This window comes from Streptomyces sp. NPDC001851 (genome assembly GCF_040297165.1).
Classification (GTDB): Bacteria; Actinomycetota; Actinomycetes; order Streptomycetales; family Streptomycetaceae; genus Streptomyces.
Window position 1 is genome coordinate 137,017 of sequence record NZ_JBEOYR010000005.1, and the last position, 111,522, is coordinate 248,538.

The following is a 111,522-nucleotide window of genomic DNA, read 5'->3' on the forward strand; positions in this document are numbered from 1 at the left end:
CCGGCCTCCGAGCCGCCGATCACCCCGGTCGCCTCGTCGTTCGCCGCGTCGAAGCGATGGGCGTAGATCGTCGCCGTACTCATCTGCAGCCACACGCGCGGTGGCCGCGCGGCGGCGGCGATCGCCTCCCCGACCACCCGCGCCGAGTCCACCCGGGAATCCATCATGGCCCGCAGGTTCCCGGCGGTGTAGCGGCAGGAGACGCTGCGTCCCGCCAGGTTGACGACGACATCGCTGCCGTCGACCGCGTCGGCCCAGCGACCGAGCGTGGCCCCGTCCCATCCGACCTGCCGTGCCCTCTCCGGCCGCCGGGTCAACACGGTCACCTCGTGCCCGGCTGCCGTCAGCGCGCGGTCGAGAATCGTGCCCACCTGTCCGGTTCCCCCGGGCAGAACCACCTTCATCGAGCCTCCTCGGTTCGGTGCGCCCAGCGTAGCCGCATATTTGAACGCGTTCAAAAAGCTTCGGTCCGGCCCTCCGTGGCCCATGTCAGCCGCATGTGCCAAGTCCACGACAACTGTCCCGCCGTCCCTTGGTGTTGACATGTGCTGCGGTAAGGTACGACCTGTTTGGTTTAATTTTCAGCTTGAGGAGGGTCCATGGCTCAGCAGGAGCGAGCTGTCCGGACCCGGCGTGCTGTTCTCGAAGCCGCCGCGGCGGTCTTCGCCGAGCGCGGATACGCGGCGGCGACCATCGCCGAGATCCTCAACCGGGCCGGGGTGACCAAGGGCGCTCTGTACTTCCACTTCGACTCCAAGGCGGCCCTCGCCCAGGGCGTGCTGCAGGAGCAGATCACCACCGAGTACCACGTCACCCGGGAACTGAAGTTGCAGGAGTGGGTCGACGCGGGCATGACCCTGGCCCGGCGGCTGCCCCAGGAACCCATGCTGCTCGCGGGCGTCCGGCTCTCGGCCGACCTGCAGGGCCGTGATGCCTTCGGCAGCGCCTGGCCGGCCTGGGCCGAGCTGACCGGGGCCGCGCTGGCCGAGGCCAAGGAACGCGGTGAGGTGCTCCCGCACGTGGTGCCCGAGGAGGCCGCCGAGGTGTTCCTCGGTGCGTGGATCGGCGTGCAGTTCGTCTCCCAGGCCGTCGCGGGCTGGGCCGACCTCGACCACCGTATGTCGGCACTCTTCAACCATTTGCTCCCGGCGATCGCCGCTCCGGCCGTCCTCGTCCGCCTCGACACCGCACCGGACCGGGGCGCCCGGGTGATCGCGGAGGCGCGGCAGAAGTCGGCGGCGCCTCTGGCGGGCGCCAACAGCTGACTCCGCCGCCCGGTTGTCCTCGGCATGACCGGCCTGACCAAACCGCTGGGTCGGTTTCTCCACGGAATGGATTCCCGCCCGATGAACGGCGGATGGGAGTGGGACGAGACCCTCTTCGAGGGCGCGGCCGCCTGCTGCGCGCAGGGCCGACTGCCCTGTGCCCCGGGGCTGGTGCCGCTGCCGGACGAGGTGCTGGCGGCCGACGGACAGGGGCGGCTGCTCGACGCGGGATGCGGACCCGGGACCGTCGCCACCCCGCTGGCCGGGCTGTTCCGCGAGGTCGTCGGCATCGACCCGGACGCCGGAATGATCGCCGAAGCCGCGAAGCCGGGCCACCGCCGCCGGACTGGCCGGCAAGGCGCGCCGGGTGCCCCGCACCTGTTCGGCGCCCGCCGTGAGGCCTTCGAGACAGACCTGCGCCGCCTGCTCGCCGGAGCCGCACCGGCGGGCCTGTCCTCCGAACGCGGCCCCAGCACCGAGGTGTTCATCTGGCGTCAACCAGTATCCGGCAGCGCGGTAGGTTGAGCGGATGACGTCAAAGCCCTTGATCCTCTTGCTTTCCGGCAGTCTGCGCCGGGGTTCCACCAATGAGGCCGTGCTGCGTACCGCGCAGGTCGTGGCGCCGTCCGTGGGTGTCGACACGGTCATGTACGAGGACCTGGCCCGGCTTCCGCACTTCAACCCCGACGACGACACCGACCCGTTGCCGGCTCCGGTCGCCGCGCTGCGGACGGTGCTCGACCGTGCCGACGCGATCCTGGTCTGCACCCCCGAGTACGCGGGCACCCTGCCGGGCGCGTTCAAGAACCTGCTGGACTGGACGGTCGGGGGCACGGAGATCTGCGACAAGCCGACGGCATGGATCAATGCGGCCGCCCCTGGCCGGGGCCAGGGTGCGGAGGCCACGCTGCGGACCGTGCTGGGCTACACGGGTGCGGCCATCGTGGAGCCCGCCTGTGCGCGGATTCCGGTGGGGCGGGACCTGCTCGGCGAGGACGGGCTGATCGCGGATCCGGAGGCACGCCGCGAACTCGGTGGGGCGCTCGGCTTGTTGACGCGGACCGCCGTCTGAGCCGGTTCACCCTTGGGCCAGGGCCGCGACCTCGGCCGCGGTCAGCGTCTTGCCGTAGACCCGGAAGTCGTCGACCGATGCCCTCGGATACGGGTCCGGGTACTGGGACTTGCCGATGTAGGCGGCCCGGATGTGGTTGCCGAAGTGGCGGGGTTCGACGGTGACCGCCGTGTTCCGGCCCGTCTCGCGGCCGTCGACGTACAGGACGGCCGTGCCGGAGCCGTAGGCGACGGCTACATGGACCCAGCGGTCCGTCGGCAGCGGGCCGGCGTCGATGCGCTGCTCGGCACCGCCGCCGCCCGAGGTGATCGCGTAGCGCAGGGTTCCGGCGTCGCTCAGCGGGGTCAGGAACATGTTGGCGCTGACTCCGGTGCCGAAGTCGAAGATCCGGCTCCAGGTGGCCGGCTGCCCGGCCAGGTTCACCCAGGTCGCCACCGAGTAGGCGGAGGCCCCCGCCAGCAGGTCCTCGGCCAGCACCACATGGCCGTCCTCGCCGTCCAGGGCCACGGCCCCGCCGAGGCGACCGCCGGTCCAGGCGGCCCCGCCCGACAGCGTCGCCGTCCGGCCGTTGCCGGTGGCGTCGGCGGCCGTGCTGCCGGAGGTCTCGTCGAAGCGGTACCAGGCGGCGAACTCCGGGGGCGGCGAAGGCGGTTGGCCGGTCAGCCAGTAGACGTTGTAGTACTGGTGGTGGACCCGGGCGATGGGCAGCAGCGTGACCGTCTCCCCGTCGGCGGTCGCCGTGAGCCGCAGCGGGTCGGCCGACGCCTGCCGGATCGTCCGGGTGTCCAGGCGGGGCATCCCGCGACTCGCCGTGTCACCGTACGCTCCGGCCAGCACCACGGGACCGTGCAGGACGGCCTTCACGTCCGGGGCGTCGGGCGTCGCCTCCACGGTCGTACGCATCGGCAGGGTGACCTCGACCCGGTCACCGGGCCGCCAGGACCGCTCGATGCCCAGCCAGCCGCCCGCGGCCGGGCGGTCCGGCAGCGTACGGCCGTTCAGCCTGACCCGTGCCCCGGAGGCCCAGCCGGGGATGCGGACCCGGAGTTCGTGGGCGGCCTGTCCGGCCGTCACGGTGAGGACGGTCGAGGCGGAGTCGGGCAGCCGGGTGGACTGCCGCCAGGTGATCCCCTGCTCCTGCCAGCGGACCTCGGACGGGATGAACAGGTTGACCAGCAGCCGCCGTTCGCCGTGCGTGTAGACCGTGTCCGCGAACTTGGCGTGGGTCTCCATGCCGGTGCCGTGGTCGCAGGAGAAGTTGCCGTAGTCCGTGGAGTAGGCGTTCGGATCGCTGCCCATGAAGGACGGCTGTTGCTTGACGGAGCCGGGGCCGAGACCCGTGTAGTAGATGTCGAAGCCGTGCGCGGAGTCCGGGTCCTGTTCGCCGAGCATCTGGTTGAACAGGGTGCGCTCGTAGTAGTCCAGCAGATCGATGCGGTCCGGATCCTCGAAGTGCAGCAGCCGGGTCAGCTTGAGCATGTTGTAGCTGTTGCAGTTCTCACAGGTGCGGTTGGACAACTGGCCGGCGACGACGTCCGGTTCGTGGAAGGTCTCGCCGTTGCTGTTGCCGCCGATGACGTACGAGTGGTGATCGGTGACGATCTGCCAGAAGTTCGCGGCGATCGTGCGGTAGCGGTCGGACAGCCCCTCCTGCCACAGCCGCAGGGCGCCGACCATCTTCGGGATCTGCGTGTTGGCGTGCAGCCCCGCCAGCCGGTCCTCGCCGGCGGCCAGGGGGTCGAAGACCCGGGCATGGGTGAAGCGCTCGGCGACTTCCAGCCAGACGGCGTCACCGGTGAGCGCGTGCAGATCGGCGAGCACGTCGTTCATGCCGCCGAACTCCGTCTCCAGCACCCGCTGCATCTGCGCGTGACTCAGCTTTCCGGTACGGGCGTTGACCCACTCGCCCATGCCCAGCACCACATCGAGGGCCTGGGTGTTCCCGGCCAGCCGGTACTGGTCGACCAGACCCGCCATGATCTTGTGCACGGTGTAGTACGGCGCCCAGACGCCCGTCCCGGCCTCCAGCCGGTCGAAGAAGCTCTCCGGGAAGGCCGACAGATAGCCCTTGCCGTATCCCGCCGAGGGCGAGGCGGCCTGGCATGCGGCCAGGGCGGCGACGAGCCGGCGGCCCTTGTCGCGCAGCGCGGTGTCACCCGTGTTGGCGTAGGTGAGGGCCAGTCCGGAGAGCAGGTGTCCGGTGGAGTGGCCCCGCAGTTCGACGGTCGGTGCCTCCCAGCCGCCGCAGGGCTGGGCGCCGCTGGGCAGGCGGACGTTCAGACGGAAGGTGTGCAGCAGCCGGTCGATGTCGACGAAGCGCAGATAGGCGGTGTTGCGGCGCTGGTTGTCCTGGAACGGCCCGGCCAGCAGGGTCACCGCGGTGAGCGGGAAGGGGCGTACGCGGGCCGCCTCCCGGCGGGGTGATCCGGCGTGGCGGGGCGCGGCCTGGGCGGCGGAGCCGTCCGTCGCCGTCAGGGCCGCCGCGACCGCGCCGGCCACGCCGAGCAAGGACCGTCTGCCGAGGGGTGGGGTCACGAGGAGTCCTCCGCATGTCGAGGGCCTGGGGTGGAGAGTCCCGGTCCCCGCCCCTTTGACTGTCGTTCGAAATATCGAAAGCTGTGCGACATGCTGTGCGGGCATCCACGGTAGAGGACTGGCTCCTGGTGTCAACGGCGCGTGGGAGGGGGTAGCGACCTCTGGCCAACCGGCCGGACCGAGCTGGGGTCCAGGGCACCCGGACCGTTCAGGAAGGCAGCAGCCGCAGGGCGTACAGCGCGGCCCCCAGGTCGGCGAGGGCGACCGGGTCGGAGAGCGAGCGGCCCGTCAGTTCCTCGATGCGCCGCAGCCGGTAGCGCACGGTGTTCGGGTGGACGAAGAGCCGCTCGGCGGCCTCGGCGGCCACCCCGCCCGCACCGAACCAGTGCCCCAGCGTCCGCAGCAGCCGTGCCCGCTCCGCCTCCGGCAGGCCGAGGAGCGGGCCCAGAGCGACCTCGACCAGCCGGCTGGCCTCCGCGGGCGCCGCGGCCACCAGCATCGCCAGCGGACTGTCGTCGAACCGGGTGACCCCCGGCCCGCCGGCGGGCAGTCCGGCCAGCGCCAGCCGGGCGAAGCGCAGGGCCTGCGGGGTGTCCCGCAACGAATCGAACCGGGGGCTGACGCCGACCCGCGCGCGCCGCCGGCGCAGCGCCCGCAGGCTCACCTTCTCCGCGTCCCGGTGTCCGAGCGAGACCAGCCCGATCTGCTGGTCCGGCAGCAGCCGCCACACCGACGGCACCCCGGAACGCAGCAGCGCCGCCTCGATGCCGGGCAGCGGCTCCTGGCCGGGATCCGGCACCGCCGCGGCGACGACCGCGTACGGGCCGCGCTCCGGCAGGCCGAGCTGCCGGGCCGCCTCCCACGGCGTCGTACGATCCGCGAGGGCGCCCGTGAACAGCGCCTCGGCCAGGGCCGAACGGCGCGCCTCGCGCTGCAGCGCCAGCTCCGCGCTGGCCTCGCGGTAGGCGGCGGCCACGGCTTCCGCGTACCGGCCGAACAGGGCCCAGATCTCCGAGGAGCCGGCCACCAGCTCGGCGTCCGTCACCTCCGGGTGCCGGCGCGCCTCGTCGACCATCTCCGACCAGAGCAGCTCGAAACCGACCCGGTAGGCGTGCAGCGTGTCCGCCAGCGGCACGCCCTGCTCCGCGCGCAGCCGCCCGGTCTGCTGCGCGGCCCCCACGTCGGGATCGGCGCCACGGGCGAAACGCCCGAGGAGCAGATCGGCGTTGCCCTCGCAGGACTCCCTGAGCGACGTGAAGGGGATCAGCGAGTCGTCGGCGTACGACTCGACCTCCGCACGGATGCGCTCGGTCATCAGCCCGCCCAGCTCGGGGAGGCGCACACGCAACGCGGCTACCACATTCTGCAGACTCATACCCGCAGCCTATGGGGGCCTGTTTGTTCCCGGGGACAACTCGGGCAGGGGGGAACTGTGGGCGTCGCCATGGACCCCCGCCAGCGTGCGGGCGACCATGCCCTGAGCGCCGGGGGCGGGGCCCCGTGAGCGCGGCGAGCGTATGGGTGCGAGGAGGCATCATGGCCAATCTGGCGGAGTTCCTGGTGGAGACGGCGCGGCGGTTGCCCGGAAGCCCGGCGCTGCGGCTCGGGACGGCGACCACCAGCTACGCCGAACTGGACCGGCTCAGCGCCCGGGCCGCCGCGCTGCTGCGCACCGAGGGCCTGCGCACCGGCGACCGGGTCGCGCTGATGCTTCCGAACGTGCCCGAGTTCGTCGTCCTGTACTACGCGGTGCTGCGCGCCGGCGGCATCGTGGTGCCGCTGAACCCGCTGCTGAAGGAGCGCGAGACCGAGTACCACCTGCGGGACTCCGGCGCGGTCCTGCTCTTCGAGTGGCACCGGGCACCCGGTGAGGGGGCGGCCGGGGCGGACGCCGCCGGTGTACGGCGCCTGGTGGTCGAACCGGTCGCCTTCGCCGCCGAACTGGCGCGCCTGGAGCCGCAGTACGAGGTGACCGCCGCTGCCGGTGACGACATCGCGGTGCTGCTGTACACCTCGGGCACCACCGGCCGGCCCAAGGGCGCCGCGCTCACCCACGCCGGGCTCCGCCACAACACCGAGGTCAACGTCACCGAGGTCCAGCGGCTGACCTCCGACGACGTGATCGTCGGCTGCCTGCCGCTGTTCCACATCTTCGGGCAGACCTGCACCATGAACGTCGCCGTCCGCAGCGGCGCGTCCCTCGTCCTCGTCCCGCGCTTCGAGCCGCAGACCGTGCTCGACGCCATCGCCCGCGACCGGGCGACCGTGTTCGAGGGCGTGCCCACCATGTACGCGGCGCTGCTCCAGCACCCGGGCGCCACCGCGGCGGACGTGACCAGTCTGCGCATGTGCATCTCGGGCGGCGCGTCCCTGCCGGTGGAGGTCCTGCACGGGTTCGAGCGGCGCTTCGGCTGCATGGTGCTCGAAGGCTTCGGCATGTCCGAGACCAGCCCGGTCGTCTCCTTCAACCACCCCGACCGCCCGCGCAAGCCCGGCTCCATCGGCACCCCCGTCCGCGATGTCGAGGTCCGGCTGCTCGACGACGCCGGCCGGGACGTCGTACCCGGTGAGGTCGGTGAACTGGCCGTGCGCGGGCCCAACCTGATGAAGGAGTACTGGCACCGCCCCGAGGAGACGGCCGCCGCCATCCCCGACGGCTGGCTGCGCACCGGGGACCTGGCCCGTCGGGACGAGGACGGCTATCTGTTCATCGTCGACCGGAAGAAGGACATGATCATCCGCGGCGGCTACAACGTCTACCCGCGCGAGATCGAGGAGGTGCTGCACGAGCATCCCGCCGTCGCCCTCGCCGCGGTCCTCGGGGTGCCCGACGAGCGGCTCGGCGAGGAGGTGGCCGCCGCGGTCGTGCTGCGGCCGGGAGCCCGGGCGGGCACCGAGGAACTGCAGCGCTTCGTCCGGGACCGGGTCGCGGCCTACAAGTACCCGCGCCGGCTGTGGCTGGCGGACACGCTGCCGATGGGCCCGAGCGGCAAGATCCTCAAACGGGAGATCACCGCACCGCTCTCCTCCCCTCAAGGATGAACGACCTGTTCACAATATTCCGTTGACGCCATGTCGTGTGTGGTCGGATCCTGATGGCATGTCATCGACCGCAGACCACACCGACCCCTTCACGCCCCCGCAGCCGGAGCAGGCCCGTGCCCAGCGGGTGTACGCCTCGCTGTTCCGCATCGCCGAGCGGCACGCGGCGACGGAGGAGCAACGGCGCCGGCAGACGAATCCGTCGCTCCTCGCGCCGCACGAGGCCGTCAGGCTGGTCACGTTCCTGCTCAGCGGGGCCGCGTTGCGCGAGGACGGCGAGCCGGAGGTGGACCACGCGGACATCACGGCCGCGCTGACCCTCGTCCCGCTGGTGCGCGCGGAGCTGGACGAACTGGAGGCAGGACTCCTCCAGATGGCCCGGGGCCGGGGCATGACCTGGCCCGAGATCGCCTTCGGCCTCGGACTCGGCACCCCACAGGCCGCCCGCCAGCGCTACGAGCGGCTGGCCAGCCGCACGGCCACCGAGGAGGAGTGACCTAGATCCCCTCCGTGCCGGGATGGCAGCACGAGCCCCGCCGGAAGTGACCGGCCACGTCGAGCCACGTCATGCCCTCGGGAGGCGCCTGCCGGGCGGCCCCGTCCCGCGGGTGCGCGGACGTCAGGTCGCCCTGCGCGTGGGGAACTCCCTCGCGCACCACGACCGGGATGTCGACGAGAGTGCCGAAGTCGGCGAACGGGTCGCCGTCGACGATCGTCAAGTCGGCGATCCTGCCCTCCTGCACCGTGCCGAGGTCGGTGTCGAGGCCGAAGAGACGGGCCGGCACGGTGGTCGCGCTGTGCAGGACCTCGGCGGGCGTGAAGCCGTGGGCGTGCAGGGCGCGCAGCGCCAGGTGCAGGGAGAGGCCGACCGGGACCAGGGGAGCGTCGGTGCCCAGGGCGATGCGGGCGCCGTGCGCCGCCAGCCGCCGGTAGTCCCCCATCTCGGTGGCCAGGGCGCGCCGTTGCGCGTCCGTGGGCGCGGTGCCGGCGTGTGCGCGCACGACGGCGACGTCCCAGGGCGGCATCAGGCGCGTCACGCGTGGGTCCTCGGCCAGCCCAGGGTCGTCGGCGAGCAGGACCTGCGCGCTGAACGGCGTGATGATCAGGGCGAAGGAGCCGTCGGCGTACTGCTCCACCAGGTCCTGGCCGATCCGGCCGAGCGGGGTGACGGCATGCCCGTACTCCAGGCGCTGCGTGGCCTGCAGATGGGTCGTCAGGTCCTGTCCCGCCGCCCGGCCGGGCGCGCACAGATGGCTGCCGCTGGGCACCCCCAGCGCGTGGGCGGCCTCTGCCGCCTCGGCCATGACCTCGCCCGGGGCGCGCACATAGGTCTTGACGAAGTCGACGTCCAGAGCGGTGGCGCGCCGGAGTGTGCGCCGGACGCCGTCCCGGGTGCGGTGGGCGCGGCCCATGCTGTACGCGGTGCGCGAGCCGTCGAGGAGCTCGGCACAGGCCAGCTGCCGGGGCCCGAGCAGTTCCCCCGCCCCGGCCGCCTCGCGCAGCCGTACCGCGTCGTACAGCGGGCTGCCGAGACAGGCCGTGGTCGTGATGCCGTACGCGAGCGCGGTGAGGCTCTGCCGGGCGCCGTAGGTGGCGGCATAGGGGTGGGTGTGGCTGTCGAACAGGCCGGGGAGGACGGTCCGGTCCGAGGCGTCCAGAGTGCGGTGCCCGGGACGGCGGGCCCGGTGCGGTTCGACGGCGGTGATCCGCCGGCCGGTGACGAGGACGTCGACGTCGTGCCGGGGCGGCGCTCCGGTGCCGTCCCACAGCTGACCGGCGTGGATCCGCAGCGGCCCGGACGAGTCGCTCGCGGCGCGCCCGGCGGTCAGGCGCAAGGGGAGGGTGCGGGCCCGTGCGGTGGGGAGGGAGAGGCGGCGCAGCCGTCCGTCGGAGAGGTAGAGGAGCGTGCCGGAGTCCGCGGACCAGCTGGGGTGGTCGGCCGGCTCGTCGGTGAGCCGGCGCGCGGGACCGGCCGGTGTGCCGTCGGCCGTCACGGGCAGCAGCCACAGCGCGGACTCGGCGACCAGCGCCATCCAGCGGCCGTCGGGGGACCACATGGGCCCGGAGGCCACCCGGTCGGACAGCGACTGGTGCTCGGCGGGCAGGTGCCGGCGTTCGCCGCCGGTGCGGGTGTCGATGACGCGGATGAGGTTGTATCCCTCGCGGAAGCGCTGGTTGAGCCGGTTGCGGTCGCAGAAGGCCACATACCGGCCGTCGGGCGACCAGGTGGGGGCGCCGGGCGGCCCGTCGGTGGCCAGCGGCTTGGCCAGCTGCTGTTCGCTGCCCGTGGCCACCGTGCGCAGCAGCAGGTTCCCGGTCAGGTCCTGGCAGGCCAGGCGGGAGCCGTCCGGTGACAGTGCGGGATACAGCCGGCCGCCCTCGGTCAGTGGCTCGTCGGCGCCGCTGTCCAGATGACGGCGGCGTACGGCCACCAGTCCGTCCCGGTCCGTGCAGTACAGCAGGCTGCGCCCGTCCGGCGCCCACGCCGGCATCTGCACCAGATGGACGTCGGCCGCCTGGAGCAGCTTGCGCGGAGCGCCCCCGAGAGGCATCAGCCACAGGGCGTTCAGCGCCACGAAGGCCACGCTGCGGCCGTCGGGGGACAGGGCGGGCCGGTGCAGACCGCGCACCGGGTCCCGCCGCTCCGGCGCGAGCGGACGCCGTGGGCGCTTCGGGGCCGGACCGGGCACCGGCATGTGGGCGGCGAAGGGCACCTCCCGCACCGAGGAGGCGGCCAGCGAGCGGATCCGGATCCGGCCGTCACCGACGTACAGCAGCTCGTCCTCGTTCAGCCAGCACGGCGGCGCGGCCGCCAGGTCCTCGTCCGCCGTGACCACCTCTCCGTCCACCATCAGCAGCGCCGCGTCGGCCGGCAGCCCCGGGGAGCTCGCACCGGTCAGCCGCAGATACGCGACCCGGCCCGAGGGCGACACCGACGGGCACAGCAGCCGGCCCCCGGTCACCGTGCGCAGCACCTCGGCGGGGCCGCCCGCGACCGGTACCCGGACCAGCGACAGACCGCCGTCGTTGCCGCCGCCCGGCGTATGGGCGGCGCGCACGCACACCAGCGAACGCCCGTCCGCCGACCAGGCCGGATCGAAGTCCTCGTAGTCCCCGCCGGTGAGCCGGTGCGGCCGGCCGTCGGCCACGTCCAGCACGCACAGCCCGTAGGAGGCGCCCGCCGTGGCGTCGCCGCCGCGTTCGGAGGAGAAGGCCAGCCGGGTGCCGTCCGGCGACCAGGCGACACCGCGGTCGTCCCAGGGCCCGTCCGTCACCTGCCGCAGTCCGCCGCCGTCCGGGCGGAGCGTCCACAGATGGAAGCCGCCCCCGCGATACCCGCACACGGCCAGGGTCTGCCCATCGGGGGACAGAGCCGGACGCGTCGCCTCCAGCTCCCAGCCCGTCACCGGTACGGCCGTTCCGCCGCCCCGGGGAATCCGCCACAGCACCCCCTGCACCTCGGCGACCAGCGTGTCGCCGGCCCGGTCACCGGTGACCGAACCCCCGGTCAGCCGCGTGTAGGTGAGGAGCCGCTCGGCCCGGCCGGCCCGCGCACCGGACGTGTCCGGCGCTCCATGTGCCGCCGCCCCCGAGGAGACGGCGGTGACCAGCCCTGCCGCAGCCGTGCCGAGAAACCGGCGCCGATCGACGCTGCCGAAGTCCATACCCTGTCCTCTGCCCTAGTGCCCCAGCAGGCAACGTCCGCCCCGTCGCGACGCCCGGCACGCACTCCCGGACGCCGCTCCTCGACGGGCGAACGCTGCCCGCCGGGGCACTGGCTGCCGTTTCCCTTCAGCGAAGCGGCAGCGGCCCGCCCCGCACCAGTACGCGATTCCGGCCACACCGGCCCCTCCCGCACTCATCGCAACGCCGGGGGCGTACGGCGGTCACGCAAGGTCACTCACCAGGGCTGAAAAGGCCTCTCACGGTCGGCTGCCGACACCGGCTGCCCGGCCGGACGGACGGCCGCGCCGCACCGCGGGCTCGCCGGTGAACGGCGCTCCACCCGCACCGGGCAGCACGTGCTCCTCGAACCCGGCCTCGTGCTTCCCGCGCACCTGGTTCCGGGCGGCCACCGCTGGCACATCGACAGCAACGGCATCGCCTGGAACGGCGGCTGCGACGAGCCACTGACCGGCGCCCGGTGCCGCATCCCGCACCACCTGGCGTGTCCGGGGCCCAGCCTGGACGAGATCCGGCCCTGGCGATGGCTGACCGCGGTCCGGGCCGAGAACGCCCACCGGGCACGGCGGAGAGCGGACGAGGAGGGCGGTCCGGCGGCACTGCCCGAGACCGGCCGAGGCCGACGGGCGGGGATGGCGGTGGGAAGCGGAGTCGGGCACCTGGAGCCCCGGCCTCACCAGCCCGTCAGCAGCAGGTGGTTGAGGAGCAGGGCCAGTACGGCCTGGGCGGTGAGCCAGGCTCGGGGGTGGGGGAGGAGCGCGCAGGCCGGGAGGAGCCACAGGGCGAAGGGCAGCCAGATGCGTTCGGTCTCCGCCTTGCTCATGCCGGACAGGTCGGCGACCAGCAGGGCGAGCAGCGCGGCGGAGACGACGAGCGCCAGGCGCGCGTCCGCGGCGGGCAGACGGCCGGCCGGGGGGAGCGGCGGCGCCCCGGAGGGTCGGCTGCCGATCGTGAGGCGCGGCGCGGGGTGGATGGAGCCGGTACCGGGGAGCGGCGCCGCGGCCTGCCGGGAGCCGGTCCTGGCGAGCAGTGCCGCCGGGCGTCGGACGCCGGTACCGGGGAGCAGTGCCGCCGTCGTCCTCCGCAGGCCCGCCGCCGTGGCCGGGCCGGTGATGAGGGCGGTGCAGGCGAGGTTGGCCCAGACCCAGTAGCCGTAGGGGCGGATGCCGCCGACGCCCTGGTAGTAGCGGGTGACGAGAAGGTGGTAGGCGGCCCACCAGTCGAAGCCGGCGAGGGTGAACACCACGGGGAACACGGCCAGTCCGGCGAGCAGGGACAGCAGCAGGGCCGGGCGTTCGCGGAGACCGGAGACAGTGAGCGCGAGCACCGCCGCGCCGATCAGCGCGAGGAGCGTGAGGCCGTAGGAGAGATAGCAGGTCAGGCCGAACAGGAGGCCGGACGCCGCCGCGCAGCCGTGGGACCGTCGCGTCAGCGCCAGGGCGAGCAGCGCCAGGGACCAGGCGGCGACGGCCGCGAAGTAGCCGTCGGCCGAGGTGCCCTGCCACACGGCTGCGGGGGCGAGCACCAGGAACGGCGCGGCCCGGCGCGCGAGGGTCTCATCGGCCAGCGCGCGGAGCGCGATCAGCACGGCCACGCATCCCGTCGCACCGACGGTGACGCACCACATCCCGGCCCAGCCGCCGCCCCGCAGCCCGATCCGGTCCAGCAGCACGAAGGTGAGCGTGGCGGCCGGCGGATGGCCCGCGACATGGGCGGGCCAGGGGGCAGGGGTGCCGCTGACGATGTGATGGGTGAAGTCGCGCAGGGCCGCCGGGATGTCCTGGAAGCGGCCGATGACCCGGAGGTACTCCTCGCGGGTGGTCAGCCGCACCGCCACGCCCTGGTGCCAGCCGTCGACCAGAGCGAGGGACAGGATCCAGGCCAGGGCGGCCGTCCAGGCCAGCGCGAGCAGCGCACGCCAAGGCAGACGGGCCGCGACGGCCGGGCCGTACGCCACGGTGGCCGCCGCCACCGCCAGGGCCGCCGGGGTGCCGGGGCCGAGGTGCGGGTCCCAGTCGGCGAACACCGGCGGCCAGTGCACGAACAGGGTGTGGCGGGTGTCCTGGATGTGCCGGCCGGCCAGGACGGCCGCCGCCACGAGCAGGGCGGCGGCAGCGGCGGCGTACAGGTCACGGCGGAGAGATCGGGTCACACCGGAACGCTAGGCCGGGGCACCGCCGACCGGCGGCCCGCCAGGCACGACGTCAGCGTTTCGTCACCGGTCATGGGCCCGTTTCCGGGGGTGCACCGGCCTACGGTCGGGACATGCGCGACCATCCCCGGCTTCCCACTTCCCCCGGTTTCTGGCGCAGCCCGCTGCGCGGCCCCTGGTTCACCTCGGTGCTCGGCCTCGTCCTGCTCGTCGGCATCACCGTGCTCTTCGTGACCGGACTGGTGTCGTACGCCGCCTACAACCCGGGCCTGTCCCGGATCAACGACATGACCCCGGACAAGGGCGTCCTGGGCTTCTACCTGTTCGCCTGGCCCACCGGCCCGGTGTGGCTGTACCGGTTCACCCAGGGCGTCCATGTGACGCTCGGCATCACTCTGGTCCCCGTCCTGCTGGCCAAGCTGTGGTCGGTGGTGCCGAGGCTGTTCACCCTGCCTCCGGCCCGCTCCCTCGCACACGCCCTGGAGCGGATCTCCCTGGTGCTGCTGGTCGGCGGAGGGCTGTTCGAGTTCACCACCGGAGTCCTCAACATCCAGCTGGACTATGTCTTCCCCGGCTCCTTCTACCCGCTGCACTTCTACGGGGCATGGGTGTTCTTCGTCGCGTTCCTGGCCCATGCCGCGCTCAAGACACCGCTCGCGGTGCGCACCGTACGCGGGCGCCTGCGGGACCGCAGCGACCTGGTCTCCCCGCGTCCCGAGGCGCCCACCGTCTCCCGGCGCGGCGCCCTGTGGCTGGTCGGCGGTGGTTCCCTGGCGCTGTTCCTGACCACGGTCGGGCAGAGCCTCGGCGGGCCCTTCCGCCGTACGGCCCTGCTCGCCCCGCACGGCACGGCCGATCCCGGCGGCGGCCCGAACGGCTTCCAGATCAACAAGACCGCCGCCTACGCCGGCATCACGGCGGCCGACACCCACGAGGACGCCTGGCGGCTCGTCGTCACCGGCCGCACCGGAACCGTCCGGCTCAGCCGCGCCCAGCTGCTGCAACTCCCGCTGCACAGCGCGTCGTTGCCCATCGCCTGCGTGGAGGGCTGGTCGACCGCCGACCAGTGGTGGCGCGGGGTGCGGCTGCGCGACCTCGCGGCACTCGTCGGGTACGACGGCGACCCGCCGGACGTGCTCGTGGAGTCCCTGCAACGCCACGGGGCGTTCCGGCGTGCGGCCCTGCGCGCCAACCAGGTGGCCGACGGGCGTTCGCTGCTCGCCCTGTACGTCAACGGCGAGGAACTGTCCCCCGACCACGGCCGCCCGGCGCGGATCATCGTCCCCGCGGCACCCGGTGTACTCAACACCAAGTGGGTGGCCCGGCTGACCTTCGGAGACCTGTGATGCGCCGTCGTGTACGCCTGGGCAGCCCCTTCCAACTGCTGCTGCTCTGCTGCTCGTTCGCGCTCGCCGCGTACGCCGGACTACGGCTGTTCGCCGGTGACTGGTTCGGCGTGGCGCTGTGGATCGTGGGCGCCGCTCTGCTGCACGACCTCGTCCTGCTGCCGTTGTACACGGCGGCCGACCGGGTGGTCGTACGCGGTCTCGGAGCGGCCGGACGCAGCGGCCGGACGCCGTACGTGCGGGTCCCGGCGATGCTGTCCGGGCTGCTCCTGCTGGTCTGGTTCCCGCTGATCAGCGGCATGGCGGACCGGCGCTACCGGTCGGCCACCGGACTCTCCCCGGACGGCTTCCTCACCCGCTGGCTGCTGATCACCGCCGTCCTCTTCGGCGGCTCGGCCGTGCTGCTCGGGTGGCGGGTGCGCAGGGCGGCGAAGCACCGGCCGCCCGCGGACCACTGAGCGACGGACCGCCAGCCGGCCCTGCGCGCGTACCGCAGCAGGGCCGGGGTGCCGAGCCGCGCCCAGGGGAACGGGGCTCCGCCGGCCCCGGAGGCCCCGACGGTGTCGACCACCTGCACCCGGGCGCGTTCGTCGACGTGTCCCGGGACGGTCTCGGCGATCAGCAGACCGCCCGGGCGCAGCAGCGCGGCCACCCGCTCCAGCAGGACCGGAGGTTCCCCGCCGATGCCGATGTTGCCGTCCATGAGCAGCACGGTGTCCCAGCGGCCCTCGCCGGGCAGCCGGTCGAAGACCGAGCGCCGCAGCGCCTGCCCCCCGAGCCGGACGGTGTGGTCCACGGCGGCCTCGCTGACATCGATGCCCAGCACGGTACGGCCCCGGTCGGCCAGCTCCGCGACCAGCCGGCCGGGGCCGCAGCCGACGTCCAGGACAGCGCCCTCGCAGCGGTCCAGCACCGTCCGGTCCACGGCGTCCGCGCGGGCACACCAGCGCTCCACCTCCAGTGGCAGCAGCCAGCCGTCGGCGCGGCGCAGGAACAGCGGGCCGCGGCCGGCGCGCAGCGCGGACGCGTAGGGGTCGGCGGTGGCCCAGGCCACAGAGCCGGCCGTCACCGGGTGACCGGCGTACAGCGGGCCAGCCGGGCGGCGAACCTGCCGTGCGGGGCCAGCGCGGCGACGGCGTGGGCGTCGGCGGCGGTGTCGACGTCCCGCAGCCGGGGCAGCTCGCGCACCCGCAACCCCGCGGCCAGCAGCCGTTCCCGCTGCACGGCCCCGGTCCGGGGCGTCGACATGGGCACGCCCCGCAACAGCGCCGGGGCGGGCTCGGCCAGGCCGAGCGCCCAGAAGCCGCCGTCCTCAGCCGGGCCCAGGTACGCGTCGCAGCCCGTGAAGTCCACGGTGAGCAGCCGAGGCGTCACCTGCGGGGTGTCCATGCCGATGAGCAGCGCCGGGCCCGAGCAGTGTGCGAAGGCGTCCGCCAGCCGCTCGTCCAGGCTCCCCGCGCACTGCGGCAGCACGTCGAAGCCGGCCGGCAGCCACGGCCCCGGCGCCCCGTCCAGGACGAGAACCCTGCGGGTCGCGGGCGCCGCCGCGACGGCGTGCAGGGTGTCCGCGAGCGCCGCCTCCGCCAGCTGGGCCGCCTGCTGCGGGCTGAACGGCGGGGTGAGCCGGGTCTTGACCCGCCCCGGCAGCGGCTCCTTGGCGATGACGAGAAGCGTGGTCACCGTCCGCCCCTCCCGTCGGCCGGTGCCTCGGCCAGCACACGGCTCATGTCCCGTACCGCCTGCCAGGTGCCGCGCCAGGTGCCCGTCACCTTGGAGGCACCGGTCCGCGGCCGGTAGGGCACGTCGTGTTCGGCGATGCGCCAGCCCGCGTCGGCCGCGCGGACGACCATCTGCAGCGGATAGCCGCTGCGCCGGTCCGTGAGACCGAGGGCGAGCAGCGGCTCGCGGCGGGCGGCGCGCAGCGGCCCCAGATCGTGCAGGCGCAGCCCGGTGCGGCGGCGCAGCATCCGCGCCAGCGCCAGGTTGCCCGCACGGGCGTGCGCGGGCCACGCGCCCCGGCCCTGCGGACGCCGCCGGCCGAGCACCAGGTCGGCGGCGCCGTCCCGGATCTCCCGCACGAACGGGACGAGCAGCGCGGGGTCGAGGGAGGCGTCGCAGTCGCAGAAGCAGACGATGTCGCTCGTGGCCGCGGTCAGTCCGGCATGGCAGGCGGCGCCGAAGCCGCGCCGCGGTTCGTGCACCACCGTCGCGCCGAGCGCGCGGGCGAGGTCGGGGGAGCCGTCGGTGGAACCGTTGTCGACGACGAGGGCGCGCCAGCCGGCCGGGATCCGGCCGAGCACCCAGGGCAGGGCCTCGGCCTCGTCCAGGCAGGGCAGCACCACGTCGACGTCCGTGGAAGTGGTCGTCACGGTTTCACCCTACGAACGCCAACCGGGCATATCGGACTCAAGGTCCTTACGAAACGCGGACGCCCGGCCCGCGGCCCGACGGCGGGCAGCGGGTGGTGCGAGGCTGGAGGCATGCAACCGCCCTACGCCTCCCACGGGACCGAAGCCGCAGCTGAGGCGGCCCGGATCCTGGTCGTGGACGACGACCCGACCGTCGCCGAGGTCGTCACCGGATACCTGCACCGCGCCGGCTACGCGGTCGACCGCGCCGACGACGGCCCGACCGCCCTCACCCGCGCCGCCGCACACCGGCCCGACCTGGTGGTGCTCGACCTGATGCTGCCCGGCATGGACGGCCTGGAGGTGTGCCGGCGGATGCGGGACCGCGGCCCCGTGCCGGTCATCATGCTCACCGCCCGCGGCGACGAGGACGACCGCATCCTGGGCCTGGAGGTCGGCGCCGACGACTACGTCACCAAGCCCTTCAGCCCCCGCGAACTGGTCCTGCGCGTGGAGTCCGTACTGCGCCGCAGCCGCCCCGTCACCACCGGGCACCGACTGGCCGCGGCCGGACTCTCCGTCGACCCCGACGCCCGCAGGGCCGCCAAGAACGGCACCGAACTCGCCCTCACCCTGCGGGAATTCGATCTGCTGGCGTTCTTCCTGCGGCACCCCGGCCGGGTGTACAGCCGTGAGGACCTGATGCGCGAGGTCTGGGGCTGGGACTTCGGCGACCTGTCGACCGTCACCGTCCACGTCCGCCGGCTGCGCGGCAAGGTCGAGGACGACCCGGCCCGGCCCCGTCTGATCCAGACCGTGTGGGGCGTGGGCTATCGCTTCGAGCCCGGCGAGGCGGTGCTCTGACCATGCGCGACATCCTCCTCATCGCCCTCTACGCCTTCGCCGGGGCCGTGGCCGCGGGGGTCGCGGGAGCGGGCGCGCTGCGCCTGATCCGGCGCCGCTCGCTGACCGCCTCGCTGGCCGTGGTCGCGGCGGTCGGCGTCGTCGCGATGCTCGCCGGCACGCTCGCCGTGGCCTGGGCGATGTTCCTCTCCTCGCACGACCTGACCGTGGTCACGACCGTGGTCGCGATGGCGGCCGTGGTGTCCCTGGCCACCGCACTGCTGCTGGGCCGCTGGGTGGTCGCCCGCAGCCGGGAACTCACCGACGCCGCCCGCTCCTTCGGCGACGCCGGGGCCTTCGCCGCCCCGCACGGCCCCGCCACCGCCGAACTGGACGCCCTGGGACGGGAGTTGGCCGCCACCAGCGCCCGGCTCGCCGAATCCCGCGAGCGGGAGCGGGCGTTGGAGAAGTCCCGGCGCGAGCTGGTCGCCTGGATCTCGCACGACCTGCGCACCCCGCTGGCCGGACTGCGCGCGATGGCGGAGGCGCTGGAGGACGGGGTGGCCGCCGACCCCGACCGCTACCTCCGGCAGATCCGCACCGAGGTCGAACGGCTCAACGACATGGTCGGCGACCTCTTCGAACTCTCCCGCATCCACGCGGGCACCCTCCCGCTGAGCCCCGCCCGGATCTCCCTGTACGACCTGGTCGGCGACGCCCTGGCGGGAGCCGACCCGCTCGCCCGGGAACACGGGGTACGGCTGGTGGGCGACCGGGTCGAGCCCGTGCCCGTGGAGGTGGACGGCAAGGAGATGAGCCGCGTGCTGGGGAACCTGCTGGTGAACGCCATCCGCCGGACTCCGGCCGACGGCACGGTCGCCGTCGCCGCCGAACGGGCGCCGGACGGTGTGGTGCTGTCGGTGACGGACGGCTGCGGCGGCATCCCGGAGGAGGACCTGCCCCGCGTCTTCGACACCGGCTGGCGCGGCACCGACGCCCGCACCCCGCCCGCCGGGGCGGGGCTGGGGCTGGCGATCGTACGGGGCATCGTCGAGGCCCATCAGGGCCGGGCGACGGTCCGCAACATCCCGGGCGGCTGCCGCTTCGAGGTGACCCTGCCCACGGCGGAGGCCTGAACGGTCACTTGTCGGGGCGGCAGACGATGTCGGTCGCGGACTCGCTTCGGCAGCTGATCCCGCTCCCCGGGCCGATCATGCGGGAGAGCAGCGGTGCGATGTCCTTCTCGCAGGACAGGCCCGAGCCCTCCCCGTCGTCGTCCACGCCCGCGTGCTGGCACACCCTGCCGATGACGTCGCTGCTGCTGAGCCTCTGGCCGGGCGGCGGGGTGTCCGCGGAGGCCGTCGGGGCGAGGAGGCCCAGGCCGAGCACCGGCGCGGTGAGCAGCGCCGCGACCTGCGCGCGGGTTGGTCTCGGGGTCCGTCGCAACATGGCTGTCCTTTCGACTGGTTCATGCGGATTTTCCGCGAAGCAACGCCATGATCAACGGCGATGCCGTCCCGTGCGGGCGGACACGCTCAGTGCGTTCGCGTGAACTCCCGCATTCCCGCCGCGAAGCCCACCTCGGGCTTCCAGCCGAGTTCCGCGCGCAGCCGGGAGGAGTCCGCCGTGATGTGGCGGACGTCGCCCAGGCGGTACTCACCGGTGACGACCGGGTCCGGGCCGCCGTGCGCGGCTGACAGGGCGCGGGCCAGGTCGCCGACCGTGTGCGGCTCGCCGCTGCCGGTGTTGTACGCCGTGAGGGTCCCGGGGTGCGGCGCGGCCTCCAGCGCGGTGACGTTGGCCGCGGCCACGTCCCGGACGTGAACGAAGTCGCGCCGTTGCCGGCCGTCCTCGAACACCCGTGGAGCGTCGCCGCGTTTAAGGGCCGAGCGGAAGAAGGAGGCGACGCCGGCGTACGGGGTGTCGCGGGGCATCCGGGGGCCGTACACGTTGTGGTAGCGCAGCGAGATCGCCGTACCGTCCGTGGCGCGGGCCCAGGCAGCCGACAGGTGCTCCTGGGCGAGCTTGGTCGCGGCGTAGACGTTGCGCGGGTCGGGCGGGGCGTCCTCGGTGACCAGGCCGGGGGTGAGCGGTGCGCCGCACCGCGGGCAGGGCGGTTCGAAGCGGCCCGCCTCCAGGTCGGCCGCGGCCCGGGGTCCGGGACGTACGACGCCGTGCACCGGGCAGTCGTAGCGGCCCTCTCCGTACACCACCATCGACCCGGCCAGCACCAGCCGTCGTACGCCCGCCCCGGCCATCGCGGCGAGCAGGACGGCGGTGCCCAGGTCGTTGACGGAGACGTAGTCGGCCGCGTCCGTGACACCGTTGCCGAGACCCACCATGGCCGCCTGGTGGCAGACCGCGTCCACGCCGGACAGGGCGCGGGCGAGCGCCGCGCGGTCGCGCACGTCGGCGCGCGGATCGGCCCGGACGTCGTACACGAGCGGCTCGTGCCCGCCCGCCCGCAGCGCCTCGACGACATGGGACCCGATGAACCCGGCACCGCCGGTGACCAGTACACGCATACGGTCACGCTAGACGGGCGCGCCCCCTTGACCGAGGGACGCGGCCACCGCGTCACGACTCCGTAAGGTTTCAAGAATCTCTGTCAACAACGTTGACTCGGCGGTGCCCCAGCCGCACATTACCTATCGGTAGTACCCAGCGGTAATCCCGCGAACCCCCACTTCACGGCCCTCGCCGTGCGTGCGCACACGCGCCCACGCCCCGACGGCCGGTACGCCCACCTGCTCTGAGCCGCCGCATTCTCGCGCATCCGCACACGCCCGGGCACCCCCATGCCCGCCCGCTGTGCTCCGTGTCCCCACCCCGAGAAGAGAGAGCCATGCCCCTGCCCGCCCTGCGCCGTGCCATCGCCGCGACCTCCGCACTCGCCGGTGCGCTGGCCCTCGGCGTCACCGCCGTTCCCGCGCACGCCACGACCACCCTGAACTACGCCGCTCTCGGCGACAGTTACAGTGCGGCCTCGGGCGTCCTGCCCGTCGACGCCGGCAACCTCGTCTGCCTGCGCTCCACGGCCAACTACCCCCACGTCATCGCCGCCCGCACCGGCGCCCGGCTGACGGACGTCACCTGTGGCGCCGCCCAGACCAAGGACTTCACCCAGTCCCAGTACCCCGGCGTCGCCCCGCAGGCGGACGCGGTCACCGCGGACACCGACCTGGTGACGCTGACGATCGGCGGCAACGACAACAACACCTTCATCGGCGCCATGCTCGCCTGCGGCACCGCGGGGATCCTCAGCGGGGGCCAGGGCAGCCCCTGCAAGGACACCTACGGCAGCTCCTTCGACGACGCCATCGACGCCCACACCTACCCCGCGCTGAGGAGCGCGCTGCACAGCGTCCGGGCCAAGGCGCCGGGCGCGCGGATCGCGGTGCTGGGCTACCCGTGGATCACCCCGGCCAAGGCCGACCCGTCCTGCTTCGCCCAACTGCCGGTCGCCTCCGGCGACGTGCCGTACCTGCACGCCCTGCAGGCCCATCTCAACGCCGTCGTGCGGCGCGCCGCCGAGGAGACCGGGGCCACGTACGTCGACTTCTCGCAGGCGTCCGAGGGGCACGACGCGTGCCAGGCCGTCGGCACCCGGTGGATCGAGCCGCTCCTCTTCGGGCAGAACATCGTCCCGGTGCACCCCAACGCGCTCGGCGAACAGCGCATGGCCGAGCGCACGATGAGCGTGCTCGGCCTCGGCTGACCGGGGCCCCAGGGGCTCGGGGGGCGCGGTGAAGGTCTGCGGCGGCATGAGGGAAAATAGTTGCCTAGTGAAACTACGGGCACAGGGGAAGGTCCTTCATGCCGCACCTCACCATCGACTACTCCTCCCACCTGGCCGGCACCTTCCACCCCGGTGCCCTGGTGAAGGAGCTGCACCCGCTCGTGGTCGAGGAATCCGGCACGTCGGGCGTCTGCAAGACGCTGGTCCGTCCGGTGGTGACGTACGTCGGGGACGGCCCGAGTACGGAGACCGCCTTCGTGCACGTGGAGATCGGCCTCATGCCCGGCCGCCCCGAGGCGCAGAAGGCGCACCTGTCCGAGAGCGTACTGGCGCTGCTCGCCAAGCATCTGCCGGCGGCCGGCGGCCCGGAGGAGCAGGCGGTCATCTCGGTGGAGGTGCGGGACCTCGCCGGCTCCTACCGGCTGTCGGCCTCCGCGCGGTGAGCCGCCGAAATCCGTTTGTCCGCCCTTCCGCCCCCGCACTACCTTGCTGCGGTGGAACTCTTCTCACGCTCTTGGACGGCCTTGCTCAGCGCGGTCGCCGAACTCACGGACGAGGACTTCGAGCGGCCGTCCGGCTGTACCGGCTGGCTGGTACGGGACCTGGTGTGCCACCTGGTCATCGACGCCCAGGACGTCCTGATCACCCTTGTCACGCCCGCCGACACCGAACCGACCGTGGACGCGGCCACCTACTGGAAGCTGGTCGAGTCCCCGACCGGCGATGACCCGCTCGATGCGCTGATCCCCCGGCTGGCCGCCGCGTACGGCGAACCGCGGTTGCTGAAGTTCCACCTGGACGACCTCGGTTCCGCCGTGGGCCGCGCCGCCCGCCTCGCCGATCCGGCCCTGTGCGTCAGCACCCGCGACCAGGTGCTGACCGTCGGCGACTACCTGTCCGCGTACGTGGTCGAGTGGACCTTGCACCATCTCGACCTGATCGCCCGGCTGCCGTCGGCCGCCGGGCCGCCGGCCGAGACCCTCGCGGCGGCCCGCGCGTCGCTGGAGAAGATCGCCGGGTCCCCGTTCCCCGCCTCGTTCTCCGACGAGGAAGCGCTGCTCCTCGGCACCGGACGCCGCACGCCGACCACCGCGGAGCGGGCCGCGTTGGGTGACCTCGCCGCCCAACTCCCGTTCGTCCTCGGCTGAACGGCTGTCCGGGCGACCGATGGCCCTCATGAGATGATCTTTTTATCCGGCCACTACCATGTGGCTTCAAGACAACCATTCGAACGGCCCTTCACCCAGGCGCCGTTCGGGGTCGCCGATGCCAGGGACCGCTCCCCGGGCTGCGGTGATCTTCCTGTCCAGGAGGACCTTCCGCATGTTCCGACGTATTGGCAACACCGTCGTCCGACATCCCGTGTGGACGATCGTGGCATGGCTGATCGCCGCGGTGGCGATCGTCGCCACCGCGCCGAGTCTGCCCTCGAACAGTGACGAGAGCAGCTTTCTGCCCAAGAGTTACGAATCCATCAAGGCGGCGGATCTTCAGCAGAAGGCGTTCCCCAGCGCCTTCACCCCGTCCGCCATCGCGCTGTACCAGCGCACGGACGGCGGCAAGCTGACCGCCGCCGACAAGCAGGACGTCGCCCGGATCACCACCGAACTGGGCAAGAAGCACATCGACCAGGTGCAGAAGGTCGTCCCCGGCCCGCCGTCCAAGGACGGCAGGTATGACATGACCCTGGTCCAGATGGACAGCAAGAACGCCGGCCAGCCCAAACAGGGCGACGCGGCCAAGGCGTTGCGCGACGACGTCAAGGCGCTGGCCAAGGGCACGCATCTCGACGTCAAGCTCGGCGGCTCCGCCGCACAGACGCTCGACCAGCAGGACTCGTCCCAACGTGGCCAGGCGCTGATCGCCTTCGGCACCTTCGGGATCATCCTGGTGACCCTGTTGATCATCTTCCGGGCACCGATCCTGGCCGTACTTCCCCTGGTACTGATCGGCCTGGTGTCGGCGGTCGCCAACGGCCTGATCGCGTACGCCACCAAGCTGTTCGACCTGCAGGCCAACAGCTCGATCACGGAGATCCTCATCGTCGTGCTCTTCGGCGTGGGCACGGACTACTTCCTGTTCCTGATGTTCCGGTACCGCGAACGGCTGCGCGCCGGCGACGAGCCCAAGCAGGCCATGATCAACGCGGTGGACCGGGTCGGCGAGGCCATAGCCTCCGCGGCCGGCGCCGTCATCATCGCCTTCCTCGCGCTGGTGCTGTCCACGCTGGGCTTCCTCAAGCAGATGGGCCCGGCACTCGCCATCGCGGTCGCCGCCACGCTCGTCGCGGGCCTGACCCTGATCCCGGCCGTCGTCTCGCTCATCGGACCGAAGGTCTTCTGGCCCTCCAAGTCGTGGAAGAAGGAACCGGAGAACGCCCGGTTCGCCGCCCTCGGCCGTGGTGTACGACGCCGCCCGGCGCTGACCGCCGGGGTCTCCGGTCTCGTCCTGGTCGTGCTGTCGCTCGGCGCCCTGAGCTACAAGGCCTCGTTCGACCTGGCGTCGGGCTCCATGCCCAAGACCAAGGAGTCCATGGTCGTCCAGGACCAGATGCAGAAGGCGTACTCCGCGGGCGCCGCGGCACCCACCGACGTCTACCTGTCCAGCACCGACGGAAAGCCGCTGGACAAGTCCGGCTTCGCCGCGTACGCGCAGAAGCTCGGGGCCGTGGACGGGGTCGCCAGCGCCCGTATGACCCAGCTGAACAAGGACGGCACCACCGCCGACTTCACCGTCACGCTCCAGTACGAGGCGTCGACGGACAAGGCGATCGACGCCGTGGGCCGGGTGCGCGACGTCGCCCACGCGGACGCCCCCGAGGGCACCGACGCGGTCGTCGGTGGCATGTCCTCGGTCTACAAGGACATCAACGCCGCGGTCAACCACGACTACCGGACCGTCTTCCCGGTGGCCGCCCTGCTCATCATGGTCATCCTGGGCCTGCTGCTGCGCAGCGTGGTCGCCCCCTGGTATCTGATGGCCTCGGTGGGCCTCGGTTTCGGCGCCACCCTCGGCGCCACCGTGTGGATCTTCCAGAAGGGGCAGGGTCACCCGGGGCTGCTGTTCACCCTCCCGGTGATCATGTACCTGTTCGTGGTCGCCATCGGCACCGACTACAACATCCTCATGATCGCCCGGCTCCGCGAGGAGGCCCGCGAGGGCCGCGAGCCGCGCGAGGCGGCCGGTATGGCGCTGCGGCACGCCGGGCCGACCGTCGCCGCGGCCGGCTTCATCCTGGCGGCGACCTTCGCCACGATGATGCTGGCGGGCAACTCGCTGCTCATGGAGATGGGTTTCGCGGTGGCCTTCGGCATCGCCGTCGCCGCCTTCGTGATGGCGATGTTCTTCACCCCGAGCCTCACCGCCCTGATCGGCCACGCCGCGTGGTGGCCGGGGCACGGCGACCGGAGCGAGGTGACGGCGGCCGGCACCGGAGCCCACGGCTCCGTAGCGGCACCCGGCAGCGACCGGGACAGCGTGGTCCACGATCGGGCGGGACGCCGCAACTAGCGGCGGCCGGCCGGGTCCAGGGTCCTGCCAGGCTCTGACCGTCCGACAGGACCCGCCGCCGGACCGCGATCGAGCGGTCCGGCGGCCACCCGGACACGCACGCGCGAAGCGTGCCGGACCATCGCCCTGACGGCCGCCACCGCCCCCTTGACGGCCGCCACCGCCGCCCTGCCGGGCGGCCTGCGCGATCGTGACCCTACGATCCGGACATGACGATCACCTATGAGTGGCGGGGCGAGTTCGACAACGCGGCCCTCGACGCGTTGCACGCCGACGGCTTCGGCCACCCGGCCGGCCGGACCGACTGGCGAGAGCGACTGCACCGCCACAGCCTCGGCTGGGTCTGCGCCCGGGAGGACGGGGCACTGATCGGTTTCGTCAACGTCGGCTGGGACGGGGGAGTGCACGCCTTCATCCTGGACACGGTGGTCGCCGAACACCGCCGCGCCAAGGGAGTCGGCACCGCCCTCGTCGCGACGGCGGCCGAGCGAGCCCGCGCCGCGCGGTGCCAGTGGCTGCACGTGGACTTCGAGGACCACCTGCGCCCGTTCTACTTCGATGCCTGCGGCTTCCAGGAGACGACAGCGGGGCTGCTCGCTCTCTGACGCCATGGCCGGTGCCCCACCCGCGCCGCGGTCACGCTCCGCGCCTGGCCGATCGCATCGCGGCGGTCCGGACCGCCGCGATGGCCCCGGGCGCCTCCGACCCGGCACCAGGAGGTTCTGGCCGATATGGTGGGTATGCGGTGGGGGATGTCCGGGTCGTCGCGATCCGACGGATCGGCAGGCGTGGAAGAAGTGATGCCGATGATCTCCGACTTGGTTCTCGTGCCCACCAGCGACGCCACGCTCTCCGGTGACCTCGTGGTCCCGACGGCGGCGCGGGCCGTGGTGCTCTTCGCGCACGGCAGCGGCAGCTCCCGGCACAGTCCGCGCAACCGGATGGTGGCCGCCGAGCTGCGTACCGCCGGGTTCGGCACGTTGCTGATGGACCTGCTCAGCGAACGGGAGGAGCGGCACGACGCCCTGACCGGCGAGCACCGCTTCGACATCCCGCTCCTCGGCCGGCGCCTGGTGGCCGCGATCGACTGGCTGGGCACGCAGCCCGACACCCGCGGCCTCCCGGTCGTCCTGTTCGGCGCCAGTACGGGTGCCGCCGCGGCGCTGGTGGCCGCGGCCGAGCGGCCGGACCGGGTGCTGACCGTGGTGTCCCGAGGCGGCCGGCCCGACCTGGCGGGCGAGGCCCTGGAACTGGTGCGGGCCCCGGTCCTGCTGCTCGTCGGCGGCCAGGACCAGCAGGTGCAGGAGCTGAACGAGGAAGCGGCCCGGCGGTTGCGGGCCCCGCACACCCTGTCCGTCGTTCCGGGGGCGACGCACTTGTTCGCCGAACCCGGCGCCCTGGAACAGGTCGCCGAGTCGGCCAGGCAGTGGTGCGACGACCAGCTGCGCACCCCCCGGGAGCGGAAGGACGGGTGACCGGCCGGCTCCGAGCCCGCGCGCGGGCGAGGACGTCCAGGTGACGACGTCCGGGAAGCCGCCCGTCAGCTCGGATCCGGCCTGCCGAAGTACTCGGCGTAGCGGGCCGGCAGCTGGGACAGGAGGTGGTCGAGCTGCGGGTCCGGGACCGCGTCGGCGACCGTGGACAGTACGGCGTCCGCGTCCCACTCCGCGGTGCGCGGCCGCGCACCGGTCTGCACGGACACGCGCCGCAGGAACTCGTCGCAGTCGAACGACTCCGGACGCCCCCGGTCCAGATGCAGGGCCTCGTCAAGGGGCGCGGGCAAGCGTGCCGCCAGTTCGTCGGCGTCTTCCGGGGAGATCCGGGTCGCGAGCACCCACAGCACCGCCTCGCAGACCTGCTCGGCCTCCTCCCGGCTGCGGTACTCCCCGCGTTCACGGACCTGGGCCAGGAACTCTTCCAATCGCACGGCGGCCTCCCAATGTCGTCGCACGCCGTCACGGCGAGCCGCTCCCCTCCAGTCTGCGCGCAGTCCGACATCCCCGACAGCACGACCCGTGACGATCAAGAGGGGAGCGCCCCGGACCGCTGCGCCGAGGCCGGGGTTGTCCGGCCTTCTCCTGGCGGCCGGTCACCTCCTGGGCTCCGCCCTGATCCGCTCCCTCGCTCCTCGCAGCGGTCCGCGCCGATCCGGCCGCCGCGCAGGGCGGCGGTCTGCGGGAAGGGTCCGGTGGCGGACGCCGGCAGCAACCGCACGTCGAGACGGGCGCGTTGGGCCGAGGCCCGCTCCGCGTACGGCGGGGAGGGACGGGCGTCGGACCCGGTGGCGGCGGCACGGGCTCGTAGGGCTGCGTCGCGGGCGATGGGGTAGTGCACGCGGGAGGCCGGATCCGGCCCGGTGCAGCGCAGGGTCTGCGGATCGGTGTCCCGTTCCACGGCGGCGTCGAGGGGCACGTGCGGGAGGGAGCAGGACCGCGTGCCGTCGAACGGCTCGTCCCCGCGCGGACGGCAGTACCGCCCGCCCGGGCCGCCTCCCCTTCACCGCCGGGCCGACGCCGCGCCGCGTGGGCCGCGCGCGCCGACTCCGGTCCCGTCCGCGCCCCTACGGCCCGGCAACGCGTCCGGCCCTGCGGGCGCGGACCGGGAGCGGGCTGCGGCAGGCCCGCCCAGCACGGCAGCCGGGCCGGCCGTGGCGGGCGCCAGGGCGACGGAAGGCGTCCGCCCGCCGACCGGCTGTGGCCGTCCCACGGGGCCAGGAACGGCACCGGCACGGTGATCCGGGCGGCGTCCTCGGCCGGCCCGTGCGCACCGTGCAGGCAGAGCGGCGCCCTGCCGCAAGTTCAAGATCCGGGCCCTCTTCCTTTCTCCGGGCGGCCCGGATACCCCTGGAAGGCGAGAGGCCAGGCCGGCTGGCCACGTTGCGGGAGGAATCCGCCATGAGCGAGGAACGGTCCGAGGACGGCTGGTACGTGGACGGACGATGCGCGAACTGCGATGTGGCGCGGCAGCTCGCCCCCGGCCTGATCGGTGAGGTCGACGGACGGGCGGCCGTGCTGCGCCAGCCGCGCGACCGGACCGAGGAACGGCAGCTGCACGCCGCCGCACACGCCTGCCAGACCCGGTCGGTCCATCCCCCGGGCGGACGGCTGGACGCGGCGCTGGACCCCTTCCCGATGGCCCTGGACGACACCGTGTACCTGTGCGGACACAACTCCCGGCAGACCGCGGGGGCCAACTCCTACCTGTTGGGCCGCCCCGGCGGCACCGCGATGATGGTGGACACCCCGCGCTGGAGCACCGCGCTGGCCGCACGCTACGAGGCGCTGGGCCCCGTCACCGACGTCCTGATCACCCACCGTGACCACGCCGCCCACGGGCGCAGCTACGCCGACCACTTCGGTGCCCGGCTCTGGATCCACGAGGGAGACCTCGATGCCGCCCCGGACGCCGACCGTGTGCTGCGGGGCACCGACCCGGCCGAGATCGCCGAGGGCGTGATCGCCCACCCGCTGCCCGGCCACACACGAGGCAGCGTGCTCTTCGTCGCGGACGAGCGGTACTGCTTCAGCGGCGACAGCTTCTACTGGTCGCGCACCACGGGGGATGTCGAGGTGGCTGAGAGTGTCACCTGGTACTCCATCGGCGAGCTGGCCGCCTCCCTGGCCCGGACCGTCGGCGGCCTGCGCTTCGAGTGGCTGTTGCCAGGCCACGGCGACCGCCGCCGCCTCCCCGCCGACGAGATGGCCCGGCGACTGCGCCGGCTGACAGCCCGTACCAGGGAGCTGCGGCCACAGCCCATCGATTTCACCGCAGTGCGCTGGTGACGGCGACCGCCGGACGGACCCGTGCGGTTGCCCGGCGCTGTGTCCCTTGGAAGCATGCGGTGACATGCGTGCTGCGTACATCGAGGAGCTGGGGGCCGCGGACGTCATCCGCTACGGCGAGATCCCGGCTCCCCGGCCGGGGCCCACCGACGTACGGGTGAACGTCCTCGCCACCGCGGTCAACCCGGTGGACACGTTCGTACGGTCGGGGCTGTTCCCCACACCGGTGGCCTTTCCCTTCGTCGTGGGCCGTGACCTGGTCGGTACGGTCGCCGAGGCGGGCCCCGGCGTCACCGGCTTCCGTGTCGGGGACCGGGTGTGGTGCAACAGCCTCGGGCACGGAGGGCGGCAGGGCGCGGCGGCGGAGCAGGCGGTGGTGGCGGCCGACCGGCTCTACCACCTGCCCGAGGGAGTCGATCCGTACGAGGCGGTGGCAGCGGTCCATCCGGCGGCGACCGCGTATCTGGCGCTGTTCGTCCACGGACGGCTCGGCGTGGGGGAGACCGTGCTGGTCGCCGGCGCCGCGGGCAGTGTCGGCAGTGCACTGGTCACCATGGCGGTGCGGGCCGGAGCCCGGGTCCTCGCCACGGCCGGCGCGCGGGACGCGGAGTACTGCGCGGAGCTGGGCGCGGCCGAGGTGTTCGACTACCGGGATCCGGAACTCACCCAGCACATCCGCGGGGCGGCGCCGGCGGGGATCGGTCTGTACCTGGACACGGCGGGTGTCAACGACCTGGAGACCACGGTCGAACTGCTCGCCCTCAGGGGCCGCGTGGTGCTGCTGGCCGGCATCGGGACGCGCCCCGTACTGCCCGCCAGGGCGCTGTACATGTACGACCGCTCCGTCGTGGGCTTCGTGATCTCGCACGCGACCCCCGGCGAACTCGCCGCGGCCGCCGCGTACATCAACGACCTGTTCGGCCAGGGCGCGCTGCGCCCGAGGAGTATCGAGGCCTTCCCGCTGAGCGCGGCAGCCGAGGTTCACGCCCGGCTGGAGAGGGGCGGGTTGCGGGGGCGGCGCGCGGTCCTGCGGACGGCGTGTACCGAGCCCGGCGGGGAGGGCGCTGCCACTCGGCGGGAGTGAGGGGCCGTTCCCCCGTGGTGTGGTGCCGCCCGGGCCGGGCTGGGCGGCGGACCGGTCCGGCAGGCGCTGCCGGGGTGGTCCCCGTGGCGCACCGGATGCGGCGCCATCAGTGGGTGGTTCCCTCGGTGACCTTCAGGTCGTGGCCCGCCGGGGTGCCGGCGGCGGCGAGCAGCAGGGCGCGCAGTCCACGGGCGACGGTGGTGGGCTCCAGGGCCGGGGCGGTGCCGTCGACGACCTGTTCCGGCGCCCAGGGCACATGCACGAAACCACCCCGGGTGTGCGGGAATTCGGTGGCGATGAGGTGACCGAGGCCGTACGCGACGTGGTTGCAGACGAACGTGCCGGCCGTGTGGGAGACGGCGGCCGGCACACCGGCGGCACGCAACGCCGCGACGCAGGCCTTGACGGGGAGGGCGGAGAAGTAGGCGGCGGGGCCGCCCGGGACCACGGGCTCGTCGACGGGCTGGTTGCCGGCGTTGTCGGGAATGCGGGCGTCGTCGACGTTGATGGCGACCCGTTCGACGGTGACGCCGGGTCGGCCGCCCGCCTGGCCCAGGCACAGGACCAGGTGGGGGCGGGAAGCGCGGACGGCGTCGCCCAGGATGTCGACGGACTCGCCGAAGACACAGGGGAGTTCGGTGGCGGTGACCGTGAGCCCGGCCGGAGGCTCGGCGGCCACCAGCGAGGCGGCCTGCCAGGACGGGTTCACCTGCTGGCCGTCGAAGGGGGCGAAGCCGGTGATGAGCACGCGGGTCATGGCACTTCCTTCGCGAGGGCGTCGGTCTGTACGAGGGGCGTCGGTCCGCTCAGAACGCGAACAGTGCCATGATCGCGGTGGAGCAGGCCAGCAGCGGGAGAGCCGTCGGGATCTGCGCCTTGATGGGCCCGTACTGGTCCTTCAGTTCCAGCAGGGTGGCCGGGACGATGTTGAAGTTGGCGGCCATGGGCGTACACAGCGTTCCGGAGAAGCCGGCCAGCATGCCGAGCGCGAGGACGGCCGGCGGATTGCCGTGCATCTGCTCGACGAGGACCGGCCAGCCGATCGCCGCGGTCATCACGGGGAACGCGGCGAACGCGTTACCCATGATCATGGTGAACAGGAACATGCCGACGCAGTACGCCAGGACGGCGAGGTACTTCGAGTGGTCCGGCAGGATCTCGTGCACGATCTTGCCGACCTGGGTGCCGACCCCGGCCAGCGCGAAGATCGAGCCGAGTACGGCGAGGAGCTGGGGCAGCAGCAGGGCGGAGCCCATGGCCTCCAGCATGGAGCGCCCGGAGTGCAGCGGCGCGGACAGCTTCCGCTCACCGGTGACCAGCATGCCGACGACGAGGGCGACGAGACAGCCGGCGCCGAGCCCGAGGAGGGTCGCCTTGCCGGTCTCGAACAGGCCGGACGTGTCGAGGAGGGAGGCGCAGAGGATGGCGACGAGCGGGATCGTCAGGGCGGGGACGAAGATCCTGCTGCCGAGCCGCGCGGCGGAGGCCTCGCGTTCCTCGGTGGTGCTCGTGACGGGTGTGCCCTTGCCGAGGAAGTTGAATCCGGCGAGCACGATGAGCGCGAGGACCGCGACCCCGAGCGGTTGGGCGGGCAGCGTCCAGCCGCCGTTCTTCGCGGTGGCGTTGGCGACGCCGGTGCCGTAGGGGAAGGTGAGTCCGAGCAGGCCCCAGAACGCGGCGGACGTCCACCGCTTGGGGTTGCTGCGGTCGGCGGCCATCTGCGCGGCCATGACGACGAAGACGAGACCCACCAGCCAGTAGAGCCACTCGACCTTGATCACTTGCTGTTCTCCTTCGGAAGCGGCAGGTCGTGTTCGGCGGCGGCGAGCGCCATCTCCCGCTGCAGCTGCCGGTCCAGGAGGAGCAGCCGGGCGCCGTGCACGAGGAAGGCGCAGACGGCGAGCGGTATCGCCCACAGGGCCAGCCGGGTCGGTTCGAGGCTCTGGTGGTACGTCGAGTTGACGAAGCCCGTGATCAGCAGGATCGAGCCGATCGCGATGAAGCAGTCCTCGCCGAAGAAGAGGCCGACGGTGTCCGAGGACGCGGCGTAGGAACGCACTTTCTCCCGCACGCGCTCGGGCAGCGCCGCACCCGCCGTGCGCTCGGCGGCGGCCTCGGCCATGGGCGCGACCAGCGGCCGTACCGTCTGCGCGGGACCGCACATGCTGGTGAGGCCGAGGGCGGCGGTGATCTGGCGGATCAGGAGGTAGACGGTGAGGAACCGGCCGGCGCTGAGGCTGCCCAGCCGTCCGATCAGATTGCGGGCCTGTTCGCGCAGGCCGTAGCGCTCCAGGAGGCCGATCACGGGGAGGACGACGGCGAAGACGGTGACCGAGCGGCTGTCGGCGAAGGACCGGCCGAAGGCTGCGAGGAGCCCCAGCGGGCTCAGCCTGCCGAGCAGTCCGGTGACGATACCGGCGACGCCCACCACGAGGACGGGGTTGCGGCGCGTGACGAATCCGAGGATCACCACGACCACGCCGAGGAGAACGATCATGCGGCTGCCTTAGGCGTGAGCGGGCGGGATGCCCGAGCGGCGCGGATCCGGGGGTCCGGATCCGTGAGGGATGCCCGGGACCCTAGGGGATCGTTCAACGATCGAACAAGGGGTAGGGCCGGAAAATCAATCTCTTGTCGGATCGTTCAACAATCGCCTACGTTGGAGATGTGATCGACCTCAACGCAGACCTCGGTGAAGGCTTCGGCCGCTGGACCCTCACCGACGACGACGCCCTGCTCTCCGTCGTGACCAGCGCCAACGTCGCCTGTGGCTTCCACGCCGGCGACCCCTCGGTGATGCGCCGCGTCTGCGACCTCGCCGCCGAACGCGGCGTCCGCATCGGGGCCCAGGTCTCCTACCGCGACCTGGCCGGCTTCGGCCGCCGCGCCATGGACGTGCCCGGCGACGAGCTGGCGGCCGAGATCGCCTACCAGATCGGGGCGCTGCGCGTCTTCGCCGAGGCCGCCGGCGCCGAGGTGGCCTACGTCAAGCCGCACGGCGCGCTCTACAACCGCACCGTGCACGACGCCGAGCAGGCCGCGGCCGTGGTGGCCGGCGTGCGCCTGGCGGGCGGCGCGCTGCCGGTGCTCGGCCTGCCCGGGGCACGGCTGCTCACCGCCGCCGAGGAGGCGGGCCTCACCGCCGTACCGGAGGCCTTCGCGGACCGCGCCTACACCCCCGCGGGCACGCTCGTGCCACGCCGCGAGCCGGGCGCCCTGGTGACCGACGAGGACGAGGTGGTCCGGCGAGCCCTGGCGTTCGCGGTGGACGGGGCCGTGGAGGCCGTGGACGGCACGACCGTGCCGGTGGCCGCCCGCTCCCTGTGCGTCCACGGCGACACCCCGGGCGCCGCCCGGATCGCCGCGCGGGTCCGCGAGGCACTCGACGCGGCCGGAGTCGAGGTGAGGGCATTCGCATGACCGAGAGCCGGTCCGTCGACGTGCGCCCCGCCGGGCGGCACGCCCTGCTCGTCGAACTGCCCGACGCCGAGCGCACCGGAGCCTTCCACGCCGAACTCCTGCGACGGCGTGCCGCGGGAACCCTCGCGCCGGTCGAGGAGATCGTGCCGGGCGCGCGGACCGTACTCCTGGACGGTGTCACCGACCCGGAGGCACTGGCCCGCCGGATCGCCGAGTGGGACCTGCCGGCCCATCCGGCCGACGACGGGCCGGTGGTGGAGATCCCCGTCCGCTACGACGGCCCCGACCTGGCCCATGTGGCCGCCCTGTGGGGCGTCGGCGCCGACGAGGTCGCCACCCGGCACACCTCGTACACCTACCGCGTCGCCTTCTGCGGATTCGCCCCCGGCTTCGGCTACCTCACCGGCCTGCCCACCGAGCTGCACGTCCCGCGCCGCGACACCCCTCGCACCCGGGTCCCGGCCGGCGCGGTCGCGCTCGCCGGCCCCTACAGCGCCGTGTACCCGCGCGCCACCCCCGGCGGCTGGCAGCTGATCGGGACCATGCCGGACCCGACCCCGCTGTGGGACCTCACCCGGGAGGAACCGGCGCTGCTCACGCCGGGAACGCGGGTGCGGTTCGTGGCCGAGGACGGCACACCATGACCGTCCGGCTCGCCGTCGTACGCTCCGGCGCCCTCACCACCGTCCAGGACCGCGGCCGACGCGGCCACGCCCACCTGGGCGTGCCCCGCTCCGGCGCCCTGGACGCCCCGGCCATGAGCCTGGCCAACCGGCTCCTGGGCAACACCCCCGAGGCCGCCGTCCTGGAGACCACCCTGACCGGCTGCGCCCTGCGCCCCGACCGCGGCGTGACCGTCGTGGCCGGCGGCGCGCCCTGCCCGGTGACCGTCGACGGCCGGCCGGCCGCCTGGGGACTGCCCGTACGGGTGCCCGCGGGCGCCGTCCTGGACGTGGGGGCCGTGACGGCGGGTGTGCGCTCCTACGTGGCCGTCGCCGGCGGCATCGCCGTCGAGCCCGTCCTCGGCAGCCGTGCCACGGACCTGCTCTCCGGGCTCGGCCCGGCGCCCCTGCGCGACGGGGACGTCCTGCCGGTGGGCACTCCCGCCCCACAGCCGGCGCTGCCCGACAGCGCTCCCTGGCCGGCGCCGCCCACCGAACTGACCCTGCCGCTGCGCCTCGGCCCCCGCACCGACTGGTTCACACCCGCCGCGCTGCACACCCTCACCTCGGCGACGTACCGCGTGTCCCAGCACAGCAACCGCATCGGCCTGCGCACCGAGGGACCGCCGCTGGAGCGGATGCCGGCCGGCGAACTGCCGAGCGAGGGCATGGTGCTCGGCGCCGTGCAGGTGCCCCCGGACGGGCGCCCGGTGGTCTTCCTGCACGACCACCCGACGACCGGCGGCTACCCGGTGATCGGCGTCGTCGCCGAGCCCGCCCTCGCGGCGGTCGCCCAGGCGGCGGCGGGCACACCGATCCGCTTCACCCCGGGGTGACACGTCGGCGGCGTGCCGGGCGGTCGCAGGTGGGCGATTCTGGAGGGGTGGGTGGTGTCCCAGCCCGTCGGAGCCGGGCGGACTACGCCGGCCCGGCCCGCCGGGCGGTACGCGTGACACTGGTCGCCGCGGCCGGTTTCTACCTCTTCCGCTACGGCCTCGACCGTCCCGTGGCCGCCACGTACGCCCTGTTCGCCGCCGTGGCCCTGGGCGGACTCGCCAAGATCCCGGGCACCGGCCGGCAGCAAGCCGCGACCGTGCTGCGGCTGCTTCCGGTGTGCTGGCTGCTGGTCGTCGTCGGCACCTGGCTGTCGGTGCGGACCTGGAGCGCCGTCGTCGGCATGCTGGCGGTCGGCTTCGCGCTGGCCTTCGCCGCCGTGGGCGGCCCGCGCCCGGCAGGAGCGGCGCCGGGCCTGCAACTCCTCTACATCCTCCCGTCCTTCCCGCCCTACGCCCCCGGCACGCTCCCCGAGCGACTCATCGGTACGACCACCGGGCTGGCCCTCTTCATCGCCGCCGAGGCGCTGCTCCTGCCCGAGCCCAGCCCGCCGTCCTACCGGGCCCGGGCCACCCACGCCGCACGCACCGCCGCACACGACGCGACACTGCTCGCGGCACCGCCGTACGCCCTGACCGACTTGGACATCCGGGAAGCCCGGGAGGCCGGCCGGTCACTGCGGTCCCTGATGGTGCCGGAGGCGGAACGCCCGGCCGGACCAGGGGTACGCGACCGCGCCCTGGCCCACACCGGCCTCGCCACGCGCACCCTCCTCAGCCGCCTGGTCCAGCTGCCCGCCGCGCCGGACGGGCACCCGGGCCCGGAGGTGACCGCCGTACTGCAGGCCGTGGCACGACTCGCCACGGCGACCGCGACCTGTCTGCACGCCGGGGCGTCGCCGACGGCGCCGTACGACGACCTGGTCAGCACGCGAGCGCGCCTGTCAGCGGCGTCCGCGGGCCCCCTCCCCACCGGCGACTCCACGTGCACCGGCCCGTTCACCCCTGAGGGGTCGGCGTCCGCCGGCCCGCCCCCCGCCGCGGACTCCGTACGCGGAACCGCTCGCGCGCCGGAGTTCCCGCCTGCCGTACTGCGCCGGCACGCCGCCGTCCTGGAGATCGCCGACGCCGCGCTCGCCATGGCCACCGCGGCCGGTCTGGCAGTGCACGGCAGACACGCCCCGGTGCGGATCCCGTACGGCCGCTTCTGGTATGCCAGGGCCCGGGCGCCGGTGCTGTGGTGGCACCGGGCGCGGGGCCATGCCGGGCGCCGGTCGGTGTTCTTCCAGAACGCCGTCCGCATCGCCCTGGCCCTGACCGCCGCCCGGCTCGTGGCGGGGCTGGACACGCTGCCGCACGGATTCTGGGCCACGCTGGCCACGCTCACCCTGACCCGCACCACCATGGACGAGACCTGGCGCACCATCCGGCTGGCACTCGCAGGCACCCTCGCGGGAGCCCTCGTCACGGCCGGCGTACTGAGCCTGGCCGGGACCGACACCACCGTCTACGCCGTCGTCCTGCCCGTGTGGATGCTGTGCGCCTTCACGCTCGGCCCGGTCAAGGGCGTCGGCTGGGCGCAGGGCCTGTTCACCGTGCTCGTGGCGCTGGTCTTCGCCCAGCTGGCTCCGCCGACCTGGCGACTGGCGGAGGTCAGGATGCTGGACGTGCTGGTCGGCAGCGTGATCGGCGCCGTCTTCGGACTGCTGGCCTGGCCGCGCGGCGCCCATGACGAGCTGCGGCACGCCGCGGCGGAACTCCTGCGCCGCGCGGCCGAGATCGTGGTGGCGACCGGCGCCTCGGTGGCGTGCGGCGGTGCGGTGCCCGCTTCCTCGGGCGTACCCGGCCACCGGTCGCTGCAGCGTGCCATCATCCTCGCCGAGTCCGCGTACGCGCAGTTCCAGAGCGAGCCGGTGCCCTTCGGCGGCGCGGCGCGCGGGGCCGGGCTGCGCACCGTGGACTGGCAGGCCACGCTGATGGCCGGTCACCACACCCTGTGGGGGGCCGACCGGCTGCTGACACCGCCGCTGACCGGACTGGACCCCGCGGCGGCCGGGTCCGTCAGCGGGCTGGGGGAGCGGGTGGCCGGACGGATGCTGCTGGTGTCGGCGGCCCTGGATCCCGGAGCGGACACCCCTGCCGGGCGGATTCCGCTGGTCGATCCGGCCCTGGAGGCGCCCGGCACCGAGCCGCCCGGCGCGCCGCGCCTGTACTACGCCACCGTGGCGTGGCTGGACTCCCTGATGACCGACCTGAGACGGATCCCACGGGGCAGCCCCGAGGCGCCGTGACGGTGCCGCACCGACTGGCCCGCGGACGGGCTCCCGCACCCGGCCCACGCTCTTGTCGCCTGCGCCGTCATCGCGCCGGGGTGAGGATGCGCCGAAGCCAGCGGGTACGGGCGTCGCGGGCGTCCCGGCTGAGAGCCGCCCCCGGCGCGAAGGTGTCGAAGCCGTGGAAGGCACCGGGCCACACATGCAGCTCGGCATGCCCTCCGGCCCGCCAGATCGCCTGGGCATAGGCGACGCCCTCGTCCCTCAGGGTCTCCGCCGATCCGACCTCGACATAGGCCGGGGGCAGCCCGGACAGTCTCGTGGCGCGGGCGGGAGCGGCGTAGGGCGGCAGGTCCGCGGCGCCGTACCGCTCGCCCAGCGCCGCCCGCCACGCGGTCGCGTTGGAGGTGCGGTCCCAGAGGTCGATGCCGGCCATCTGGTGGCTGGAGAACGTGTCAGCGCGGTCGTCGAGCATCGGGGACAGCAGCAGTTGCCCGATCGCCGCGGGCCCGCCCCGGTCCCGGGCGAGCAGGGCGAGTGCCGCGGCCAGTCCGCCGCCGGCGCTCTTTCCCCCTACGACGACACGGCCGGCGTCGATGCCGAGTCCGGCCGCGTGCGCGGCCAACCAGGCGAGTCCGGCGTAGCAGTCGTCCAGCGCCGCGGGATACCGCGCCCCGGGTGCCAGCCGGTACTCGACGGAGACGACGGCCAGTTCGAGGGGTGCGGCCCAGTCACGGAGGAGCCGGGGAAGGACGGACCAGGCGTTGCCCATGATCATTCCGCCGCCGTGCATGTAGTACAGCAGGGGCAGCGGCCCCGCGATCCCGGCGGGCCGTCCGCTCACGAGCGTGACCTCCGGCCCGCCCGGCGGCCCCGGCACATGCAGCTCCTCCACCTCGAAACGGCCCTCGGCCCGCAGCTCCAGGACCGTCGGCCTGGGCCGGGCCACGGCATCTCGCTCCTGCCGTTCCGCAAGGTTCTGCGGGGTGAGCGGCTCTCGGGCCCCCTCCGCCGGACCGCTGAGCGCAGCGGCCAGTTCGGGAGCGAACGGGGGCGCGTCGCAAGCGGTCGGGGCAGGGCCGGTCTCCGGTGATGGCATGTCGTCCGCGAGGTTCATACGCCGAAGCCAACCATCTGCCCGGTCCCCGGCGGTCGTCTCCCGCGGCCTTGGCCGGAAGCCGTCGGGCCTGGTAGGCATGGCCTGTGCGATTCGAGAGTGTTCCCATGCCGGCGGCGGTCGAGGCACGACCCCGTGACGCTCGCGGGTATCCGGTGCCGGCGATCACTCCCTGGGAAGGGGAGGAGCCCCAGTTCGCGCTGACCGACTACGAGCGCAGCGCCGTGTGTGCGCGGAAGCGTCTGTGTTCGGTGTGCAACCAGGGCATGCCGCAGGGGCCGGTGTGGCGTGTGGTGGGCGCCGCGGAGAGCGCGGCGATCGGGGAGGCGCTGGCGGCCGGGCGGCCCTACCGCAATCTGGCGCCGACCCTCGAAGGACCGGGACACCGCGCGTGCATGCTGTACGCCTCGATGGTGTGCCCCTATCTGGCCCGGCCCAACGCCCGGCGCGGTATGTCCGCGGCGGAGCCGGACGACATGACCTCCCATGTGGTACGGGGTGCCGTCCGCGGCGCCATGGGCGCGGTGGTGGGGTTCGGTGCGTACGAGTACGCCGTCACCGGCAGCCGGGTGCTCTTCCGGTTCCTCGACGTCGTCGAGTTCCTGCCGCACGACACGTCCGACGCGCACCTGGACGAACTGCGGGCCGAGCTCGCCCGGTCGGCGAAGTGACCCGCACTTCGCGCCCCGGACGCGCCCGGCCCGTCCCGTGAGCGGAGGTCAGGGGCGGTACGCCGCCAGACCGACCGTCGAGGTGACCTTGACCGGGTGCCCCGTGCCGTCGGCCGGCAGCGTCACCGTACCGGACGGGGTGCGCACCGCCAGGGTCTTGCCGTCGGGCGACCAGGCCGGCTCGGTGTAGTCGGTCGTGGCGTGCGGCGTGAGGTCCTTGATGTGGTTGCCGTGCATGAAGTCCTCGACGAGTACGTGGTCGTGGCCGGCGACCGAGCGTACGAAGACGACCTGCTCCTCGTTCGGGGACAGGTCCGGCTGGGAGCCCTGGGTGAGCTTGCTGCCCTGCTGGCGCAGGTAGTCGTCCCGGATGTAGACGTCGCCGGTGTGGTCGTTGGCGTACACCGAGGTGCCGTAGTGGCCGGCCGCGTTCGGCCAGACGTTGCCGGTCTGCGGAAGCGCACCGCCCGGACCCGGATCGCCGTACAGGGACAGCGTCCTGGGCGTGCCGTGGACCGACTTGGCGGAGATGACCTTCAGCCGGGAGACACCGTTCGCGCGCGCCGCGAAGATGAGGTTGTCCTTGGCGGGGATGCCGTTCTGGGCGTCCTTCGCGGCCACCTGCCAGGTCGGGTGCGACCAGTTCTGGTTGCCGGGGTTCTTGGCGACGACGACGCGTCCGCTGCCGTCGGGGTTGGCGATGTCCAGGTTGCCCGAGCCGTCGACGAAGGCGGCCTTGGCGCCGTCCGGGGACCAGGCGAGATCCCGGACGGGCACCCCGAAGTCCACCTTGTGGCCGCCGATCAGCACGTACTTGGTGCCGTTGCTGATGCTCAGGGTCCCGTGCGGGGCGCTGGTGGCGGCCGAGGCGGCGCCCGAGGCGCCCAGCAGCGCCGAGCCGGTGACGGCCGCGGCCACGGCGATGGCGGCGGCCATGGTGCGGGTGCGGGTGGTCATGACGGGGTTCCCCCAGGTGCGTCGACAGGTCAGGTCGTTGGGTGCAACTGCGCCAGAGCCGCTCCGGCGTCGTCCTGATCGCTGAAGGCCACGCGACCGCCTGCCGCTCTGTTCCAAGCCGAGCCTGACAGGCGGTGGTCCTCGAATCGTCCGTTCGGAGTCACAGGGGCGTAACACGGTGAGCAGCGATATGGGTGGTGAGTTCGGAGAGCCCAGGGGCTAAGGTCCGTCTGACCGCGCACTCCTGCGCGCAAACCTCCTTCCGAGCAGAGGACGTTGATGAGACGAAGATCCCTCACCGGTACGGCCGCGGTGTTCCTCTCCGCCGCGGGCCTGGCCGCGGCACTGCTGGGCGCCGCCCCGGCCGGCGCCGTCACCGGCCGGCCGGTGATCACCCTGGACACCCCGGAGCCGGTCGCCCTGCCCGCCGCGCCCGCCACCGCGGACGTGCACTTCGAGTTCCGGACCAGGGCGAAGAACCTCCGGGCGGACGACGCCACCCTGACCGTGGACGCCCGGGGCCTGTCGAAGATCGCCAAGGTGACGTTCTCCCACAACTGCACGGCCGAGGGCCTGGTGGCCACCTGCTCGGACGAGTTCGAGTCCGACTCCTCTCCCACCACGCACATGGGCGCCATGACCGGGCTGACCCTGACCCCGCTCAAGGGCGCCGCGCTCGGCGCGGTGGGCACGTACAAGGTCACCGGGCGGTCCGCGCACGCGCAGATCGTGGGCGGCACCGGCAAGGTCGAGGTGGGCGGCCCCTCCTTCGGCCTGGACAACCTGACCGACCACACCGGCCTGAAGGTCGACAGCACGGTGTCCGAACCGGTCCGGTTCAGCAACGTGGGCAACCGACCCGCCAAGGGCGTCCAGACGGTCCTGGCCGCCTCACCCGGCCTCGACTTCGCCGACCACTACGCCAACTGCAAGTACGGGTCGAACGGCACCATCCACTTCGCGGAGTGCTACCCCAAGGGCGCGATCGCCATCGGGGAGACGGCGGCCCTGGCCGCACCGGTGCGGCTGCGCGTGAACTCCACGGCGCTGTACACCACCCTCGACACCCTCACCGCGCCCCTCGGTCAGCCGGGCTGGCCGGACGATCAGGGCCTCAAGTGGACGTGGGGCAAGGGCGCCACGCTCGCACTCAAGGTGATCAAGGCGGGCCGGCGGTCCTCGGCTCCGGCGGGCTCCGTCTCCCTGCCGCAGACGGGCGAGGTCACCGGCTACCGGATCGCTTCCCTCCGGGCCCGCAACACCGCCGACTTCGGTGTCACCGGCGCCCGTGCGACAGCCGGGCAGGGCAAGAACGCGACCCTCGCCTTCCGTCTGTCCGCGAACGGTCCGGCGACCCTGTACGACCGCAGTGGCGGGGAGGGGGTGCCCGCCGTCTGGGTGACGCTCCCGACCGGTACCACCGCGGTCGGCCACTCGGCCAACTGCTCTCCATGGCAGCTGGACAACCCGGCGGCCGAGGCTCACGGCCCGTACGTCTGCGGCCCGTCGGGCTTCGTCCTGCCCAAGGGGAACGTCACCGGCTTCACCCTGACCCTCCGGGTCGACAAAGTGGTCACCCGTGCCAAGGGAAGCGTCCAGGTGGTCTGGGGCCCGGATCCCGCCCACTCCCACCGGCCGGCGTTCGACCCGAACAGCCGCAACGACTCCGCGGCCCTCACGCTGAACTGAGCCGCGACGGCCGCGCCGCACACACGGACGGGGTCGCCCGGCTCGGGCGGCCCCGCTTCGCCGCACCGATGAGTTTCTCCGGCCCCGGCAGTCCAACCGCCGTCGACCACACGGGAGGAGAGCCGTGCATCAGCTGCTGAGGGTGCAGAACTTCAACGTCTCGACCGACGGATACGGCGCCGGTGAGCACCAGAGCCTGGACAGGCCGTTCGGGCACGCCGACCCCGCGGCCCTGTTCGCCTGGGCCGGCGCCACCGCGAGCTGGCCCATGCGTACCGAGCCCGGAGGGAGCCGGGGCCTCGACGACTACTTCACACGGGACTACGCCCGCAACATCGGCGCCGAGATCATGGGCCGCAACAAGTTCGGTCCCCAGCGCGGTCCCTGGCAGGACCACGAGTGGCAGGGCTGGTGGGGAGCCGAGCCTCCGTTCCGCACCCCGGTGTTCGTCATGACCCACCACAGGCGTCCTTCGTTCACGCTCGCCGGCACCACCTTCCACTTCGTCGGCGGCGACCCGGCCGCGGTCCTCGAACAGGCCCGGGAGGCGGCACAGGGCAAGGACGTCCGGCTCGGCGGCGGGGCCACCACCATCCGGGAGTTCCTCGACGCCGGCCTGGTGGACACCCTGCACGTGGCGGTCGCACCGGTGAAGCTCGGATCCGGGGCACGGCTGTGGGAGTCACCCGATGAGCTGCGCGACCGCTACCACCTCGATGTCGTGCCCGGCCGGAGCGGCGTGACGCACCACCTGTTCTGGCGCAAGTGACGCGAGGGGCCTGCGGTCGCCCGCCGCGCCGTGGCGGCCGGCGGGTACGGTGACGCGAGCCGATGCCGCACCGGAAGGTGACCCGCCGATGTCCCAGCCCGTCACAGCCACCACGTCGGACGACTCCTGCAACCCGGTCCTCACCGAGGTCGTCCGCTCCGGATTCGTCGAAGGGCGGCACCGGGGAAGTGTGGTGCTGCTCGCCGCGGACGGTTCGGTGGAGTGGGCCATCGGTGATGTGACGTCCGCTGTCTTCCCGCGTTCCGCCAACAAGCCGATGCAGGCGGCGGGCGTGCTCCGGGCCGGTCTCGACCTCACGGGAGAGCGGCTGGCCCTGGCGGCCGCGAGCCACTCCGGCGAGCCCTTCCACCGGGACCTGGTGCGAGCGATGCTCGACGAGCACGGACTGACCCCGGAGCACCTGCGGTGCCCGCCCGCCCTCCCGCTGGACCAGGAGGAGCAGGAGGCCTACCTGGCAGCGGGCGGCCGGCGTGACCGCGTGGCCATGAACTGCTCCGGCAAGCACACGGCGATGCTGGCCGCCGCCGCGCTCCGGAGCTGGCCGCTGGCGTCCTACCGTGACCCGGACCATCCGCTGCAACTGCTCATCCGCACGGTCGTGGAGGAGGCGGCCGGCGAGCCGGTGGCCGCTGTCGGTGTGGACGGCTGCGGGGCACCGCTGATGGCGATCAGCCTGACCGGTCTCGCCCGCGCCTTCCGCGCGTACGTCCTCGCCGCGCCCGGAACGCCGGAACGGCGGGTCGCCGACGCCATGCGCGCCCACCCCGAGTACGTCGCCGGCACCCGCCGCCACGACACCTGGCTCATGAGGGACATACCGGGCGCGCTGTCGAAGGCGGGCGCGGAGGCCGTCCAGGCCCTCGCCCTGCCCGACGGCCGCTCCCTGGCCCTCAAGATCGACGACGGCGGCGCCCGCGCCCTGGGCCCTGTGCTCGCCCGCGTGTTGGGTCTCATGGGGGTGACGGCACCGGTCGTGGAACGCGTCGCACATGCGCCGGTACTGGGCGGGGGACGCGAAGTGGGGCAGCTGCGAACGGCGTTCTGAGTGTGCCGTTGTGCGGCACTTCGCCCGGTACGGCCGGCTGATATGACATCAACTTCCCTGCCCGATACGGAATTTACCGTCTATTGGCATGCCGAACGGCTGTGGTCTTCCGTTCCCTGATCGTTCAACTGGGAATCCCTGTGAGTGTTGTGTGCTCTCCCTAGCCTCCTTGAGGTTTCGGAAAGAAGGGGCTCATGGACGACTCAATCCTCGCGGTCCGGGCGCGCGGGATCACCAAGTGTTTCGGTGATGTCGTCGCGCTCGACGGCATCGATCTGGATGTGGCGCAAGGACAGATCCACGGCCTGGTCGGACCGAACGGCGCCGGCAAGACGACGCTCCTCGGGCTCCTGCTCGGGCTGGCCGTGGCCGACACCGGTCACCTGGAGATCCTGGGTACGCCGGTGGGCCGGACGTTCGCCGCTCCCGACGGTGTCGCCGGGTTCGTGGACGGACCGGGCCTGTACCCCTCGCTCACCGCCCGGCAGAACCTCGCCGCGCTGGCCGCTCTGCGCGGCCGGAACGCGCGGAGTGCGGGCATCGACGACGTGCTCGACCAGGTCGGCCTGACCGATGTCGCCGACGACCGGGTCCGCGGCTTCTCCCTGGGCATGCGTCAACGCCTCGGCCTGGGCGCCGCGCTGCTCACCAGGCCCCGGCTCCTCGTGCTCGACGAGCCCTCCAACGGCCTCGACCCGGCCGGCAAGAACCACGTACACGGTGTGCTGAACCGGCTTGCGAGGGAGGGCACCGCCGTCGTGCTGTCGAGTCACCGCATGGACGACCTCGAAGCGCTGTGTTCCGAGGCCACCATCCTCGCCACCGGACGGGTCGTCTTCTCCGGTCCGCTCGGCAAGCTGGCCGCCGAGAACCGTGAACTCGACTACCGCCTGGTCACCTCCGACCCCCGGGCGGCCCGCCGGCTGGCCGCCGAGACGCCCGGGATCCGTCTGGCCGGCGAAGCGGGAGGGCGCAACGGAGCCGACGCCCTCGTCGTACGCGCGCGGGTGCCGGCCCTCGACGAACTGGTGGTCCGGCTTGTGCAGTCGGGAATCGCCCTGCGTGAACTCGGCCCGGTGGTCTCCCCGCTGGAGGCCGCCTTCCTGGCCCTGACCGAGCCGCGGGGCGCCGAAACCCAGCCGGGGGAGACCGGCACCCAGCCACGGGAGACCGGAACCCAGCCGCGGGAGGCCGGCCGATGACCGCGACCGCCGTAGCCGCCCGCACCACCGCCGGTGCCGCACGGGTCTCCGTGGCCCGCGGCTACCGCTTCGAACTGGTCAAGCTCGTCTCGCAATGGCGGATCCGGCTGCTGGTGCTCGCCTGCTGGATCGCACCGGCGCTCTTCGTCGCCGGGGTGGGGCAGCAGAGCACGCTCCCCTCCGACACGCTCTTCGGCCGCTGGATGCTCGCCACCGGGTGGGCCGGACCCCTGGTGATCCTCGGATTCTCGGGCACCTGGGCGCTCCCGCTGCTGACCTCCCTGGTCGCCGGTGATGTGTTCGCCGCCGAGGACCGGCTGGGCACCTGGCGGCACCTGCTGGTGGCGGTCCGCTCGCCGCGCCGGATCTTCGCCGCGAAGGCACTGGCGAGCCTCACCGTCATCCTGCTGCTCGTGGCCGGACTCGCCGCTTCCAGCACGGCCGGCGGGCTCGTGGCGGTCGGCAACCGGCCGCTGGTCGGCCTTGACGGCCATCTGCTGAGCCCGGGGGACGCCGCCGGCGAGGTGCTCCTCGCCTGGGTCTGCGTGCTGGCCCCCACCCTGGCCCTCGCCGGGATCGGCCTCCTGGGGTCCGTCGTACTGGGACGCTCCCCGATGGGGCTGCTGCTGCCGGCGGTCGTCGCGCTCGTGCTGCAGCTCGCCCAGCTGCTGCCACTGCCCGTCGCCGTGCGACTCGCCCTGCCCAGCTGGGCGTTCATTGCCTGGAACGGTCTGTTCACCAGCCCCGCACAGCTCGGGCCGCTCCTGACCGGCATCGCCGTCAGCCTGGTGTGGGCCGCGACCGCCACCGCGCTGGCATATCTCCTCTTCCTCCGGCGCGACTTCACCAATCTGACCGACGACGGCGCGGGACGCCGCGCGGTCACCGCCGGACTGCTGCCGCTCGCCGGGCTGGCCGCCGCGACCGTCGCCGTGGTGGCGGCGGTGACCGGGGCCACCGGCTCCGGGATCTCGCAGGACAAGGTGCAGCGCTCGCTCGCCACGGAGTTCGCCCACCTCTATCGCATGCAGACCGAGCAGCTCAACCGCCCTGCCGTCACCGAAGCGCAGCTGAAGGCCACGGCGGCGTGCAACAAGGGCAGCGTCAGGGTCGCCGCCGAGGGGCCCGGCAACGACTGGCGCTGCGTCGTCTCCTGGCACCTCCCCGGCGTCGAGGCCACCGGGACGGCCGTCTACCAGCTCGACGTCACCTCGGACGGCCGGTTCACGGCCGACGGCGACGGTCCGAAGGAAGTGAACGGCTACTTCCTGGTGCGGACCCCCCTCGGAGACGCACCGAACCCGCTGTGGCAGTTCGACGGCACCGTCGGACTTCTTCACACCTCGAAGGGATGACTTCATGCAGGTAACCCGCAACCGCCGCCCCGCCGAGAAGGCGGTGCCCGGCAGACGCATCGGCCGCCGGGGCGCCCTCACGGCCGGCGCCACCGCGGTCGTCCTCGCCGTCACCGCCGGCATCGGCTACGCGCAGACGCGCCAGTTCGGCACCGACCAGGTCGGCCAGATGACCGACCGGGGCCAGGTCATCTCCAGCGACCAGTACATCGCCCCGTACGGCGACCGCCTCCTCCTCGGCAACGGCAAGATCATGTCGTCTTCGGTCAGCCCGGACGGCAGCCACCTCGCCGCCTCGGTCACCGACGGCGGCAGCGCACTGGCCATCGTCGACGTACAGAACTGGAAGGTGCAGCAGGTCGTCGGCACGGCCGCGTCGTCGACCCCGCGGCTCGGCAGCAACTCCGTGGGCCAGGAAGGCCCGACGTACTCACCCGACGGCAAGCAGCTGTGGCTGGGCCAGACCGACGGCTACACCAGGTTCACGGTCAATCCGGACGGCACGGTCGCCGACCCGACGCCGGTCAGGATCCCTGCGGACGGCGCCCAGCACGCCCTGGTCGGCCAGGCCGTGTTCTCGTCCGACGGCTCCACCGTGTACGCCGCGGTCAACGGCCAGAACCGGGTGGTCGCCCTCGACGCGGCGACCGGAGCCATCGAGCAGAGCTGGCCCGTGGGCAACGCCCCCCGCGACATGGTCCTGGCCGGCGGCAAGCTCTACGTCAGCAACGAGGGCGGACGCCCGGCGCGCTCCGGCGACACGACCATGAACTCGTACGGCACCCAGGTGCCGGCCGACCCGAAGACCGGCGCCACCACCACCGGCACGGTCAGCGTCATCGACCTCGCGAACCCGGCCGCGGCCCCCGCGAGCATCGACGTCGGTCTGCACCCGACCGCCCTGTACGCGAAGGGCAGGTCCCTGTTCGTCACCAACACGGCCAGCAACGACGTGTCGGTCATCGACACCGCCCGGGACAAGGTCGTACAGACCATCTCCACCCAGCCGTGGCCGGAAGCGGCCGTGGGCTACGAGCCCAACGCGGTGACGCTCACCGACGACGGCCGTCTCCTGGTGACGCTCGGCCGCGCCAACGCCGTCGCCGTCTACCGGTACGAGAGCCCGCTGGAGCCGGTGAGCTTCGTCGGCCTGCTCCCGACGGACTACTTCCCCGCGGAGATCACGACCGCGGGCGACCAGGTGCTGGTCTCCAACACCCGCGGCATCGACGCCCGCCGCCCGAACAACCCCGCCGGGCACGGCACCCACGACACGACGTCGAGCGTGCAGCGGTTCACGCTGCCGGACGACAGCGTCATCAGGGCCGAGACGTTCAAGGTCTTCCGGCAGAACGGCTGGACCCCCGGCTCGGTCAGGCTGGCCAAGGGCAAGGGCCACGCCTGGCCGACACCGGTCCCGGCACGGCTCGGCGACCCCTCGACGATCAAACACGTCTTCCTGATCGTCAAGGAGAACCGCACCTACGACCAGGTCTACGGTGACATGCCCGAGGGCAACGGCGACCCGTCGGTGACGCAGTTCGGCGAGAACGTGACGCCGAACCAGCACGAGCTGGCCCGGCAGTTCGGCCTGTACGACAACACGTACGACATCGGCACCAACTCCGCCGAGGGCCACAACTGGCTCATGCAGGCGGACGACCCGGAGTACACCGAGTCCTCGGCCGGTGAGTACCAGCGCAGCTACGACACCGAGAACGACGCCCTCGGCCACCAGAAGTCCGGCTTCCTCTGGACGGGTGCGCAGGCGGCCGGGAAGACGGTACGGGACTTCGGCGAGTTCCAGTCGATCGAGAGCAAGCCGTCCGGCGCGACCTGGCAGAACCTGTACTGCGACGCCAAGGACATGGACGCCACCGGCCAGCCCACCGCCTACCCCATCCAGACGGGCTCGGCGATCCCGTCCCTCAACGCCGTGTCCGCGCCCGGCTTCCCGATGTTCGACCTCGACGTCCCGGACATCTACAAGTACGAGGTCTGGAAGCAGGACTTCGAGAAGAACGGACCGGCGAACCTGAACATGTTCTGGCTCTCCAACGACCACACCGGTGGTCCGGCGAGCCCGGCGGCCCAGGTGGCGGACAACGACCTCGCGGTCGGCAGGATGGTCGACGAGATCTCCCACAGCCCGTACTGGAAGGACTCGGCGATCTTCGTCGTCGAGGACGACTCCCAGGCCGGCCTCGACCACGTCGACGGCCACCGGGCCCCGGTCCAGATCATCAGCCCCTGGGCCCAGCGCGACACGGTCGACAGCCACTACTACTCCCAGATCACGGTGATCCGCACCATCGAGCAGATCCTCGGGATCCACCCGATGAACCAGAAGGACAGCGCGGCCACCCCGATGACCCGCGCCTTCACCTGGCGTCCGGACTTCACGCCGTTCACCGCGCTGCCCAACCGGACCTCGCTGACCGACGGCCTGAAGACACCGCCCTCCTGCGGCGTGGACACCCCCGCGCCGCCGAACCCGGGCGCGGCGGCCGTGCCGTCGGCGAAGGTGCCGGCGGACAAGCGGAAGCTCGCGGCCGAGTGGGACGCCTGGAAGGCCAAGCAGCACCTGACCGGCCCGCACGCCATACCCGACTTCGCCAACCCCGCGCAGATGAACCACCTCACCTGGTACCAGACGCACAACTGGACCAAGCCGTACCCCGGCGAGAAGAAGATCTACGCACCGAACGACGTACCGGGTGCCTACATCCCGTCCCCGGAGTCCGACGGCTGACGCACACCGGCCCCGTCGAGGACCCCTGGCCGGCCACACCGCCTGCCAGGGGTTCTGGTGAGTCCCGAAGGGGAACCTACGATGAGGGCATGAGGATGCGTGACGCCGACGAGACCTGCGGCATCGCCCAGGCCGCCCTGGTCCTGGGGGACTGGTGGAACGTGCTGGTGCTGCGGGAAGTCGCTCGCGGGCACGTCCGTTTCGACGCGCTGGCCGCGGAGATCGGCCTGTCCCGCAAGGTCCTCGCCGAGCGGCTCGGCCGGCTCGTCGCCCAGGGTGTCCTGCACCGGAGCGTCTACCAGCGTCGGCCGGTGCGTCACGAGTACCTGCTCACGGAGGCCGGACTCGCGCTGTTGCCGCTGCTCGTCGCCATGCAGGACTGGGGCGACCGCTGGGTGCTGGGCGACGGCAGCGTCACCGGGACGGCCACGGAGGACAGCGCCGAGCACGCCCGCGTCCACGCCCTGCCCGGCACCCGCGTACCCGACGGCCTCCGGCTGCCGGGCACCCGGGGTGCCGCCGTGCCTCTCGTCGCCCCCGACGCAGCCGCGACCGTACTCTTCACCTACCCCGGCACAGGAGTCGAGTGGCCCGAGCCGATCCCCGGCGCCGCCGGCTGCACGCTGGAGAACCGGCTCTTCCGGGACGCCTGGCCGGCGTTCCGGCGGTCGGGCGTGGAGGTGCGCGGCATCAGCACCCAACTCCCGTACGAACAGGAAGAGTTCGCGCGAGCGGAAGGGCTGCCGTACGACCTCCTCTCCGACGCCCGGCACCAGCTGGCCGCCGCTCTGCGGCTGCCGACGTTCCGTGGCGCGGGTCGCCTGCGGCACAAGCGGCTGATCCTCGTCGTCGACGCCGAACACACCGTGCGGCACGTCCTCTTCCCGGTCGTCGACATCCCGCACGCGGTGACGGAGAGCCTGCGCCTGGCCGCCGGCTGCACGCGACCTGCGACCGGGGCAGGCTGACGGGCCCGCGGCCCAGTGCTCCGCGTGCGTGCCGATCTCTCGCGGGATCCAGCGTCGACTGTCCCGAGGCGGCGGTGCGGACCGCCGAGACCAGGTCGGAGCCCTTGATCGACCGGCCCTCCTCGGAGATGTCCTCGTCGTCGCGCAGGAAGACCTGGGCCGTACATGATTGATTCCATGAGGTCCGCGCCGGTGTCGCCATGACCAGCCCGTACCGGATGACTCGCCCTGGGAGGTGGGCACCATGACCCGAACCGTCACCGTGGGTCTCGACGACTCGCCCGAGAGCCGGGCCCCCGCCGAACGGGTGGCCCGTGAAGCGCGGCTCGCTCGCACGCCGGCCGACGCTTCTCACGACGCCTCGCCGGCCGTCGCCGGCCGGCGCATCCGTACCAGCCCGCTCCGCGCGCACAGCGGCCATGTCACCCGCGCCGTTCCGCACCACGTCGTGGCGCCCGTGGCCGTCGTGGGGCACGACTGACGCACAGGAGTGCCCGATGAACCTGCCGATCGTCGTCGGCGTGGACGGTTCCGAGCCGAGTCTGCGGGCCGTGGCGTGGGCGGCCGACGAAGCCGCCCTGCGCGGCGCGCCACTCCGGCTGGTCCACGCCTCGCTCTGGGAACGGTACGAGGGCGCGCTGCTCGCCCAGGAACTGGACAAACCGGTGGAGGAGGTCATGGCCCTGGATGTCGTCGGCGTCGCCCGCCGGCACGCGGAACGCCGCCAGCCGGGCCTGAAGGTCACCACCGACGTGCTGCCCGAGGACCCGGAGCACGGGCTCGTACGGGAGAGCCGCGCCGCCCTGGCCATGGTCCTGGGGTCCCGGGGACGCAGCGGGATCACCGAGGCGCTCCTCGGCTCGGTCAGCCTGACGGTCGCGGGACGCGCGCACTGCCCGGTGATCGTGCTGCGCGGCAGCCACGACAACCAGGCCCGCGCCGGGATCCACGGCCGTATCGTCCTCGGCGTCGGCGGGAAGCCGGCGGGCTCGGCGGCCGTACGGTTCGCGACCGAGGAGGCCCGGCTGCGCGGCGTGGCCCTGCAAGCCGTACGGGCCTGGCGCCGCCCCTCCCGCGCGACCACCGGCCACCCGCTGCTCGCCGACGAGCCGGCCCCTCTCGACCAGCGGGAGGCCGCCGAGGCGGTGGAGGAAGCCCTGCGCGACGCACCGGCCGGCCTCGAAGTGGAGCGCCGCACTGTCGAGGGCCACCCCCGCGACACGCTGATCGCCGCGTCCTACGAGGCCGACCTGCTCGTCCTCGGTTCCCGGCGCCGGCACGGTCCCCACGTACCCCACCTCGGCTCCGTCACCCACCGAGTGCTGCACCACGCCGCGTGCCCGGTGGCCGTCGTACCGGAATTCTCCTGAGGTCACCGTCACAGAGGGTGCGCGCACAACCCGGCGCGGTCCGCTTCGCCTACGCGGCTCGTGTCGCGTCGTGCCGGCCGGTTCGTTCGGCGGGTGAGGTCGGTGTGCTGGGCGTCTCCCACACGGCGGGGAGCAGGAGGATGGCGAGATTTGCGGTGCTCACCAATGCCGCCCCCACGAGCAGTGGAGTCGTGGTCCCGATGGTCGCCGCGACAGGGGCGGCGATGGCGAGACCGAGCGGCCGGGCGGCGAAGGAGATCAGCGTGTCGAACGATCCCACGCGCCCGAGGGCTTCTTGCGGGATGCGGCGTTGCATGGTGGTTTCCCACAGCGGGCTGAGAAGGCCGACTCCGAACATCCCCGCGAAGTAGGCGGCCGTGACAACCGGGATCGGCAGGAGAAGGGCGAACGCCGTCAGCGGGAGCGCGAAGACGGCGGCGCCCACGGCGACGCCGGCCAGGGGGTGGCGCATGGGCAGCCGGGAGGCGGCGTAGATACCGGCGACCATCCCCACCGTGCCGACTTCTGCGATGACGACCCAGGCGGTGTCCCCGCCCAGATGACGTACGGCGATCATCGGGCCCAGGGTGAGGAGGAGGCCCGCCGTCAGGTGCCACACGCCGTGTCCGAGGACGTTGGCCAGGAACCAGGGATGGCGGCGGGTCTCGGCCCACCCCTCGCGCAGTTCTCGCAGGAAGGCGCTTCGCTCGGCGCGCCGGAGGGGGCGGTCCAGCCGCAGGCCGCCGAGAGTGGGGGCGGATGCCATGAACAGCGTGCCGGTGAGCAGGGAGGACCACCCGGCCCCCACAAGCAGCATCAGGCCGCCGGCGGCTGCGGGAGCCGCTATCTGAGCGATCCCTTGCGCGGCCCCGAGGTGCGCGTTGATCCGAAGGCGCTCGGGTTCGGGCACCACAGCGGCGACCAGTGTGCGGACGGCCGGCGTCCCGAAAGCCACGGCCCCGCCCGTGATCGCCGACAGCACGGCCAGATCGGGGATCCGCACTCGGCCGCTGAGCAGCTCCGCGCCGATCGCGAGTTGTGCGGCGGCGCGTATCAGGTCCGCGGTGAGCACGACCCGCTGCGGTGGGAAGCGGTCGGCGACCACACCCGCAACGGGCAGCAGGACGAGCATGGGGAGCAGCTCGCAGGACAGCACAAGGCCGAGGTCCATGGCCGAGCCGGTGCGGACGACCGCGAGGGTGAGGGTGGTCGGGATCAGCGCGGTCGCCAGAGCCGCAACAGTGCGCCCTATCAGCAACCGACGAATCGGAGAGGTCATGACGCGCAGAGTAATTCGTCAGCGAATCTTTGGCCAGCGAAATACTTGCCGGCGTAGCATACTGAAGGGATGGAGGACTCCGTCGACCGACACATGGCCCGCTGGCGTAACAAGGCGCCCTTCGACGAGCGAGCCGAAGCGATCATCACCAGGATCCAGCTGCTGACCAAGCACGCCAGCCACACCAAGCGCGAAGCCCTCGCCGAAGTCGGCCTCCAGGAGTTCGAGTTCGAGACACTGCACCGCCTCGCCTCGCGCGGCACACCATGGCGCGCCACCCCGTCGCAACTGGCGACCGAACTGATGATCTCTCCAGCCGGAATGACCGGCCGCCTCGACACCTTGGAGGAGGCGGGCCTGATCCGCAGGCTCCGCGGTACCGAGGACCGCCGCCGCGTCGACGTCGAGCTCACCGAACTCGGACACACTCGCTGGTACGCCGCCATGAAGGTGCGGGGGGCGGCCGAGGAAGCGATGGTCGAACCGCTCGACCGCGCCGACCAGGACCTCCTGATCGCCCTGCTCAAGCGCATGTTGGTACACGTAGAGTCCGGACGCCCCACGGCTCGCGGCTGAAACCGTCGCTGGCGAGCCGATGTGATCCCCTTGTTCGAAGCCGCGTGCAGGAACTCCGGCACGGGCAGGGCGCTGACCTGCCACTGCTCCGTGTGATCGGCCATGTCCTCGAACAGACGACTGGTCATTCGAGCCCGGCCGGAGGCCCTTCGGCCCACGCCTGCGGCGTAGCGGACACCGGATGACCGGCTCGCGCGGCCCGGCTGGTCCCGGCGCCGCCTTCTCGTCCGCTCGGCACACGCGTCGAGGGCTCTGCACGGCATTCCGTGCAGAGCCCTCGAACCGGGCGCGAGGCCATGGGCGAGGCCGGTGGTACGGCACTCCGGAACGGTGCAGCGGCCGGGCCGGCCGCGCGGCCGACCACGGATCAGGAGCCGCCCTGTGACCGCGTCGCCGTCTTGGAGTAGGCGTCGTGCCAGGCGGCCTTCGCCCCCGAGTCGCCGATCCGGTAGACGTCCACGACCGCCCCCACTGCGACGCCCAGCGAGAGCACGCCGACGACGATCCGCACGGGGAGGGCGGACCAGCGCGCGGCGCCGCCCTGACGGGGCTGTGCGCTGCTCCGCGCCGCCCACCACACGAGTGCCGCCAGCACGAACAGACCCAGGGCCCACGGCAGCAGTCCGTCGCCCAGCTCGGTGTGCCGGCGTACCAGGGCGTCGTCGGCCACATGCCGTTCGAGCCACTCACCGGCATGCGTGGTCAGCGGAACGCTGACGAGGGCCACAAGAGCCAGCAGCGGCAGCAGGGGGCCCAGCCGCCGGGCGGCGCGCGGCCACAGGGCGGCCGACACCAGGGCCAGCGCGGTGAGGGGTATCAGCACGACGACCACATGCACCAGCAGGACATGGGCGGGCAGACCGTTGACCAGATTCATCAGTGGGCTCCAGAGGGGGCGAGGGCGCGCCAGCCTGGCACGGCAACCTCTCAGTTACCTCTGAGCCGGTCCTGGAAAGCGGCGTCATGCCTCGCGCATCGAATGCCGTCGCACGAACTCTTCGGAGAGCATGCCCATCACGACGAGATCGCGGTGCCGGCCGGAGAGGAACACGCGGTCGCGCAGCCGGCCCTCCTCGACGAACCCCAACCGCTGGTGCAGCGCGAGCGACGCTTCGTTGTGCGCGAAGATCCGTGCTTCGCACCGGTGAAAACGCCGCTCGGCGAACATGAAGCGCAGCAGCAGTACCGCGGCCTGCGCCGCATAGCCCTTGCGCCGGTGCTCCGCGCCGATCGTGATGCCGTACTCGAACCAGCCTGCCCGCGGGTCGGCCTGGTACGAGCCGACAGCGCCGACCAGTTCCCCCGAGTCGGCGGCCTCGATGGCGAGTTGGAAGCAGTCACCGTCGGGCGTGGTGGTGGCCTGCTCCCTGGCCCAGGTGCGGAAGCCCTCGGCGGAGCGCGGCGGGTTCAGCAGGTCTCCCAACCGCTCCTCGTCTTCGGCGAAGCGCATGAACCCGGCCCAGTCGTCGGGTTCGATACCGCGCAGGCGTATCCGCTCGCCCCTCCAGAACGATGTCATCACGCCATCCGATCATGGTGAGAGACGCGACGTCCAAGGCTTTCGCGGGGCAGCCGGGTGAGCGGGGCACCGGCGTCGGCAGAGGCGGCCTAGTGTGGGGTCATGGGCGGCTGTGCGGTGACGCTCTTCCTGTGCGGGGACGTGATGCTCGGGCGCGGCGTCGACCAGATCCTTCCGCACCCCGGAAGCCCGGAGCTGCGCGAGGGGTACATGACGGATGCCCGGGGGTACGTCGAGCTGGCCGAGGCGGTCAACGGCCCGATCCCCGTGCCCGTCGACCCGGCCTGGCCGTGGGGCGAGGCGCTGCGGATGCTCGACCGGTCCGTCCTGGACGCCCGGATCGTGAACCTGGAGACGGCTGTCACAGAAAGTGCGGAATTCGCGCAGGGGAAGGCGGTCCACTACCGGATGCACCCGGCCAACCTGCCCGCTCTCACGGTGGCCCGGCCCGACGTGTGCGTACTGGCCAACAACCATGTGCTGGACTTCGGCCGGCCGGGCCTGGAGGAGACGCTGGACTCGCTCGCCGGGGCCGGGCTGCGGGCGGCGGGCGCCGGACGCACCGCCGACGAGGCGTGCGCGCCCGTCGCAGTCCCCGTCGGGCCCGGCCGCCGCATCCTGGTCCTCGCCCTCGGGGCGCTGTCCAGCGGTATCCCGCCCGACTGGGCCGCGACGCCGGACCGGCCCGGCGTCGCCTACGTCCGTGAGCTGTCGTCGTCGGCTGCCGAGGCGGCCGTCCAGCGCGTGCGGCGGTCGAAGCGGCCGGGCGACATCGCGGTCGTGTCGGTGCACTGGGGATCCAACTGGGGCTACCTCGTCCCCCGCGACCAGACGCGCTTCGCGCGCGCCCTGGTCGACGGTGGCGTCGACATCGTCCACGGGCACTCCTCGCACCACCCCCGCCCCGTCGAGGTGTACCGGGGCCGGTTGATCCTCTACGGCTGCGGCGACTTCATCGACGACTACGAGGGCATCTCGGGCTACGAGGAGTACCGCGACGACCTCCGGCTCGGCTACCTCGTCTCGGTGGACGCGGCCACCGGGCGTACGACCGGCCTCCGGATGTTCCCCCTGCAGGCGCGGCGGATGCGGCTGGAGCCCGCGGCGGACGAGGACCGCGCCTGGCTGCGCGCGACCCTCGACCGGATCAGCCGCGGCGTACGGATCGGTGGGGAGGCCGACGGCATGCTCGGCATCACACCCGGAGCCGCCGCCCCTCGGCCGGAGGCCCGCCGCTGAGCCGCGGGAGCGATGCACCGAGGTACCACCCTTCGTGCTCCCCCTTCGTGCTCCCCCGCTTCGTGCTCGGTACGGCCGGAGAGTCGCGGGTACCCGTTCGGTCGGCAGACGTTTCCTGAGGAGATGACTCGGATGCTGTTCCTCGGACTGCTCCTGCTCGCGGGTACGGGCGCCTTCACCGCCCTGGCGATCGTCGGCAACATGTCCGGCGGCCCCGCGTACACCGTTTCCGTCCTGGGCCACGACATCGCCACCATGAACGGCCTGGCCCTGTTCAGCTCCGGCCTCGCGCTGGCGCTCCTCTTCTGCCTGGGCCTGGCGCTGATGGTCACGAGCGCCGCCCACCGCAACCGCCACCGCCGCCCTCCCGCTACCACACTCGGCGGGATGACAGGGCCGGCAGGGCCGGGGGCCTGAGCCCTTGCGGGAGGGGCTCGGTTGCCCGTGCCCGTACGAGCCGAGCGCCACGACGGGCCGTCACGCGCGACGGCCCGTCGCGGGCTCTGCGCCGTCCCGTACGTAGGCGCCCGCGCGTGCCGCGATAGCGGTGGCCTCGGCTGCCCGGTCGGCGGTGGCCTCGTCGAGCGGGCCGCCGCTGATGAGCAGGTGGTAGTAGAGCGGGGCGGAGACCGCACGGACCACCTCGTGGGCATCGGTGCCTTCGGGTACCTCGCCCCGCTCGACCGCCTGCCGGACGCAGGGTGCCCATTCGCCGACGCGGATGTCGTAGAAGCGCTGCAGGGCCGCGGCCGTCTTGGCGTCACCGGTGGCCGCGGCGATCAGCGCCTTGAACAGCGGTCCCTGCCGAGGGTCCGTGAGGGTCCGCTGCACCAGGCGGGCGTTGGCCTTCAGGTCGCCGATCAGTGAGCCGGTCTCGGTGCGGGGCGCGGACTGCTCGGCCATGTCCAGCAGCAGATCCGCCACCAGGCCCGTCACCGTTCCCCAGCGGCGGTACACCGTCGTCTTGCCCACGTCGGCCCGACGTGCGATGTCGGCCAGGTCGAGCCCCGTGAAGCCCTGTTCGGTCAGCGCGTCTTCAGCCGCCCGGAGCACCGCCTCCCGCACACGCGCCGTGCGCCCTCCGGGTCGTACGGTTCCCGGCTCGGCTTCACCAGACATAACGGCACTCCAGTTCCATTAATCGCCACGCCCTGCTAGCTTGATAGCAGCTAACGGAACTATAGACCCGTTAGCGAGCTACCCCTATTCGTTGAGGCCGCCGTACTTCGTTCTTCGTTCTTCGGTCTTCGGAAAGGATCTGACATGGAATACAGGCGACTGGGCGCGTCCGGACTCATGGTTCCCGCGCTGAGCTTCGGCGCCGGCACCTTCGGCGGCCGGGGGCCGCTCTTCAGCGCCTGGGGCACGACCGACGCCCGGGAGGCGCGCCGCCTCGTGGACATCTGCCTGGACGCCGGCATCACGATGTTCGACACCGCTGACGTCTACTCCGCCGGTGCGTCGGAGGAGGTACTGGGTGAGGCGATCAAGGGCCGCAGGGACCAGGTGATCGTCTCCACCAAGACCAGTCTGCCGATGGGGGACGGTCCGGGCGACGCGGGTTCCTCCCGCTCCCGGCTGATCACCGCCTGCGAGGACGCCCTGCGCCGGCTGGGTACCGACCATGTCGACCTGTTCCAGCTCCACGCCTTCGACGCCGGGACACCGGTCGAAGAGGTGCTGGCCACCCTCGACACGCTCGTGAAGGCGGGAAAGGTGCGCTACGCCGGCGTCTCCAACTTCTCCGGCTGGCAGGTGATGAAGTCCCTCGCGACCGCGGAGAAGTACGGGCACCCGCGCTATGTGGCCCACCAGGTGTACTACTCCCTCATCGGCCGCGACTACGAGTGGGAGCTCATGCCGCTGGCCCAGGACCAGGGCCTCGGGGCGATCGTCTGGAGCCCGCTCGGCTGGGGCCGCCTCACCGGCAAGATCCGCCGCGGCGCACCGCTGCCCGCCGACAGCCGCCTCCATCGCACCGCCGACTACGGCCCGCCCGTCAGCGACGAGCACCTCTACGGCGTGGTGGACGCCCTGGACGAGATCGCGCAGGAGACGGGCAGGGCCGTGCCGCAGATCGCTCTCAACTGGCTGCTCCAGCGGCCGACCGTGTCCTCGGTCATCATCGGCGCCCGCGATGAGCGGCAGCTGCGCCAGAACCTCGGTGCCGTCGGCTGGAGCCTCACTCCCCAGCAGATGGCGAAACTCGATGCGGCGAGCCATCGGCCGGCACCGTACCCCTACTTCCCCTACGAGCGTCAGGAAGGATTCGCCCGTCTGAACCCGCCGGTCTTCGCCGCGCCGCGCTGAGGAACCGTGGCCGGTCCGACGAGACGGCGGGCCTGCGCGACGGACAGCCGTTCCAGCTCGCCCACGATCACACCGTGGTACGCCTCTTGCCGGCACCAGCCCACTGCGCGGCCTGGACCGACCCCTCCTGGATGGCCCGCTGGGGGAGTTGCAGGCCGAGAGCGGTTTCCAGGGCGTGGAAGCACAGTTCGAACGCGTTGGTCACTTCGGGATGGTCCAGTTCGGCTCGGCGTATCGCCTGGTTGAGGAAGTCGAGTTGGCCCCGAGCCGGGAGAGCGCCGCACTGTCGGCCCGGGTGCCGGGTGGTGTCTCGTGGTACATCAGGAACACCCAGTCGCCGGCCTTCCCGAAGCAGAAGCTCCGCCAGGCGATGTCCCAGTCGTCGCGGCCGGTGCCGTCCATACCGCCCAGGTCCGACAGGCGTGTACCGGCCGTGGTCTGCTCCGGGCCGGCTCGATGGAGCAGGGCGATGTCCTCGGCGCTGACGCCCTCGCCGCGGAAGAAGAGGGGGTTGGTGTAGGGATCCTGCTCACGCCATGAGCCGGCGATCCAGGCCAGGCCTTCCAGTGGGTCACGCCCGCACGGTGGTGCCGGAGGCGTGCCGTCGACGCCGCCGCTGCGGAATCTGCTCCCCCATGCGGGATCGATCCGGTCGAGCATCGCGGCCTGCCCGGTCACGAGGTTGGTGACCGGGCCCTGGCCGGGGGAGTGGGCCGCGATGTGCTCGGCGAGGCGACGGACCGTGTCCTCGGCGACGAAGTACAGCACCTGGTCGAGACCCTGGGAGGCGAAGCTCTCCGTGCGGGGGCCGTGGTGGCCGCGCACGGTGCCGTCGTCGTCCAGGACGAGGAAGAGGCGGCCGTGATCGCCTGCGCGTCAGTATGCGACCGGGCACTGACACTCGACCGGACTGAGTGTCCTGGCCGAAATCCCCTCGCGTGAACGCCGGTGAGGGCGGAGACTCGTCCCATGGCGGACATGGGGTCGTTCCGGGAAGCGGTCACCGCATGGGCGGCCGGTGGCCCCGGCGACCCCGCGCGTGAGCTGGCCGCTCGGCTGTGTGTCCGCGCGGCCGTCCTGCTCGAAGGGCCGAGCGACGCCGCGGCGGTCGACGCGCTGGCCGCGCGCCGCGGCCGGAACCTGGCGGCCGAAGGCGTCTGCGTCCTGGCGATGGGCGGTGCGATGAGCGTCGGACGCTTCGCCCGTCTCCTCGGGCCAACCGGGCTGGGTCTCCGCCTCACGGGACTGTGCGACGAGCGGGAGCGTGGTCACTACGCGCGCGGCCTGGCGCGGGCCGGTGCGGCGGAGCAGGAGTTCTTCGTCTGCGCGGCGGATCTGGAGGACGAGCTCATCCGCGCGCTGGGCGTGACCCGCGTGACGGAGCTGGTCCGGGCGGAGGGTGATCTGCGCGCCCTGCAGACCTTCCTGCGCCAGCCCGCGCAGCAGGGTCGCACTCTGCAGCAGCAGTTGCGGCGCTTCCTCGGCACGAAGAAGGGGCGCAAGATCCACTACGGCCGCGTCCTCGTCGAGGCCCTCGACCCCGACCGCACACCCGCCCCCCTCGACGGCGTGCTCACCAGCCTGGTCTGAGCACCCTCCGGCACCTGACTACCGTGTCACTGGACAGACGTGACATCGTTGCCCACGGCTGTCCCCCGCCGGCGCGGACCGGTGATGACCGGGTACCTCTACCGCGAGGGGGACGGACAAGACCGTGGGGGGTGGACTCTGGTGACGAGGTGGCAGCGGCCGCAGCTGCCGGTACGGGGGCAGCGCCGGCCGGTGCCCGGTTCGCGCCGTCCGCAGCGAACGCAGGCGGTCTCCGAACTCCGGGCCCAGGGCCTGTACGGCCCCGAACTCCGCGAGGTCCTCCCCGCGTTCGCCGGCCTCGGCCTGGCCGTGCTGGTCCCCGTGTGCCTGCTCGTCTGGCTTCAGCGCACCTGTGGCGTCCTCGGACTCGCGCTCGGCGTCATCCTGCTGGCCTCGGGCGCCGTGGTGGCCCTGCGCGTGCGCCGGGCGGTCGTCCGCCGGCGCGGTGGCCGCTACACCGCGGCGGAGCTCGCCCGGCTGGATGAGCGCGGGTTGGCGGAGGCGGCGGCGCGCATCCTGCAGCGCGACGGCTGGCGCGTGGTCGACCTGACCCTGCAGCAAGGGAGGCGGCGCCTGCACGCCCGGGACCGCCGGGGGCGCCAACTGGACGTCGCGTTCCGCTCCGAGGCGACGGCCGGGGAAGGCCAGAACTGGCGCGCCGCCCTCGTCGAGAGGGGCCGCCCGGGCGCCGACCGCCCGATCCAGGTCATCGTCCACCCCGGGCGCTTCAGCCGCGCGGACATGCTGTGGGCCTCCCGCCAAGGCGACGTCCACCTCCTCAATGGCCGCCAACTGCGGCGCTGGGCGAGCGGCGCGTCCCTGGACGATCTGGGCCTGCCACGCTGACGCGGTACCAGGCCCGCCGGCCGGTGGGCACGCGCTGCGCGGCGGTCGGCGAGTGGCGGCCTTCAGGACACCCGGGCGCTGAACACAGCGTTGCGGCACAGCTGTTCCGCGCACCACCGGAAATGTCCGTCATTGTTGTCCCTGCCGTAGAGATCGTACGTGGTGAGGGCGTAGACGGCCTGGTAGACGGCAAGGGCGGCGGGCGCGTAGCCGAGCTCCTGTGCGAAGAGCCGGGTGAGTTCCGCAGCGTGCTCCGTGGCGTAGGGGCCGTACATGTCCCAGACGGCCGCCGTGACCGCAGCCTCGAAGGCCGGATCGCCGGCCGTGGTGTAGAAACCGAAGTCGAGCACGGCGACGGGTCGTCCGGCCGCGTCGGTGTGGATGTTGGGCGGGACGAGGTCGCCGTGGATCGCTGTGACCGGAGCGTCGGGAAGCGCCCCGAGCGCCCTCAGCGTGCGTGCGACTCCCGAGTCGAAGTCCGGCACCCGCACGGCCAGGGCAGCGCCGTGCCGGGCCACGGCGCGCGTGACCAGCGCCGCGAGCGCGTCCTGGAAGCGGTGGTGGCCCTGCCACAGCGGACGGTCGTCGCCCCGCACGGTCAGCCGGCGCATCGCGTCCGTGCCCGGAACCGAGGCGAGGGCGCGCAGAACGGCGAGCAGGGCGCTCTTGTGCTGGACGGGCAGCTGCCGCTCATGGTCCTCGTGCGCGGAGTCGCCCCGCATCGGGGCGCCGGGCAGTTCGCGCTCGTAGGTGATGACGACGCCCTGGTGCTCCTCGACTTCGAGGATCTCGGGGGTGGCCAACGGCAGTGGGCGCTGCGCGAGGTCCGCGTACACCTGGCGGGTGAGCGCGGTCGGCGGACGACCGGTCCACACCTTGGCGACCCGGCCGTGGCCCAGCCGGTAGACGATGCCCTCGACTCCGGAGCCGACGCGGTGCGCGTTCGGGTACCCGCGGGCGGCGAAGTACCCGGGCCACCGGCACGAGGTAGCGGACACGAAGGGGAAATTAGCGGCAGTGGTCCCCGTGGTCAAAGCATGTGCGCGGTGGTGTCCGGAGTGCTCGCGTGGAGGCCTCCGCGGCAGCTGTTACAAGACGGCGACATCACGCCGATGAACGCCTGCGTCCACAGTGACGTCACTTCTCATGCCTACATCAATCGGCATGTAGGGCTTGTTTGATGCAAAAGCTGTTCCAGTCATGGAAAGGGACATATCTGTGATGGTCTCGAAGCGGCGTTCCCTGCGCATAGCCGTCGTCGGTGCCCTCGGCGCCGCCTCCCTCGCCCTCGCCGGCACCGCGATGGCCGCCACCCCGGCCCCGCACACCGCGTCTCCCGTCGCCGTCGCGCACAAGACCCAGGCTCCCAAGGCCGGCATCACCGCCACGCCGTCGGTGTCCTCCGTCCGCGCCTGGCAGCTGTTCCGGGTCACCGGGAAGACGACCGGCCTCAAGGCGGGCAGCAAGGTGACCCTGCAGCAGAAGCAGCACGGCACGTGGGTCAGCCTGCCCGCGTCCGCGCCCGTCGCGCGCAACGGCTCCTACTCGCTGGGCGTCAAGCTCGGCCTGAAGGGCAAGAACGACCTGCGCGTCGTCAGCGGCAACACGGCCTCACCGGTCTTCAACGTGACGGTCCGCTGAGCCACGCCGCCATCGGCGCGGGAACGTCCCCGCCCGCGCCGGTGGCGGGCAGGACCGTTCGCCGAGCTGGACCCCGCCCCCATGGGCTGGCGCCACCGCCACTGGTACCTCGACGCCGAACACACCAAGGCCCTCTTCGACCGCAACGGCAACATCGGCCCGGACATCTGGTGGGACGGCCGCGTCGTCGGCAGCTGGGCCCAGCACGTGGACGGGCACATCAACCACCACCTCCCGGCCGATCCCGGCAGCGAGGCCCGTACCGCCGTCGAAGCCCAACTCCACCACACCCTCGGCTTCCTCGACGGCACCCCGCCACGCCCTGCTACCGCACCCCTCGAACGCCGCCTCACCGGCGCCGGCCGCCCGCTCACAGCGACGCGAGGTTGTCGGCCAGGTCGGTGAGACCGAGTGAGCCCTGGCTGAGCGCGTTCATGTGCCAGGTCCGCAGGTCGAATCCGGTGCCGAGGCGGCGGCGGGAGGCCTCACGGCCCCGCAGCCACGCGCGCTCTCCCAGCTTGTAGCCGATGGCCTGGCCGGGCCGCCCGAGGTACCGGTCGATCTCGCTGGTACGGCGGGCGGTGTCACTGCCGTGGTGGGCGGCCATGAACGCGGTGGCGAGCTGCGGCGTCCACCGTTCGCCGGGGTGGAAGCCGGAGCCGGCGGGGATGGCCAGTTCCAGGTGCATGCCGATGTCGATGATCACGCGGATGACACGGAGCATCTGCTTGTCGAGATAGCCCAGGCGGCGGGCGGGGTCGGTGAAGAAGCCCAGTTCGTCCATCAGACGCTCGGCGTACAGGGCCCACCCCTCCTTGTCGGCGCTGACCGCGCCCAGGGTGATCTGGTAGGGGCTGAGGCGGTCCGCGGCGGCGGTCCACCGGGCGGTCTGCAGGTGGTGCCCGGGCACGCCCTCGTGGTACCAGGTGCTGACGAGTTGCCACGTGGGGAAGGTGTGCCGGCCCAGAGTGGGCAGGTAGGCGCGGCCGGGGCGGCTGAAGTCCAGGCTGGGACCGTTGTAGTACGGAGCGCCGGCACTGCCTGTGGGCGCGATCCTCGTCTCCACCCGACGCAGGGGCCCGGAGATGTCGAAGTGGACGCCGTCGAGGGCGTCGATCGCCTCGTCCGTGATCTGCTGGAGCCAGGCGCGGATGTTCTCCTCGCCCGCGACGGAGTGCCCGTGCAGGTTCAGGTGGTCCATGGTCTCCCGGACACCTGCGCCCGGAAGGACCCGGCCGGCCTCGGTCTGCATCTCGGCGACCGTCCGGTGGAACTCCTCCCAGGCCCAGGCGTACGCCTCGGCCGGGTCCACATCGGCGCCGTTGGCCCAGCGGGCCGAGCGCAGGTAGCGCTCACGGCCGACGGCGTCCGGGGTGCCGTCCGCGGCGGGCAGATAGGTGTCGCGCAGCCAGTCGCGGAAGCCGGCCACCGCGGTCGTCGCCCGGTCGGCGGCGGCGTCCAGATCGGGCCTGAGCCGGTCCGGCCCACCGGCCACGAACATGGCGAACCAGCTCGCGCCGCCGGCATCCTGCCCGGTCCAGGCGACGAGCTGCCCGATGACGGCCCGGGCCTGGCGGGGCGCGCAGAGCAGCCCACGGGAGATCCCCTCGGTGAGGGTCGCCCGATAGCCGTCCAGCGCGCCGGGCAGGTTGCGCAGCCGCCCGGCCACCGCCGCCCAGTCCTCATCCGTGTCGGTGGACATCAGCGTGAAGATGCTCCGCACCCGGTGCAGCGGCGAGTTGCCGTTGCTCAGGGTGCGGAAGTGGTCACCCGCCTCGTGCAGGGCGAGCTCCGCGGTCAGCCGCTCCCGCAGCAGCCGGGCGCAGTTCCGCTCGACGTCCTCGAACACCACACCGTCCTTCTCCGCGGTCCGCTCGGTGGCGTCGAGCGCGGAGAGGGTTCGCCGGGCCAGTTCGGCGAGCGCCTCGAAGCCTTGCGGGGACAGATCCGGCTGCCGGTCGTCCTCGGGACGCAGCCCGAGCCGGGTCGAGGCCATGGGGTCGAGGGCGGTGACCTGCGCGACGTAGTCGTCGGCGATCCGGCGCGGAGTGCTCAGCTTCTCGGACATGGCGCTCATGCTGACGTACCGTCGCCGACGGCGTCAGCCACGCGCCGTCGGCTTTCGGCCGGTCGGCGTCACCCCGGGAAGGCGATGCGGGCGCCGGCGCGCCGTCGACCGGCCCGCGGCGACCGACGCCCCTCCCGTGTGACGACGGACCCTAGGGAGCAAAGGGGGTGTCGGCGGTGTACTCGTCCGCGTGTTCGCCGGTGACCAGGAAGACCATGCGCCGGGCGACCGACACGGCGTGGTCCGCGAAGCGCTCGTAGTAGCGGCCGACCAGCGTGACGTCGACGGCGGTTTCCACGCCGTGCTGCCACCGGCCGTCCATCAGGTGCCGGAAGATCATGCGGTGCAGCTCGTCCATGCGGTCGTCGTCCTGCTCCAGTTGCAGCGCCGCCTCGACGTCCCTGGTGACGAGCACCTCGACGGCCTGCGCCATCAGGCGCTGGGCGAGCTGGCCCATCTCCAGGACCGTCCGGTGCAGATCGCCCGGTACCGCGTGCCCGGGATACCGCAGCCGGGCCAGCTGGGCCACGTGCCGGGCCAGGTCACCGCACCGCTCCAGGTCCGCACTCATCCGCAGGGAGGTCACCACGGTGCGCAGGTCGGTGGCGACGGGCTGCTGCCGGGCCAGCAGGGCGATCGCCCGTTCCTCCAGATCCCTCTGCAGGTCGTCGACCTGCACATCGGCCGAGATGACGCCCTCGGCGACCTGCAGGTCGGCGTCGAGCAGCGCGGTGGTGGCACGGCCGATCGCGGAGCCCACCAGCCGGGCCATCTCCACCAGCCCGTCACTGAGCGACGCCAGTTCTTCGTGGTACGCCTCTCGCATCGCGTTCCCTCCGCAGGACGGGGCACCTCAGCGAGGCACCGGTCCGGTGCCGTGAGCGAACCCACCGACATGGAAGCCCGGCCCGTGCCGATGGGCCCGATGGGGGCTGGGCGTGCGGCACAGCGCGATGAGCGCGGCGTCGTCGTCGAGGCGTCCCTCGACGTGATCGAGCAGATCGCGGCGGATGTGGTGCACCAGCTTCTCGGGGCTGCTCCCGGCCCACTGGGCGGCCCGCTCCGGGAGCGGATAGAAGGCGCCGTCGGCGTCCCGGGCCTCGATGACGCCGTCGGTGTAGAGCAGGAGGGTGTCGCCGGGCTCGAACGAGAACACGTCGACGGTGTAGTCCCCGGGTGACGTCCCGTGGATCCCGAGCGGAGGCGCCGGGTGCACGGGAACGGTCACAGCGCTCCCGGGACTGAGCAGCAGGGGCGGGGGGTGTCCACAGCTGAGTATCCGGGTGACGTGGCCCTCGTCGGAGATCTCCACCAGCATCACCGTGGCGAACCGCTCGCCCAGTTCCTCGTCCGGCTCCAGCTCGGGCAGGTTGCGGGCCACACTGCGCTCCAGGGCGGCGGCCAGCGTCGGCAGCGAGGTGTGGTGGTGGGCGGCTTCGCGGAAGGCTCCGATGAGGAGCGCGGCCTCACCGATGGCGGACAGGCCCTTGCCGCGCACATCGCCGATCATCACCCGTACGCCCCTGTCGGTGGGCGTCGCGGCGTACAGGTCACCGCCGATCTGCGCCTCCGCCTCGGCGGCCAAGTACAGACAGGCGATCCTCATCGAGCCGATCTGCTCCGGCAACGGCCACAGCAGAACATGCTGCGCGGCCTCGGCGACCATGCGCACCTGCGCCAGCTGGCGCGTGCGCCGCTCACGCACCACGCAGTAGAACACGGTCAGAGCCGACAGCACGGCCAGCGCGAGGAGCTGCACCAGCACATTGCGCGAGAACAGCACGCCGAAGTGCCAGCCGATGTAGGCCTGCGCCCCCACGGTCAGGAAACCGATCAGCCCGGTCAGCCAGGGACCGGCGAACGACGCCGTGATCGCGGGGGCGATGACCAGCAGCGGCCCGAGATGGATGTCGGCCGGGACCAGCTGGTCCGCCACCGTGATGACGAGGATGAGCACGAGGGGGATCAGCAGCAGCGCATGACTCGACTGCCCTGGCTGTCGCATACCGGCAGCAACGTCTCGCCGGACATCCACGTCTTCCACACTGCACCATCGCGGCACCGCTGACGAGCGGACACTCAGCGCCGGGTGACGTGCTGGGGGAGGCCGTTGCGTGAGTCCGGCGAGGCCGTCCGCGGGAGGAGTCCGGCGGCTGCGAGGGCGATGCGCCGGCACGGGCCGGAACTCGGTCCGGAAGAAGTGTTATCGGGGGCGCATCGAGCGGTCTCCCAGGTATCGGACACAATCGTTCGGCCTCAAGGATGGGAAGCACTTTTATGAGCACGCAGGACGCGGTGGAGACGGCGGTACTGGTCACAGCCGCCCGAGAGGGCGATACGCAGGCTCAGGACGCTCTGGTCAACGCGTACCTCCCGCTGGTCTACAACATCGTCGGCCGGGCTCTGAACGGCTCGGTGGATGTCGACGACGTAGTGCAGGAGACCATGCTGCGTGCCCTGGACGGGCTGGACGGACTGCGGACACCCGAGCGCTTCCGGTCCTGGCTGGTGGCGATCGCGATGAACCAGGTCCGGGCGCACTGGGAGCATCGGCGCTCCGCCCCGGGTACCGTGGAGGAGGCCGAGGACCTGGCCGATCCCGGTGCTGACTTCGTCGACCTGACCGTGGTGCAGCTCCAGCTCGCAGGGCAACGCCAGGAGACGGCCCGGGCGACGCGCTGGCTGGAGCCCGACGACCGGGGACTGCTGTCACTGTGGTGGCTGGAGTGCGCGGGCGAACTCACCCGGCCCGAGGTCGCCGCGGCGCTGGACCTGTCGCCACAGCACACAGCGGTCCGGGTGCAGCGGATGAAGGCGCAGCTTGAGGCGGCCCGCGTGGTGGTACGAGCGCTCGACGCACGGCCGCTGTGCGAGGAGCTCCGGACCGTGCTGGCCCCCTGGGACGGCCGGCCGTCGGCGCTGTGGCGCAAACGAATAGCCCGGCACGCGCGCGGCTGCTCCCGCTGCAGTGGGCTGTGGAGCGGACTGATGCCCGCGGAAGGACTGCTGGCCGGCCTGGCGCTGGTCGCGGTGTCGTCCACGCTCCTGGCCAGGGAGTTCTCCGCTTCCGGGACGCTCGTTCCGGCTGGTTCCGCCGCACCGCTCGACGGCTTCGGCGACGGCACCCGGGCACGCCCCGGCACCGGGCGACGCGGTGGACGGGACACGGCCGCCGGCTCGCGCAGCCGGTCGCGGCGCCGTCGGCGCATGCGGCGCCGCGCCGTCGGCGGCGCCGTCGTCGCGGCCTGCGTCGTGGGGGGCGGCCTGTGGTACTTCGGTACGGGCTCCGGTCCTGGCCCCGACCGCACGAACGCCGAGCAAAGGGCAGCCGTACCCGTCCCGGACCTCTCCACGCGCACGGCCGACGACACGTCTCCTTCGGCCTCGCCCTCCCCGTCTCCCTCCGCGGCGAAGAAGACGAAGCCGAGCCCTGCCAAGACCAAGAGCCCCGCCAGGAAGAGCACTCCCACGGCCCGGCAGTCCACCCGACCGGCTCCGGCCCCGGCGAGGACGACGCCGGGTCCCGCCCAGCCCACCGACACGGTCGACCAGGTGGTCGCCCTGGTGAACAAGGAGCGGGCAGCCGCCGGCTGTGGCCCGGTCGCTGAGGATCCGCAACTGCAGAAGGCCGCCCAGGGCCAGTCCGACGACATGGCCGCCCGCCACTTCTTCGACCACACCAACCCGGACGGCGCCGACCCCGGACAGCGCATCACCGCCGCCGGCTACCGGTGGTCCACCTACGGCGAGAACATCGCCCAGGGACAGCAGACCGCCGCAGCGGTCATGGAGTCCTGGATGAACAGCCCGGGTCACCGAGCGAACATCCTCAACTGCTCCTTCAAGGACATCGGCGTGGGCGTGCACAAGGGCACGGGCGGCCCCTGGTGGACGCAGGACTTCGGCGCCAGGCTGTGAGAAGCCCCGGCCGCAGCCTCTCGGAAAGGCCCGTGGGGCCCCGTCCTCGGTTCGGGATCCTTCGGTCACGATCCTGCGGCGGAGGGATCACGAGCCGACTCCTGACGGTGGCCCGGCGCCGGGACGCGTCGTTGATCCGGCATGAGCGCTGCGATGGAGGACGGAGACGGTACGGCCTTCGCCCAGCCGGCCGACGCCTCGCGTCCGGACGACAGGGGAGGGGAGTGCCGCTGGTGCCGGGCTCTGTTCGGGCACGGCGATCAGCGGCGCCCGTCGGCCCGTCCTGGCCACGACCTCGCCGGTCTGCTGCTTCAGCTGCGCAGGGTCATACTGCCGGTCGCCGTGCTCACCGTCGTGGCTGCGGTCCTGGCGGAGATGCTCGGTTGAACGCGGCGGACCGGCGGCCCACCGCGCGTGCGAACAGCAGCACGCCCCGCTCCCGATGCTGCCGGGGCGGGGCGCTGGTGAACAGGTCGGTCACCGAACGGCGATCACGTTCGTGGCCTTGTGGCCGACGACGTCGAAGACCACGCGCTGACCTTCGCGGGTCGTTTGCGTCTCCATGCCGGAGAACGGGCGCCTCTCGCCGTCCTCGTCGGTGATGACGCCCACGCCGTCCGCCCTGTTGTACACGACGATTGTTCCGAGAGGCATCGTCTGTTCCTCCGTGGGTTGGCGGCTGCTGATCTCCCCCGGTGAGCAGAGCATCACCCGACGTGAGCGGAGAAGGAAAGAGTCCCTCGGCGCGTCGGCCAGTGTTTGACCGGATGTCAGCCGCCCGAACGGCGGGGACTCCCCGGAACCGCTAGCCCCCGGGCCGGATGCGTCCGCGCCAGGCTCCGGACTCTTCTCCGCGCTGTTCGATGTACTGCTTGAAGCGCTTCATGTCGCCCTTGACGCGCCGGTCGAGGGTTCCGAGCATGTCCGCGACCTTCTCCGCGGCCCCGCTGGGTTCGACATCCATGACGAGTTCCACCCGGGTGTGCGTGTCGTCCACGCGCTCGAAGCGGACGGAGCCCTTCTGGGTCGCGTCGCCTGTGGTGGTGCGCCATGTGATGCGTTCGTCGGGGAGCTGGTCGACGATCTCGGTGTCGAACTCCCGCCGTACTCCAGCGATCTTGGTGGTCCAGTGGTTGTGACGGTCGTCCAGTTGCCTGACCTCCTCCACGCCTTCCATGAAGTCCGGGAACTTCTCGAATTGCGTCCACTGGTTGTAGGCGGTGTGCACCGGCACGTCGACTTCCACCGTTTCCCTGACCGTACTCATCAGCGTTGCCTCCGTTGCGTCGGTTTGCTGCTGGAGCCGAGTACCCAGGGAACTCCGACCACCACCCACCGGCCTCAGGCTCGCGCCGTCCCGGCCACCGTCCGCACCCGTGCCGTCACAGGCTCCGGCGGTGATGCCGATGAGGCCGTCGACCGCCGACGCCGCCGTGGAACCGCTGCCCACGCGTATCGGCGCCGAAGCCGGACACGTGGTCCGAGCCCGCGGTCGCCGTCTCAGCCCTGTCGGCCGCAGTCGTAGAGGGCGAAGCTGCCCCTGGTGCGCCACCCGTAGGCCTTGGGGCGGAGGCGGGTGCAGTGGGACTTCACCCAGGTTGTGGCGGGAGTCGCGGGCCGCCGCGGAGTGAGCAGCGCGTAGCGCAGTTGGTGACTGGTGACGAGGTCGCCGAGCTGCTCGGCGGTGGGAAAGGGGGTCTTGCCGGTGAAGCCGCCCATCACGAGCGTGGGCTGGGACTCGGCGCGCAGCAGGCGCTCCGCGGGATAGGCGGCCTGGGTCGCCAGCAGGTACTTCTCGCCGTGGCGGTGCGCGATGAGGTAGTCGAGCAGGGCGGTGTCGCGGCGGCTGGGCTGGTCGAGGCCCACCCGGCGGAGGGCGGACGGGTGGTCGAGGGCCTCGCGGTAGACCTTGCCGACCGGACCAGCCGTCGGAGAGGTGGAGGCGCCCGCGTAGAGCGGATCGAGGCAGGAGGCGGCCCAGCCGAGCGGGACCAGCAGGGTGGCCGCGACGCCGGCGGCCAGAGAGCCCTGCACCAGCCCGCCGGACGCGCGCGGCCCGCGGAACCACAGGCCCAGCGCGCCGCCCACCGCGAGGATCACGGCGAGCGCCAGCAGCCAGGAGACGAATCCGGTCGCCCAGTCGAGCATCAGCGCCCAGGCCACCGTCAGCACGATGGCCGCCGGTAGCGCCACGCGCCGAGGACCGCCCGCCTCGTGCTCGGACCGGAAGAGGGCGAGCCCCCCGCCGGCCAGCGCGGCGAGTGCCGGGGCGATGACGGCGGTGTAGTAGGGGTGGTTGCCGTTGGAGACGCTGAACACCACGGCGTGTACGGCCAGCCACCCGCCCCAGAGGAGAAATCCGGTGCGCAGGAGGTCGGTTCGAGGTTCGCGGGCGCGCCAGACGAGGCCCAGTACGGCGGCGAGCACGGCGAGCGGCAGGAACCAGGCGATCTGCGGGCCGACCGTGTGGTTGACCAGCATTCCCCAGCCGGTGTTTCCGTCGGTCCGGCTGGCGGCCGTGCCCGCGACGGCACCGAACGCGGTCGGGTCGTCGCTGAAGCGGCTCATGCCGTTGTAGCCGAAGACCAGGCTGAACGGATTGTTGTTGGACGTGCCGTCGACGTAGGGGCGGTTCGCGGCGGGCGTCAGCCAGGCGAGCAGCACCCACGAGCAGGAGACGGCCAGAGCGACCACGCCGCCCAGCAGACAGCGCAGGGCTCGTTTCAACGGGGTGCCGGGCGCGGCGATTTGGTGCACGACGGCGAAGACCGGCAGCACCAGCCACGCCTGCAGCATCTTCGCCTGGAAGGCGAGGCCGACCCAGACACCACAGGTGACCAGCGGGAGCAGCCGCTCGGTCCGCACCGCTTTCTGCAGGGCTCCCGCGGCTGCCACCAGCAGCAGGGTCAGTGCGGTGTCCGGAATGGTGGCCCGGTTGAGTACGACGGTGACCGGCGTGACGGTGAGCGTCAGCGCGGCGATCAGCGCGGCGAACGGCCCGGCCCAGGCCCGTACGATCCGGTGGAGCAGCCAGACCGTCAGCACGCCCTCGACGACCTGCGGCAACGCGGCCGCCCAGGTGTGCGGCCCGAAGAGCCAGACGGAGGCGGCCTCGGGCCAGAAGGCGCCGGGCAGCTTGTCGAGGGTGATCGAACCGCCGGGGTCGAGACCGCCGAAGAGGAAGGCGCGCCCACTGGTGGCCATCGACCGTATCGCCGCGCTGTAGTAGGGATGGATCGCGGCGTGCCCCATGCCCCAGGCGTACAGCAACGTGGCGACGGCCAGGACCGCGGCGAGCGCCGGGCGCTCCCAGCGCAACGGGGTCTCCGGCCGGCCGTCGTGGCGGTGCGATGCCCGGCGGCCGGGGTGGCCGAGGGGCTGGGCGGTGGGAGTGGTGGCCATGGGGTGGGTCCTCGGATCGGTGGTCAGGCGGTGCGGCGGGTCACGCGGCGGGCGGCTCGGAGATCGCAGGCGTGGTCGGGGGAGTCCGGCGGTACACCGCCCGGAAGTCCGTGGCCGGTCGGGCCGTCGGCGGCGGAGCGGCTGGGGAGGAAGCGGTGGCGGCTCCGGTCGTCGAGGTGCAGGGACAGGCCGCGGTGCTCGTCGGCCGCGGTCGGCGACGCCGCCCGCCGGCGTGGGTGACGCCGACGTCGCCGGGGGCGTCGAGCATGTAGACGGTGCGCCTGTTGCCACGGTTGCAGCACGGAGGTCTGCTGCCGGCGCGCGGCGCCCTGTGCCCGAGCCCACCCGGCGGTTGCGTCATGCCGTGGACGGACGTCACAGCGGCGACGTGGGCCCCGATCGGCGACACCGACGCACGGCCCGCACGGCAGCGGAAGTCCCGGTGCCCGGGCCGGTCACGGCGAGGGCGGCCACCTGCGGCAGCGGCACGGCGAGCGGGGTGCCCGGCGGGCCCGCCCCCGCGGAGCCGCGGCATATCGGTGGGGCGGGGGGTGCGGTGTCGGCGCGGCGCCCGGGAAGCGGTGGGCAGGGCAGGGGGTCCTTTCTCAACCGGCGACGAGCGCTCGAATGTTCGACAGTCGCCCACTTTAGCCGGAAGGGAGGGCCCCCAGCCGGGGGCCCGTTCGTGGAGCGTCCGGTCAGCGGACGAAGGAGATCTCCGGGTAGCTCTTGGCGGGTCCGTCCAGCAGAGTGCTGTGCTTGCCGCGCAGCTCCTGGTCGAAGAAGGCGGCGAGGTAGACACGCTGGATCTTGATCGCCCGGTCGGGATCGATCGTGCCGAACTGCTGCTTCAGCTGGTCGGGGGAGAGCCCGAGCAGGCCGGCCTCCTGCGGCACCATCGCCTCGTTGTCGCTGAACGACCGGTGCCGTGAGCCGTGCAGCTGGATGTCGACCCGGTACCCCTTGAGATGGGGCCACAGTTCGCGCCACGACGAGTCGTTGTTCCGGTTGTGGGTGCCGGAACTGAAGAACATGAAGGGGCGGTTCAGGTCCTTGCCGGGCGCCGAGCCGAAGAGCTGGCCGTCCAGGTTGGCGCCGGCGTCGATGCGGTGGTCGAGCTGCATGGCGGTGTCGACCGCCGCGCCGCCCAGCGACCAGCCGAACATCCCGATGCGGGACGTGTCCACGGCGTGCGACAGACCGGAGGGGAGCTTGGCGTGATCGACGTCCGGGTTGCCGCCCTTGGCGATGGTGCCGAGCTGGTTGATGACGAAACGGATGTCGGCGGCGCGCACGTTGAGCGTGTCGGACGAATGGGTGCCGGCCGGCATGCGGTTGACCTCAAGCCGTCCGCCCGGGAACTCGACCTCATTGGCGTCGTGGGTGTGATCGACGGTGACGACGAGGTAGCCGCGGCTGGCGAGGTCCTGGGCGAGGGCCGTGCCCATCGCGCGGTCCGAGTGCAGACCGGTCGAGTACAGCAGCACGGGCAGCTTGCCGAGCTGGGTGTCGACCGGGGCGAGGGCGTGTCCGCCGGTCTGCGGCAGCGTGACCTGCCGCGGGGACAGGCCGCGCGAGGCGAGGAAGTGGTTACCCGAGAGCGACGGCATCCACGGTGTCTGAGGGTGCCCGGACGTGGAGGCGGCCGGATACCAGTACGTCACCATCACCTCGCGTGCCCTGTTGCCGGACACGTACGGGTCGGTGCGGGACTTGTCGACGAGGTGCTGGCTGAACGTGCCGACTCCGTAGCGACCGCTCGGCGCGGGAAGCGTCAGCTGGAGAGCGGGGCTGCGCCCGAGGCTGGGCCCGAGGGCCGGGTGGACGGCCTTCTGTGGCGGGACGCTGTCGTTCTCGGGTGCCCACGGCGCGGCCTGATCGGGTGCGGACGCGGTGGCCGTGGGCGTGTGGGGTGCCTTCTCGGCGGCGGTCGCCGGCGTCATTCCGGCACTTACCGCGACAGCCAGAGCGCCTGCGGTACCGACCGCACGGGCTATGAGTCTGCGGCGGTGGCGCGGACGGCGGTGTGGCATGGAACTCCCCTGGTCGGTCCTAGGGCGTTGGGCCCGTGATGGTCTGCGGCACACCGTACCGCTGCTCCCACCGCCCGACCGACGGCTCACTCGCGGCGCCCTCCCGGACCCGCGCACCACCTGGGCGGCGTCACCACGCCCCCACGATCCGCCACGAGTCGCGCCTCGACATGCTAGGAGTGTTCAGCACGGGATCGACCGGCCTACGCGCCACCCTTGACCGGCGAAACCGGCCCGCTCCATTCCGATAACATGATCGAACCCACGAACGATCGCCCTGAAATCTGACACATCGGCTGAAAAATTGATATCCAAAGCGTCGCGGGAATCCTCGCGAAAAAACAACAGAATGGACTTCGCCGCGTGGCGTCGGCCACGGGCGATCCTGTGGGCCGCGGTGGGTGTGGCAGCCCTCGGGTTCCTCATCGCGCTGGAGATCGCCGCGCGTGGTTACGGTCAGCCGGGGCCGCTCACCGAACAGGCACGAGAGGTGGTCTTCGCGCCGAAATCGGGGCCGCTGCTGTACGCCGGCATGGCGTTGATGATGGTGGTGCTCACCTGGCGGCAACGGTTCATCGCGGCCGGTGTCGCGATCGGCGTCGACGTCGTCTTCGTGCTGGTGCGGTGGGTGCTCGGCGTCAAGGCGACCGAGGGCCACCCCTTCGGCAACGGCGCGCTGTGGGTCATGCTGGGCTGCGCGGTCATCGCCCTCACCCGCCGCACCGGCGCCGAACGCACCCTGCTGCTGAAGGGCGTCGGGCTGGGCCTGCTGCTGGTGACCGGCCGGAAGACGGGCGACACCTGGCTGCTCATCACGTCCAGGACCCGCCCGTCGGTGCTCGACCAGTACGTGGCCACGGCCGATCACGCACTGGGCAACCCGTCATGGGTGGTGGGCCGGATCGTCGGGGCCACCGGCCCGATCGGCGCCCATCTTCTCGACTACATCTACGCGCAGCTCGCGGTGGCGGCGGTCGTCGTCGCGCTGTACCAGCTGCGCAATGTGGCGGTCGAGCGCCGCTTCCCGGGCCATCATCTGGTGCGCACCTTCCTGGTGATCGGGCTCGTCGGGCCGAGCATCTACATGGTCTTCCCGGTGGTGGGTCCCGTCTTCGCCTACGGCCCGGGCGCCTTCGGCACCGGCGGCCTGCACTGGGCGGTGGCGGACCTGTGGCCCCACACGCCGCCGGCGGTCAACAACCCGCACCCGATCGCGTACGACGGGATCACTCCCCGCAACTGCATGCCGAGCCTGCATACGGCGTGGGCCACCACGATCTTCATCCACTCCCGCAAGGGTCCGCGGATTCTGCGGTTCGCGGGCACGTTCTGGCTGATCGCCACGCTCACCGCCACGCTGGGATTCGGCTACCACTACGGCGTGGACCTCGTCGCAGGCCTGGTATTCGCCGTCACGATCGAGGCGGCGCTGCGTTCGCTCGACCGCGGCTGGGACCGGTCCGGAATCCAGATGGTCCTCCACGGCGCGGTGGTCTTTGCCGCGCTCTTGCTGTCGTACCGCTTTCTTCCGGTGGAGATGGCCAGGTATCCGTGGGCGTTCGGGCCACTTCTCCTGCTGGCGATGGCCTCAGTGGTCTACGGGTACCTGCGGACCACCAAACGGTGGGAAATGACGGCCGCGACAGCTCAGCTACCGGAGCCGCAACCGGCACTGGCCTGAGGGGCGGGACCTACCAGATCAGGCACCAGTAGCCGTCGTAGTCACCGATGCCGATGCGGATGCCCCGCGGGACCAGACCGGGGTCGGGCCGGCCCGCGGCGGCCAGCGAGCACGCGGGGTCCCCGACCGCCCCGGCGGCGGCCATGCGGTGAGCGGCGGCGACCGCTGCGGGGGAGGTGTACCACGTCGTGGCCGGCGCGCCACTGCCACTGGCCGTCGGCGTGGGGACGGGGGACGGCGCGGAGGCCGAGGGCCTCGTGGGCGTCGGCGTCGGGGGTGTCGTGGTCCGCGAGGTCGGTGCCGGAGGCGGGAGTGCCGTGGACCGGGCGGGTTCCGGGGTCGCCTGCGGTGTCCGGGCGGCCGGCGTCGGCGCGGCTGACGGGGGAGGCGACGTCAGGCGGTGCGTCGGCTCGTTGGTCGGTGCCCCCGGGGGCCGGCTCGTCGCCGTCGGTGCAGTGGGCGTCGGTGTCGGTGCAGTGGGCGTCGGTGTCGGTCTGGGTGCGGCCGTGCCGGTGTGTGTCGACCCTGCGGTGCCGGACGTTTCCGGGGCAGGGGAGGGGGACCGCGGCGGGTTCGGCGTCGGCAGCGACAGGTTCCCGGAGGCCGACGGGTGGGGCCTGGGCGTCCCGCCGTTCGGCATCGCCAGCCATACGCCGAGGCCGCCGAGTACGAGCACAGCAGCACCGGCCGCGATCCACGGGGCCCTCCTGGAAGGGCGCCGGTGACGGCCCATGTCTCCCACTGTCAGCCAGCCCGTCGGCGACTTCAACCGGGGGCGGACCCCGCGCCTCGGCCGCTTCAGGCGCGTCCCGTCGTCCCGGCCCGGGGTTGCCCGGTCGCCGGTGCCCGGAGGCCGGTCATCCGGGGAAAGGAGCGGGCTGCCAGCAGGAAGCCGAGGGTCGTCAGCACGAACGGCCAGGTGAGCGGGCGGCCGCCGGACGGGGCCAGCAGATGGGCGAGGGCCGGGGTGAGGGCGGAGGCGGTCGCGGCGCCCAGCAGCGCGTACGACAGGGTCGCCGGGGTGGCGGGCAGCAACACCCCGCACAGCGCCAGCGCGACGAGCACCGCGTTGTAGCCCATCGTGCCGTCGGCGATCCGTGCGGCCGGCGCTCCGAGTGCCCAGGCCGTCAGAATGCCTGCCGCACTGCCGGCACAGGCCACCCACCCCGCCACCCGGCTCGCCAGGAAGAGGCCGGCAAGCAGCAGGGCCCCCGCGTACCACTGATCCAGGAAGAAGACCTGCGCCAGGTTGCGGAAGAACGCCGCCCCCACGTCGTTCAGGCGCAGCACAGTGGGTCCGGAGGCAGCGTGGGGCAGCGCCGCGACGCTCCCGCCATGCGGCCGGATCCGCCGGAACGCGGGCGCGGCAACGGTGACCGCGCCCGCCAGCAGGCAGTAGGGCAGGGTCAGCGTCGGCAGCGCCCACACGTGCAGCAGGCGGTCCACGGCCGCTGCTATGACGGTGACCACGAGGCAGGCCGCGGCGGCGAGCAGCACCGTGGACAGGCTGCCCGCCTCGAAGAACACGGCGAAGCAGAGCGCGGTCAGACAGGAGTTGAAGCCTTCCAGCCCCGTCCGCACCCGGTCGCGGGCCACGCCCAGCAGCTGTGCGGCGCCGGTGCCCAGGGCGGCGCCGCCCACACCGTAGGCGCCGTACCGCCAGTCCGCCGTGCACAGCGCGAGGCCGAAGACAGCGCCCGCCCAAGCGCTGTCCAGGAACACGACCTGGGCCACGCCGCGCAGCACGAACGCGCCGACCGCCGGCACGTTCACCCGCACCTTGCGCCACATACCCAACCCCCAGTCACTTTTCCGCTTTGCGGCACTGCGTTTCCGCTGTGCGACATTATTGGCTAGGCGGGCCGGCACGGGAGCAGCCGCCCCCGCTCGGGCGGGCGTGCGGTCGGTGAAGAGGGCGAGGACCGCCGCGATACAGGACAATCCAGGTACACCCCGGGAGGCGTGATGAGCCAGCAGCCGGTTTTGCTCCCCTATGGCGACCCCGCCTTCGTGGCGGACCCCTTCCCGCTCTACCGGCGGCTGCGCGAGGACGGCCCGGTCCGGCGTGCGATCATCGCGGGCGGCCTGGAAGCCTGGCTGGTCACACGCTACGAGGACGGGCTCGCCGCGCTGTCCGACCCGAGGCTGAGCAGCGATGTCCGTGACGCCTCGGACCCCCGCCTCATCGAGCAGCTGCCCGCCTTCGAGCGTGAGTCGATGATGAGCAACATGCTGCGTTCCGACCCGCCCGACCACACCCGGCTGCGCCGCATCGTGTCGAAGGCGTTCACCGCACACCGGGTCGCCGGCCTGCGGCCCCGCATCCAGGAGATCACCGACCGGCTGCTCGACGCGGTGGTCCCGGCCGGCCGGGCCGAACTCGTGGCGGACTTCGCGCTGCCGCTGCCGGTCACCGTCATCGGCGAACTGCTCGGCGTGCCGGTGGACGACCGGCACGACTTCCAGCGATGGACCGACGCCATGCTCGTGCGCGGGGAGACGATGCCCGATGCGGGTGTCGTCAACGAGGCGTGGCAGCGGATGCGCGCGTACGTGACGAAGCACCTCGAAGCCAAGCGGGCCCGGCCGGGGGACGACCTCCTCAGCGCGCTGATCAGCGCCCACGACGAGGAACAACGGCTGAACGACGACGAGCTGATCGCCATGACCTTCCTGCTGCTGGTGGCCGGGTACGTCACGACGGTCAACCTCATCGGCGGCGGCCTCGCCGCGCTCCTCGCCCACCCCGACCAGCTGACCCTGCTGCGGGACCGTCCGGAACTGCTGCCCGAGGCGATCGAGGAGTTCCTCCGCTACGACGGCCCGGTCAGCCCGGGCATCGCCCGGTTCGCGCGCGAAGACGTCGAGATCGCGGGTGTGACCGTCCCGCGCGGCGCGACCGTGCTGGTCGCGTCCGCGATCGCCGACCGCGATCCGGCGCGGTTCCCCGACCCCGACAGGCTGGACATCACCCGGCATGACAACGGCCACCTGGCCTTCGGGCACGGCATCCACTACTGCCTGGGTGCGCCACTGGCCCGCCTGGAGGGCCAGATCGCCGTCGGGACGGCACTGCGCCGCCTTGCGGACCTGGCTCTGGCCGTGCCGCCCGCCGAGCTGAGCTGGCGGCCCGGCGGCCTTCGCGGCCCGGTGCGGCTTCCGGTCACGTTCACCCCCGGCGGCCGGGCAGGCTGAACCGGGGCCCCTGTCGGCGCTCGCGCGGGGCGCAGGCGGTTCATGGACCTCGGCCCCCGGCCACGCCTGCGCATCGGCGCTCCGGGCGGTGAGCCGAAGGCGACGGACGACTGAGCGGCCCGGGGGTCAGTGCAGGCTCGCGCCCTGTGAGCGGAGTTCTCGCCGGACGGCGCTCACCGGGATGTCCCGGGGCTGTCGGCCCTGCGTTGCCGCCAGGGCCGCGCAGACGCCGGCCGCTTGTCCGGTGGCCATGGAGATCGGCATCACGCGGTAGGAGGAGTGCGCCACATGGTCACCGGAGATGCAGCGGCCCGCGACCAGCACCCGGTCCAGGCCGCGGGGGAAGAGACAGCGCAGGGGGATGTCGTAGGACTCACCGCGCGGCAGCCGCTTGAGCGTGGTACCGCGGCCGCTCGGGTTGTGGATGTCCACCGGGTAGGCGCCGCGCGCGATGGCGTCGTCGAACTTGCGGGCCGTGAGCACGTCTTCGCCCGTCAGCTGGTATTCGCCCACGATCCGGCGCGTCTCACGGACGCCGACCTGGACACCGCTCTGGACGACGTAGGAGTCGGCGAAGCCCGGCACCCGGTCGCGCAGGAAACGGGCGATCTGCGCCATCTGCCGGTGCGCGGTGAACTCCGCGCGCGTCAGGTCCCAGACGCTCGTGCCGAGCACTTCGGTGACCCGGGTGGAGTTGACCGCCACCTCACCGGTGTTCGGGGTGGCGAAGAAGAGGATGTCCTCGCGATGCAGGTCCAGTTCTCCCGCGTCGGTGGCGGTGCGGACCAGGTCCCACAGCCCGTGCACGCCTCTCCACTGGTCAGGGTGGGCGCGCGTGTAGGCGGTGAACTCGTCGTGGTCGAAGCGGACCATGCGGAACATCAGCGTCATGGGCTGTGTCCAGCCGTCCTCGGGCCGTCCGATCTCGTACGCCGCCCCGGCCGCCGCGGCGATGTCCCCGTCGCCGGTGCAGTCGACGATCACGTCGGCGTCCATGACGAGGGGCCCCGACTTGGTCTCGAACACCGCACGGGCGCACTGGGGCAGGCTGAGGACGTCGGAGGCGAAGGCGTGGAGGAGCGTCCGGACCTCGTGGTTCTCCAGCAGCTCGTAGGCCGCAAGCTTGAACAGCTCCGGGTCGAAGGGCACGGTGTAACCGGTCTCCAGGGAGGGCCGGATCGCCGCGCCCGTCCGCACCAGCTGGTTGAGCAGTACCCACAGCACACCGCCGACGACCGGCTCGCCCTCGCCGTGGTCGGGCGGCAGCAGACGCGTCGTGTCGCCGGCCACGGCCTGCTTGACCTCGTTGTGGAAACTCATCAGCGGCATCACCAGTGCCGCGGTGGCGTTGCCGCCGAGGAACCCGTAGCGCTCGACGAGGACCACCTCGGCGCCCGCGTTCGCGGCGCCCAGCGCCGCGCCGATACCGGCCGGCCCGCCGCCGATCACCAGCACCTGGGTGGACCCCGCGTGCAGGGCCTGACGTGGCGGAAGCTCCACCTTCCTGGGTACGCGGGGCGGCATCAGGTAGGACACGGTCACTCCCTCGGAAACCGGTGGCCGTCGGGTTCAGCCCGCTGTGGAGGCGGGCACCGGCGTGCCGTCTCGGATGACATGGTGTGCAGCGGTCTCGTCCAGATAGGCGAGGAGCCGGTCGGCGGTCCGCGCCGCCCGCAGTCGCAGCGCTGCCGTACGCGCGGCCGTGTCGGCTGCCCGGGCGGGCCGCTCGTCCCACAGGCGATCCACTTCCGCCAGCAGCAGCCCGGTCGTCTCCCTGATCACCCCGCGCAGGGCGGGCGCGCCGATCTGCTGGGCGAAGTCGAAGACCTTGCCCGCGTAGGGCAGAGGCAGCAGGGGAATCCCGGAGAGAGCGGCGAACACCAGGAAGTGCAGCCTCATGCCGACGGCCAGGTCCAGCTGGGTGACGATGTCGAGGACCTGCTGCGGGGCGTAGTCGCCGCGCAGCACCGTGCAGCGGTCCGCCGAGGCCATGCGCGACACCACCGCGTGGGCGTGCCGGATGTCGCCGCGTTCCATGGAGACGAAGACGATGTGGGCATCGAGCCGGTGGACGAGGAAATCGCCCACACTGGCAAGGAGCTGGTGGTACCCGTCCTCATCGAGATGCTCGGCCGCGCGCCCGGGTTCTCGTACGCTCATCCCCACCAGGCGCACCCGGTCCGGGACGGCCTCCGCCCGCAGCAGCTCCCCGCCGGTATCGCCCGGGACGAGCAGCAGCGCCGGATCGGCAGTGACCGAGATGGGCCGGGCCAGTCCGGCCTCTTCGAGGACGAGTCTCGACTCCTCGTCACGCACGGTGACCTCGGCCGCGTCGGAGAGCACCTGACGGACCCACGCGCAGTCCGCCTCGTCGGTGAGCGGACCGGCCCCGACGGCATAGGTGAACACCGGTACGCCGAGCTCCTGGGCAGTGCGGGCCATCCGCAGATATCGACGCGCCTCGGTGTCGTAAAGGATCCCGCCGCCCCCGAGCACCAGCACACTCAGCCGGCGCAGATGCGCGGAGATGCGTTCCCTGCACACGCCCTCCCAGCCGACGACCTCGACATCCGGATGGACCCGGTGGGTGTGCACGGGATTGCGGGAGAAGACCACGAAGCGCGTCTGAGGACGTCCGGCCCGTACGCGGTCCAGCAGGGCGGTGAGGATCGCCTCGTCACCCACGTTCCGGCCCCCGTAGGAGCCCAGCACGCCCACGGTCACGCCGCCTGCGCTGTCCATGACCGCTCCCTCACGACGTTCACCAGAAGTGCTCCACGGATGCGAGAACCGGAAGACAGACCAGTCTGCTGTGTGCCCCTTTTCGCCGCTTCTGTACCAGAACGCTGCGACGTCGGAGCTGAGCCTGCCCCTCAGCGACACGGCCAGGTTTCCTCCGCCGCGGGTCGCGTGTCATCGTGGCGTGCATGGCACCGGGAGCAGATGTCGCCGTGCTGGTCGGACTGCAGGCATCGGGCAAGTCCACGTTCTACGCACAGTGGCTGTCCGACCGGTACGTGCTGGTCAGCAAGGACCTGTTCCCGCGGGGCGCCAGGAACAAGCAGCTGCGGCAGCTGCGGCTCCTGGCGGAGCACCTGGCGGCCGAGCGGGCGGTGGCGGTGGACAACACCAATCCCTCGCCGCAGGAGTGGGCGCCCCTGGTGGAGGTGGCCCACACCCATGGAGCGACGGTCACGGCCTACTGGTTCCCCCCGGACCCGGCCGGCTCGCTGCGACGCAACGCCGGCCGCGAGGGCCGCGAGCGCGTCCCGGACGTCGGCGTCCTGGCCACAATGAAGCGTCTGCGCAAGCCGTCCCGGGCGGACGGATTCGATCAGGTGTGGGAGGTGCGGTTCGACGGCCGTGGCGGCTTCGAGGTGCGAGGGTGAGGAACGAGACAGCGCGGGGGGCGCTCGGCGAGGTGGACCGAGCCCAGGTCGCTCACGTCCAGGGGCAGGTCGGGCTCCCGGCCCGTGGGTACGCAGTCGGCCTTGCCGTCCCGGACGGTCAGCAGGTATCGGCCGTGCTCGCCGAGGAACGGGTCGTCGACGCCGAGGACGAGCTCGCCGTCCGTGAACGTGAACCAGCCGCGCGCGGTCGGCCCACGCGGGATGTCCAGCGACCCGTACCCAGAGCCAGTCGGTGTCGTCGCTCACCTGGCCGACGCGGAAGTCCGCAAGCTGCCGGCGCAGCGGCTGCCCGGGCGGGAAGCGCTGGAACACGACCCGAGTGACCAGGGCGTGCCCGAGCACGCATCGGGCCAGGGCCGCGAAGACGGCGTCGTCGGTGGCGACGGTCTCGTCGACCGTCAAGGCGCCGGACTCGACCGAGTAGCCGGCGCACCCGTCCGGGACCCCGTCGGCGTCCCGGTGGAGCGCGACGCCGGAGAGCCCCGGGGCTACCGGTCGCAAACCATTTCCAGGATCTCGCCGGCCTCGGCACGCCGCAGCAACTCGACCGAACCGGAATCCGATCCGGTCCCCGGGGCGTCGGCCGTTCCGCGCGCCCGCGGCAGTACGGAGAGGAACTCCCCTCGCTTCCGGAGTACGCGCCGGCGGTGCCGACGGGTCGCCCGTCCGACGTCATGGCGGGCAGGTTGCGGTCCCTTTCGAGCACCGAAGGTGCCCACCCCGGTGCAGCGTGTGATCCGTGGCCAGGTCAAACAATGACGGCCGAGCCCGCAGCTGTGCGCAATGGGCCAGCCCCCCGCCCGTCCCTGCGCTACGCGACCCGTGCCCTCCGCCACTCCACTTCATCGGCGGACATCGGGGCCTGGACGCTGTACACGTCGCCGACCCGCAGATGGTCCGGCGTGCTGTACTCGCCGTAGGTGCCTATGACGGAGACGGCCACCTTGGAATCGGGCTGCCAGAAAGTGCGGAAATACGGGGCGTTCGCCGGGATTTCCGGGACCTCCAGCAGAGCGACGCCCCGCCTCACCAGCAGACGTTGCAGCTTTTCGAACCGAAGCCGCGGAGTGAACCGCCCGTAACGGGCGCGAAGCGTGTCGTTGACGAGGGTGCGGTCCCGGAACGCTAGCCGGTGCACCTGCAGCTTGAAGTGGTGTCCCGACCAGGAATGGTCGGCGGAGGCGCGTTCCCAGTAGAACTCGGCGAGGCCGTAGTCACGGCACATGCTGCGGTCGCCGAAGGTGTTCTCAGCGAAGTCCGGCCCAAGGACCTTGGTGACGTGGTCGGGAGAATCCGCGGGGCCTGCCCCGAGCAAGGTGCCGGTGGTAACGACGTCGACGTAGAACGCCAGGGAATGCGGAGTCAAAGGCTGATCCTCGATGCGGTGTGGTCCTGACCGACCGTAGCACCCCCTCCAGCAGAGGAGTCCGGATCGCCGTCGGCAGCAGCACCCTTCTGCAGGGCGAGATGGAGCGCACCCGGCAGTGAGTCCGCTCCTCGCCGCGCGGTGGCTCACCCTGGCAGGCACAGCGGTTCCGGACGGCGCCGGCGCCACCGTGCGTAGGCCGGTGCGGCCGCACCGGTGGCGAGATGGCCCGCGGCCAGCCTGCGCACGATCTCGTCACCGTGCGCTCCCAGCGGACCGTCGCGGCGCAGGCCGAGCACGTGGCGGTACCACAAGGGATCGCCGGCGAGCGGACGCACGGTGACGCCCGGCACCTCGATGAAGGTGGCCTGACAGAGACTGACGGCCAGGCCTGCCCGTACGATGTCGATCAGTTGTCGGCCTTCCGCCTCATAGGGGGTGTGCGGCTGACGGCCCGTCCGGGAGAAGACGGACGCCCAGTACTCCCGGGTGCGGTCACTGTCCTGGTGTGGCATGGCCCAGTCCTCCGCGATGAGTTCCTCCAGGCTCACCTCTTCGCGGCCGGCCAGCGGATGGGCGGACGGCAGCAGTGCGAAGACGGGTTCGGTGACCACCGCCCGCAGCACGACCCCTTCGCGCGGCGCGAGTTCATACCCGGGGCTGTCCCCGAGGACCGCCGCCTCCAGACGACCCGCCGAGAGGTCGTCCACCAGCGGCGACGGCGAGTAGTGACACCGTGTCCTCACATCCACCCCGGGAATCAACTCCCTTGTCGCCACGACCAGATCGGCGAGCAACGGAGCCCCCACCGACCCCAGGCGGACGCAGCCGGGGGCCGTCCCGCAGCGAGCGGCACGGGCGGTGTCGGAGAGCAGGCCGTCGATGCCCGGCAGGATCGCCCGCGCCCGCGGCAGCACCAGCTCACCCAGCGCGGTGGGCACGGCGCCGGCCTGCCCCCGGTCGAAGATCGGTCCGCCCAGCATGGCTTCGATGCGCCGCAGTTGGGCGCTGAGCCCCGGTTGCGTCATGCACAGCGACGCGGCGGCACGGGTCAGACTTCCGGCCTCCGCGATCGCGCAGATCACTCGCAAGTGCCGTACCTCTAGATCCATGGCGCGGATGGTAGGGAGCAGCGGGAGCGTTCCGGCAGGGGGCCGGGCCGAACCTGGCTCATATGCAATGTCACACGCCATAGAAATGCTATGGGTGCGGAACCTTGCCAGGAAGCGGCTCTCGCTGTCGACGAGTTGCAGCCACGGCGGCCGGCCGCCCAGCAGGCGGCCAGCCGTTCGCTGACCGCCTGTGAACTTTCTGGTCACCGCAAGGGCTCGCCTAGAAGGCGCTGTTGCTGCAGCCCATCGTCGAACCGAGGTGGCTGCTCTGGCTGCCCGCGTCACCCTCGCCGTTGAGCCCGTTGCCCAGCACGCCGTTGAGCACGCCCACCGCGCCGAGGACATCGATGTTCAGGTCGTGAGACTTGCACTGGGTGCTCTGCTGGACGCTGAATTGGCTGCCCCCGTGGCCGTCGCCCCGACCCCAGCCTGCGGCGTGGGCGGTACCGGCGGTCAGTACTCCGACGCTGCTGAGCGCAGCGACCAGGACGGCGGCCTTGCGAAGCTTGTACATGTCATCTCCGGTGAAGCGAGGTGGATCTGGTGAGTGAAGGATCGACTCCTTACAGCAAAAGGAGATTAGTGAGAAATGCCCGAAATCATCCCTCGGCGCGCCGGACTTCTGGATCTTGTATCGCGAGCGACTCCATGTCACATCTCATGTGAATAAATGAGTGCTGCGGATGGCGCTGCGGCCCTGTCCCGGCGTCCTCGTCGGCCCGTGCGGTCAGTTGTGGGGGATCAGGAGCCGGACGGTGCCTTGTACAGCCGTACCGTGGCGGCGATTTTCCGAATGGTCGTGTCCGGTACCTCGGCGGGCACGTTCCTGGCGCCGAAGAACGACCAGGAGACCAGGTCCCCCGCAGCGTTCTTGAAACCGAAGACCCATGCCTTCCCGTCCGTGGTGCACTTGCTGGAACTCTTCACGCCCACGGACCAGGCGGTGCCCAGAGTGCCCTTGAGCCCGGAATGCGTGGTGAACGGTTCGACGGTGCCGGTCTTCACCTTCTTCTTGTCCGGCTGGGCGTATCCCCCGTACACCCATGTCTCCGGGTCGGAGCCGGCGATGTCCTGAGTGTCCCGGTATCCGTTGTTGCCCCTTGTGCCCACCTGGGCCAGGGGGGTGTTCTCCAGTGTGCCGTCCCGGTTGTCGTCCGAGGAGCACCACTTCTTCTGCAGCATCGCCACATTGCGTATCGCGATGAGGGGTTTGTCGTCCGGGTCCCCGTTCTTGGAGACGTAGCTGACCCAGCCGGAGGACTGGATCTCCCATTGGGGCGGGATATCGAATGCGATGTCCTGGGTCGGGTTCGTCACGACCTTCCAGCCCTTGATCGTGGCGGTGGAGGCGTCGGTTCCCCGGGGGTTGGTGGAACTCCGCGACGGTGACACGGCGTTGACCGGCTTCGGGCCAGGGTCGTGGTGCCCGTGGCCGCCGAGCACGAGGAAGCCGGTGACGCCGGCGGCAAGCACGACGGCTGCCGCGGCGATGGCGGCGACGAGCCTGGTCCGGTTCCCGCCGCCACCCGCCGGTGGAGGCACGGGTGCGCCGGCGGCCGGCTGCGTGGGTGTCTGCCAGGGGTTCGGCTGCTGGTAGGGGTTCGGCTGGTAGGGAGGGGCGGGCTGTTGGTACGGGTTCGGCGGCCCAGGCTGCTGGTACGGGTTCGACTGACTTCCCACCGGGGGCTGCTGCGGGTTCTGTCCGCCGCTCGACGGCTGCTCTCCTGGCCACATGGGCCGTAACGATACGACAGCCACTTCCGGCAGGAGACGCCGGAGTTGGCGATCGCGGCCTGCCGGGGGGTGGGTCCGGCTCACCGCTCCTGATGCCCGGAAGGGGGGCCTCCGGGACGCGGCGTGGCCCAGCCGACGCAGGGCCCGCCGGGACCTGGCCCCCACCTCCCAGCTCCCCGACCACTCCGCCCTCAGCGAGCCGAGTCCGCGAAATCACCTGGCAGACCGACGACCTCTTCGCCATCCGGGACTCGGCCGCCGGCTTCTCCTCGACCCCGCCCCGCGCCGCCCTGCGCGTTGCGTGCTGTCAGTGCTCGCCGTCTGGCTCGAAGAGCAGAACGCAGTCGTAGTACAGAGGGTCGCCTTCCTCGTCCACGGGACAGTCGAAGCTGCTGCTGTTCGAGAAGCGCATGGCGAGGTCGGTGACCTCGTCGAATCCGTAGTCGCTCTCGACGACTTCGTGCCTCCGCTCCCGCAACATCCCCGGCAGGTCGTCCGAAGGCGTGCGGAAGACGTCGATGCCGTCGAGGAGGAACCGGATGTCGGCGGCCTCGTCGTGGAAGCGCCACACTTCGATGCCGGTCAGGACTTCCTTCTCCTCCGACTCGAAGACGAGCACGAGCTCGACATCGTATGTGTCGCTGACGACGACGTACTTGCCCGGAGGGCGCCCCCCTTGAGGGGCGTGCTCGACGCGCCCCCAGGACCTGGCTGCGGTCATGGCGTCGTCGAACTCCATGCCGAGCCGGAACGAGGCGATTCCGACATGGGGCAACAGCTCGACATCCATCACTCCGCCTCCCTCATACGACTCTTGTGTGTCGTCGGTATCACATCAGGAGTCCGTCTTCGCCGACGGCGCCGGGGTCGAACCGCCGACTCTCCGGGCGTGTTGACGCCACCGATCTCTGTGGCAAGGGCATGCCATAGGCTGGGCCCTGATGAGTGGCATGATCGACTATGGACGGTTCGCGGAACGCCTCAAGAGCGTGATGCCGCGGTGGGACGAGCGCGACCGGATGTCTCCGGACGAGTTCGCCGCACACCTCGCGGACACGGCACCGCGGTGGGAGCTGCTGCGCCGCTTCCAGGAGGAGTGGGGCTACGAGGTCCCCGAGGACGCCGTGCCGTGGCAACGCTGGTCCGAGAGCGAGCACCGGCAGTACCTGCGCCGGCTGAAGGGCGAGGCGGCGGACGAGGAAGGCGACGATCCGTTCGAGAGCGTGGACCTGAGCCTGCCGATCCCGGCCGCGCTGGACGAGTGGTGGGAGCTGCCGTACAACTCCTTCACGCACAGCCCGCGCCTGTACTGGACGAACCCCGAGTACCCGCCCACAGTGCGACCCGACCCCGGAGGATACGGTGTCGCGGGCGGGCTGCCCGACGACACGACCCTCGTGCCCGCCGGTGCCGACCGCCGGGTCTGCGTGTTCCAGGCCGAGTACGAGTACTGCAACGAGTGGGGGTATCCGGCGGCCGAGGCAGGTCTGCCGGACCCACGGGTGCTGGTCTCCGACTCCGAGGAGGGATGGGTACTCCAGGCGGGGTCCGTTTCCGAGTTCTTCCTGCAACTCGCCGTCCAGCGGCTGCCCTCGCACTACGGCTGGACGGTGTACGGCGACGACGACACCGAACGGATCGTGGCGTGGGTCAAGGAGGAACTGCCCACGCTGGGCTTCCAGCCGTGGCGTGAACTCGGCCAGCACATCACCGTGTACGGCGCGCCCGACGCACTCGTGTACCACGACACCGGGTACGGCGACTTCGAGTTGATCGTTCACGGACGTACCCCGGAGGCGCTGAAGACGCTGGGCGCCCGCATGGGACTCGACTGGTCCGGGCGGATACGGACGCCCAGTTCGGTGGAGGAAGCCCCGAAGCCGATCGCGTTGCGCGCCGGTGACACGGACCAGAGCGGCCGCTGGACGGTGCTTTCGGCATCCACGGAGCCCAAAGAGTCCGGTAGCGCCGAGTCCTCGGCGAGCGGCGACGGCCCCTGGACCGTGTCCGGAACGCTCGCCGTCGCCGGCGACCAGGACGGCACCCTGCGCGTGCGCCGGCTGGACAGCGACGCCGACCCGGTCCTCGCCAACCCGCAGGCTGGACCCGTAACCGCCCTGGCCTGCATCGAACTTCCGGACGAGGGGCCGCTGATCGCGAGCGGGCATCGCGACGGAACGCTGTACCTGTGGACGCCGGAATCCGGCGAAGGGCCGCTTGAGGTGGCGCGTCAGCGCCCGGCGCTCACCGGGCTGGCCCTGTCCGACACCGCCAACGGAACGGTCCTCGCCGCATGCTGGCGCGACGACGTGGTGGCGCTGTGGGACATCGCGTCGGGCGAACGTGCCGACATCGACCTCGGCCCCGGCATCACCGGAGTGCAACTGGACCAGGAGCTGCGTCTGACGGTCGGTGGTCCGAGCGGACACGCTGTCGTCCAGCTCGACGCCGACGCGCTCTGGCCGGCCCGCGAGCTCATGCTGCGGGTGGTCTCCTTCGAGAACGCGGAGTGCGTGACGGACAGCGACCCGGAGGTGGTCCCCCGGCGCCTCGCGAAGCTGCTGTCGTGGGACGCCGACGACGCGCGGCACGCGATGGCCGAGCTGGACCTGCTCCTCGCCCCGAGCAACGGGCTGTGCTCGGCTGCGGTAGTGGCCCTCCTGTACCTGACGCAGATCGGCGCGGCGGTCGGAGTGGGCGCACCCCACTGTCACGTCCGGCGCCGGGTGCTCGGCCTGGCGCTGCGCATCATCAAGGCCGCGGAGGGGGGCGAGGGGCACTGGCACACGGTCGCGCGCGAGATGCTCGCGGGACTCTCGCCCGTACTCCCCGACATGATGGAGGAGGAAGATCCCGCCACCCGCACGGCAGGCGCACTCCTCGCCGCGGCGCTGCCGGAGCGGGACGAAAGGACCGGCGAGCTGCTGCGGGCACTCGCCGCCGCTGATCCCCATCCGGAAGCCAGGGCCGCGGCCGCGCTGGCGCTGGGCGATGCCGGCGCAGCGGACACGCTGGTCTCGGCGGGCTGGGAGCGGACCGACCTGGACTCGTTGCCGCCAGGACGGTAACGCGATCAGCCTCGCCCCGAACCTCGTGGGACGTCACACCCTCGCTCCGAGCGGTGCTGCCCGGTCGACGGTCGGAGCCCTGTAGTCCATCCCCTTGTTCCGCCCAAGACGCGGATCATCGCGCGGCGGGTGGTCGGGTGCGCCTGGCCGCCCCTTCGCGCGGTGCCGGGCGCTGTGTCGGCGCTGTTGCGGCCGCCGCACGCGGCCGGTGCGCTCCCGCACCGGCCGTGGATGTGCGCTGCTCCTGCGGCGTGTCCTCGAAGGGGCCGGCCGTCTGGAGCGGGAGCGGCTCAGCTTCCCCGCGCCCGTGCCTACTTGCATGCCCGCACCCAAGAAAACTGACGGAGCGTCAGGAAGGTGGAGGGTGGCACTGAGCGGCGCATGACCATGCGTGAACTCCTCGCGCCTTGTCAGCGGCCGGCCGCCGCTGCCGTACTGCCTACAGCCCGCCGGGGCCACCGGTGGGCGGGGATCCGCAGTGGAGAGGAAGGCCCATGACCGCACGACCGCGGCACCGCCGTACCACGCCCCCACGACTCCTGTCGTCGCTGCGCACGGCACTGACCATCGGCGGCTTCGGCATCGTCCTGCCGCTTCTCGCCCCGGGTACCGGCGCGGCGGCGTCCGGCACCGTCTGGGACCGGGTCGCCGGCTGCGAGAGCGGCGGCGACTGGAGCAGCAACACCGGCAACGGCAACTACGGCGGGCTGCAGTTCACCCAGCCGACGTGGGTGGCGTACGGGGGCACCGCGTACGCCTCGCGGGCCGATCTGGCGAGCCGGGCGGAGCAGATCACGGTGGCGGAAGCGGTGCTCGCCCGGCAGGGGCCGGGAGCGTGGCCGGTCTGCTCCGTGCGCGCGCACCTCACGCGGGGCGGGGGGCAGCGCGAGCCGGTCGTGCGCCACGCCCATCCGGGGCGGGCCGTGCCCCGCTCGCGTGGCGGCGCCGACGGACGCACCGGCACGGTGTACACCGTGCACTACGGCGACACCCTGTCCGGCGTCGCGCGGCAGGCCGACGTCGCCGGCGGCTGGCAGCGGCTGTACGACGCCAACCGCAACGTCATCGGCCCCGACCCGGACGTGATCTGCCCGGGGCAGCGGCTCATTCTGCCGTCCGCCGGCTAGCACGGCGGCTCGTCGGCGTGCCGCTGCTCGGCTCGTCCATGTCTGGCGGCCGAACCACCTGGTCGACGACACGGCACGCCGCGAGCGGGGTGCAGCATCGGCTTCCGTCCGGGACCACATAGGATCCAGGTCAGTATCGATCAACTGGTGCAGTCACCCGCCCAGTTGGAGACCTCTCCACGCCTCGGACCAAGGGTGACCGCTCAGGGGGGAAGGAAGAAAGCCGATGAAGTCACCCCGTACCTGGCGACGCCTTGCCGGGACCGCGGCCACGGCCCTGATGGTCACGGCCGGCGTTCTCGCGGCTGCCCCGTCGGCAGTGGCGAAGGCCAACGTGCTGACCATCGACAAGGTGTCGTTGCAGAAGCCGAACATACAGGTGAAGGTCACCTACTCCTGCGACCCGGGCATGGACCACGAGCTCGTGGCCAACGCCAGGACGCTCGGCACGGGCACCCATGGCGAACGCATCGCCGCCGGCACCGTCAAGAAGAACAAGCTGGTCTGTGACGCCCACGACCACCTCACCCAGGTGACCATGCACCCCGGCCAGGCCTCGCCCTTTGCCAAGGGAGACAAGGTCAGGGTCACCGTCTTCTACTTCGACAACGACGGGTTCAGCTACGCCCACGAGAGGACCGTCGCCGTTCTGTGAACGTGCCTGCGCCCCGTCACCGCGGACGGGGCGCACCTCCCTGCGAGCTGTCACGGCGCCGCTGACAATGGTGCTCTTCCGCCTGCTCACTCTCTGACGGTCACTCGGGTACGTCCTCGCTCAGGAACTCGGCGACCAGCTCCGCCGGATTGGCCTGCGAGGTCAGCCTGAACATCGCGTCCGGGGCGAACATGTCGTAGAGGATCACCGGGACCGGTCGCCCCAGTGTCTGGATGATCCGGCCGCTGTCGTGGAGGTGCCGGGCGGCTGCGACGCACACGTCGTAGAACCACTCGACCAGCTTCTCGTGGCGGCCGTCAGGCTCTTCGTCGTCCTCGTACCACAGACCTCGGGACTTCGCCTCCTGCCGGTGCAACTCGGTGGCGTCCGGGTCGCATCCCACGGTCGTCACCCCGTCGAGCCCCGTCTTCGGGAAGAACGCGTAGCTCCAGCGTGCTTCCCAGGCGTCCGATGCTTCCTGTTGCGACGTGCTGGCATCGGCCTCGGTCGTGTAGCCGATCGCCAGGTACGGAAACCGTGGATCCTGATCGACGCTGTCCACGCGGAATGTCACCGCGTAGATCCCGCTGTCTGCCGGGAACGCTGCGACGGCCTCGCGGGCTGCCCGTTCCACGTGTTCCTGAAATGCCATGTGACGTCCTCCTCGCCGGAGCGGAGATCATAGTGCGCGCCCGGTTCGCCCTCACGCGGCATCCACAACCCTCTGGAGGGTGAACACAGGGGATGGATGAGCCCCCGGCGGACGACGTCTGTTCGGCGTGCTTTCACTGCCAGTCACCTGAAGGCTCCGACCGTGCGGCTCTAGTCTCCTACCGCCTGATCAGAAAGGACCTGATCAGTGGAGAACCTCCCCGCTCACCGCTCACACAGGAGGCCCACCGTGTCCTTGCTGTCCCGCATCAAGCGCTCGCGCCGGGCGTTCTCCCTCGTCCCCGCACTCCCCGCCGCCCTCGTCGGGGTGTGGGTCGCCGCGCCGGCTGCGCAGGCCGCCGCTCTTCCCGCCCCCGACCACGTGGTCGTGGTGGTGTTCGAGAACCACTCCTACGAACAGGTCATCGGCAGCACGAGCGCCCCGTACCTGAACAACACGCTGAAGGCCGGCGGCGGGAACCTCACCAACTCGTTCGCCATCACCCACCCCAGCCAGCCGAACTACCTGGACCTGTTCTCCGGCAACAACCAGGGCATCACCAACGACAACTGCTACACCCCGCAGTTCAGCAGCGCCGCGAACCTCGGATCCGAGCTGGTCGCCGCCGGCAAGACCTGGGGCAGCTACAACGAGGGTCTGCCCTCCGCGGGCTCCACGGTGTGCACCAACTCCGCCACCAAATACGCCCGGAAGCACAACCCCTGGTTCGCCTTCAGCAATGTCGCGCTGAACACGGCGCACACGTTCGCGCAGTTCCCGACGGACTACACGACCCTGCCGAAGGTCTCGTTCGTCATCCCGAACCTGTGCGACGACATGCACGACTGCTCCGTCACGACGGGCGACACGTGGCTGCAGAACAACCTCGGTGCCTACGCCACCTGGGCCCAGACACACAACAGCATCCTGGCCGTCACCTTCGACGAGGACGACAGCTCGCACAGCAACCACATCGCCACCGTGTTCTACGGTGCACATGTCGCGCCGGGCAGCTCCAGCTCGACGCACTACAACCACTACGACACGCTGCGCACCCTTGAGGACCTGGCCGGGCTGACGACCCACGCCGGGGCCGCGGCCGGCGCCTCCGACATCTCCGGCATCTGGAACTAGCGTCTGGGCCGCCGCCTCCCCGGAGGCGGCGGTCACGCCGTACCGGGTCCGGGGTGCCCCACTGTTGCAAGGCATCTTTGCAAACTCCCTTTGCAACTCGTAGCCCGGCGCCATGGCCGAACAACCGCCTGCCCAAGAGATCACCGATGTCGAGGCCCTGCGCGCCTTCGCGCACCCGATGCGGCAGAAGATCGAGCGATGCCTGCGCCGGGGACCGGCCAACTCCGCCGCGCTGGCACGCGAGTTGGGTGAGAGTACGGGCCTGGTCAGTTACCACCTGCGACAGCTGGCCAAGCACGGCTTCGTCGAGGAGGTCCCGGAGCTGGCGAAGGGGCGGGAGCGGTGGTGGCGGGCGGTGCCGGGGGACCGGCGGTTCCCGCCGTACAGCCGGCAGACGCCGGAGATGCGCGAGGCGCTCACCGAGATGCATCGGCTCAGCCTCGCCGAACTGGTCGACTCCGCCCGGCGGTTCGAGGAGGCCCGCGCCACGCTCGGGCCCTGGGCCGACGCGGCCCTCTTCTCGCGCGCCACACTCCGGGTCGACCCCGGCCAACTCCGCGCGTTCTTCGAGGAGTACGTCGCGCTCCTGCACCGGTACTCGGCCCCGGAGCGAGGGGACGCACCCGAGGCGCGGACGGTACTCGTCCGGCTGCTCGGAATTCCCGAGACCGACTGACCGCGCGGTCCGACCGACAACGAAGGGGGACGCACGCCGTGCTGTTCTCGGCTACGCCCGCGTCACCGATACGCGCCGTACTGGCCGTTTTATCGGGGGTGCTGGCGGGCGCCCTGCTCCTGTTGGCCGCGCCCGTGGCGTACGCCGACGGGGACGGGCTGGTCCGCCAGGAGGTCACCTTCCGGGGCGGCGGTGGGCTCGTCCTGCACGGCGCCGTCCTCAGCAAGGGCGCAGCGCCCGGCCCGGGACCCGGCATCGTACTCGTCGGCGGCTCGGGCTCCGGTCCCCGGGAGGAGTACCGGCAGGAGGCCGAGGCGTTCGCCCGAGCCGGGATCACCACGCTCGTCTACGACAAGCGAACCGTCGGCTACTCCAGGTTCCATCGAGACTTCGGCCTGCTGGCCGACGACGCGCTCGCCGGAGTGCGGTTGCTGCGGTCCAGGAGCGGGGTGGACCCGCGCCACGTCGGGCTGTGGGGGTTCAGCGAGGGGGGTTGGGTGGCGCCGCTGGCCGCGTCGCGCTCGACCGACGTCGCCTTCGTCGTCACCATCGGCGGTTCCGGCTACGACCCGCTGCGTACCCAGGCCTGGAACCTCGCCACGCATCTGCACCACCAAGGGGTGGGCGCACCGTTCCGCCGCACCGTGGCCGGCCCGACCGCCCAACTCATGGCTTCAACCGGGTTGTTCCCCGCGGCCGGCTACGACCCCTTGCCGGTGTTGGAGCGGCTCCGCCGAACGCCGGTGCTGGCGCTGTGGGGCGATCACGACAGGCAGGTGCCGCCCCAGGAGAGCGCACGGATCTTCCGTGCGGCCCTGGCCCGCGCGGGCAACCGCCACGCCGTCATCGGCTTCGTCGCCGACGGGGCGCACAACGGACACCGCACGTCGGACGGCTTCGACCGGATCGGGGGCCCGCTTTTCCACGGCAAGAAGCTGGGCGAGCTGGCCCCGCGCTGTGCACAGACCATGACCTCATGGGTGCGGGCCGTTGCCGCCGGCCGCCCACCGGCGTCGAGCGCCGCCCCCGCACCCGGGCAGACACTCGCCACCACCCCCGTACCGGACCACGCCTGGTACCCCTGGCTCGCCCCGGCGCTGCTGCTCCTCGGCTTCGCCGCCTATCCGATGAGTGCGCTGCTGCGCCGGGGACCGGTCCTGCGCCCGGTGCGATGGCTGGCCGGGCTCGGCCTGCTGGCGGTCGCGGCGACGGTGACCTGCCCGTTCGCCGTCTTCGTGGTGGGCGACGGTGCGGCGGAGCCCGTGGTGTGGGGCCGTCCGGCCTTGTGGCTGGTGGTGCAGGGGCTCGCCGTCGCCGTGGTGGTGTCCGCCTGCGTCTCGGCCGCCGCACTCCGGCGCCGGCAGCCGGCGCCGAGCCGGGCGGTCTGGCTGCGCCTGGCTCCGCTCGGGCTGGCCGCGGTCGGGTTCGTACCGTGGGCGGTGTGGTGGGGTGTTGCCGCGTGACGGCCACCGCCCCTGTCCGACAGGGCGCCGGCCGTTCGCTCACCTCGTGTCGGGGGTGAGCCGCGTCGCATCGGGGCGGGCGACGCTTGCTATGCAACAAGTTGCATAGGAGGATCTGGGGCATGGCGCTCGAACACGCGATCCTCGTGTCGCTTCTGGAGAAGCCAGGATCCGGCTACGAGCTGGCCCGGCGATTCGAGCGGTCCATCGGCTACTTCTGGACCGCGACCCACCAACAGATCTACCGCGTGCTCAAGCGCATGGAGAACGACGGCTGGGTCGACGTCCGGGACGTACCGCAGCAGGGCCGCCCGGACAAGAAGGAGTACTCCGTCGCCGACCTCGGCCGGGCCGCACTCTCCTCCTGGTTGCACGATCCCATCGAGCCGGAGAGCGTCCGCCACGACCTGGCCGTGAAGATCCGGGGCGCCGCCTTCGACGACCCGACCGCCCTGATCCGCGAGGTGGAGCGGCACCGGCAGGCGCACCAGGACCGCCTGGCGCACTATCTCACCGGAGAGGCGCGGGACTTCACGGGGCCCGAGGCAGGCACGGCCGGTCCGAAGGCGCCGCTCGACGCGGAGCGAGAGCTCCAGCACGTCGTACTGCGCGGCGGCATCGCGTACGAGCGGATGATGATCGACTGGCTGGACGACGTGCTCGCCACGCTGGCCCGGTTCCGCCCGGGCCGCCGATCGCTGCCGTAGCTGCCGCCGCTCCTCCCGCTCCGACCCGCCCGCCGTCAGATCTCTCCCTGTCCCACCCGTCCACCAGCCGAAAGGCGTCCTTCCCATGGCTGACCAGCTGCTGTTCAACCCGCGCACCTACGACCCCGCGCACTTCGACCCGGAGACGCGCCGCTTGCTGCGTGCCACCGTCGACTGGTTCGAGGAGCGCGGGAAGGAGCGGCTGATCGAGGACTACCGGACCCGCGCGTGGCTCGGCGACTTCCTCGCCTTCGCGGCGAAGGAGAACCTCTTCGCCACCTTCCTGACGCCGTCGTCCGCCGCGGGGGAGGGGGAACCGGACAAGCGGTGGGACACCGCCCGGATCGCCGCGCTCAACGAGATCCTGGGCTTCTACGGCCTCGACTACTGGTACGCCTGGCAGGTCACGATCCTCGGCCTCGGCCCGGTCTGGCAGAGCGACAACGCCGCCGCCCGCGCTCGCGCCGCCGAACTCCTCGCCCAGGGAGAGGTGTTCGCGTTCGGCCTGTCCGAGAAGGCCCACGGCGCCGACATCTACTCCACCGACATGCTGCTCACGCCCGACGGCGACGGCGGCTTCCGCGCCACCGGATCCAAGTACTACATCGGCAACGGCAACGCCGCCGGACTCGTCTCCGTCTTCGGCCGCCGCACCGACGTCGAGGGCCCGGACGGCTACGTCTTCTTCGCCGCCGACAGCCGGCACCCGGCCTATCACCTGGTCAAGAACGTCGTCGACTCCTCCAAGTTCGTCAGCGAGTTCCGGCTGGAGGACTATCCCGTAGCGGCCGAGGACGTCCTGCACACCGGCCGCGCCGCCTTCGACGCCGCCCTCAACACCGTCAACGTCGGCAAGTTCAACCTGTGTACCGCCTCGATCGGCATCTGCGAACACGCGATGTACGAGGCCGTCACCCACGCCCACAACCGCATCCTCTACGGCCGTCCCGTCACCAGCTTCCCGCACGTGCGGCGCGAGCTGACCGACGCGTACGTCAGGCTCGTCGGCATGAAGTTGTTCAGCGACCGTGCTGTCGACTACTTCCGCTCCGCCGGTCCGGACGACCGGCGTTACCTGCTCTTCAACCCGATGACGAAGATGAAGGTGACCACGGAGGGTGAGAAGGTCATCGACCTGATGTGGGACGTCATCGCGGCCAAGGGCTTCGAGAAGGACAACTACTTCGGCCAGGCGGCCGTGGAGATCCGCGGCCTGCCGAAGCTCGAAGGCACGGTCCACGTCAACCTGGCGCTGATCCTGAAGTTCATGCGCAGCCACCTCCTCGACCCGGCCGAGTACCCCGCCGTGCCGACCCGCCTCGACGCGGCCGACGACGACTTCCTGTTCCGGCAGGGCCCGGCTCGCGGCCTCGGCGCGGTGCGCTTCCACGACTGGCGTCCCGCCTTCGACGCGTACGCGCACCTGCCCAACGTGAGCCGTTTCCGCGAACAGGCCGACGCGCTCTGCGCGTTCGTCGCCACGGCCGCCCCCGACGCGGAGCAGAGCCGCGACCTCGACCTGGTCCTCGCGGTCGGCCAGCTCTTCGCCCTCGTCGTGCACGGGCAGCTCGTCCTGGAGCAGGTCGCCCTGACCGGACTCGACGAGGACGTGCTCGACGAACTCTTCGCCGTCCTCGTGCGGGACTTCTCCGCGCACGCCGTCGAACTGCACGGCAAGGACTCGGCGACCGAACAGCAGCAGGGCTGGGCGCTGGGTTCGGTCCGGCGGCCGGTCGTCGACCAGGCACGCACGGAGCGGGTCTGGCAGCGGGTCGAGGCGCTGTCCGGCGCGTACGAGACGGCTCCGTAGCGGCGCCGGGTGCCGGGCCGTGCAGGCCCGGCACCCGGTCCGGTCCAGGTGCAGCCCCCGGGTGTTCTCCGCGCTGCAGCGCCGAGCGGCCTCAGAAGGCCATGTCGTCGAAGAGCGCGGACATGTCCGGTACCGAGGCGCGGCCCAGTTTCCGTTCGGCCCAGATCACCTTTCCCTGCGCGGCGTAGCGCGTGCCCCAGCCGTCCGCGAACTGGGAGACGAGGAACAGGCCCCGCCCTCCTTCGTCGGTGGTGGCCGCCCGCCGGAGCCGGGGCGATGTGTTGCTGCCGTCCGACACCTCGCACACGAGGGCGCGGCCCAGCAGCATTCTGACGCGTACGGGCGGGGCGCCGTAGCGGACCGCGTTCGTGAGGAGCTCGCTGACGATGAGTTCCGTGGCGAACGCCTGGTCCTCCAGCCCCCAGTCGGTGAGTTGCCGGCCCACCTGGTCACGTATCGGGGACACGGCCGTCACGTCGAACGGTACGTCCCAGGTCGCGACGCAGGACGGGGCGAGCAGCCGGGTCCCGGCCACCAGCAGCGCCACGTCGTCGCCGGGATGCTCGGGCAACATGGTCTCCACCAGGGCGCCGCAGATCTCCTCCGGTGTCCCACCCGCGTGGGCGATGGCGGCGCGGAGCATCTCCAGGCCCTCGTCGATGTCCCGGCCACGGTTCTCGATCAGGCCGTCGGTGAACAGCACCAGGCGGCTGCCCTCGACGAGGTCCAGTTCGCCTGCCTCGAAGGGATGCCCGCCCACTCCCAGCGGCGGAGACAGCGGCAGCTCGGGAAAGGTCACCCCGCCCTCGGGAGACACCACCGCGGGTGCGAGATGCCCGGCGCGGGCGAAGGCGCAACGCCCCCCGACGGGGTCGTAGACGGCGTAGAGACAGGTGGCGCCGGTGAGCGGAGCACGGTCGTCGTCGGTGTGCGCCGTCTGGGCGTCCAGCCGGGTCACCATCTCGTCGAGATGGCCCAGCAGCTCGTCCGGGGCCAGGTCCAGTGAGGAGAAGTTCAGCACGGCCGTCCGCAGCCGTCCCATGGTCACCGCGGCCTGCAGCCCGTGTCCCACGATGTCACCGACGACCAGTGCGACGCGGAAACCGGGCAGGGGAATGACGTCGAACCAGTCGCCGCCGACGCCGGACTCCGCCGGCAGATAGCGCGAGGCGATGTCCAGCGCGTCCTGTTCGGGCAGGCCCCGGGGCAGCAGACTGCTCTGCAGTGTCACGGCCATCGCGTGCTCACGGCCGTACCGGCGCGCGTTGTCGATGGCGACGGCGGCACGGGCCACGAGCTCTTCGGCCACGGCGACGTCCTCCTCCTCGAACCGGGGTGTGTCCGCGGCCCGCCAGAAGTTGGCCATGCCGAGGACCACCCCGCGTGCTCGTACCGGCACGGTGATCAGGGACTGGATGCCGTAGTCCAGCGCCTGCCGAGCGCCCTGCGGGTCCTGCGCCCGCCAGTCCTCAGCGGTGCGCAGGTCCGGCACCAGTACGGCCTTGCCGCGATTGAGTGCCGCCACCATCGGGGTGTCGGCCATGACGAACCGGATCACGTCTCCCACCGGCTGCAGGGGATGCCCGGTCCGCGCTTCGCTGAGCGCGGTGCGGCGCATCCGGTGCACGGCTCCTGTCGGCTCGTCCCCGCGCAGGACGGACTCCAGGAGTTCCACGGTGACGAAGTCGGCCAGTCGGGGGACCGCCACCTCGGAGAGCTCCTCCGCCGTACGGCGCACGTCGAGCGTGGTGCCGATCCGCACACCCGCCTCGTACAGGAAGGAAAGGCGTCCACGGGCGACCTCGGCCTGGCCGGACAGGGCTGTCAGCTCCGTGGTGTCGCGGAAGGTGGCGACCAGACCGGGCACCTCGCCGAACGGCGCGGTGAGCCGGATGTTCACGGCCAGCAGCCGGTCACCCGCCGGGACCACCTCATCGGAGGCGGCCTGCCCCGACAGCAGCAACCGCTTCAGCGCGGGCGCCAGGTCGAGATCCGACACCGGCCGCTGCTCGACGTCCTCGGGAAGGCCCAGCAGTCGCCGTGCCTCGTCGTTGGAGAGCAGCAGGCGCCCGTCGCCGCCGACGATCAGGACTCCCTCGCGCACCGCGTGCAGCACGGCGTCGTGATGCTCGTACATCCGCGTCATCTCGGCCGGACCGAGCCCACGGGTCTGCCTGCGCAGCCGGCGGCTGACCAGAGCCGTGCCGACGGTCGCCAGCGCGAGGGCTGCCGCTGCCGCACCCAGCAGCATCGGCAGCTGCTCGTTCAGCACATGGCCCAGCGTGGCGTACTCGATGCCGGCGCTGACCATCCCCACCACACGCCTGCTCGGATCCATCACGGGCACGACCGCGCGCACGGCGTCGGCCGGCCGGCCGTGGAACGTCTCCGTGAACGTCTCTCCCGCGGCGGCCCGGCCGACACCCTGTGCTTTCGTGCCGATCAGGGCGGGGTCGGGGTCGGTGAGCCGGACCCCGTGCTTGTCCAGGACGCTGATGAAGTCGACGCCGGAGCCCTTTCTCGCCTGCTCCGCCGCCGCCTGAAGCCGTGCCGTGGGATCCGGTGACAGGAGAGCCGACGCTGTGCCGGGCGCGTGCGCGAAGGCTTCCGCCGCGGCCAGCGAACGGTTCCGCGCATTGCGCTCGCCGTCGTACCGGCCCTGCACGACCAGGGCCGCGGCCGCCACCGCGACCAGGACGAGCACGACCAGCGCCTGGAGCAGAAAGACCTGCGCGGCAAGGGTGCGGACGCTCATGGAGGGTGACATGCGGCGCCGGCCGGACGGACCGGGCCCTGGCCGACGGAAGGCACCCCGTGACCGCCGTGTGCCGGGTGGCGGCGCCGCTCCGGCCCATGGCCTGCGGAAACGTCCGCTCATGCCCCTTTTCTAGCACTGGGCCTCCGTGGTCGGCGAGCGGTACGACCGCGGCGTTCCCGTCTGGTCACAGCCTGAGCTGTCGGCTGTGCTAAGGTTTTGGAGTTGCAGTTGTGGTACCCATGAACGTATGTGCGCCTGACGGGAATGTTTCTCCTTCGGGCGCATTATTTTGTTTCCGGCATCTCCGGATGGGGCCTCTGCCTACAGAACGGAGAAGGTCATGGCACAGGGAACCGTGAAGTGGTTCAACGCCGAAAAGGGTTTCGGCTTCATCGCGCAGGACGGCGGCGGTCCCGACGTCTTCGCCCACTACTCCAACATCGCGACCCAGGGCTTCCGTGAGCTCCAGGAGGGCCAGCGGGTCTCCTTCGACGTCACGCAGGGCCAGAAGGGCCCGCAGGCGGAGAACATCGTCCCCGCCTGATCGCCGGACGCGTATCCGCTCTCCGGGGTCCGCACCGTCATGGTGCGGACCCCGGTTTGTGCTGTTTCCAGGAAGGCAGACAACCGCATGTCCCGTAGGCCCCAGAAGTCGAACCGGCGCGCCTCGTCCCCCCGACCGTCCGCGTCGTCGTCGACGGAATTCCGGCTGCCGGAAGGTACGACACCCGCACTTCCCGCTGTCGAGGACTTCGCCGGTCTGGACATGCCCGCGGGACTGCTGAAGACCCTCACCGCGCAGGGCGTGACCACGCCCTTCCCCATCCAGGCCGCCACGCTGCCCAACTCGCTCGCCGGCCGTGATCTGCTGGGGCGGGGCCGCACCGGCTCCGGCAAGACCCTCGCGTTCGGGCTCGCGCTGCTGGCCCGCACGGCCGGACTGCGCGCGGAGCCCAAGGCACCCCTCGCCCTCGTGCTGGTGCCCACCCGTGAACTCGCCCAGCAGGTGACCGACGCGCTGACCCCCTACGCGACGGCGGTCAACCTCCGGCTGGCCACCGTGGTCGGCGGGCTGTCCGTCACCAAGCAGGCCGCAGCGCTCCGGCGCGGCGCCGAGGTGCTCGTGGCGACTCCCGGCAGGCTCAACGACCTCGTGGAACGCGGGGACTGTGTGCTCGACCAGGTACGCATCACCGTGCTGGACGAAGCGGACCAGATGACCGACATGGGCTTCCTGCCGCAGATCACCAAGCTGATCCGCCAAGTACGGCAGGACGGACAGCGCATGCTGTTCTCGGCCACCCTGGACCGCAACATCGACCGTCTGGTGCAGCAGTTCCTGACCGACCCCGTGGTGCACTCCGTGGACCCGTCCGCGGGCGCGGTGACCACCATGGAGCACCACGTGCTGCACCTCCAGGACGAGACCGACAAGAAGTCGGTCACCACGCGCATCGCCGCCCGTGACGGCCGGGTCATCCTGTTCCTCGACACCAAGAGGTCCGCCGACCGTCTCGCCAAGCGGCTCCTGGCCGTAGGGGTCCGCGCGGCGGCACTGCACGGGGGCCGTTCCCAGCCGCAGCGCAACCGCACCCTGGAACAGTTCAAGAACGGCCAGGTCACCGCGCTGGTGGCGACGAACGTCGCGGCCCGGGGCATACACATCGAGGACCTCGACCTGGTCGTGAACGTCGATCCGCCCACCGACCACAAGGACTACCTCCACCGGGGCGGACGCACGGCCCGCGCCGGCGGCTCCGGCAGCGTGGTCACTCTGGTCCTGCCCGACCAGAAACGGGACGTCACCCGGCTCATGTCGGACGCGGGCATCCGCCCCCGAACGGCCCGCATCAAGTCGAGCGACGCGGAACTGGCCACCATCACCGGCGCCCGCGAGCCGTCCGGCGTGCCCGTCACCGTCGAGGTCCCCCAGCCGGCGACACCGTCGGGATCCGGTTCGGACCGGAAGGCCGGCACGAAGCCGGCGCGGCGATCCGGCCGCCGGCGCCGAAACGGCGGCGGGGACGAAGCGGCGACAGGCGCCGCCGCCAGGACGGCGGGCCGGGCCTCCGACCGCCGCACCGCTCCCGGGGCGACAGCGTCAGGCGGCACCTCCGCAACCGGCGGACGCGGTTCTGCCCGCCGCGCGGGATCCGGCGGGCGCACGGGCGGCGGTGCCGTCGGAGCGGGCGGCCGCAGCTCCGACCGCCCGTCCGGCGCCGGGGCCTCCGGCAAGGCCGCCCGCGGATCCGGCCGACGGGCGGCGGCCGGCGGCGACACGGGCGGCGCTGCCGGGACCGGCGGCCGGACTGGTACTGCCAGGGCCTGAGCCTGTCCTGGGCCGGCCGCCGTCGCACGGCGGAGCCGGCCCCGAACGCGGCGATGCCCCAGGCGATGTCACGGGCCTCACCGGCCGGCTTCGGCCACGACCGGCGTGACAGTGGCCGCGCCTCTCGCGGCGGGCGGTTGGCGGGCCGACACGGTGACGTGCCCGCTGCAGAGGCGTGAACGCAGCGGGGCGGCCCGGCCGGACACTACTCGGCGAACCGGCACCGCCAGGTCCGCACGCTGTCGGCCACGTTGCCGCGGCGGCCGTCGAGCCGTTCGGCACGGTGCATCTCCTGGCGGTCGTCCGCTGAGGTGTCAGGAGGTGCCGGTGGCCGAGAGAGCGCCCACGGCGAACTTGTGCGTCTGTGCGGCCGCTTCGTCGATCGGTACGTGCTTGCCGTCCGGCGGGAAGAAGTCGACGACGCCGATCGCTCCGTAATCGGCCCAGAAACAGGTCGTCATGGGGAAGGTGTCGCTGACGTTCTGCTGGCACTTCAGCACCAGGTCCTTGGTGGTGAAGGACTTGGGCCGGCCCACAGGGTTCCGGCCGTAGCCCTTCTCCAGGTGCATGGTGTGGGAGAAGACCTTGTCCAGCGAAGCGGCGGGGTCCGCGACCTTCTCGTACAACGTCGTCCGGGCGGTGAGGTTCGGTACGGTCGCCCGCATCCCGCCCTTGCTGAGGGTGATGCGCGTCGCGCCGAAGCAGGAGACCTGGTCTTCCCCGGATTCCTGCTTGATGCGCGGCAGGCCGTCGTCGCCGGCGACCAGCATGTCCAAGTCGCTGCCGAAGTCGAAGCCTCCGTTGCCCTTGTCGCAGGTCATGCCGTCCAGTGCGGGCACGCGGACCGCCTTGTACCGTGCTCCGGTGTCGGCGGCGAGCTGTTGTGCCTGCGGCAGGGCGTCCTTCGTGCCACCGCAGCCCGTTGCGAGCACGCCGACCGCTACGGCGGCGGCCGGAATCCCCCATTTCTTCTTCATTGCCGATCTCCCCTGGTAAGTGATCATCAAGGGATCCTAAGGCCCGGTGTCATTGGCCCATTCATGCGGAGACGGGCCGGCCGGGCTGCCCAGGGGTGGGCACCCGCCTGTCCGCCGAAGGCGCCCGGGGTGCCGAGGACCGCCGCAGCGCAGGCGCGCTGAACCACAAGGCCGGTGTGCTGGGCCCACGCCACCGGCACAGCTGAGAGGGCGTCAGAAGAGTTCGCGGTACTGGTTGAAGCCGGTGCCGACCTTGACTCGGGACGTGAAGGGCGCGGCCGTCCTGCCCGTCCCCTTGTACAGCCACAGGTTGCCCTTGGGGTCGCGGGCGAGGAGGTCGCTGTGGCCGTCGCCGTCGACATCGCCCGTGGCCACCAGCTTGTTGAACTGGTTCCAGCCGGAACCCACCCTCACCCGGGACGCGAACGGCTTGCGCAGATCACCCGTGCCCTTGTACAGCCACAGGACGCCCTGCTTGTCGCGGGCGACGATGTCAGGCTTGCTGTCGCCGGTCAGGTCGCCCTGGCCGGCGATCTGGGTGAACTGGTTCCAGCCGGGGCCCACCTTGACACGCGGTGCCAGTGAGCCGTCCGCCTTCGTCTGCAGGCGCCACAGGACGCCCTGCTTGTCGCGGGCCAGCAGGTCGGGGTGCTTGGCGCCGCCCAGGGTGCCGGGGGAGAAGACGGCGTCGTACTGCCCCCAGCCGGTGGCCACCTTCTTGAGGCGATCGTGGCGCCAGAGATTCAGCGTGCCGTCGTCCATGACGTGGTACGCACCGTCCTGGTAACCGGTCAGATCGGGGTCGACCGACACCCCGTACCTGAAGTGCGGCCAGACGTACGCACCCGACCGGTCCTCGAAGCCGCCCTCCCCGTCGGCCATGTAGACGTACATCTGGCCCGACGGCAGGATCCCGGAGAGGAAGAAGGACGGCGCGGCGGGTGTGGGCTTGTGCTGCCCGCCCACGGCGGCACTCCGGGCGAGGTTCTTCGCCGGACCGGTCGTCGCAGGGGCGTCGGCCAGGGCGGTGCCGGCGGTGACGCCGACCAGGGCGACGGCGATCGCCGAGGTGACGAGACGCGACAGGGCACGTGCACGCCGGGAAGGCTGGGTCATGTACGACTCCATGAGGTACGAGGAACCAGGCGGCGCGCGCTGCATAGGTGTGAGGGCGCCCGCATCATTGTCCGGATCTTTGCACCTCTGTCCCAGTGGTTTTGCGGTGGGGGTACGGAATTCCCAATTCCGCCCGGATGGCACCGTGGAGGAAAGGCGCACGCCCCGGCAGCACCGCGCCCCGACGAGGGTCTCGGACGCTCACAGGGCAGCCTGACCTGCAAGATCCACCTCGCCGATCAGGGTTCTGCCTCTGCCCTGTTGAACAGGCCGGCGCGGGCGGCGAGCAGGGCGGCGGCGGCTGCGCGGTGGGGGGCCCGCTCGTCGAGGGGTTCGCCGGTGATGAAGAGGCGGTGGTAGAGCGGGGCGGTGGCGGCCCGGATCAGCTCTACCGGGTCGATCCCGTCAGGGAGTTGACCCTGTTCCACGGCGCGGGTCACGACTTCGGCGGCCTGCTGGTGGCGGGCGGTGAAGAAGGCGCTGAGCGCCGCCGCGCCGAGGTCGGAGCGGAGGGCCGCGCCGATCAGGGCGGTCGGCGCGGTGCGCAGGTCGGGGTCGGTGAAGGTGGCGTACACCTCTTGGGCGATCAGTTGGATGTCCTCGTCCACGTTCCCGGTGTCGGGGATCGGCCAGGGCTGGTCGGCGGAGAGCGCGAGTGCGTCGGCGATCAGGCCGTCGACGCCGCCCCAGCGCCGGTACACCGTCGACTTGTTGACGTCGGCGCGGTGGCAGATCGCCTCGACCGTGAGCTGGTCGTACCCCTTCTCGGCGAGTTCGGCGAGGGTCGCGGCGACCACGGCCGCGCGGACCCGGGCACTTCGCCCGCCGGGCCTGGTCCCTGCCCTCGTGGCCTGTGACTTCTCAGGCAAAGTCAACTCCAGTCGCTTTAAGGCTTGCGTACGGGTGGGCGTACTGCAAGGATACTAACGCGACTCCGGTTGCTTTAGGTAGGGAAGTAATGGCAGTCAAGGAAAGGACGCCACATGACCGCATCGATCCCGAGCCCCGAGGCCCTGCACCCGCTGCCCGAGCACAACCGGGTGGTCCTGCTCCGCCCGCTGGTCACTGACGCGCGGATCGAGGTCGGCGAGTACACCTACTACGACGACCCCGACGGCGCGACGGAGTTCGAACGCCGCAACGTGCTCTACGGCTACGGGCCCGAGCGGCTGGTGATCGGCAAGTACTGCGCGATCGCCGCCGGCACCCGCTTCCTGATGGCGGGCGCCGCCCACCCCACCATGGGCGTCTCCACCTTCCCCTTCACCATGTTCGGCGGCACCTGGACGGAACGGACCCTCGACCTGGTCACCGGCGTACCCAGCCGGGGCGACACCGTGATCGGGAACGACGTCTGGATCGGCTACCAGGCGCTGATCATGCCCGGTGTACGGATCGGGGACGGCGCGATCGTCGCGGCAGGCGCGGTGGTCACCGCCGACGTCGAGCCGTACACCGTGGTCGGTGGCAACCCCGCCCGCACGATCCGGCGCCGCTATGAGGACGCCGACATCGAGCGGCTGCTCGGGGCGGCGTGGTGGGACTGGCCGGTGGAACTGGTCACCGAGCACGTGCGCACCATCATGGCGGGCACGCCCGCCGAGATCGAGCGGATCGCGAAGGAGGCCGCCCTATGACGGTGGAGAAGCGGATCGACGGCACCGCCGTCCTCGACCACGGCGGGGAAGGCCCTGATGTACTGCTCCTGCACGGCGCCAACCGCACGGCACTCGACTGGGAGCCCGTCCGGCCTCACCTGCCCGGCGTGCGGCTGGTCGCCATGGACCTGCGCGGGCACGGGCGTTCGGCACCGGCGTCCACGTACGCGTGGGAGGACCACCTGGCCGACGTGGATGCCGTGACTCGCGGACTAGGGCTGCGCAGGCCCTGGCTGGTCGGGCACTCGCTGGGCGGCATGATCGCCGTGCGGTACGCGGTGTCGAGGGACTGTGCCGGCGTGGTGGACCTGGACGGCTTCGGCGGCGGGGTGCCCACGCTGTACCCCGGGCTGACGCCCCAGGAGGTGCGGGAGCGCCGAGCCGAGCAGATCGCTCTCTTTGCCGGTGCCCCGGCTGCGACGGAGCCCGGGCAGCTAGAGGCGCGGGCACGGGCGATGGCCGAGCGCTTCGGGTGGGACCCGGAGCACGAGGTGGCGCGCGCACGGCGCTCCGAAGGACGCCCTCTGCCCGATGAACTATCCGCGCTGATGGCCCCGTTGGAAGGCTATGACCTGTTCGCCGAGGTCCGCGGACTGCGCATCCCGGCCTTGCTGGTCGTCGGCGGGCGCGCGCCGGACTTCGACCACCTCCCGCAGCACATCAGGGAGTTGAACGAGGCACTGGTACGCGGCATCGGACGGGAGCTCGCGGCGTTGCCGGGTCACGTCCGCGTGGTCAGACTGGAGTCGGCCGGACACATGGTCCACCTCGACGAGCCGGCCCGGGTCGGCAAGCTGATCCGGGAGTTCACGGAGCCGTCCGGGACGTGACGGCGGTCTCGGGCACGCCTGCGCGATCGGGTCGTAGGCCCGCAGCACCGCAAGCGCCAAGTGCAGCCGGTGGCGCCGCCAGCGAGAAGCTCCTGCCATGCCCGAGGCCATGGCTGTGGTCCATGACCACGCTCATGAGCAGTCGAGCGAGAGCCCGTCTACGCGTCAGTCTCCTTGTCATGACGCCCCATACGGCGCTTGTGGCGGTTGCCGAGAAGCAGGGCGGAGCAGATGACGGAGCAGACCAGCCCTGCGTACAGCAGGGGCGGGGCCCAGAACCACACCATTTCGGTGCTGTGGCCGCTGGTCCAGTGGCAGGTGATGGACGGAGGAAAGCTGTTCACGCTCACCGATGTCAGGCCGTAGTCCCGTCCCGCGTCCATGTACACGCCGGCGCCGGTCTTGTCCCCGCACACGTCAAGCGGGTGCGTGAAGGCGAGCCCGTAGACGGTGGCGGCCCCATACGCGGCGATCGCTGTCGCGGTCCCGATCACAGCCCAGCGGGCCGGCTGCGAGGGCTTCCTCCTGGCCGCCCACAAGAAGTAGGGGAACGTCCCAACGGCGAAGAGGAGGAGAGTGATCACGGGCGGGCCGAAGAACGTGAACAGAGACACCATGCACCCTGACGCTACTTCGGGCGGAACGTGGAGGCGTGCGGTACGAGATCTACCGGCTGCTCGTTCCCCCGGGGACGGCGGCTGACCATACAGGCTCCGCTGGCCTTGTGGGGGTGGGCCGATGGCATGATCAAGGGGTGATCAGCGAACTTGCTCAGCCCAGTTCCGCGAAGTACGTCCTGTTTGATGTCGACGGCACGTTGATCGACGCGGTGGACAACCAGCGTCTGGTCTGGAAGACGTGGGCGGGTCGATTTGGACTGGACCCTGACGCGGTTTACGAGCTGGCGCTGCGGACGCGGCCGATGGAGACCTTCGCGGAGGTCGCCCCGGGCCGGGACCCACAAGAGTGCCTGGCTGTGTTGCATGAACTGGAGGACGACGACGTTCGGTCGGGTGTCTACGCCGCTTTCGACGGTGCGTCCCAGCTGCTCTCCACCCTGCCTTCGGGGTGCTGGGGGCTGGTGACGTCCAACTATGAGCATCGGGTGCGTGGACGGTTCGCCCGGACCGGCCTGCCGGTTCCCCGTGTGCTCGTGGATGCCGCCGCCGTCGACGAGGGCAAGCCGTCGCCGGTCCCCTATCTGCTGGCCGCTGAGCGACTTGGTGCCAAGCCGGAGGAATGCCTGGTCATTGAGGACGCGCCGTCGGGCATTGAGTCCGGGCGGCGGGCCGGGATGACGGTGTGGGGAGTCAACACGCCGGTCGCGGTGGACGGCGTGCACCGCCACTTCGAGAGCCTGCGCGAGGCACTACCCGACATCTTGGCCTTCGTGGCCAGAGGCTAGGCGCAGGTCGATCCAGGGCACGGTGTCGCCCTCGCGCAGCAGATAGCGCTCAAGCTCGACGAAGCCGTGCTGGTCGGCGAAGCGCAGCCCCTCCGGGTTGGAGGCCAGTACCACGGTCTCGATCACCTGGGCGTCCAGTGCGCGGGCCTGGCCCAGGGCGCGCTCGTAGAGCTGGGTGCCGAGGCCGCGGCGGCGGTAGTCGGGCAGGACGCGGGCGATGACCGTGGCAGTGGCGCCGTTGTCCTCGGTGGGCGGGCGCACGGTGGTGCAGCCGATCAGGACGTCGCCGAGGTAGGCGACCTCCATGCGGTTGCGGCCGGTCCGGGCACGGACGTCGTCGAGCGACAGCACGTCGCCGGGGATGATCAGGTTGTGCACGTACTGCCAGTCGTGGATCGAGACGTCGTCGTCCACCACTTGGATGCGAAGGTCGGTCACCGGCCCAGCAAACAGATGCCTGCCGTGGCCCGTCAAACGCAATTGCCGTGAGAGGAAGTGCAGTTTGGGGCCCGGGTGGCGACGCGGCGAGATGAGCGGCGATGCGTGTGATCGCCCGGGTCTTCGTCTTGCCGGCCGGCGAGCGCCCACCGCCTGCTCATGTGCTCTACGATCTCGGACCCTTGTGGCAGCCCTGTACTTTGCCGTGCAAGCCGGTTCCCGCAGGTCAGGAACGGGACCTGCTTTGATGCTCCTTGACTTAGTTAGTGAGTCAGCACTAACTTGACTCGCATGGTCAGGATGAGCGCAGAAGACAGGCGTGAGAGCGTGATTCGCGCGGCGATCGCCGAGTTCGCGCAGAGGGGGTATCACGGCACCTCCACGGAGGCGATCGCCAGGCGTGTGGGGGTCTCGCAGCCCTACCTGTTCCGGCTCTTCCCGGGCAAGAAGGCGATCTTCACCGCCGCCTCGCTCCGCTGTGTCGAGGACACCTGCCAGGTGTTCGAGGAGGCGGCGAAGGGGTTGGAGGGCGAGGAGGCCGTGCACGCCATGGCGAACGCCTATACGCGGCTGATCACGGAGCACCCTGAAAAGCTCCAGATGCAGATGCAGACGTACATCGCCGTGGCGGCCGTCGAGGCGGAGGGGGACAGCCGGTTCGGTGAGGCCGTACGGGCCGCCTGGATGAAGCTCTGGGACACGGTGCATCTCCCGCTGGGGGCCGATGTGGAGGAGACCACCAGGTTCCTGGCGTACGGAATGCTCATCAACACCCTCATGGCCATGGGGTTCCCGGCCGGACACCGGGTCTGGGACGGGATGCGACTCGGCTAGGCGGCTCTCTCCGCGCCGCGGTCTCTAGTGCACATTTCATGGTCCAAAAAGTTAGTAAGCAATAACTAAGCGACAACCACGTGCAGAGCACGAATCACCCGCTGGGGGAAGCGATGTCACAACAGCAGGCAGTACGCCGAGGGGGAGTGGCCTGGGCCCTCGTGATCACCGGCGTCGCCGGATTCATGTCGGCCCTCGACAACCTGGTCGTCACCACCGCCCTGCCCTCCATCCGCGAGGACCTCGGAGGAGGGCTGGACAGCCTGGAATGGATCGTGAGCGCGTACACGCTCACCTTCGCCGTCCTGCTCATGTTCGGCGCGGCCCTCGGCGACCGGTTCGGCCGCAGGCGGCTCTTCCTCACCGGTATGGCCGTCTTCACGGCCGCGTCCGCCGCGGCGGCCCTCGCACCCGGCATCGACTCCCTGATCGCGGCCCGCGCCGTCCAGGGTGTCGGCGCGGCCGTCATGATGCCGCTCACGCTGACCCTGCTCACCGCCGCGGTGCCGGCCCAGAAGCGCGGGATGGCCTTCGGCGTCTGGGGCGCCATCAACGGACTCGGGGTCGCCTCGGGTCCCCTCATCGGCGGCAGCCTCACCGAACACGCGTCCTGGCACTGGATCTTCTGGCTGAACGTCCCCCTGGGCCTCGCCGTCATGCCGCTCGCCCGCCTCCGCCTCGCCGAGTCCTACGGCAACGGCGCAGCGCTCGACATCTCCGGCACCCTCCTCGTCAGCGGCGGTCTCTTCGGGATCGTGTACGGGCTCGTGCGCGCCCCCTCCGACGGCTGGACCGACTCCCTCGTACTCACTGGCCTGACAGCGGGCACGGTGCTGGTCGCCGCCTTCGTCGTGCACGGCATCCGGGGCAAGAACCCGATGCTCCCCATGCGGCTCTTCCGCTCCCGCGCCTTCTCCGGGATCAATGCCGCAAGCCTGCTGATGTTCCTGGGCATGTTCGGCTCGATCTTCCTGATCAGCCAGTACATGCAGGGCGTACTCGGCTACTCGCCGACCCAGGCCGGTCTGCGGATGCTGCCCTGGACCGGTATGCCGATGCTCGTCGCCCCCGTCGCCGGCATCCTCTCCGACCGTCTCGGTGGCCGCCCGGTCGTGGCCGCAGGACTGTTTCTCCAGGCCGTGGGCCTCGGCTACATGGCAGTCGTGGCCACCCCGCACGCCTCGTACACCGCCCAGCTGCCCGCGCTGATCATCAGCGGCATCGGCATGGCCCTGTACTTCGCGCCCGCCGCGAACCTGGTCATGTCCAGCGTCCGCCCGCACGAACAGGGCATCGCCTCCGGAGCCAACAACGCGCTGCGCCAGGTGGGCGGAGCCCTCGGCGTCGCCATCATGTCGTCGGTCTTCTCCGCCCAGGGCGGCTACGAGACCGCGCAGAGGTTCGTCGACGGTCTGCACCCCGCTCTCGTGCTCGGCTCCGCAACCGTGGCACTCGCCGGT

At 71.9% G+C, this 111,522-nt stretch carries 106 protein-coding genes and 2 pseudogenes (2 of these 108 cut by a window edge); 60 read left to right on the forward strand and 48 right to left on the reverse strand.

The features are described 5' to 3' along the window. Positions 1 to 404: the 5' portion of a TIGR01777 family oxidoreductase gene (locus ABT171_RS08970; protein WP_351241367.1), read on the reverse strand. It extends 589 nt beyond the left edge of the window; 404 of the gene's 993 nt are visible here — the first part of the coding sequence; its start codon is at positions 402 to 404; its stop codon lies off the left edge, out of view. Between the two features lie 195 nt (positions 405 to 599). Here ABT171_RS08970 and ABT171_RS08975 point away from each other — a divergent pair, with 195 nt between their 5' ends. From ABT171_RS08975 to ABT171_RS08985, 3 genes are all read left to right on the forward strand, one after another. Beyond that, the gene (locus ABT171_RS08975) at positions 600 to 1,265 is read left to right on the forward strand and encodes a ScbR family autoregulator-binding transcription factor (RefSeq protein ID WP_351241369.1); all 666 of its coding nucleotides are present in this window, start codon (positions 600 to 602) and stop codon (positions 1,263 to 1,265) included. 81 nt (positions 1,266 to 1,346) lie between these two features. Further along, entirely contained in the window at positions 1,347 to 1,790 is a 444-nt protein-coding gene (locus tag ABT171_RS08980) for a class I SAM-dependent methyltransferase (protein WP_351241371.1), read from the forward strand. A gap of 4 nt (positions 1,791 to 1,794) precedes the next feature. Further along, complete coding sequence (locus tag ABT171_RS08985; RefSeq protein ID WP_351241373.1) at positions 1,795 to 2,337, forward strand: NADPH-dependent FMN reductase; 543 nt, start codon at positions 1,795 to 1,797, stop codon at positions 2,335 to 2,337. Between the two features lie 6 nt (positions 2,338 to 2,343). Here ABT171_RS08985 and ABT171_RS08990 read toward each other — a convergent pair whose 3' ends face one another. Then, positions 2,344 to 4,872 carry a beta-L-arabinofuranosidase domain-containing protein gene (locus tag ABT171_RS08990; RefSeq protein WP_351241375.1) on the reverse strand — a complete coding sequence of 843 codons (2,529 nt, stop codon included), beginning with the start codon at positions 4,870 to 4,872 and terminating at the stop codon, positions 2,344 to 2,346. A 208-nt stretch (positions 4,873 to 5,080) separates the two neighbouring features. Next, positions 5,081 to 6,247 (reverse strand): PucR family transcriptional regulator, encoded by a 1,167-nt coding sequence (locus ABT171_RS08995; RefSeq protein ID WP_351241377.1) that lies wholly within the window; start codon positions 6,245 to 6,247, stop codon positions 5,081 to 5,083. A 161-nt stretch (positions 6,248 to 6,408) separates the two neighbouring features. Between ABT171_RS08995 and ABT171_RS09000 the strand changes: the two genes are divergently transcribed. Continuing rightward, positions 6,409 to 7,914 (forward strand): long-chain-fatty-acid--CoA ligase, encoded by a 1,506-nt coding sequence (locus ABT171_RS09000; protein ID WP_351241379.1) that lies wholly within the window; start codon positions 6,409 to 6,411, stop codon positions 7,912 to 7,914. 58 nt (positions 7,915 to 7,972) lie between these two features. Beyond that, a complete protein-coding gene (locus ABT171_RS09005; RefSeq protein ID WP_351241381.1) occupies positions 7,973 to 8,410 on the forward strand; it encodes a DNA-binding protein in 438 nt (145 codons plus the stop codon). Position 8,411: 1 nt separating this feature from the next. On the opposite strand, the gene ABT171_RS09010 is transcribed toward ABT171_RS09005, so the two are convergent. Next, positions 8,412 to 11,579: an amidohydrolase family protein gene (locus tag ABT171_RS09010; protein WP_351241383.1), complete on the reverse strand. Its 3,168-nt coding sequence runs from the start codon at positions 11,577 to 11,579 to the stop codon at positions 8,412 to 8,414. A gap of 330 nt (positions 11,580 to 11,909) precedes the next feature. On the opposite strand from ABT171_RS09010, the pseudogene ABT171_RS09015 reads away from it, so the two are divergent. Next, positions 11,910 to 12,116, forward strand: a pseudogene (locus ABT171_RS09015) (DUF6083 domain-containing protein); the annotation flags it as partial. A 155-nt stretch (positions 12,117 to 12,271) separates the two neighbouring features. On the opposite strand, the gene ABT171_RS09020 reads toward ABT171_RS09015, so the two are convergent. Next, positions 12,272 to 13,750, reverse strand: coding sequence for a hypothetical protein (locus ABT171_RS09020; RefSeq protein WP_351241385.1), 1,479 nt, complete (start codon positions 13,748 to 13,750; stop codon positions 12,272 to 12,274). Positions 13,751 to 13,863: 113 nt separating this feature from the next. Here ABT171_RS09020 and ABT171_RS09025 point away from each other — a divergent pair, with 113 nt between their 5' ends. Beyond that, a complete protein-coding gene (locus ABT171_RS09025) occupies positions 13,864 to 15,096 on the forward strand; it encodes a molybdopterin-dependent oxidoreductase (RefSeq protein ID WP_351241387.1) in 1,233 nt (410 codons plus the stop codon). A gap of 313 nt (positions 15,097 to 15,409) precedes the next feature. Here ABT171_RS09025 and ABT171_RS09030 read toward each other — a convergent pair whose 3' ends face one another. Genes ABT171_RS09030 through ABT171_RS09040 form a run of 3 tightly spaced genes read right to left on the reverse strand, consistent with a single transcriptional unit; the run spans position 15,410 to position 17,465 of the window. After that, positions 15,410 to 16,165: a class I SAM-dependent methyltransferase gene (locus ABT171_RS09030; RefSeq protein WP_351241389.1), complete on the reverse strand. Its 756-nt coding sequence runs from the start codon at positions 16,163 to 16,165 to the stop codon at positions 15,410 to 15,412. Then, entirely contained in the window at positions 16,162 to 16,776 is a 615-nt protein-coding gene (locus tag ABT171_RS09035; protein ID WP_351241391.1) for a TIGR04282 family arsenosugar biosynthesis glycosyltransferase, read from the reverse strand. The genes ABT171_RS09030 and ABT171_RS09035 overlap by 4 nt, the downstream gene beginning before the upstream one ends. Beyond that, positions 16,773 to 17,465, reverse strand: a complete 693-nt coding sequence (locus ABT171_RS09040; protein WP_351241393.1) for a glycosyltransferase family 2 protein — start codon at positions 17,463 to 17,465, stop codon at positions 16,773 to 16,775. The genes ABT171_RS09035 and ABT171_RS09040 overlap by 4 nt, the downstream gene beginning before the upstream one ends. A 111-nt stretch (positions 17,466 to 17,576) precedes the next feature. Here ABT171_RS09040 and ABT171_RS09045 point away from each other — a divergent pair, with 111 nt between their 5' ends. Next, on the forward strand, positions 17,577 to 18,308 hold the full coding sequence (locus tag ABT171_RS09045; protein ID WP_351241395.1) for a response regulator transcription factor: 732 nt from the start codon (positions 17,577 to 17,579) through the stop codon (positions 18,306 to 18,308). Positions 18,309 to 18,310: 2 nt separating this feature from the next. Further along, positions 18,311 to 19,423 carry a sensor histidine kinase gene (locus tag ABT171_RS09050; RefSeq protein WP_351241397.1) on the forward strand — a complete coding sequence of 371 codons (1,113 nt, stop codon included), beginning with the start codon at positions 18,311 to 18,313 and terminating at the stop codon, positions 19,421 to 19,423. 4 nt (positions 19,424 to 19,427) lie between these two features. On the opposite strand, the gene ABT171_RS09055 is transcribed toward ABT171_RS09050, so the two are convergent. Both ABT171_RS09055 and ABT171_RS09060 read right to left on the reverse strand, forming a co-directional pair. Then, a complete protein-coding gene (locus ABT171_RS09055; RefSeq protein ID WP_351241399.1) occupies positions 19,428 to 19,736 on the reverse strand; it encodes a hypothetical protein in 309 nt (102 codons plus the stop codon). Positions 19,737 to 19,822: 86 nt separating this feature from the next. After that, positions 19,823 to 20,812, reverse strand: a complete 990-nt coding sequence (locus tag ABT171_RS09060; protein ID WP_351241401.1) for an NAD-dependent epimerase/dehydratase family protein — start codon at positions 20,810 to 20,812, stop codon at positions 19,823 to 19,825. A 320-nt stretch (positions 20,813 to 21,132) separates the two neighbouring features. On the opposite strand from ABT171_RS09060, the gene ABT171_RS09065 reads away from it, so the two are divergent. The 6 genes from ABT171_RS09065 (at position 21,133) to ABT171_RS09090 (ending at position 27,011) form a co-directional block, all read left to right on the forward strand. After that, positions 21,133 to 22,005 (forward strand): SGNH/GDSL hydrolase family protein, encoded by an 873-nt coding sequence (locus tag ABT171_RS09065; RefSeq protein WP_351241403.1) that lies wholly within the window; start codon positions 21,133 to 21,135, stop codon positions 22,003 to 22,005. Positions 22,006 to 22,103: 98 nt separating this feature from the next. Beyond that, positions 22,104 to 22,469 carry a 5-carboxymethyl-2-hydroxymuconate Delta-isomerase gene (locus ABT171_RS09070; RefSeq protein WP_351241405.1) on the forward strand — a complete coding sequence of 122 codons (366 nt, stop codon included), beginning with the start codon at positions 22,104 to 22,106 and terminating at the stop codon, positions 22,467 to 22,469. 51 nt (positions 22,470 to 22,520) lie between these two features. Continuing rightward, positions 22,521 to 23,174, forward strand: a complete 654-nt coding sequence (locus tag ABT171_RS09075; protein WP_351241407.1) for a maleylpyruvate isomerase N-terminal domain-containing protein — start codon at positions 22,521 to 22,523, stop codon at positions 23,172 to 23,174. Positions 23,175 to 23,349: 175 nt separating this feature from the next. Further along, positions 23,350 to 25,536, forward strand: a complete 2,187-nt coding sequence (locus ABT171_RS09080) for an MMPL family transporter (protein WP_351241409.1) — start codon at positions 23,350 to 23,352, stop codon at positions 25,534 to 25,536. Positions 25,537 to 25,745: 209 nt separating this feature from the next. Next, positions 25,746 to 26,141: a GNAT family N-acetyltransferase gene (locus ABT171_RS09085; protein ID WP_351241411.1), complete on the forward strand. Its 396-nt coding sequence runs from the start codon at positions 25,746 to 25,748 to the stop codon at positions 26,139 to 26,141. A gap of 201 nt (positions 26,142 to 26,342) precedes the next feature. Next, positions 26,343 to 27,011 (forward strand): dienelactone hydrolase family protein, encoded by a 669-nt coding sequence (locus tag ABT171_RS09090; RefSeq protein WP_351241413.1) that lies wholly within the window; start codon positions 26,343 to 26,345, stop codon positions 27,009 to 27,011. A gap of 65 nt (positions 27,012 to 27,076) precedes the next feature. Here ABT171_RS09090 and ABT171_RS09095 read toward each other — a convergent pair whose 3' ends face one another. Further along, the gene (locus ABT171_RS09095; protein ID WP_351241415.1) at positions 27,077 to 27,463 is read right to left on the reverse strand and encodes a DUF2267 domain-containing protein; all 387 of its coding nucleotides are present in this window, start codon (positions 27,461 to 27,463) and stop codon (positions 27,077 to 27,079) included. 95 nt (positions 27,464 to 27,558) lie between these two features. Next, a complete protein-coding gene (locus tag ABT171_RS09100) occupies positions 27,559 to 27,948 on the reverse strand; it encodes a hypothetical protein (RefSeq protein WP_351241417.1) in 390 nt (129 codons plus the stop codon). A gap of 482 nt (positions 27,949 to 28,430) precedes the next feature. Here ABT171_RS09100 and ABT171_RS09105 point away from each other — a divergent pair, with 482 nt between their 5' ends. Together ABT171_RS09105 and ABT171_RS09110 are read left to right on the forward strand one after the other, a co-directional pair. Continuing rightward, a complete protein-coding gene (locus ABT171_RS09105) occupies positions 28,431 to 29,318 on the forward strand; it encodes an MBL fold metallo-hydrolase (protein ID WP_351241419.1) in 888 nt (295 codons plus the stop codon). A 64-nt stretch (positions 29,319 to 29,382) separates the two neighbouring features. After that, positions 29,383 to 30,402: an NADPH:quinone reductase gene (locus ABT171_RS09110; RefSeq protein WP_351241421.1), complete on the forward strand. Its 1,020-nt coding sequence runs from the start codon at positions 29,383 to 29,385 to the stop codon at positions 30,400 to 30,402. Positions 30,403 to 30,508: 106 nt separating this feature from the next. Here ABT171_RS09110 and pcp read toward each other — a convergent pair whose 3' ends face one another. The 3 genes from pcp to ABT171_RS09125 are packed head-to-tail and all read right to left on the reverse strand — an operon-like array spanning position 30,509 to position 32,899. Further along, positions 30,509 to 31,159 carry a pyroglutamyl-peptidase I gene (gene pcp, locus ABT171_RS09115; RefSeq protein ID WP_351241423.1) on the reverse strand — a complete coding sequence of 217 codons (651 nt, stop codon included), beginning with the start codon at positions 31,157 to 31,159 and terminating at the stop codon, positions 30,509 to 30,511. Between the two features lie 49 nt (positions 31,160 to 31,208). After that, positions 31,209 to 32,183, reverse strand: a complete 975-nt coding sequence (locus tag ABT171_RS09120; RefSeq protein WP_351241425.1) for a DUF979 domain-containing protein — start codon at positions 32,181 to 32,183, stop codon at positions 31,209 to 31,211. Beyond that, positions 32,180 to 32,899, reverse strand: a complete 720-nt coding sequence (locus ABT171_RS09125) for a DUF969 domain-containing protein (RefSeq protein ID WP_351241427.1) — start codon at positions 32,897 to 32,899, stop codon at positions 32,180 to 32,182. The genes ABT171_RS09120 and ABT171_RS09125 overlap by 4 nt, the downstream gene beginning before the upstream one ends. A 170-nt stretch (positions 32,900 to 33,069) precedes the next feature. Here ABT171_RS09125 and ABT171_RS09130 point away from each other — a divergent pair, with 170 nt between their 5' ends. The 4 genes from ABT171_RS09130 (at position 33,070) to ABT171_RS09145 (ending at position 37,608) form a co-directional block, all read left to right on the forward strand. After that, a complete protein-coding gene (locus tag ABT171_RS09130; RefSeq protein WP_351241429.1) occupies positions 33,070 to 33,822 on the forward strand; it encodes a LamB/YcsF family protein in 753 nt (250 codons plus the stop codon). Next, positions 33,819 to 34,466, forward strand: a complete 648-nt coding sequence (locus ABT171_RS09135; RefSeq protein WP_351241431.1) for a 5-oxoprolinase subunit B family protein — start codon at positions 33,819 to 33,821, stop codon at positions 34,464 to 34,466. Before ABT171_RS09130 ends, ABT171_RS09135 begins: the two co-directional genes overlap by 4 nt. Beyond that, positions 34,463 to 35,320, forward strand: coding sequence for a 5-oxoprolinase subunit C family protein (locus tag ABT171_RS09140; RefSeq protein ID WP_351241433.1), 858 nt, complete (start codon positions 34,463 to 34,465; stop codon positions 35,318 to 35,320). Before ABT171_RS09135 ends, ABT171_RS09140 begins: the two co-directional genes overlap by 4 nt. Positions 35,321 to 35,433: 113 nt before the next feature. After that, complete coding sequence (locus ABT171_RS09145) at positions 35,434 to 37,608, forward strand: FUSC family protein (RefSeq protein ID WP_351241435.1); 2,175 nt, start codon at positions 35,434 to 35,436, stop codon at positions 37,606 to 37,608. A gap of 67 nt (positions 37,609 to 37,675) precedes the next feature. Here ABT171_RS09145 and ABT171_RS09150 read toward each other — a convergent pair whose 3' ends face one another. Continuing rightward, entirely contained in the window at positions 37,676 to 38,689 is a 1,014-nt protein-coding gene (locus tag ABT171_RS09150; protein ID WP_351241760.1) for an alpha/beta hydrolase, read from the reverse strand. Positions 38,690 to 38,814: 125 nt separating this feature from the next. Here ABT171_RS09150 and ABT171_RS09155 point away from each other — a divergent pair, with 125 nt between their 5' ends. After that, positions 38,815 to 39,378, forward strand: a complete 564-nt coding sequence (locus tag ABT171_RS09155) for a hypothetical protein (RefSeq protein WP_351241437.1) — start codon at positions 38,815 to 38,817, stop codon at positions 39,376 to 39,378. 48 nt (positions 39,379 to 39,426) lie between these two features. Here the strand turns inward: ABT171_RS09155 and ABT171_RS09160 are convergent, their stop codons facing one another. Continuing rightward, a complete protein-coding gene (locus tag ABT171_RS09160) occupies positions 39,427 to 40,335 on the reverse strand; it encodes a TolB-like translocation protein (RefSeq protein ID WP_351241439.1) in 909 nt (302 codons plus the stop codon). Positions 40,336 to 40,614: 279 nt separating this feature from the next. On the opposite strand from ABT171_RS09160, the gene ABT171_RS09165 reads away from it, so the two are divergent. From ABT171_RS09165 to ABT171_RS09210, 9 genes are all read left to right on the forward strand, one after another. After that, positions 40,615 to 42,024 (forward strand): hypothetical protein, encoded by a 1,410-nt coding sequence (locus ABT171_RS09165; RefSeq protein ID WP_351241441.1) that lies wholly within the window; start codon positions 40,615 to 40,617, stop codon positions 42,022 to 42,024. 124 nt (positions 42,025 to 42,148) lie between these two features. Then, entirely contained in the window at positions 42,149 to 42,793 is a 645-nt protein-coding gene (locus tag ABT171_RS09170) for a dihydrofolate reductase family protein (protein ID WP_351241443.1), read from the forward strand. A gap of 88 nt (positions 42,794 to 42,881) precedes the next feature. Continuing rightward, complete coding sequence (locus ABT171_RS09175; RefSeq protein ID WP_351241445.1) at positions 42,882 to 43,859, forward strand: asparaginase; 978 nt, start codon at positions 42,882 to 42,884, stop codon at positions 43,857 to 43,859. 194 nt (positions 43,860 to 44,053) lie between these two features. Next, the gene (locus ABT171_RS09180) at positions 44,054 to 45,061 is read left to right on the forward strand and encodes an ABC transporter ATP-binding protein (protein WP_351241447.1); all 1,008 of its coding nucleotides are present in this window, start codon (positions 44,054 to 44,056) and stop codon (positions 45,059 to 45,061) included. Then, complete coding sequence (locus ABT171_RS09185; protein ID WP_351241449.1) at positions 45,058 to 46,416, forward strand: ABC transporter permease; 1,359 nt, start codon at positions 45,058 to 45,060, stop codon at positions 46,414 to 46,416. Before ABT171_RS09180 ends, ABT171_RS09185 begins: the two co-directional genes overlap by 4 nt. 4 nt (positions 46,417 to 46,420) lie before the next feature. Beyond that, positions 46,421 to 49,168 (forward strand): bifunctional YncE/alkaline phosphatase family protein, encoded by a 2,748-nt coding sequence (locus ABT171_RS09190; protein WP_351241451.1) that lies wholly within the window; start codon positions 46,421 to 46,423, stop codon positions 49,166 to 49,168. An 89-nt stretch (positions 49,169 to 49,257) separates the two neighbouring features. Further along, complete coding sequence (locus ABT171_RS09195) at positions 49,258 to 50,136, forward strand: winged helix-turn-helix transcriptional regulator (protein WP_351241453.1); 879 nt, start codon at positions 49,258 to 49,260, stop codon at positions 50,134 to 50,136. Positions 50,137 to 50,380: 244 nt separating this feature from the next. After that, positions 50,381 to 50,617, forward strand: coding sequence for a hypothetical protein (locus ABT171_RS09205; protein ID WP_351241455.1), 237 nt, complete (start codon positions 50,381 to 50,383; stop codon positions 50,615 to 50,617). Between the two features lie 16 nt (positions 50,618 to 50,633). Beyond that, positions 50,634 to 51,506 carry a universal stress protein gene (locus tag ABT171_RS09210; RefSeq protein ID WP_351241457.1) on the forward strand — a complete coding sequence of 291 codons (873 nt, stop codon included), beginning with the start codon at positions 50,634 to 50,636 and terminating at the stop codon, positions 51,504 to 51,506. A gap of 49 nt (positions 51,507 to 51,555) precedes the next feature. On the opposite strand, the gene ABT171_RS09215 is transcribed toward ABT171_RS09210, so the two are convergent. Then, positions 51,556 to 52,785 (reverse strand): MFS transporter, encoded by a 1,230-nt coding sequence (locus tag ABT171_RS09215; RefSeq protein WP_351241459.1) that lies wholly within the window; start codon positions 52,783 to 52,785, stop codon positions 51,556 to 51,558. A 69-nt stretch (positions 52,786 to 52,854) separates the two neighbouring features. Here ABT171_RS09215 and ABT171_RS09220 point away from each other — a divergent pair, with 69 nt between their 5' ends. Continuing rightward, the gene (locus tag ABT171_RS09220) at positions 52,855 to 53,361 is read left to right on the forward strand and encodes a MarR family winged helix-turn-helix transcriptional regulator (RefSeq protein WP_351241461.1); all 507 of its coding nucleotides are present in this window, start codon (positions 52,855 to 52,857) and stop codon (positions 53,359 to 53,361) included. A 367-nt stretch (positions 53,362 to 53,728) separates the two neighbouring features. On the opposite strand, the gene ABT171_RS09225 is transcribed toward ABT171_RS09220, so the two are convergent. Next, positions 53,729 to 54,238, reverse strand: a complete 510-nt coding sequence (locus ABT171_RS09225) for a DUF2231 domain-containing protein (RefSeq protein ID WP_351241463.1) — start codon at positions 54,236 to 54,238, stop codon at positions 53,729 to 53,731. A gap of 84 nt (positions 54,239 to 54,322) precedes the next feature. Continuing rightward, complete coding sequence (locus tag ABT171_RS09230; protein ID WP_351241465.1) at positions 54,323 to 54,880, reverse strand: GNAT family N-acetyltransferase; 558 nt, start codon at positions 54,878 to 54,880, stop codon at positions 54,323 to 54,325. Between the two features lie 102 nt (positions 54,881 to 54,982). Here ABT171_RS09230 and ABT171_RS09235 point away from each other — a divergent pair, with 102 nt between their 5' ends. After that, positions 54,983 to 56,119, forward strand: coding sequence for a CapA family protein (locus ABT171_RS09235; protein WP_351241467.1), 1,137 nt, complete (start codon positions 54,983 to 54,985; stop codon positions 56,117 to 56,119). 132 nt (positions 56,120 to 56,251) lie between these two features. Beyond that, positions 56,252 to 56,536: a hypothetical protein gene (locus ABT171_RS09240; RefSeq protein ID WP_351241469.1), complete on the forward strand. Its 285-nt coding sequence runs from the start codon at positions 56,252 to 56,254 to the stop codon at positions 56,534 to 56,536. A 60-nt stretch (positions 56,537 to 56,596) separates the two neighbouring features. Here the strand turns inward: ABT171_RS09240 and ABT171_RS09245 are convergent, their stop codons facing one another. Next, positions 56,597 to 57,238: a TetR/AcrR family transcriptional regulator gene (locus tag ABT171_RS09245; RefSeq protein WP_351241471.1), complete on the reverse strand. Its 642-nt coding sequence runs from the start codon at positions 57,236 to 57,238 to the stop codon at positions 56,597 to 56,599. Between the two features lie 144 nt (positions 57,239 to 57,382). Here ABT171_RS09245 and ABT171_RS09250 point away from each other — a divergent pair, with 144 nt between their 5' ends. Beyond that, positions 57,383 to 58,429 carry an aldo/keto reductase gene (locus ABT171_RS09250; protein ID WP_351241473.1) on the forward strand — a complete coding sequence of 349 codons (1,047 nt, stop codon included), beginning with the start codon at positions 57,383 to 57,385 and terminating at the stop codon, positions 58,427 to 58,429. Between the two features lie 67 nt (positions 58,430 to 58,496). On the opposite strand, the gene ABT171_RS09255 is transcribed toward ABT171_RS09250, so the two are convergent. Together ABT171_RS09255 and ABT171_RS09260 are read right to left on the reverse strand one after the other, a co-directional pair. Then, the gene (locus ABT171_RS09255) at positions 58,497 to 58,634 is read right to left on the reverse strand and encodes a hypothetical protein (RefSeq protein ID WP_351241475.1); all 138 of its coding nucleotides are present in this window, start codon (positions 58,632 to 58,634) and stop codon (positions 58,497 to 58,499) included. Continuing rightward, positions 58,631 to 59,254, reverse strand: a complete 624-nt coding sequence (locus ABT171_RS09260; protein ID WP_351241477.1) for a hypothetical protein — start codon at positions 59,252 to 59,254, stop codon at positions 58,631 to 58,633. The genes ABT171_RS09255 and ABT171_RS09260 overlap by 4 nt, the downstream gene beginning before the upstream one ends. Positions 59,255 to 59,398: 144 nt before the next feature. On the opposite strand from ABT171_RS09260, the gene ABT171_RS09265 reads away from it, so the two are divergent. After that, complete coding sequence (locus ABT171_RS09265) at positions 59,399 to 60,019, forward strand: TOPRIM nucleotidyl transferase/hydrolase domain-containing protein (RefSeq protein WP_351241479.1); 621 nt, start codon at positions 59,399 to 59,401, stop codon at positions 60,017 to 60,019. A gap of 141 nt (positions 60,020 to 60,160) precedes the next feature. Beyond that, entirely contained in the window at positions 60,161 to 60,865 is a 705-nt protein-coding gene (locus tag ABT171_RS09270; RefSeq protein WP_351241481.1) for a hypothetical protein, read from the forward strand. A 62-nt stretch (positions 60,866 to 60,927) separates the two neighbouring features. On the opposite strand, the gene ABT171_RS09275 is transcribed toward ABT171_RS09270, so the two are convergent. Next, a complete protein-coding gene (locus ABT171_RS09275) occupies positions 60,928 to 61,863 on the reverse strand; it encodes an aminoglycoside phosphotransferase family protein (RefSeq protein ID WP_351241483.1) in 936 nt (311 codons plus the stop codon). Between the two features lie 223 nt (positions 61,864 to 62,086). Between ABT171_RS09275 and ABT171_RS09280 the strand changes: the two genes are divergently transcribed. Together ABT171_RS09280 and ABT171_RS09285 are read left to right on the forward strand one after the other, a co-directional pair. Beyond that, positions 62,087 to 62,506, forward strand: a complete 420-nt coding sequence (locus ABT171_RS09280; protein ID WP_351241485.1) for a hypothetical protein — start codon at positions 62,087 to 62,089, stop codon at positions 62,504 to 62,506. 81 nt (positions 62,507 to 62,587) lie between these two features. Then, positions 62,588 to 62,911: a DNA glycosylase AlkZ-like family protein gene (locus ABT171_RS09285; RefSeq protein ID WP_503074552.1), complete on the forward strand. Its 324-nt coding sequence runs from the start codon at positions 62,588 to 62,590 to the stop codon at positions 62,909 to 62,911. Here the strand turns inward: ABT171_RS09285 and ABT171_RS09290 are convergent. The 3 genes from ABT171_RS09290 to ABT171_RS09300 all read right to left on the reverse strand — a co-directional run bounded on the left by ABT171_RS09290 (position 62,877) and on the right by ABT171_RS09300 (position 66,579). Then, on the reverse strand, positions 62,877 to 64,574 hold the full coding sequence (locus ABT171_RS09290; protein ID WP_351241487.1) for a DUF885 domain-containing protein: 1,698 nt from the start codon (positions 64,572 to 64,574) through the stop codon (positions 62,877 to 62,879). The genes ABT171_RS09285 and ABT171_RS09290 overlap by 35 nt on opposite strands. Before the next feature lie 151 nt (positions 64,575 to 64,725). Next, entirely contained in the window at positions 64,726 to 65,400 is a 675-nt protein-coding gene (gene phoU / locus ABT171_RS09295) for a phosphate signaling complex protein PhoU (protein ID WP_351241489.1), read from the reverse strand. A gap of 27 nt (positions 65,401 to 65,427) precedes the next feature. After that, the gene (locus tag ABT171_RS09300; RefSeq protein WP_351241491.1) at positions 65,428 to 66,579 is read right to left on the reverse strand and encodes a PP2C family protein-serine/threonine phosphatase; all 1,152 of its coding nucleotides are present in this window, start codon (positions 66,577 to 66,579) and stop codon (positions 65,428 to 65,430) included. Between the two features lie 272 nt (positions 66,580 to 66,851). Here ABT171_RS09300 and ABT171_RS09305 point away from each other — a divergent pair, with 272 nt between their 5' ends. Continuing rightward, positions 66,852 to 68,492, forward strand: a complete 1,641-nt coding sequence (locus tag ABT171_RS09305) for a sigma-70 family RNA polymerase sigma factor (protein ID WP_351241493.1) — start codon at positions 66,852 to 66,854, stop codon at positions 68,490 to 68,492. Positions 68,493 to 68,645: 153 nt separating this feature from the next. Further along, positions 68,646 to 68,879 (forward strand): hypothetical protein, encoded by a 234-nt coding sequence (locus tag ABT171_RS09310; RefSeq protein WP_351241495.1) that lies wholly within the window; start codon positions 68,646 to 68,648, stop codon positions 68,877 to 68,879. A 90-nt stretch (positions 68,880 to 68,969) separates the two neighbouring features. Here the strand turns inward: ABT171_RS09310 and ABT171_RS09315 are convergent, their stop codons facing one another. The 4 genes from ABT171_RS09315 to ABT171_RS09330 form a co-directional block, all read right to left on the reverse strand. After that, positions 68,970 to 69,146 carry a cold-shock protein gene (locus ABT171_RS09315; protein ID WP_351241497.1) on the reverse strand — a complete coding sequence of 59 codons (177 nt, stop codon included), beginning with the start codon at positions 69,144 to 69,146 and terminating at the stop codon, positions 68,970 to 68,972. A 151-nt stretch (positions 69,147 to 69,297) separates the two neighbouring features. After that, complete coding sequence (locus tag ABT171_RS09320) at positions 69,298 to 69,759, reverse strand: SRPBCC family protein (protein ID WP_351241499.1); 462 nt, start codon at positions 69,757 to 69,759, stop codon at positions 69,298 to 69,300. A gap of 233 nt (positions 69,760 to 69,992) precedes the next feature. After that, positions 69,993 to 71,894 (reverse strand): glycosyltransferase family 39 protein, encoded by a 1,902-nt coding sequence (locus tag ABT171_RS09325; protein ID WP_351241501.1) that lies wholly within the window; start codon positions 71,892 to 71,894, stop codon positions 69,993 to 69,995. A gap of 698 nt (positions 71,895 to 72,592) precedes the next feature. Continuing rightward, complete coding sequence (locus ABT171_RS09330) at positions 72,593 to 73,837, reverse strand: alpha/beta hydrolase family protein (protein WP_351241503.1); 1,245 nt, start codon at positions 73,835 to 73,837, stop codon at positions 72,593 to 72,595. Between the two features lie 439 nt (positions 73,838 to 74,276). Here ABT171_RS09330 and ABT171_RS09335 point away from each other — a divergent pair, with 439 nt between their 5' ends. Beyond that, entirely contained in the window at positions 74,277 to 75,608 is a 1,332-nt protein-coding gene (locus ABT171_RS09335) for a phosphatase PAP2 family protein (protein WP_351241505.1), read from the forward strand. A 10-nt stretch (positions 75,609 to 75,618) separates the two neighbouring features. Here the strand turns inward: ABT171_RS09335 and ABT171_RS09340 are convergent, their stop codons facing one another. Further along, positions 75,619 to 75,753: a hypothetical protein gene (locus ABT171_RS09340; protein ID WP_351241507.1), complete on the reverse strand. Its 135-nt coding sequence runs from the start codon at positions 75,751 to 75,753 to the stop codon at positions 75,619 to 75,621. 43 nt (positions 75,754 to 75,796) lie between these two features. Here ABT171_RS09340 and ABT171_RS09345 point away from each other — a divergent pair, with 43 nt between their 5' ends. Further along, the gene (locus ABT171_RS09345) at positions 75,797 to 76,333 is read left to right on the forward strand and encodes a hypothetical protein (protein WP_351241509.1); all 537 of its coding nucleotides are present in this window, start codon (positions 75,797 to 75,799) and stop codon (positions 76,331 to 76,333) included. Positions 76,334 to 76,406: 73 nt separating this feature from the next. Here ABT171_RS09345 and ABT171_RS09350 read toward each other — a convergent pair whose 3' ends face one another. After that, positions 76,407 to 77,381 carry an urea transporter gene (locus tag ABT171_RS09350; protein WP_351241511.1) on the reverse strand — a complete coding sequence of 325 codons (975 nt, stop codon included), beginning with the start codon at positions 77,379 to 77,381 and terminating at the stop codon, positions 76,407 to 76,409. Positions 77,382 to 77,573: 192 nt separating this feature from the next. Here ABT171_RS09350 and ABT171_RS09355 point away from each other — a divergent pair, with 192 nt between their 5' ends. Continuing rightward, positions 77,574 to 78,803 (forward strand): cytochrome P450 family protein, encoded by a 1,230-nt coding sequence (locus tag ABT171_RS09355; protein ID WP_351241513.1) that lies wholly within the window; start codon positions 77,574 to 77,576, stop codon positions 78,801 to 78,803. A gap of 126 nt (positions 78,804 to 78,929) precedes the next feature. Here the strand turns inward: ABT171_RS09355 and ABT171_RS09360 are convergent, their stop codons facing one another. After that, positions 78,930 to 80,339 (reverse strand): FAD-dependent oxidoreductase, encoded by a 1,410-nt coding sequence (locus ABT171_RS09360; protein ID WP_351241515.1) that lies wholly within the window; start codon positions 80,337 to 80,339, stop codon positions 78,930 to 78,932. 33 nt (positions 80,340 to 80,372) lie between these two features. Continuing rightward, a complete protein-coding gene (locus ABT171_RS09365) occupies positions 80,373 to 81,545 on the reverse strand; it encodes a polysaccharide pyruvyl transferase family protein (protein ID WP_351241517.1) in 1,173 nt (390 codons plus the stop codon). Positions 81,546 to 81,730: 185 nt separating this feature from the next. Here ABT171_RS09365 and ABT171_RS09370 point away from each other — a divergent pair, with 185 nt between their 5' ends. Continuing rightward, positions 81,731 to 82,192 carry an AAA family ATPase gene (locus ABT171_RS09370; protein ID WP_351241519.1) on the forward strand — a complete coding sequence of 154 codons (462 nt, stop codon included), beginning with the start codon at positions 81,731 to 81,733 and terminating at the stop codon, positions 82,190 to 82,192. Here the strand turns inward: ABT171_RS09370 and ABT171_RS09375 are convergent. The 6 genes and pseudogenes from ABT171_RS09375 to ABT171_RS09400 form a co-directional block, all read right to left on the reverse strand. After that, a pseudogene (locus ABT171_RS09375) lies at positions 82,138 to 82,905 on the reverse strand (sterol carrier protein domain-containing protein); the annotation flags it as partial. The gene ABT171_RS09370 and the pseudogene ABT171_RS09375 overlap by 55 nt on opposite strands. A 119-nt stretch (positions 82,906 to 83,024) precedes the next feature. Continuing rightward, positions 83,025 to 83,579: a hypothetical protein gene (locus tag ABT171_RS09380; protein ID WP_351241521.1), complete on the reverse strand. Its 555-nt coding sequence runs from the start codon at positions 83,577 to 83,579 to the stop codon at positions 83,025 to 83,027. Positions 83,580 to 83,725: 146 nt separating this feature from the next. Continuing rightward, the gene (locus ABT171_RS09385) at positions 83,726 to 84,691 is read right to left on the reverse strand and encodes a LysR family transcriptional regulator (RefSeq protein WP_351241523.1); all 966 of its coding nucleotides are present in this window, start codon (positions 84,689 to 84,691) and stop codon (positions 83,726 to 83,728) included. 220 nt (positions 84,692 to 84,911) lie between these two features. After that, complete coding sequence (locus tag ABT171_RS09390) at positions 84,912 to 85,205, reverse strand: hypothetical protein (RefSeq protein WP_351241525.1); 294 nt, start codon at positions 85,203 to 85,205, stop codon at positions 84,912 to 84,914. Positions 85,206 to 85,432: 227 nt separating this feature from the next. Further along, positions 85,433 to 86,371 carry a DUF8017 domain-containing protein gene (locus tag ABT171_RS09395; RefSeq protein WP_351241527.1) on the reverse strand — a complete coding sequence of 313 codons (939 nt, stop codon included), beginning with the start codon at positions 86,369 to 86,371 and terminating at the stop codon, positions 85,433 to 85,435. A 361-nt stretch (positions 86,372 to 86,732) separates the two neighbouring features. Next, positions 86,733 to 87,215: a hypothetical protein gene (locus ABT171_RS09400; RefSeq protein WP_351241529.1), complete on the reverse strand. Its 483-nt coding sequence runs from the start codon at positions 87,213 to 87,215 to the stop codon at positions 86,733 to 86,735. 160 nt (positions 87,216 to 87,375) lie between these two features. On the opposite strand from ABT171_RS09400, the gene ABT171_RS09405 reads away from it, so the two are divergent. The 3 genes from ABT171_RS09405 to ABT171_RS09415 all read left to right on the forward strand — a co-directional run bounded on the left by ABT171_RS09405 (position 87,376) and on the right by ABT171_RS09415 (position 91,275). Next, positions 87,376 to 89,493 (forward strand): hypothetical protein, encoded by a 2,118-nt coding sequence (locus tag ABT171_RS09405; RefSeq protein ID WP_351241531.1) that lies wholly within the window; start codon positions 87,376 to 87,378, stop codon positions 89,491 to 89,493. 494 nt (positions 89,494 to 89,987) lie between these two features. Next, the gene (locus ABT171_RS09410) at positions 89,988 to 90,620 is read left to right on the forward strand and encodes a transglycosylase family protein (protein ID WP_351241533.1); all 633 of its coding nucleotides are present in this window, start codon (positions 89,988 to 89,990) and stop codon (positions 90,618 to 90,620) included. A gap of 226 nt (positions 90,621 to 90,846) precedes the next feature. Next, entirely contained in the window at positions 90,847 to 91,275 is a 429-nt protein-coding gene (locus ABT171_RS09415) for a hypothetical protein (RefSeq protein ID WP_351241535.1), read from the forward strand. 100 nt (positions 91,276 to 91,375) lie between these two features. Here ABT171_RS09415 and ABT171_RS09420 read toward each other — a convergent pair whose 3' ends face one another. Further along, entirely contained in the window at positions 91,376 to 91,927 is a 552-nt protein-coding gene (locus tag ABT171_RS09420) for a hypothetical protein (protein WP_351241537.1), read from the reverse strand. Between the two features lie 249 nt (positions 91,928 to 92,176). Here ABT171_RS09420 and ABT171_RS09425 point away from each other — a divergent pair, with 249 nt between their 5' ends. The 5 genes from ABT171_RS09425 (at position 92,177) to ABT171_RS09445 (ending at position 97,717) form a co-directional block, all read left to right on the forward strand. Next, on the forward strand, positions 92,177 to 93,061 hold the full coding sequence (locus ABT171_RS09425) for an alkaline phosphatase family protein (RefSeq protein ID WP_351241539.1): 885 nt from the start codon (positions 92,177 to 92,179) through the stop codon (positions 93,059 to 93,061). A gap of 112 nt (positions 93,062 to 93,173) precedes the next feature. After that, on the forward strand, positions 93,174 to 93,737 hold the full coding sequence (locus ABT171_RS09430) for an ArsR/SmtB family transcription factor (protein WP_351241541.1): 564 nt from the start codon (positions 93,174 to 93,176) through the stop codon (positions 93,735 to 93,737). Between the two features lie 122 nt (positions 93,738 to 93,859). Continuing rightward, positions 93,860 to 95,200 carry an alpha/beta hydrolase family protein gene (locus ABT171_RS09435; protein ID WP_351241543.1) on the forward strand — a complete coding sequence of 447 codons (1,341 nt, stop codon included), beginning with the start codon at positions 93,860 to 93,862 and terminating at the stop codon, positions 95,198 to 95,200. A gap of 122 nt (positions 95,201 to 95,322) precedes the next feature. Continuing rightward, a complete protein-coding gene (locus ABT171_RS09440) occupies positions 95,323 to 95,907 on the forward strand; it encodes a PadR family transcriptional regulator (protein WP_351241545.1) in 585 nt (194 codons plus the stop codon). A gap of 85 nt (positions 95,908 to 95,992) precedes the next feature. Beyond that, positions 95,993 to 97,717 carry an acyl-CoA dehydrogenase family protein gene (locus ABT171_RS09445; RefSeq protein WP_351241547.1) on the forward strand — a complete coding sequence of 575 codons (1,725 nt, stop codon included), beginning with the start codon at positions 95,993 to 95,995 and terminating at the stop codon, positions 97,715 to 97,717. Positions 97,718 to 97,808: 91 nt separating this feature from the next. On the opposite strand, the gene ABT171_RS09450 is transcribed toward ABT171_RS09445, so the two are convergent. Next, on the reverse strand, positions 97,809 to 100,595 hold the full coding sequence (locus tag ABT171_RS09450; RefSeq protein ID WP_503074574.1) for a SpoIIE family protein phosphatase: 2,787 nt from the start codon (positions 100,593 to 100,595) through the stop codon (positions 97,809 to 97,811). A gap of 220 nt (positions 100,596 to 100,815) precedes the next feature. On the opposite strand from ABT171_RS09450, the gene ABT171_RS09455 reads away from it, so the two are divergent. Together ABT171_RS09455 and ABT171_RS09460 are read left to right on the forward strand one after the other, a co-directional pair. Then, a complete protein-coding gene (locus tag ABT171_RS09455; protein WP_031161015.1) occupies positions 100,816 to 101,019 on the forward strand; it encodes a cold-shock protein in 204 nt (67 codons plus the stop codon). Between the two features lie 87 nt (positions 101,020 to 101,106). Next, entirely contained in the window at positions 101,107 to 102,804 is a 1,698-nt protein-coding gene (locus ABT171_RS09460) for a DEAD/DEAH box helicase (RefSeq protein WP_351241551.1), read from the forward strand. 314 nt (positions 102,805 to 103,118) lie between these two features. Here ABT171_RS09460 and ABT171_RS09465 read toward each other — a convergent pair whose 3' ends face one another. The 3 genes from ABT171_RS09465 to ABT171_RS09480 form a co-directional block, all read right to left on the reverse strand. Continuing rightward, a complete protein-coding gene (locus ABT171_RS09465; protein ID WP_351241553.1) occupies positions 103,119 to 103,781 on the reverse strand; it encodes a hypothetical protein in 663 nt (220 codons plus the stop codon). A gap of 213 nt (positions 103,782 to 103,994) precedes the next feature. Continuing rightward, positions 103,995 to 104,897 (reverse strand): FG-GAP repeat domain-containing protein, encoded by a 903-nt coding sequence (locus tag ABT171_RS09470; RefSeq protein ID WP_351241555.1) that lies wholly within the window; start codon positions 104,895 to 104,897, stop codon positions 103,995 to 103,997. A gap of 239 nt (positions 104,898 to 105,136) precedes the next feature. After that, positions 105,137 to 105,766: a TetR/AcrR family transcriptional regulator gene (locus ABT171_RS09480; RefSeq protein ID WP_351241557.1), complete on the reverse strand. Its 630-nt coding sequence runs from the start codon at positions 105,764 to 105,766 to the stop codon at positions 105,137 to 105,139. Between the two features lie 114 nt (positions 105,767 to 105,880). Between ABT171_RS09480 and ABT171_RS09485 the strand changes: the two genes are divergently transcribed. Continuing rightward, positions 105,881 to 106,534, forward strand: a complete 654-nt coding sequence (locus tag ABT171_RS09485; protein ID WP_351241559.1) for a CatB-related O-acetyltransferase — start codon at positions 105,881 to 105,883, stop codon at positions 106,532 to 106,534. After that, a complete protein-coding gene (locus ABT171_RS09490; protein WP_351241561.1) occupies positions 106,531 to 107,385 on the forward strand; it encodes an alpha/beta fold hydrolase in 855 nt (284 codons plus the stop codon). Before ABT171_RS09485 ends, ABT171_RS09490 begins: the two co-directional genes overlap by 4 nt. Positions 107,386 to 107,543: 158 nt before the next feature. Here ABT171_RS09490 and ABT171_RS09495 read toward each other — a convergent pair whose 3' ends face one another. Then, on the reverse strand, positions 107,544 to 108,002 hold the full coding sequence (locus ABT171_RS09495; protein WP_351241563.1) for a hypothetical protein: 459 nt from the start codon (positions 108,000 to 108,002) through the stop codon (positions 107,544 to 107,546). A 137-nt stretch (positions 108,003 to 108,139) separates the two neighbouring features. Here ABT171_RS09495 and ABT171_RS09500 point away from each other — a divergent pair, with 137 nt between their 5' ends. Further along, positions 108,140 to 108,790, forward strand: coding sequence for an HAD family hydrolase (locus ABT171_RS09500; protein WP_351241565.1), 651 nt, complete (start codon positions 108,140 to 108,142; stop codon positions 108,788 to 108,790). Here ABT171_RS09500 and ABT171_RS09505 read toward each other — a convergent pair. After that, on the reverse strand, positions 108,755 to 109,228 hold the full coding sequence (locus ABT171_RS09505; protein WP_351241567.1) for a GNAT family N-acetyltransferase: 474 nt from the start codon (positions 109,226 to 109,228) through the stop codon (positions 108,755 to 108,757). The genes ABT171_RS09500 and ABT171_RS09505 overlap by 36 nt on opposite strands. A gap of 291 nt (positions 109,229 to 109,519) precedes the next feature. Here ABT171_RS09505 and ABT171_RS09510 point away from each other — a divergent pair, with 291 nt between their 5' ends. Both ABT171_RS09510 and ABT171_RS09515 read left to right on the forward strand, forming a co-directional pair. Then, positions 109,520 to 110,062 carry a TetR/AcrR family transcriptional regulator gene (locus ABT171_RS09510; RefSeq protein ID WP_351241569.1) on the forward strand — a complete coding sequence of 181 codons (543 nt, stop codon included), beginning with the start codon at positions 109,520 to 109,522 and terminating at the stop codon, positions 110,060 to 110,062. A gap of 113 nt (positions 110,063 to 110,175) precedes the next feature. Continuing rightward, a protein-coding gene (locus ABT171_RS09515) for a DHA2 family efflux MFS transporter permease subunit (RefSeq protein ID WP_351241571.1) crosses the window boundary here: on the forward strand, positions 110,176 to 111,522 show its 5' portion. The gene runs 93 nt beyond the window's last position; only the first 1,347 of its 1,440 coding nucleotides appear in the window; it begins with the start codon at positions 110,176 to 110,178; the stop codon falls past the right edge of the window.

Bases quoted from the DNA above. Each gene is read 5' to 3' on its own strand.
- ABT171_RS08975 (WP_351241369.1), top strand. From the start codon at position 600: ATGGCTCAGCAGGAGCGAGCTGTCCGGACCCGGCGTGCTGTTCTCGAA.
- ABT171_RS08980 (WP_351241371.1), top strand. From the start codon at position 1,347: ATGAACGGCGGATGGGAGTGGGACGAGACCCTCTTCGAGGGCGCGGCC.
- ABT171_RS08985 (WP_351241373.1), top strand. From the start codon at position 1,795: ATGACGTCAAAGCCCTTGATCCTCTTGCTTTCCGGCAGTCTGCGCCGG.
- ABT171_RS08995 (WP_351241377.1), bottom strand. From the start codon at position 6,247: ATGAGTCTGCAGAATGTGGTAGCCGCGTTGCGTGTGCGCCTCCCCGAG.
- ABT171_RS09000 (WP_351241379.1), top strand. From the start codon at position 6,409: ATGGCCAATCTGGCGGAGTTCCTGGTGGAGACGGCGCGGCGGTTGCCC.
- ABT171_RS09005 (WP_351241381.1), top strand. From the start codon at position 7,973: ATGTCATCGACCGCAGACCACACCGACCCCTTCACGCCCCCGCAGCCG.
- ABT171_RS09010 (WP_351241383.1), bottom strand. From the start codon at position 11,579: ATGGACTTCGGCAGCGTCGATCGGCGCCGGTTTCTCGGCACGGCTGCG.
- ABT171_RS09025 (WP_351241387.1), top strand. From the start codon at position 13,864: ATGCGCGACCATCCCCGGCTTCCCACTTCCCCCGGTTTCTGGCGCAGC.
- ABT171_RS09045 (WP_351241395.1), top strand. From the start codon at position 17,577: ATGCAACCGCCCTACGCCTCCCACGGGACCGAAGCCGCAGCTGAGGCG.
- ABT171_RS09050 (WP_351241397.1), top strand. From the start codon at position 18,311: ATGCGCGACATCCTCCTCATCGCCCTCTACGCCTTCGCCGGGGCCGTG.
- ABT171_RS09055 (WP_351241399.1), bottom strand. From the start codon at position 19,736: ATGTTGCGACGGACCCCGAGACCAACCCGCGCGCAGGTCGCGGCGCTG.
- ABT171_RS09060 (WP_351241401.1), bottom strand. From the start codon at position 20,812: ATGCGTGTACTGGTCACCGGCGGTGCCGGGTTCATCGGGTCCCATGTC.
- ABT171_RS09065 (WP_351241403.1), top strand. From the start codon at position 21,133: ATGCCCCTGCCCGCCCTGCGCCGTGCCATCGCCGCGACCTCCGCACTC.
- ABT171_RS09070 (WP_351241405.1), top strand. From the start codon at position 22,104: ATGCCGCACCTCACCATCGACTACTCCTCCCACCTGGCCGGCACCTTC.
- ABT171_RS09080 (WP_351241409.1), top strand. From the start codon at position 23,350: ATGTTCCGACGTATTGGCAACACCGTCGTCCGACATCCCGTGTGGACG.
- ABT171_RS09085 (WP_351241411.1), top strand. From the start codon at position 25,746: ATGACGATCACCTATGAGTGGCGGGGCGAGTTCGACAACGCGGCCCTC.
- ABT171_RS09090 (WP_351241413.1), top strand. From the start codon at position 26,343: ATGATCTCCGACTTGGTTCTCGTGCCCACCAGCGACGCCACGCTCTCC.
- ABT171_RS09105 (WP_351241419.1), top strand. From the start codon at position 28,431: ATGAGCGAGGAACGGTCCGAGGACGGCTGGTACGTGGACGGACGATGC.
- ABT171_RS09110 (WP_351241421.1), top strand. From the start codon at position 29,383: ATGCGTGCTGCGTACATCGAGGAGCTGGGGGCCGCGGACGTCATCCGC.
- pcp (WP_351241423.1), bottom strand. From the start codon at position 31,159: ATGACCCGCGTGCTCATCACCGGCTTCGCCCCCTTCGACGGCCAGCAG.
- ABT171_RS09125 (WP_351241427.1), bottom strand. From the start codon at position 32,899: ATGATCGTTCTCCTCGGCGTGGTCGTGGTGATCCTCGGATTCGTCACG.
- ABT171_RS09135 (WP_351241431.1), top strand. From the start codon at position 33,819: ATGACCGAGAGCCGGTCCGTCGACGTGCGCCCCGCCGGGCGGCACGCC.
- ABT171_RS09140 (WP_351241433.1), top strand. From the start codon at position 34,463: ATGACCGTCCGGCTCGCCGTCGTACGCTCCGGCGCCCTCACCACCGTC.
- ABT171_RS09150 (WP_351241760.1), bottom strand. From the start codon at position 38,689: ATGCCATCACCGGAGACCGGCCCTGCCCCGACCGCTTGCGACGCGCCC.
- ABT171_RS09155 (WP_351241437.1), top strand. From the start codon at position 38,815: ATGCCGGCGGCGGTCGAGGCACGACCCCGTGACGCTCGCGGGTATCCG.
- ABT171_RS09160 (WP_351241439.1), bottom strand. From the start codon at position 40,335: ATGACCACCCGCACCCGCACCATGGCCGCCGCCATCGCCGTGGCCGCG.
- ABT171_RS09165 (WP_351241441.1), top strand. From the start codon at position 40,615: ATGAGACGAAGATCCCTCACCGGTACGGCCGCGGTGTTCCTCTCCGCC.
- ABT171_RS09175 (WP_351241445.1), top strand. From the start codon at position 42,882: ATGTCCCAGCCCGTCACAGCCACCACGTCGGACGACTCCTGCAACCCG.
- ABT171_RS09180 (WP_351241447.1), top strand. From the start codon at position 44,054: ATGGACGACTCAATCCTCGCGGTCCGGGCGCGCGGGATCACCAAGTGT.
- ABT171_RS09185 (WP_351241449.1), top strand. From the start codon at position 45,058: ATGACCGCGACCGCCGTAGCCGCCCGCACCACCGCCGGTGCCGCACGG.
- ABT171_RS09190 (WP_351241451.1), top strand. From the start codon at position 46,421: ATGCAGGTAACCCGCAACCGCCGCCCCGCCGAGAAGGCGGTGCCCGGC.
- ABT171_RS09195 (WP_351241453.1), top strand. From the start codon at position 49,258: ATGAGGATGCGTGACGCCGACGAGACCTGCGGCATCGCCCAGGCCGCC.
- ABT171_RS09205 (WP_351241455.1), top strand. From the start codon at position 50,381: ATGACCCGAACCGTCACCGTGGGTCTCGACGACTCGCCCGAGAGCCGG.
- ABT171_RS09210 (WP_351241457.1), top strand. From the start codon at position 50,634: ATGAACCTGCCGATCGTCGTCGGCGTGGACGGTTCCGAGCCGAGTCTG.
- ABT171_RS09215 (WP_351241459.1), bottom strand. From the start codon at position 52,785: ATGACCTCTCCGATTCGTCGGTTGCTGATAGGGCGCACTGTTGCGGCT.
- ABT171_RS09220 (WP_351241461.1), top strand. From the start codon at position 52,855: ATGGAGGACTCCGTCGACCGACACATGGCCCGCTGGCGTAACAAGGCG.
- ABT171_RS09225 (WP_351241463.1), bottom strand. From the start codon at position 54,238: ATGAATCTGGTCAACGGTCTGCCCGCCCATGTCCTGCTGGTGCATGTG.
- ABT171_RS09230 (WP_351241465.1), bottom strand. From the start codon at position 54,880: ATGACATCGTTCTGGAGGGGCGAGCGGATACGCCTGCGCGGTATCGAA.
- ABT171_RS09235 (WP_351241467.1), top strand. From the start codon at position 54,983: ATGGGCGGCTGTGCGGTGACGCTCTTCCTGTGCGGGGACGTGATGCTC.
- ABT171_RS09240 (WP_351241469.1), top strand. From the start codon at position 56,252: ATGCTGTTCCTCGGACTGCTCCTGCTCGCGGGTACGGGCGCCTTCACC.
- ABT171_RS09245 (WP_351241471.1), bottom strand. From the start codon at position 57,238: ATGTCTGGTGAAGCCGAGCCGGGAACCGTACGACCCGGAGGGCGCACG.
- ABT171_RS09250 (WP_351241473.1), top strand. From the start codon at position 57,383: ATGGAATACAGGCGACTGGGCGCGTCCGGACTCATGGTTCCCGCGCTG.
- ABT171_RS09265 (WP_351241479.1), top strand. From the start codon at position 59,399: ATGGCGGACATGGGGTCGTTCCGGGAAGCGGTCACCGCATGGGCGGCC.
- ABT171_RS09280 (WP_351241485.1), top strand. From the start codon at position 62,087: ATGGTCTCGAAGCGGCGTTCCCTGCGCATAGCCGTCGTCGGTGCCCTC.
- ABT171_RS09285 (WP_503074552.1), top strand. From the start codon at position 62,588: ATGGGCTGGCGCCACCGCCACTGGTACCTCGACGCCGAACACACCAAG.
- ABT171_RS09290 (WP_351241487.1), bottom strand. From the start codon at position 64,574: ATGTCCGAGAAGCTGAGCACTCCGCGCCGGATCGCCGACGACTACGTC.
- phoU (WP_351241489.1), bottom strand. From the start codon at position 65,400: ATGCGAGAGGCGTACCACGAAGAACTGGCGTCGCTCAGTGACGGGCTG.
- ABT171_RS09300 (WP_351241491.1), bottom strand. From the start codon at position 66,579: ATGCGACAGCCAGGGCAGTCGAGTCATGCGCTGCTGCTGATCCCCCTC.
- ABT171_RS09305 (WP_351241493.1), top strand. From the start codon at position 66,852: ATGAGCACGCAGGACGCGGTGGAGACGGCGGTACTGGTCACAGCCGCC.
- ABT171_RS09310 (WP_351241495.1), top strand. From the start codon at position 68,646: ATGGAGGACGGAGACGGTACGGCCTTCGCCCAGCCGGCCGACGCCTCG.
- ABT171_RS09315 (WP_351241497.1), bottom strand. From the start codon at position 69,146: ATGCCTCTCGGAACAATCGTCGTGTACAACAGGGCGGACGGCGTGGGC.
- ABT171_RS09320 (WP_351241499.1), bottom strand. From the start codon at position 69,759: ATGAGTACGGTCAGGGAAACGGTGGAAGTCGACGTGCCGGTGCACACC.
- ABT171_RS09325 (WP_351241501.1), bottom strand. From the start codon at position 71,894: ATGGCCACCACTCCCACCGCCCAGCCCCTCGGCCACCCCGGCCGCCGG.
- ABT171_RS09330 (WP_351241503.1), bottom strand. From the start codon at position 73,837: ATGACGCCGGCGACCGCCGCCGAGAAGGCACCCCACACGCCCACGGCC.
- ABT171_RS09335 (WP_351241505.1), top strand. From the start codon at position 74,277: ATGGACTTCGCCGCGTGGCGTCGGCCACGGGCGATCCTGTGGGCCGCG.
- ABT171_RS09340 (WP_351241507.1), bottom strand. From the start codon at position 75,753: ATGGCCGCCGCCGGGGCGGTCGGGGACCCCGCGTGCTCGCTGGCCGCC.
- ABT171_RS09355 (WP_351241513.1), top strand. From the start codon at position 77,574: ATGAGCCAGCAGCCGGTTTTGCTCCCCTATGGCGACCCCGCCTTCGTG.
- ABT171_RS09365 (WP_351241517.1), bottom strand. From the start codon at position 81,545: ATGGACAGCGCAGGCGGCGTGACCGTGGGCGTGCTGGGCTCCTACGGG.
- ABT171_RS09370 (WP_351241519.1), top strand. From the start codon at position 81,731: ATGGCACCGGGAGCAGATGTCGCCGTGCTGGTCGGACTGCAGGCATCG.
- ABT171_RS09385 (WP_351241523.1), bottom strand. From the start codon at position 84,691: ATGGATCTAGAGGTACGGCACTTGCGAGTGATCTGCGCGATCGCGGAG.
- ABT171_RS09390 (WP_351241525.1), bottom strand. From the start codon at position 85,205: ATGTACAAGCTTCGCAAGGCCGCCGTCCTGGTCGCTGCGCTCAGCAGC.
- ABT171_RS09400 (WP_351241529.1), bottom strand. From the start codon at position 87,215: ATGGATGTCGAGCTGTTGCCCCATGTCGGAATCGCCTCGTTCCGGCTC.
- ABT171_RS09405 (WP_351241531.1), top strand. From the start codon at position 87,376: ATGATCGACTATGGACGGTTCGCGGAACGCCTCAAGAGCGTGATGCCG.
- ABT171_RS09410 (WP_351241533.1), top strand. From the start codon at position 89,988: ATGACCGCACGACCGCGGCACCGCCGTACCACGCCCCCACGACTCCTG.
- ABT171_RS09415 (WP_351241535.1), top strand. From the start codon at position 90,847: ATGAAGTCACCCCGTACCTGGCGACGCCTTGCCGGGACCGCGGCCACG.
- ABT171_RS09420 (WP_351241537.1), bottom strand. From the start codon at position 91,927: ATGGCATTTCAGGAACACGTGGAACGGGCAGCCCGCGAGGCCGTCGCA.
- ABT171_RS09430 (WP_351241541.1), top strand. From the start codon at position 93,174: ATGGCCGAACAACCGCCTGCCCAAGAGATCACCGATGTCGAGGCCCTG.
- ABT171_RS09440 (WP_351241545.1), top strand. From the start codon at position 95,323: ATGGCGCTCGAACACGCGATCCTCGTGTCGCTTCTGGAGAAGCCAGGA.
- ABT171_RS09445 (WP_351241547.1), top strand. From the start codon at position 95,993: ATGGCTGACCAGCTGCTGTTCAACCCGCGCACCTACGACCCCGCGCAC.
- ABT171_RS09450 (WP_503074574.1), bottom strand. From the start codon at position 100,595: ATGAGCGGACGTTTCCGCAGGCCATGGGCCGGAGCGGCGCCGCCACCC.
- ABT171_RS09455 (WP_031161015.1), top strand. From the start codon at position 100,816: ATGGCACAGGGAACCGTGAAGTGGTTCAACGCCGAAAAGGGTTTCGGC.
- ABT171_RS09460 (WP_351241551.1), top strand. From the start codon at position 101,107: ATGTCCCGTAGGCCCCAGAAGTCGAACCGGCGCGCCTCGTCCCCCCGA.
- ABT171_RS09465 (WP_351241553.1), bottom strand. From the start codon at position 103,781: ATGAAGAAGAAATGGGGGATTCCGGCCGCCGCCGTAGCGGTCGGCGTG.
- ABT171_RS09470 (WP_351241555.1), bottom strand. From the start codon at position 104,897: ATGACCCAGCCTTCCCGGCGTGCACGTGCCCTGTCGCGTCTCGTCACC.
- ABT171_RS09485 (WP_351241559.1), top strand. From the start codon at position 105,881: ATGACCGCATCGATCCCGAGCCCCGAGGCCCTGCACCCGCTGCCCGAG.
- ABT171_RS09490 (WP_351241561.1), top strand. From the start codon at position 106,531: ATGACGGTGGAGAAGCGGATCGACGGCACCGCCGTCCTCGACCACGGC.
- ABT171_RS09495 (WP_351241563.1), bottom strand. From the start codon at position 108,002: ATGGTGTCTCTGTTCACGTTCTTCGGCCCGCCCGTGATCACTCTCCTC.
- ABT171_RS09510 (WP_351241569.1), top strand. From the start codon at position 109,520: ATGGTCAGGATGAGCGCAGAAGACAGGCGTGAGAGCGTGATTCGCGCG.